The 114109-nt window shown below is 58.4% G+C and carries 103 protein-coding genes (2 of these 103 only partly in view); 42 read left to right on the top strand and 61 right to left on the bottom strand.

Going from position 1 to position 114109, the window contains the following annotated elements:
• Positions 1-450: the 3' portion of a maltose ABC transporter permease MalG gene (gene malG / locus D8B20_RS18420; RefSeq protein WP_145891022.1), read on the top strand. The gene continues 441 nt to the left of window position 1, outside the view; only the last 450 of its 891 coding nucleotides appear in the window; its start codon lies beyond the left edge, outside the window; the stop codon is at positions 448-450.
• A gap of 116 nt (positions 451-566) precedes the next feature.
• Here malG and D8B20_RS18415 read toward each other — a convergent pair whose 3' ends face one another.
• Both D8B20_RS18415 and D8B20_RS18410 read right to left on the bottom strand, forming a co-directional pair.
• Positions 567-827 (bottom strand): hypothetical protein, encoded by a 261-nt coding sequence (locus D8B20_RS18415; RefSeq protein ID WP_145891020.1) that lies wholly within the window; start codon positions 825-827, stop codon positions 567-569.
• 230 nt (positions 828-1057) lie between these two features.
• Entirely contained in the window at positions 1058-1807 is a 750-nt protein-coding gene (locus D8B20_RS18410; RefSeq protein WP_145891018.1) for a MerR family transcriptional regulator, read from the bottom strand.
• Between the two features lie 436 nt (positions 1808-2243).
• On the opposite strand from D8B20_RS18410, the gene D8B20_RS18405 reads away from it, so the two are divergent.
• Entirely contained in the window at positions 2244-3275 is a 1032-nt protein-coding gene (locus tag D8B20_RS18405; protein WP_145891016.1) for a tyrosine-type recombinase/integrase, read from the top strand.
• Positions 3276-3379: 104 nt separating this feature from the next.
• The gene (locus D8B20_RS18400; protein ID WP_145891014.1) at positions 3380-4540 is read left to right on the top strand and encodes a diguanylate phosphodiesterase; all 1161 of its coding nucleotides are present in this window, start codon (positions 3380-3382) and stop codon (positions 4538-4540) included.
• Between the two features lie 128 nt (positions 4541-4668).
• On the opposite strand, the gene D8B20_RS18395 is transcribed toward D8B20_RS18400, so the two are convergent.
• From D8B20_RS18395 to D8B20_RS18385, 3 genes are all read right to left on the bottom strand, one after another.
• Positions 4669-6765, bottom strand: a complete 2097-nt coding sequence (locus D8B20_RS18395) for a pyrroloquinoline quinone-dependent dehydrogenase (protein ID WP_145891012.1) — start codon at positions 6763-6765, stop codon at positions 4669-4671.
• On the bottom strand, positions 6758-7135 hold the full coding sequence (locus D8B20_RS18390; RefSeq protein ID WP_145891010.1) for a hypothetical protein: 378 nt from the start codon (positions 7133-7135) through the stop codon (positions 6758-6760). Before D8B20_RS18390 ends, D8B20_RS18395 begins: the two co-directional genes overlap by 8 nt.
• A gap of 378 nt (positions 7136-7513) precedes the next feature.
• Complete coding sequence (locus tag D8B20_RS18385) at positions 7514-8722, bottom strand: aldose 1-epimerase family protein (RefSeq protein ID WP_145891008.1); 1209 nt, start codon at positions 8720-8722, stop codon at positions 7514-7516.
• Between the two features lie 460 nt (positions 8723-9182).
• On the opposite strand from D8B20_RS18385, the gene D8B20_RS18380 reads away from it, so the two are divergent.
• A complete protein-coding gene (locus D8B20_RS18380) occupies positions 9183-10283 on the top strand; it encodes an NADH:flavin oxidoreductase/NADH oxidase (protein WP_145891006.1) in 1101 nt (366 codons plus the stop codon).
• Between the two features lie 137 nt (positions 10284-10420).
• A complete protein-coding gene (gene uraH, locus D8B20_RS18375) occupies positions 10421-10834 on the top strand; it encodes a hydroxyisourate hydrolase (RefSeq protein WP_145891004.1) in 414 nt (137 codons plus the stop codon).
• Between the two features lie 47 nt (positions 10835-10881).
• Here uraH and D8B20_RS18370 read toward each other — a convergent pair whose 3' ends face one another.
• The 12 genes from D8B20_RS18370 to arnB form a co-directional block, all read right to left on the bottom strand.
• Positions 10882-12117 (bottom strand): aromatic amino acid transporter, encoded by a 1236-nt coding sequence (locus D8B20_RS18370; RefSeq protein WP_186454462.1) that lies wholly within the window; start codon positions 12115-12117, stop codon positions 10882-10884.
• Between the two features lie 189 nt (positions 12118-12306).
• The gene (gene iolG, locus D8B20_RS18365) at positions 12307-13317 is read right to left on the bottom strand and encodes a bifunctional inositol 2-dehydrogenase/D-chiro-inositol 1-dehydrogenase (protein ID WP_145891000.1); all 1011 of its coding nucleotides are present in this window, start codon (positions 13315-13317) and stop codon (positions 12307-12309) included.
• Between the two features lie 14 nt (positions 13318-13331).
• Positions 13332-14168: a TIM barrel protein gene (locus tag D8B20_RS18360; RefSeq protein WP_145890998.1), complete on the bottom strand. Its 837-nt coding sequence runs from the start codon at positions 14166-14168 to the stop codon at positions 13332-13334.
• A gap of 145 nt (positions 14169-14313) precedes the next feature.
• Positions 14314-15759 (bottom strand): sugar porter family MFS transporter, encoded by a 1446-nt coding sequence (locus D8B20_RS18355; protein WP_145890996.1) that lies wholly within the window; start codon positions 15757-15759, stop codon positions 14314-14316.
• Positions 15760-16049: 290 nt separating this feature from the next.
• Complete coding sequence (locus D8B20_RS18350) at positions 16050-21590, bottom strand: autotransporter outer membrane beta-barrel domain-containing protein (RefSeq protein WP_145890994.1); 5541 nt, start codon at positions 21588-21590, stop codon at positions 16050-16052.
• 552 nt (positions 21591-22142) lie between these two features.
• Positions 22143-22532 carry a 4-amino-4-deoxy-L-arabinose-phosphoundecaprenol flippase subunit ArnF gene (gene arnF, locus D8B20_RS18345; RefSeq protein ID WP_145890992.1) on the bottom strand — a complete coding sequence of 130 codons (390 nt, stop codon included), beginning with the start codon at positions 22530-22532 and terminating at the stop codon, positions 22143-22145.
• Complete coding sequence (gene arnE, locus D8B20_RS18340; RefSeq protein ID WP_145890990.1) at positions 22529-22861, bottom strand: 4-amino-4-deoxy-L-arabinose-phosphoundecaprenol flippase subunit ArnE; 333 nt, start codon at positions 22859-22861, stop codon at positions 22529-22531. Before arnE ends, arnF begins: the two co-directional genes overlap by 4 nt.
• Positions 22858-24519 carry a lipid IV(A) 4-amino-4-deoxy-L-arabinosyltransferase gene (gene arnT, locus D8B20_RS18335; protein WP_145890988.1) on the bottom strand — a complete coding sequence of 554 codons (1662 nt, stop codon included), beginning with the start codon at positions 24517-24519 and terminating at the stop codon, positions 22858-22860. Before arnT ends, arnE begins: the two co-directional genes overlap by 4 nt.
• A gap of 17 nt (positions 24520-24536) precedes the next feature.
• Positions 24537-25421 carry a 4-deoxy-4-formamido-L-arabinose-phosphoundecaprenol deformylase gene (arnD, locus tag D8B20_RS18330; protein WP_145890986.1) on the bottom strand — a complete coding sequence of 295 codons (885 nt, stop codon included), beginning with the start codon at positions 25419-25421 and terminating at the stop codon, positions 24537-24539.
• A complete protein-coding gene (gene arnA, locus D8B20_RS18325; RefSeq protein ID WP_145890984.1) occupies positions 25418-27397 on the bottom strand; it encodes a bifunctional UDP-4-amino-4-deoxy-L-arabinose formyltransferase/UDP-glucuronic acid oxidase ArnA in 1980 nt (659 codons plus the stop codon). The genes arnD and arnA overlap by 4 nt, the downstream gene beginning before the upstream one ends.
• Complete coding sequence (gene arnC / locus D8B20_RS18320; protein ID WP_145890982.1) at positions 27394-28380, bottom strand: undecaprenyl-phosphate 4-deoxy-4-formamido-L-arabinose transferase; 987 nt, start codon at positions 28378-28380, stop codon at positions 27394-27396. Before arnC ends, arnA begins: the two co-directional genes overlap by 4 nt.
• Before the next feature lies 1 nt (position 28381).
• Entirely contained in the window at positions 28382-29518 is a 1137-nt protein-coding gene (gene arnB, locus D8B20_RS18315) for a UDP-4-amino-4-deoxy-L-arabinose aminotransferase (RefSeq protein WP_145890980.1), read from the bottom strand.
• 492 nt (positions 29519-30010) lie between these two features.
• Here arnB and D8B20_RS18310 point away from each other — a divergent pair, with 492 nt between their 5' ends.
• The 4 genes from D8B20_RS18310 (at position 30011) to D8B20_RS18295 (ending at position 34216) form a co-directional block, all read left to right on the top strand.
• On the top strand, positions 30011-30223 hold the full coding sequence (locus tag D8B20_RS18310) for a hypothetical protein (RefSeq protein WP_261388115.1): 213 nt from the start codon (positions 30011-30013) through the stop codon (positions 30221-30223).
• 156 nt (positions 30224-30379) lie between these two features.
• Entirely contained in the window at positions 30380-31141 is a 762-nt protein-coding gene (locus D8B20_RS18305; RefSeq protein ID WP_145890978.1) for a prepilin peptidase, read from the top strand.
• A 210-nt stretch (positions 31142-31351) separates the two neighbouring features.
• Entirely contained in the window at positions 31352-32737 is a 1386-nt protein-coding gene (locus tag D8B20_RS18300; protein WP_145890976.1) for a diaminobutyrate--2-oxoglutarate transaminase, read from the top strand.
• A 12-nt stretch (positions 32738-32749) separates the two neighbouring features.
• Positions 32750-34216 (top strand): pyridoxal phosphate-dependent decarboxylase family protein, encoded by a 1467-nt coding sequence (locus tag D8B20_RS18295; RefSeq protein ID WP_145890974.1) that lies wholly within the window; start codon positions 32750-32752, stop codon positions 34214-34216.
• Positions 34217-34267: 51 nt separating this feature from the next.
• Here D8B20_RS18295 and D8B20_RS18290 read toward each other — a convergent pair whose 3' ends face one another.
• Complete coding sequence (locus tag D8B20_RS18290) at positions 34268-35191, bottom strand: LysR substrate-binding domain-containing protein (protein WP_145890972.1); 924 nt, start codon at positions 35189-35191, stop codon at positions 34268-34270.
• A 97-nt stretch (positions 35192-35288) separates the two neighbouring features.
• Between D8B20_RS18290 and D8B20_RS18285 the strand changes: the two genes are divergently transcribed.
• Entirely contained in the window at positions 35289-36155 is an 867-nt protein-coding gene (locus tag D8B20_RS18285) for an aldo/keto reductase family oxidoreductase (RefSeq protein ID WP_145890970.1), read from the top strand.
• Positions 36156-36316: 161 nt separating this feature from the next.
• On the opposite strand, the gene pdxR is transcribed toward D8B20_RS18285, so the two are convergent.
• Positions 36317-37816, bottom strand: coding sequence for a MocR-like pyridoxine biosynthesis transcription factor PdxR (pdxR, locus tag D8B20_RS18280; RefSeq protein ID WP_186454461.1), 1500 nt, complete (start codon positions 37814-37816; stop codon positions 36317-36319).
• Between the two features lie 109 nt (positions 37817-37925).
• Here pdxR and gabT point away from each other — a divergent pair, with 109 nt between their 5' ends.
• Entirely contained in the window at positions 37926-39185 is a 1260-nt protein-coding gene (gabT, locus tag D8B20_RS18275; protein WP_145890968.1) for a 4-aminobutyrate--2-oxoglutarate transaminase, read from the top strand.
• A 98-nt stretch (positions 39186-39283) separates the two neighbouring features.
• Entirely contained in the window at positions 39284-40678 is a 1395-nt protein-coding gene (gabP, locus tag D8B20_RS18270; RefSeq protein WP_145890966.1) for a GABA permease, read from the top strand.
• Between the two features lie 25 nt (positions 40679-40703).
• Here gabP and D8B20_RS18265 read toward each other — a convergent pair whose 3' ends face one another.
• Complete coding sequence (locus D8B20_RS18265) at positions 40704-41024, bottom strand: hypothetical protein (RefSeq protein WP_145890964.1); 321 nt, start codon at positions 41022-41024, stop codon at positions 40704-40706.
• Positions 41025-41150: 126 nt separating this feature from the next.
• Between D8B20_RS18265 and D8B20_RS18260 the strand changes: the two genes are divergently transcribed.
• Positions 41151-42488, top strand: a complete 1338-nt coding sequence (locus D8B20_RS18260) for a glycoside hydrolase family 10-like protein (RefSeq protein ID WP_370664140.1) — start codon at positions 41151-41153, stop codon at positions 42486-42488.
• A 414-nt stretch (positions 42489-42902) separates the two neighbouring features.
• Here D8B20_RS18260 and D8B20_RS18255 read toward each other — a convergent pair whose 3' ends face one another.
• Together D8B20_RS18255 and D8B20_RS18250 are read right to left on the bottom strand one after the other, a co-directional pair.
• Positions 42903-44885: an autotransporter outer membrane beta-barrel domain-containing protein gene (locus D8B20_RS18255; protein ID WP_145891622.1), complete on the bottom strand. Its 1983-nt coding sequence runs from the start codon at positions 44883-44885 to the stop codon at positions 42903-42905.
• A gap of 246 nt (positions 44886-45131) precedes the next feature.
• Positions 45132-46259: an acyltransferase family protein gene (locus tag D8B20_RS18250; protein ID WP_145890960.1), complete on the bottom strand. Its 1128-nt coding sequence runs from the start codon at positions 46257-46259 to the stop codon at positions 45132-45134.
• Positions 46260-46822: 563 nt separating this feature from the next.
• On the opposite strand from D8B20_RS18250, the gene D8B20_RS18245 reads away from it, so the two are divergent.
• Positions 46823-47623, top strand: coding sequence for an SGNH/GDSL hydrolase family protein (locus tag D8B20_RS18245; protein WP_145890958.1), 801 nt, complete (start codon positions 46823-46825; stop codon positions 47621-47623).
• Positions 47624-47639: 16 nt separating this feature from the next.
• Here the strand turns inward: D8B20_RS18245 and D8B20_RS18240 are convergent, their stop codons facing one another.
• Complete coding sequence (locus D8B20_RS18240) at positions 47640-48245, bottom strand: helix-turn-helix domain-containing protein (RefSeq protein ID WP_145890956.1); 606 nt, start codon at positions 48243-48245, stop codon at positions 47640-47642.
• Between the two features lie 43 nt (positions 48246-48288).
• Here D8B20_RS18240 and D8B20_RS18235 point away from each other — a divergent pair, with 43 nt between their 5' ends.
• Together D8B20_RS18235 and D8B20_RS18230 are read left to right on the top strand one after the other, a co-directional pair.
• Entirely contained in the window at positions 48289-48984 is a 696-nt protein-coding gene (locus D8B20_RS18235; protein ID WP_145890954.1) for a B3/B4 domain-containing protein, read from the top strand.
• Positions 48985-49026: 42 nt separating this feature from the next.
• Positions 49027-49440 (top strand): RidA family protein, encoded by a 414-nt coding sequence (locus D8B20_RS18230; protein ID WP_145890952.1) that lies wholly within the window; start codon positions 49027-49029, stop codon positions 49438-49440.
• On the opposite strand, the gene D8B20_RS18225 is transcribed toward D8B20_RS18230, so the two are convergent.
• From D8B20_RS18225 to D8B20_RS18210, 4 genes are all read right to left on the bottom strand, one after another.
• The gene (locus D8B20_RS18225; RefSeq protein WP_145890950.1) at positions 49385-49813 is read right to left on the bottom strand and encodes a nucleotide triphosphate diphosphatase NUDT15; all 429 of its coding nucleotides are present in this window, start codon (positions 49811-49813) and stop codon (positions 49385-49387) included. The two genes, D8B20_RS18230 and D8B20_RS18225, sit on opposite strands and share 56 nt — an antisense overlap.
• Positions 49814-49848: 35 nt before the next feature.
• Complete coding sequence (locus tag D8B20_RS18220) at positions 49849-50364, bottom strand: DUF1543 domain-containing protein (protein WP_145890948.1); 516 nt, start codon at positions 50362-50364, stop codon at positions 49849-49851.
• A 60-nt stretch (positions 50365-50424) separates the two neighbouring features.
• Positions 50425-50778, bottom strand: a complete 354-nt coding sequence (locus D8B20_RS18215) for an MmcQ/YjbR family DNA-binding protein (RefSeq protein WP_145890945.1) — start codon at positions 50776-50778, stop codon at positions 50425-50427.
• Positions 50779-50849: 71 nt separating this feature from the next.
• The gene (locus D8B20_RS18210) at positions 50850-52790 is read right to left on the bottom strand and encodes a methyl-accepting chemotaxis protein (protein ID WP_145890943.1); all 1941 of its coding nucleotides are present in this window, start codon (positions 52788-52790) and stop codon (positions 50850-50852) included.
• A gap of 565 nt (positions 52791-53355) precedes the next feature.
• On the opposite strand from D8B20_RS18210, the gene D8B20_RS18205 reads away from it, so the two are divergent.
• Positions 53356-54462 carry a Fic family protein gene (locus D8B20_RS18205; RefSeq protein ID WP_145890941.1) on the top strand — a complete coding sequence of 369 codons (1107 nt, stop codon included), beginning with the start codon at positions 53356-53358 and terminating at the stop codon, positions 54460-54462.
• Positions 54463-54511: 49 nt separating this feature from the next.
• Here the strand turns inward: D8B20_RS18205 and D8B20_RS18200 are convergent, their stop codons facing one another.
• From D8B20_RS18200 to D8B20_RS18190, 3 genes are all read right to left on the bottom strand, one after another.
• Positions 54512-54823, bottom strand: a complete 312-nt coding sequence (locus D8B20_RS18200; RefSeq protein ID WP_145890939.1) for a YebG family protein — start codon at positions 54821-54823, stop codon at positions 54512-54514.
• A gap of 71 nt (positions 54824-54894) precedes the next feature.
• Complete coding sequence (locus tag D8B20_RS18195) at positions 54895-55689, bottom strand: SIR2 family protein (protein WP_145890937.1); 795 nt, start codon at positions 55687-55689, stop codon at positions 54895-54897.
• On the bottom strand, positions 55686-56246 hold the full coding sequence (locus D8B20_RS18190) for a non-canonical purine NTP pyrophosphatase (protein ID WP_145890935.1): 561 nt from the start codon (positions 56244-56246) through the stop codon (positions 55686-55688). The genes D8B20_RS18195 and D8B20_RS18190 overlap by 4 nt, the downstream gene beginning before the upstream one ends.
• A 354-nt stretch (positions 56247-56600) precedes the next feature.
• Between D8B20_RS18190 and D8B20_RS18185 the strand changes: the two genes are divergently transcribed.
• A complete protein-coding gene (locus tag D8B20_RS18185; RefSeq protein WP_145890933.1) occupies positions 56601-57968 on the top strand; it encodes a putative bifunctional diguanylate cyclase/phosphodiesterase in 1368 nt (455 codons plus the stop codon).
• 227 nt (positions 57969-58195) lie between these two features.
• Here D8B20_RS18185 and D8B20_RS18180 read toward each other — a convergent pair whose 3' ends face one another.
• From D8B20_RS18180 to D8B20_RS18145, 8 genes are all read right to left on the bottom strand, one after another.
• A complete protein-coding gene (locus tag D8B20_RS18180) occupies positions 58196-59101 on the bottom strand; it encodes an ABC transporter substrate-binding protein (protein ID WP_145890931.1) in 906 nt (301 codons plus the stop codon).
• The gene (locus tag D8B20_RS18175) at positions 59098-59895 is read right to left on the bottom strand and encodes an amino acid ABC transporter ATP-binding protein (RefSeq protein ID WP_145890929.1); all 798 of its coding nucleotides are present in this window, start codon (positions 59893-59895) and stop codon (positions 59098-59100) included. Before D8B20_RS18175 ends, D8B20_RS18180 begins: the two co-directional genes overlap by 4 nt.
• A complete protein-coding gene (locus D8B20_RS18170) occupies positions 59879-60793 on the bottom strand; it encodes an amino acid ABC transporter permease (protein WP_145890927.1) in 915 nt (304 codons plus the stop codon). The genes D8B20_RS18175 and D8B20_RS18170 overlap by 17 nt, the downstream gene beginning before the upstream one ends.
• Positions 60794-60804: 11 nt before the next feature.
• Positions 60805-61317 (bottom strand): GNAT family N-acetyltransferase, encoded by a 513-nt coding sequence (locus D8B20_RS18165; RefSeq protein ID WP_145890920.1) that lies wholly within the window; start codon positions 61315-61317, stop codon positions 60805-60807.
• Between the two features lie 9 nt (positions 61318-61326).
• Positions 61327-62259 (bottom strand): ABC transporter substrate-binding protein, encoded by a 933-nt coding sequence (locus D8B20_RS18160; RefSeq protein ID WP_145891620.1) that lies wholly within the window; start codon positions 62257-62259, stop codon positions 61327-61329.
• A 15-nt stretch (positions 62260-62274) separates the two neighbouring features.
• On the bottom strand, positions 62275-63588 hold the full coding sequence (locus D8B20_RS18155) for an LLM class flavin-dependent oxidoreductase (RefSeq protein ID WP_145890918.1): 1314 nt from the start codon (positions 63586-63588) through the stop codon (positions 62275-62277).
• A gap of 73 nt (positions 63589-63661) precedes the next feature.
• Positions 63662-64795 (bottom strand): amidohydrolase, encoded by a 1134-nt coding sequence (locus D8B20_RS18150; RefSeq protein WP_145890916.1) that lies wholly within the window; start codon positions 64793-64795, stop codon positions 63662-63664.
• 14 nt (positions 64796-64809) lie between these two features.
• Positions 64810-65805: an LLM class flavin-dependent oxidoreductase gene (locus tag D8B20_RS18145; protein WP_145890914.1), complete on the bottom strand. Its 996-nt coding sequence runs from the start codon at positions 65803-65805 to the stop codon at positions 64810-64812.
• Positions 65806-66527: 722 nt separating this feature from the next.
• Here D8B20_RS18145 and D8B20_RS18140 point away from each other — a divergent pair.
• Complete coding sequence (locus D8B20_RS18140; protein ID WP_145890913.1) at positions 66528-67112, top strand: YceI family protein; 585 nt, start codon at positions 66528-66530, stop codon at positions 67110-67112.
• A 104-nt stretch (positions 67113-67216) separates the two neighbouring features.
• On the opposite strand, the gene D8B20_RS18135 is transcribed toward D8B20_RS18140, so the two are convergent.
• Entirely contained in the window at positions 67217-67945 is a 729-nt protein-coding gene (locus tag D8B20_RS18135; RefSeq protein ID WP_145890912.1) for an SDR family NAD(P)-dependent oxidoreductase, read from the bottom strand.
• Positions 67946-68042: 97 nt separating this feature from the next.
• On the opposite strand from D8B20_RS18135, the gene D8B20_RS18130 reads away from it, so the two are divergent.
• A complete protein-coding gene (locus tag D8B20_RS18130) occupies positions 68043-68435 on the top strand; it encodes a winged helix-turn-helix transcriptional regulator (protein ID WP_145890911.1) in 393 nt (130 codons plus the stop codon).
• Between the two features lie 482 nt (positions 68436-68917).
• Positions 68918-69361 carry a hypothetical protein gene (locus D8B20_RS21680; protein WP_186454460.1) on the top strand — a complete coding sequence of 148 codons (444 nt, stop codon included), beginning with the start codon at positions 68918-68920 and terminating at the stop codon, positions 69359-69361.
• Positions 69362-69571: 210 nt separating this feature from the next.
• Here the strand turns inward: D8B20_RS21680 and D8B20_RS18120 are convergent, their stop codons facing one another.
• Positions 69572-70093: a GNAT family N-acetyltransferase gene (locus D8B20_RS18120; RefSeq protein WP_145890909.1), complete on the bottom strand. Its 522-nt coding sequence runs from the start codon at positions 70091-70093 to the stop codon at positions 69572-69574.
• Positions 70094-70187: 94 nt separating this feature from the next.
• On the opposite strand from D8B20_RS18120, the gene D8B20_RS18115 reads away from it, so the two are divergent.
• The 5 genes from D8B20_RS18115 (at position 70188) to D8B20_RS18095 (ending at position 74630) form a co-directional block, all read left to right on the top strand.
• Positions 70188-71117 (top strand): LysR family transcriptional regulator, encoded by a 930-nt coding sequence (locus D8B20_RS18115; RefSeq protein WP_145890907.1) that lies wholly within the window; start codon positions 70188-70190, stop codon positions 71115-71117.
• A 315-nt stretch (positions 71118-71432) separates the two neighbouring features.
• A complete protein-coding gene (locus D8B20_RS18110) occupies positions 71433-72029 on the top strand; it encodes a DUF1349 domain-containing protein (RefSeq protein ID WP_145890905.1) in 597 nt (198 codons plus the stop codon).
• An 18-nt stretch (positions 72030-72047) separates the two neighbouring features.
• On the top strand, positions 72048-72533 hold the full coding sequence (locus D8B20_RS18105) for an anti-virulence regulator CigR family protein (RefSeq protein WP_145890902.1): 486 nt from the start codon (positions 72048-72050) through the stop codon (positions 72531-72533).
• A 321-nt stretch (positions 72534-72854) separates the two neighbouring features.
• Complete coding sequence (locus D8B20_RS18100; RefSeq protein WP_145890900.1) at positions 72855-73874, top strand: alpha/beta hydrolase; 1020 nt, start codon at positions 72855-72857, stop codon at positions 73872-73874.
• A 465-nt stretch (positions 73875-74339) separates the two neighbouring features.
• Complete coding sequence (locus tag D8B20_RS18095; protein WP_145890898.1) at positions 74340-74630, top strand: hypothetical protein; 291 nt, start codon at positions 74340-74342, stop codon at positions 74628-74630.
• A 26-nt stretch (positions 74631-74656) separates the two neighbouring features.
• Here the strand turns inward: D8B20_RS18095 and D8B20_RS18090 are convergent, their stop codons facing one another.
• Positions 74657-75265, bottom strand: coding sequence for a hypothetical protein (locus D8B20_RS18090; protein ID WP_261388114.1), 609 nt, complete (start codon positions 75263-75265; stop codon positions 74657-74659).
• Positions 75266-75307: 42 nt separating this feature from the next.
• The gene (locus D8B20_RS18085; protein ID WP_145890896.1) at positions 75308-76867 is read right to left on the bottom strand and encodes a sensor domain-containing diguanylate cyclase; all 1560 of its coding nucleotides are present in this window, start codon (positions 76865-76867) and stop codon (positions 75308-75310) included.
• Between the two features lie 267 nt (positions 76868-77134).
• Between D8B20_RS18085 and D8B20_RS18080 the strand changes: the two genes are divergently transcribed.
• From D8B20_RS18080 to D8B20_RS18070, 3 genes are all read left to right on the top strand, one after another.
• Complete coding sequence (locus D8B20_RS18080; protein ID WP_186454459.1) at positions 77135-77521, top strand: peptidase dimerization domain-containing protein; 387 nt, start codon at positions 77135-77137, stop codon at positions 77519-77521.
• Between the two features lie 29 nt (positions 77522-77550).
• Positions 77551-78078 carry an outer membrane lipoprotein Blc gene (gene blc, locus D8B20_RS18075; RefSeq protein ID WP_145890892.1) on the top strand — a complete coding sequence of 176 codons (528 nt, stop codon included), beginning with the start codon at positions 77551-77553 and terminating at the stop codon, positions 78076-78078.
• A gap of 309 nt (positions 78079-78387) precedes the next feature.
• Positions 78388-80085 (top strand): ABC-F family ATP-binding cassette domain-containing protein, encoded by a 1698-nt coding sequence (locus D8B20_RS18070; protein ID WP_145890890.1) that lies wholly within the window; start codon positions 78388-78390, stop codon positions 80083-80085.
• A gap of 771 nt (positions 80086-80856) precedes the next feature.
• Here D8B20_RS18070 and D8B20_RS18060 read toward each other — a convergent pair.
• From D8B20_RS18060 to D8B20_RS21670, 5 genes are all read right to left on the bottom strand, one after another.
• The gene (locus D8B20_RS18060; protein ID WP_145890885.1) at positions 80857-81072 is read right to left on the bottom strand and encodes a YdgH/BhsA/McbA-like domain containing protein; all 216 of its coding nucleotides are present in this window, start codon (positions 81070-81072) and stop codon (positions 80857-80859) included.
• Between the two features lie 125 nt (positions 81073-81197).
• A complete protein-coding gene (locus D8B20_RS21675; protein WP_186454458.1) occupies positions 81198-81344 on the bottom strand; it encodes a hypothetical protein in 147 nt (48 codons plus the stop codon).
• Between the two features lie 681 nt (positions 81345-82025).
• Positions 82026-83159 (bottom strand): YncE family protein, encoded by a 1134-nt coding sequence (locus D8B20_RS18055; RefSeq protein ID WP_145890882.1) that lies wholly within the window; start codon positions 83157-83159, stop codon positions 82026-82028.
• Between the two features lie 311 nt (positions 83160-83470).
• On the bottom strand, positions 83471-84022 hold the full coding sequence (locus D8B20_RS18050; RefSeq protein ID WP_145890880.1) for a C40 family peptidase: 552 nt from the start codon (positions 84020-84022) through the stop codon (positions 83471-83473).
• A 442-nt stretch (positions 84023-84464) separates the two neighbouring features.
• Positions 84465-84629 (bottom strand): hypothetical protein, encoded by a 165-nt coding sequence (locus D8B20_RS21670; RefSeq protein WP_186454457.1) that lies wholly within the window; start codon positions 84627-84629, stop codon positions 84465-84467.
• A gap of 190 nt (positions 84630-84819) precedes the next feature.
• On the opposite strand from D8B20_RS21670, the gene D8B20_RS18045 reads away from it, so the two are divergent.
• The 4 genes from D8B20_RS18045 to D8B20_RS18030 are packed head-to-tail and all read left to right on the top strand — an operon-like array spanning position 84820 to position 87826.
• The gene (locus tag D8B20_RS18045) at positions 84820-85386 is read left to right on the top strand and encodes a peroxiredoxin (RefSeq protein WP_145890878.1); all 567 of its coding nucleotides are present in this window, start codon (positions 84820-84822) and stop codon (positions 85384-85386) included.
• A gap of 15 nt (positions 85387-85401) precedes the next feature.
• Positions 85402-86634, top strand: coding sequence for a protein-disulfide reductase DsbD family protein (locus tag D8B20_RS18040; protein WP_145890875.1), 1233 nt, complete (start codon positions 85402-85404; stop codon positions 86632-86634).
• An 18-nt stretch (positions 86635-86652) separates the two neighbouring features.
• Complete coding sequence (locus tag D8B20_RS18035; protein ID WP_145890873.1) at positions 86653-87204, top strand: sigma-70 family RNA polymerase sigma factor; 552 nt, start codon at positions 86653-86655, stop codon at positions 87202-87204.
• The gene (locus D8B20_RS18030; protein ID WP_145890872.1) at positions 87197-87826 is read left to right on the top strand and encodes an NrsF family protein; all 630 of its coding nucleotides are present in this window, start codon (positions 87197-87199) and stop codon (positions 87824-87826) included. The genes D8B20_RS18035 and D8B20_RS18030 overlap by 8 nt, the downstream gene beginning before the upstream one ends.
• Positions 87827-87865: 39 nt before the next feature.
• Here D8B20_RS18030 and D8B20_RS18025 read toward each other — a convergent pair whose 3' ends face one another.
• The gene (locus D8B20_RS18025; protein ID WP_145890870.1) at positions 87866-88930 is read right to left on the bottom strand and encodes an SDR family oxidoreductase; all 1065 of its coding nucleotides are present in this window, start codon (positions 88928-88930) and stop codon (positions 87866-87868) included.
• 102 nt (positions 88931-89032) lie between these two features.
• Here D8B20_RS18025 and D8B20_RS18020 point away from each other — a divergent pair, with 102 nt between their 5' ends.
• A complete protein-coding gene (locus tag D8B20_RS18020) occupies positions 89033-89935 on the top strand; it encodes a LysR family transcriptional regulator (RefSeq protein WP_145890868.1) in 903 nt (300 codons plus the stop codon).
• A 115-nt stretch (positions 89936-90050) separates the two neighbouring features.
• Here D8B20_RS18020 and D8B20_RS18015 read toward each other — a convergent pair whose 3' ends face one another.
• The gene (locus tag D8B20_RS18015) at positions 90051-91250 is read right to left on the bottom strand and encodes a lactonase family protein (RefSeq protein ID WP_370664137.1); all 1200 of its coding nucleotides are present in this window, start codon (positions 91248-91250) and stop codon (positions 90051-90053) included.
• 288 nt (positions 91251-91538) lie between these two features.
• On the opposite strand from D8B20_RS18015, the gene D8B20_RS18010 reads away from it, so the two are divergent.
• The gene (locus D8B20_RS18010) at positions 91539-92177 is read left to right on the top strand and encodes a LysE family transporter (protein WP_145890864.1); all 639 of its coding nucleotides are present in this window, start codon (positions 91539-91541) and stop codon (positions 92175-92177) included.
• Between the two features lie 37 nt (positions 92178-92214).
• Here D8B20_RS18010 and D8B20_RS18005 read toward each other — a convergent pair whose 3' ends face one another.
• The 4 genes from D8B20_RS18005 to D8B20_RS17990 form a co-directional block, all read right to left on the bottom strand.
• Positions 92215-93015 (bottom strand): inositol monophosphatase family protein, encoded by an 801-nt coding sequence (locus D8B20_RS18005; RefSeq protein ID WP_145890862.1) that lies wholly within the window; start codon positions 93013-93015, stop codon positions 92215-92217.
• 14 nt (positions 93016-93029) lie between these two features.
• A complete protein-coding gene (locus tag D8B20_RS18000; protein WP_145890860.1) occupies positions 93030-94091 on the bottom strand; it encodes an ABC transporter ATP-binding protein in 1062 nt (353 codons plus the stop codon).
• Positions 94088-96310, bottom strand: a complete 2223-nt coding sequence (locus D8B20_RS17995; RefSeq protein ID WP_145890858.1) for an ABC transporter permease — start codon at positions 96308-96310, stop codon at positions 94088-94090. Before D8B20_RS17995 ends, D8B20_RS18000 begins: the two co-directional genes overlap by 4 nt.
• A gap of 72 nt (positions 96311-96382) precedes the next feature.
• Positions 96383-97411, bottom strand: a complete 1029-nt coding sequence (locus tag D8B20_RS17990; RefSeq protein WP_145890856.1) for an ABC transporter substrate-binding protein — start codon at positions 97409-97411, stop codon at positions 96383-96385.
• A gap of 209 nt (positions 97412-97620) precedes the next feature.
• On the opposite strand from D8B20_RS17990, the gene D8B20_RS17985 reads away from it, so the two are divergent.
• On the top strand, positions 97621-98655 hold the full coding sequence (locus D8B20_RS17985) for a LacI family DNA-binding transcriptional regulator (RefSeq protein ID WP_145890854.1): 1035 nt from the start codon (positions 97621-97623) through the stop codon (positions 98653-98655).
• A gap of 23 nt (positions 98656-98678) precedes the next feature.
• Here D8B20_RS17985 and D8B20_RS17980 read toward each other — a convergent pair whose 3' ends face one another.
• The 4 genes from D8B20_RS17980 to D8B20_RS17965 form a co-directional block, all read right to left on the bottom strand.
• Positions 98679-99086 carry a DUF2000 family protein gene (locus D8B20_RS17980; RefSeq protein WP_145890852.1) on the bottom strand — a complete coding sequence of 136 codons (408 nt, stop codon included), beginning with the start codon at positions 99084-99086 and terminating at the stop codon, positions 98679-98681.
• Positions 99087-99117: 31 nt separating this feature from the next.
• A complete protein-coding gene (locus tag D8B20_RS17975) occupies positions 99118-99969 on the bottom strand; it encodes an AraC family transcriptional regulator (RefSeq protein ID WP_145890850.1) in 852 nt (283 codons plus the stop codon).
• A 30-nt stretch (positions 99970-99999) separates the two neighbouring features.
• Positions 100000-101298: an SLC13 family permease gene (locus D8B20_RS17970; RefSeq protein ID WP_145891618.1), complete on the bottom strand. Its 1299-nt coding sequence runs from the start codon at positions 101296-101298 to the stop codon at positions 100000-100002.
• A gap of 82 nt (positions 101299-101380) precedes the next feature.
• Positions 101381-102283: a LysR substrate-binding domain-containing protein gene (locus tag D8B20_RS17965; RefSeq protein WP_145890848.1), complete on the bottom strand. Its 903-nt coding sequence runs from the start codon at positions 102281-102283 to the stop codon at positions 101381-101383.
• 101 nt (positions 102284-102384) lie between these two features.
• Between D8B20_RS17965 and D8B20_RS17960 the strand changes: the two genes are divergently transcribed.
• Positions 102385-103155, top strand: a complete 771-nt coding sequence (locus D8B20_RS17960) for a HalD/BesD family halogenase (RefSeq protein ID WP_145890846.1) — start codon at positions 102385-102387, stop codon at positions 103153-103155.
• Between the two features lie 10 nt (positions 103156-103165).
• Here D8B20_RS17960 and D8B20_RS17955 read toward each other — a convergent pair whose 3' ends face one another.
• Together D8B20_RS17955 and fhuE are read right to left on the bottom strand one after the other, a co-directional pair.
• Positions 103166-104245, bottom strand: coding sequence for a DUF2817 domain-containing protein (locus tag D8B20_RS17955; RefSeq protein ID WP_145890844.1), 1080 nt, complete (start codon positions 104243-104245; stop codon positions 103166-103168).
• Between the two features lie 83 nt (positions 104246-104328).
• Complete coding sequence (gene fhuE, locus D8B20_RS17950; protein WP_145890842.1) at positions 104329-106521, bottom strand: ferric-rhodotorulic acid/ferric-coprogen receptor FhuE; 2193 nt, start codon at positions 106519-106521, stop codon at positions 104329-104331.
• A gap of 1047 nt (positions 106522-107568) precedes the next feature.
• Between fhuE and D8B20_RS17945 the strand changes: the two genes are divergently transcribed.
• A complete protein-coding gene (locus D8B20_RS17945) occupies positions 107569-107970 on the top strand; it encodes an H-NS family histone-like protein (RefSeq protein ID WP_145890841.1) in 402 nt (133 codons plus the stop codon).
• A gap of 288 nt (positions 107971-108258) precedes the next feature.
• Here the strand turns inward: D8B20_RS17945 and D8B20_RS17940 are convergent, their stop codons facing one another.
• Together D8B20_RS17940 and D8B20_RS17935 are read right to left on the bottom strand one after the other, a co-directional pair.
• On the bottom strand, positions 108259-109560 hold the full coding sequence (locus D8B20_RS17940) for an LLM class flavin-dependent oxidoreductase (protein WP_145890839.1): 1302 nt from the start codon (positions 109558-109560) through the stop codon (positions 108259-108261).
• 31 nt (positions 109561-109591) lie between these two features.
• Positions 109592-110662, bottom strand: a complete 1071-nt coding sequence (locus D8B20_RS17935; RefSeq protein ID WP_145890837.1) for an iron-containing alcohol dehydrogenase family protein — start codon at positions 110660-110662, stop codon at positions 109592-109594.
• A 266-nt stretch (positions 110663-110928) separates the two neighbouring features.
• On the opposite strand from D8B20_RS17935, the gene D8B20_RS17930 reads away from it, so the two are divergent.
• The 4 genes in view from D8B20_RS17930 to D8B20_RS17915 are tightly spaced (at most 58 nt apart) and all read left to right on the top strand, a layout consistent with a single transcriptional unit that may run on beyond the window.
• Positions 110929-111459, top strand: coding sequence for a GNAT family N-acetyltransferase (locus D8B20_RS17930; RefSeq protein WP_145890835.1), 531 nt, complete (start codon positions 110929-110931; stop codon positions 111457-111459).
• An 11-nt stretch (positions 111460-111470) separates the two neighbouring features.
• Entirely contained in the window at positions 111471-112622 is a 1152-nt protein-coding gene (locus tag D8B20_RS17925) for an amidohydrolase (protein WP_145890834.1), read from the top strand.
• Complete coding sequence (locus D8B20_RS17920; RefSeq protein ID WP_145890832.1) at positions 112619-113941, top strand: MmgE/PrpD family protein; 1323 nt, start codon at positions 112619-112621, stop codon at positions 113939-113941. The genes D8B20_RS17925 and D8B20_RS17920 overlap by 4 nt, the downstream gene beginning before the upstream one ends.
• A gap of 58 nt (positions 113942-113999) precedes the next feature.
• A protein-coding gene (locus tag D8B20_RS17915) for a helix-turn-helix transcriptional regulator (protein WP_145890829.1) crosses the window boundary here: on the top strand, positions 114000-114109 show its start. 586 nt of this gene lie beyond the right edge of the window; 110 of the gene's 696 nt are visible here — the first part of the coding sequence; its start codon is at positions 114000-114002; its stop codon lies beyond the right edge, outside the window.

Genomic DNA, 114109 nt, shown 5'->3' with positions numbered 1-114109 from the left:
GGCCAGTATGTGCCGTTTCTCGGCCTGAACACGCACGGCGGGGTGATCTTCGCCTATCTTGGCGGTATCGCGCTGCATGTCTGGACGATAAAGGGCTATTTTGAAACCATTGATGGGTCGCTGGAAGAGGCAGCGGCGCTGGATGGCGCAACGCCGTGGCAGGCGTTCCGCCTGGTGCTGCTGCCGCTTTCGGTGCCGATTCTTGCGGTGGTATTCATTCTGGCCTTTATTGCCGCGGTGACGGAGGTGCCGGTGGCGTCTCTGCTGCTGCGCGATGTGAACAGTTATACCCTGGCCGTAGGTATGCAGCAGTATCTGAATCCGCAGAACTATCTGTGGGGCGATTTTGCGGCGGCGGCCGTGCTCTCAGCCATCCCGATTACCCTGGTGTTTCTGCTGGCGCAGCGCTGGCTGGTCAGCGGCCTCACCGCCGGCGGCGTTAAAGGTTAATCGCTTCATGTGTCGTACCACTGCTTCCTCAATATCAACCACATATTGAGGCTTTTGGCGGCCGCAGGGCCGCCGTTTTTATTACCTGATACCGGCGCTGAATAGTGCTGAAAATCTCAGTTCATCTCATCATTCAGGTCAGCCAGCGTATGCAGGTAAGGCACATGCTGAATGGCCTCGTCCTGATCGGTAAAGCTTTTCAGCCAGCTGCTGGCCTCTGAAATGTCATGCTGACGGACAGTGCTGATGCCGGCTTTCGCCATCTGTCCCAGCTCATTAATCAGCGACTGCACGCTGATTTTCCTGCCGCTCAGCGCCAGGCTCAGCGCCGCTTCACCAATAATAACGTAGCCCTTACCCTCTTCCTGACCAGACACAGCTCCTCCTCCCTTGCAGATTAATGACAGCCCTCTGACAACTGTAGGCGGAACGGAGAAATATGCCGGAATATTATTCTGAAAAGGTGTCTGAACGGTGCATAAAAGTACACAGTAAAACTGCAGCACCTCGCCATGTAACTGTTTCCACGGCGATAGTCCTGCAGCGAGGGCAGAGTGTAAAGATTGTGATAACGATTGCTGTTTGCATCCGCTGCAGCGGTGACGGATCAGCGACCTGGCGCGAGCAGGTTTTGATCCGGCCCGCTCAGCCTGACCGGCAGTCCGTCACGCAGTCTGTGGCGATAGTTCCACAGCATCAGCTGTGAAATGCCTGCCCCGCACCACATCAGGTGATGTTCATAGCGTAGCCCGGCATTGGCCGGAATGCCGGTTGGCTGTGGTGAGACTTCCAGGCGGCAGCCCTGTCCGGTAAGGCGAATCGCTTCCATCCAGATTTCCGTAGGGTCGGTCACGCTGATGGCTTCGAGAAACATCGGCACGGTTTTACGCCGGTAAGCCGCGCCGATGACGCGACAGGCGTGTTTATAGACAGCCCGATGAAACCGTTCCAGACGCAGCGCGGCATCCGGACTTTTGTCGTCGCGCAGCCATAAATTCAGCGGCCGCAGATAGCAGTTTACAAAATCATCGCTGCTGTAATCGGTGCCTACCTGGCGGATACGGTTTTGCAGCAACTCATCTGAAGGATGGCGCAACTGCTCAATTAACTCTTCCTGACGACATTGCCAGCCGCTTTGCGCGGAAAGCACTTTACCGTGCAGACGCAAACGGATTTCACTGAGGGTTGCGCCCTCTGCACTCATTTCCCGCAGGTTGAGAATGCGCATGATCTGACTGGCACCGTAACCTTCCACCTTATCAGGTGCGGCAATGAGTCCGGCACGACGCCAGTTGCGGAGCGTGGCAGGCAGAATACCGGCGATGGCACAGACGGTATCTGTTGTGTGATAAGACATAGATTGTCCCCCTTATGGGGTGAATAGCCCGGATAGCATCCGGATAAGCCACCAGTGTGAACCTCTCGGATGACAATTGATACTAAAGTGGCATTATTTAAGCACCTTTACACTGAGACATGACCGGGCAATCTGTACAGCTTTCTTTTCACCGGATGGCGTATCTCTCACAAAAATAGCCAGTCGCAACGGTTGCCCCTGCTGCATCTCGCTCGCGCACTGCGCAGATATTCGTCCGATCTCACCTTAACTTCATATAATTGGCATTATACGAAGTCAGGATCGTAGCAGGGATCCTTTTGTGATAGCCTTACAGTCCGTAACATCCGCAAATCTGAACAAATTTCCGGCAACGCTACGCGATTTCTGCAAGGTCTCACCCCTGCTGTTTATGCAGAATTCACGTAGCGTTGCCTGTGCTTTTAGTGAATAAACCATGAACCATTTGCCTGAATTTTCACCGGCAGCTGCTCTTATCAGTAACGGTGACGACGATATCGCAGCACGACTGCGGGAATTTGTGCAGGATCGCGAAGCGTTCTCTGATAACACCTGGCGTCAGCTGCTGAGCGTGATGCGTGTCGGCAGTCGCTGGGCAGCAGAGCATGGGCGTCGCTTCCTGCCGATGGAACCGGCAGATCTGCGTGACTATCTGCTGTGGTTGCAGGCAGCCGGACGCGCCTCCTCCACTATCAGTACCCATGCGGCGCTGATTTCTATGTTACACCGTAACGCAGGTCTGGTACCGCCGAACGTTTCGCCTTTAGTATTCCGGGCGGTAAAACGCATTAACCGCAGCGCGGTGATTGCCGGTGAACGGGCCGGCCAGGCGATTCCGTTTCGTCTGCGCGATCTGCTGCTGCTGGATGCACGCTGGTCAGCGTCCGATCGCCTGCAGCAGCAGCGAGACCTCGCTTTTCTGCACGTGGCTTACGCGACGCTGCTGCGCATCAGCGAACTGAGCCGCCTGCGGGTGCGTGATATTTCCCGTACGCCGGACGGGCGCATTGTGCTGGACGTCGCCTGGACGAAAACCATTGTGATGACCGGGGGCCTGATTAAAGCGCTGGGAGATCTCTCTTCTGCGCGTCTGACCGAATGGTTAACTGCGTCAGGCCTGATCCATGAGCCGGACGCCTTTATTTTTACGCCGGTACACCGCAGCAACCGGGCGCGCGTGGTGACGGATAAAGCGCTGTCCACCCGCGCGCTGGAGGATATTTTTACCCGCGCCTGGCAGGAAGCCAGCCCGCCATCGCCAGCGCGGCTGAATAAAAACCGCTATCGCAGCTGGTCCGGACACAGCGCGCGCGTCGGTGCCGCCATCGATATGGCGAGCAGCAAATACAGCACGGCGCAAATCATGCAGGAAGGCACCTGGAAGAAACCGGAAACGGTGATGCGCTATATCCGCCATGTTGATGCACATGCCGGGGCAATGGTGGATTTGATGGATAATCACAAATAAGCGCGATTTTTGTCTGTTACTTAACCATCTGGCAGGCAAAATTTTACAACTGAGCTATGGCTGCTATGGTGTCAGAGGACAATCGCGACAAACTGGAGCAAGTAATGCTTACAACTATAATTTACCGGAGCCATATCTCCGATGACGTACCCGTCAGCATCCTTCCCGGGATGGTGGAAAAAGCAAGCCTGCTCAATGCCAGCCACCAGGTTACCGGCATCCTGCTGTTCAACGGCACGCACTTTTTCCAGATTCTGGAAGGGCCTGAAGAAGGCGTGCTTGATATTTATAACCGCATCTGTCAGGACCCGCGCCACCATAATGTGGTTGAACTGATGCGCGACTACTCCCCTTCCCGCCGCTTTGGTAATGCCGGTATGGAACTGTTTGATCTGCGCACCCATGACCGCGGCAGCGTGCTGCAGGCGGTGCTGGATCGCGGTACGTCAAAATATCGCCTGACGTATGACGATCGCGGTCTGCAGTTCCTGAGGACGTTTGTCGAAGCACGGGAAAAAGAGAACTATTTTGAAGTGCTGCCCGCAGACTACTGGGACTTTGTGCCCAATGACAGCGGCGCACTGCCGCCTGCCAGCGGTGTGATCTTCCGTCCGGTGGTCGATCCGCTTGGCCGTGAAGTCACGGCAATTGAGGCGATTCCGGATGTGGCGCCGGCGGAGCTACAGGGCGATGCGCGCTATACGCATAACCTGAAGGTCATCATGGAGGCGCTGCGTATTGCCGGTAACGCCTGTCCTGATGGCATGACGCTCTACATCAGCATCCTGCCACTGACGCTGGTGTCAGTGCCGGGGGCCATCGGGCAACTGCTTGGTGCAATTGATAACGCAGGCCTGGTGCCGCAGCAGATTATCCTTGGCGTGAGCGAAACAGAGGTCATTTCTCAGCTGGATGAGTTCACCACTGCAGTGCGTCAGCTCAAGGAAGCCGGCATCAGCCTCTCGATTGATAACTTTGGTGACGGGTCTGCCGGGCTCTCTCTGCTGGCATACGTACAGCCGGATCGGATTCGCATCGGTGGCAATATCGTGCGCGATATCCACCGCAGCGGCCCGAAACAGGCGGTCGTGCAGGCGGTAATTCGCTGCTGTTCGGCGCTGGAAATTAACGTTATCGCCGCGGGCATTGAGCGTGCTGAAGAGTGGATGTGGCTGGAGGCGGCCGGCGTGATCGATTTCCAGGGCAGCCTGTTCAGCCCGGAAGGCACGGCGGTGGCGTGGCCGGAAAACCGCGAAGCGATCTGATCGCGGGCGGCATTACCTTTCACCGGGGGCTACGGCCCCTTTTTTACGGACTGAAAACCTCCCTGTCACGCGCTTTTTGCGCGCAAAAAAAGTGGGCCTGCAGACCCACTTTTCCGGTGACTGCCGGTTTATTCCGGCAGCGCGTAAACCACCACCTGATCGCCAACCTGATCTTTCAGAATCGTGTTGCCGCCCGCGACAAACGCCACATACTGGCGGCCTTTGTATTCATAGACCGACGGGTTGGCCACCGCAGGCGCTTCAACCTGATCGGACCACAGCTCTTCCCCGCTCTCCAGTGAATAGGCGCGGACTTTCGCGTCCATTGAAGCGCCGATAAAGATCACGCCGCCGGCAGTGACAGCCGGGCCGCCAATGGTCGGTGAACCCCAGCTCTCCGGCATAAAGAAGCCATACTGCTGCGATGCACCCACCGGACGACGCCATTTCACATCACCGGTATGCATATCAATCGCCACAATTTCACCAAAAGGTGGCTGCCAGCACGGCATTCCCAGCCAGTTGTTGGCCACCATCAGCCGCATACCGTAAGGCGCACCTTCCTGTGGCGCAAAACCACTTTCGTTGCCGGAACCCTTATCGGCTTTGTCGTAATCGGCACGGCTGTAAAGCTTGACGTACTGCACAATGTGAGAGGTGTTAACGATGGCGATCTGTTTTTGCGGGTCAAACGCCACGCCGCCCCACTGCACGCCGCCGGCGCTATCCGGATAGGTCAGCGCGCCTTCACCTTTGGTGGTCGGTGGCGTGTACATACCGTCATAGCTCAGCTTGTCCCACAGGCGGGAACACTGGCCAGCGCCGACGAGGTCTGCCAGCTTCCAGATAGCAGGCTTTTTCGACTGATCCAGCAGCGGTGCGGGTTTGGTCGGGAACGGCTGGGTTGGCGCGAGTTTTTCCCCCTGCACCGATCCGTCTCCCTGCGGTACCGGACGCTCCTCAATCGGCCAGACGTCCTCTCCCGTCAGGCGGTTAACCACAAACAGGAAACCCTGCTTGGTGGCCTGAATCAGCGCAGGGATCTGTTTGCCGTTAACGGTGATATCCATCAGGGTTGGCGCTGAGTTGATGTCGTAATCCCAGACATCATGGTGCACCCACTGACGCGACCACACCACCTTGCCGGTGTTGATATCCAGCGCAGTGGTGGAGGTGCCGAGCGGGATCGCCTCTTTACGGTTGCCGCCCCAGTAGTTTGGTGAAGGCGAGGAGACCGGCAGATAAACCAGCCCGTGGGCTTCATCGGCGGACATATGGGTCCAGACGTTGGCGGTTCCGGTGCGCTGCCGGATATCGGCCGGGATCGCCTCAAAGGTCCACTCGCGCTTCCCGGTCTGCGCATCAACGCTGAATACCGTGCCCGGAGGCGCTTCAGCATAGGCCCAGTCTTTACCAGCCCAGCCAATCAGCAGATGATTGCCCACCACTGTCGGCGGCTGCAGCACGGAAAGCGGATATTTGGCGTTAAGCGTGTTCCACTGGTCTACATTCAGCACGCCATGATCGGCAAAATTCTCACACGGTTTGCCGGAATCGGCATCCAGCGCATAAAGCCGTGCATCAACGGTACCCATATAAACAATTTTCTGACACGCCTGGCCTGCTACCGGATTTTTAGCCTGCCAGTAAGAGACGCCGCGATTCTTCAGCACCGGCTGCGTCAGCGCTTTGCGCGGCGCTTTGGTGTCATAGTGCCACTTCTCTTTGCCGGTGCCCGGGTCAAGCGCAATCAGGCGATCAAACGGCGTACCGATATAAATCGTCTCATTCGCAAACACTGGCGTGGCAGACCAGACCGTCGCTGGCGTGTCGCCTTTGCCGTCCGATACGTCACCGGTATGAAATTCCCAGATTTTTTTCAGCTTACCGACGTTTTCGGCGGTGATCTGCGTTAACGGACTGTATTTCTGGGCGTTGAGCTGACCGTGGAAGCTATCCCAGGTGGCGGTGGCCGGCACCAGCGGGGTGGCCGGGTTAGCGGCAGAGGCCACCTTGTCATTGTCATGCTCGCCGGTGGAGGCATCCTGCGTGGTTTTCGTGGTGCCGCCGCCCTGCTGGTCGGCCGCGTCGGGACTGACTTTATCGCGCGCGCCCATGGACGCACCCGCCGCATTATCCTGCGCCTGCAGGGTTAACGGCGCAACCAGCAGCGCCAGCGCGGTAACACTGACTTTAATAAAGGGAGAACGTTGATGCTCAGACATGATGGGCTCCTCCGGCGCTGGCGCGATGATGAGCGGGCTTCCTGCCCAGTACGATCACACCTGCGAGGCCGGGCACCATCGCGACGGTAATGATGTACTGATGCAGCAATGCAGCGGAAAAAGCGATGGCGAACAACAGAATCAGCACCAGGGTGATCAGAAAAGCGCGAGCGCCGCGTCCGGATGCGCGTTGCAGCAGCATCGTCAGGATGGCCAGGACCACGCTGGCAATGACCACGCCGAGTGCGCCAATCGTGCCGGTCACACCGGTAAGCGGTGTCAGCCATGCATACAACGCCACAGCAAAGCCAATGACGGCAGCCAGCAGCAGCAACGCGCTGCCCGCGCGCGAGGTTTGAGATTGCGACATACCAGGAATTCCCCTGAGAAAAAAGCAAAACGATAAAGGTAAACCGTCTGCGCACCGGCTGGCGGCATGCATCCTGCTGATTTGATTTAAGGCAGCACAGACATAAGCGGCAGTGGGATTACAGGCGAACGTCACTGAGTATAGAAGAGGATTTCATACCGGCGACGTGAAAGGGAAAGGATGTGCGGGTTTAACCGGCGGCGTGCGCCAGTAGAAAGCGAAATATGCTATTGCAGCGCCTTAATGCCAGTGGTTTTTGCGGTAAGGTGCACTTATGCATGATGCGTGACCGCCCGACAGGTTGTGCGGCAAGCGGGGCGGATGTCGTTTGCTGCCCTGCCAGAGAATGCGCAGGGCGGTGACATCCCGCCCTGCTGGTTATTCTTTGGCGATGGGCTTCTGCTCAACGCTGACTTTGTCCTCACCCTGAATCTGCTGCACGCGCTGTTCCGCTTTGCTTACCGCGTTCGCATCTTTCAAAAGGGTATAGGTCAGTTCAAAGGTTGTGCTTTGCCCCGGCTGCAGCTGCTTTACTCTGCCCTGCTCTTTTTCAATGGTGACCGGATAGGCATAGCTGGTGCCGGGCTCGATACCGGTGACATAACCCTGTTTCAGCGTGTCGGTGTTCTTCCACATGGTCAGCATCGGCAGCTGATGCGTATCAAACTCAATCGACGCGCCTTTATCCCCTTTGCTATTGATGACCGCCGCCAGGGTCTTGCCGTTTGCATCGGCTTTAGGCACCAGATTAAATACCATTTCATCAAAATCTTTTTGCGGTGCGCCGTACACATTCCAGTTGTCTAATCCCTTCTGCGCGTAATCATTAAATGGCGAGACAGACTTCAGCGGGGCGATGAAACGGGCATCTTTCTCCAGAATCGGGGTGCCGAAGTTGCTGTGATAAATAATCTGATAATCCTGCGGATAGTCGCCTTTATTGGTCAGCACATCGTGCAGTGTAAAGGCATCCGCACCCGGGATATAGCGCAGTTCGGTCCAGGTTTCGAGATTGGATTTCTTGAACGTATGCTCTTTCAGCAGGCCGCGGATGCGGATCTCATGCGGGGCTTTATCATCGACGGTAACCTCAACTTTTGACGCTGGCGTGTTGCCTGCTTTGCCGTGCAGCGTGTATATCCGGCCATCTTTGGTGACCGGATGGCCGGTCCATTCGTAGCCGCAACGCACCATCATTTCGTTGAAACCATCCAGCCAGCCCAGACCATTGCGACTTTCCAGGTTGATATAGGCCGGGTTGACCACTTCATCCACCGGTGAATCCCAGCCCAGCCGCACGCCGTGCCCGTTAACCTGCAGCAGATCCATGCCGCGCGTCGGGCTGAGCGCAATGGTCAGCCCCTGCTCGCTGGTGATGGTTAATACCTTAGATCCTTCCTGCTTACCGCCGTGCAGCACTTTTTGCTGAATGCTGAAGGGCTGTCCGCTGGCGTTCAGCTGTTTGCTGTCAATCTGCCAGTTCCCCTTGTCCGTACCGGCTTCAGCATCCGTCAGCACCCAGGTTTGCGCGGCGGCCTGCCCGCTGATTACTGCCATTACCATCCCCGCCAAAACGCGATATTTCATTCTATTGCCTCTCCATGCTGAATTGATTTAGCTAATTTCAGCCCAGCGTACAAATTACGGCCCGGAGAAAACGTGAGATGCTTCACCTCGTGGCACCTTATGCAAATCCGACGGCAGAAATTTGCGTTTCATCACGTTTTACTCTGCTGATTTGCCATTTTTACCGGATAAAAAGCCGGGGAGGCAGCCTGATAAGCACGCTGCCTTAAATCGTTTCAGCTTCACACCTTCGCCGTTGTGCGCATGCGTCTGTTGCGGTCAGCAGCCAGCCGGCACCCTCGCCTTGTTTAACCGCGAACAACTCCCGTTACTGCTCTCTGGCACTTTTCATCAAAGCCTTAAACGTATGTTGTAACTATAATCACGAAAGTGTTACAGCAAATGCGCCAGGCTTTCTCAACCGCAGTAACCATCTACACTTAGCCAGGCTTTCCAAAGCAACAAACACTATGAGGTGAAGATGAGTTTACTGTTCAGCACGACAAAACTGGGCCAGCTGGCACTGGAAAACCGCATCGTCATTGCGCCGATGTGCCAGTATTCAGCAGAAGATGGCAAAGCTACGGCATGGCATCGCATCCATCTGGGCCAGCTGGCGCTCTCTGGCGCAGGGTTGTTGATCATTGAGGCAACGGCGGTCGAAGACATTGGCCGCATCACACCGGGTGATTTAGGGTTATGGGACGATGCGACCGAAGCTGCCCTGCAAGAGGTACTGCAGGATATCCGCCGCTACGCTACCCTGCCGATCGGCATTCAGCTTGGTCATGCCGGGCGTAAAGCCTCCTGCACCGCGCCATGGGAAGGCGGTGAGCAGATGTCGCCGGAAAAAGGCGGCTGGCAAACGGTGGCCCCTTCTGCTCTGGCGTTCAGTCAGGACGAGCATCCGCCAACGGCTCTGAACAAAGAGGCGCTGGACCAGCTTAAGCAGGCGTTTGTTGAAAGTGCGAAGCGCGCGGTACGCCTCGGCCTGCAACTGATAGAGGTGCACGCCGCCCATGGTTATCTGCTGCATCAGTTCCTGTCACCGTTAAGCAACCAGCGCGAGGATGAGTATGGTGGCTCACTGGAAAACCGGATGCGCTTCCCGCTGGAAGTTTTTCAGGCGATTCGCGATGCGGTGCCCGCGTCTGTCCCGGCAGGCGTCCGTATTTCGGCTACGGACTGGATCGAGGGTGGCTGGGATAATGCGCAGTCTATCGCGTTCAGCAAAAAACTGGCGGCTGCCGGTTGTGCCTATATTCACGTTTCCAGCGGCGGACTGGCACCGCAGCAGAAAATCAGCGTTGGTCCGGGTTACCAGCTGCCTTACGCGCGCGATATCCGCAAAGAAGTGGATATTCCGGTCATTGGCGTGGGCCTGATCACCGAACCAAAACAGGCGGAACAGGCGCTGCAGGAGCAGGATGCGGATCTGATCGCGCTGGCACGCGCCATGCTGTACGACCCACGCTGGCCGTGGCACGCGGCTGCAGAGCTGGGGGCTGAAGCTAAAGCGCCACCGCAATATCTGCGGTCGGAGCCACACGGCCTGAAAGGAACCCTTATCAGCAACAAGTAATGTCCTGGCGCGGCAGGCTGACTTTTTGATCCTGCCGTGCCTGCCCTTCTGGGAAATTTCAGATATGCAGTGCCATTTCAGTGACTTCCGCTAATCCGATCTAAGCTTTGCTCGTTTTTCACTAAAAGGAAGATGAGATGAAACCGGTACACTATCTGTTAAGCGCCGCGCTAATGTTCACCGCTGGCAGCGCCTTCGCCGACATGGCAAAAAACCCTATCAGCGTTCACGTCCTCAACCTGCAAACCGGCGTGCCAACGGCCGGAGTCAACGTCGAGCTGGATCAGCAACAGGGAACGCAGTGGATCAAACTGGCCGAAGCCACCACCGATGCCCAGGGTAGAATCCCGGCGCTGTATCCACAGGGAAAAGCCGCACAAAGCGGCATCTATCGCGTGGTGTTTAAAACCGGCGATTACTATAAAAGTACCGGCCAGCAAACGTTCTTCCCGGAGATTCCGGTGATGTTTAAACTGGAGAAAACCGATCAGCACTACCATATCCCGCTGCTGCTCAGCCAGTACGGATACTCGACTTACCGCGGTAACTAAGCCGGAAAAAAGCGCCGCTCTGGCGCTTTTTTATTCTGTCGGCCAGCTCAGGCTGCACCGAACACCGGCAGCCAGCCCAGCCAGCTTAATCCCCACGCCAGAATATTCAGTACGCCAAACAGCAACACCAGCACAATCGCCGGCAGCACACGCGGCTGCGGCTGAAAACGCTGCTGCGCGCGCCACGCCAGCAGTGCCGGCACAATCACTGCCCACAGTGTGGCAAACAAACCGGCAAAACCAATTGCCGCCACAAAACCGTGCGGCCAGAACAGCGAGGCCAGCAGCGGAGGCAGAAACGTCAGCGCTGCGGTTTTCAGCCGTGCCCGTGGCGTATCCGCATACCCCAGTCGGTCGGCGATAAAATCAAACAGCCCGGCCGTCACGCCAAGGAAAGAGGCAATCACCGCAAAATGTGAAAACACCGACATCAGCAGTGACAGTGCCCTTACATGCAGGTGTTCACGCAGCGCCGCCAGCAGCGCGGCGATATCGCCTCCCTCACGGATAATGCCCGGAAAGGCGCTGCGCGGCAGGTTGCCCATGGTACTTGTGATCCAGAACAGATAGAGCGCCAGCGACATGCCGGTGCCCAGCAGCAGCGCACGCGTAATCTGTGACCGGTTACGCTGATAATAGCTGACCAGTCCGGTGATATTGCCATGATAACCAAAGGAGGCCAGACAAAACGGCAGCACGCCCAGCGCATAGGGCCAGTAGCGTTCACCTGGCGCTGCCGGGCTCAACAGCGACGGCACATCCACCTGCGTTAGCAGGCCGCCAAACAGCAGGATCAGCAGCAGGATCTTGGCCAGCACGCAAAAAGTCATCAGGCGGCTGACGCCCCGGGTGCCCAGCCAGACCACCGCCGCCACGCACAGCGTCAGGGCAATTTTGGCCTCAGCGGTGGAAACCGGTACGCCAAGCTGGCTGATCGACTGCTGATAAACCGGCCCGCTGGCTGAGATATAAGCATACGTAAGAATACCCAGCACAAACAGGATGCTCAGGCCATTGATGGCGGCCCAGCCGCGTCCCAGCAGGTCTTTGGTCAGCGTGTCGAACCCGGCGCCGGGCGGATAATGCAGGCTCACGCCCATAAACAGCAGCCCGGACAGCAGCATCGCGCCCCAGCTGACGGCCAGCAGCAGTAACGCCCAGCCAAACCAGGCACCCGCCATCACAACCGGCAGGGTAAACATCCCTGCGCCCACGACGGTGCCGCAGATGATCATCGCCCCCCACCACACGGAAGGCTGGCGGCGGACTAAAGTGGTATCCATCAAATCGCAATCCCTAAAAGAAAATGAATCAGCGCCGTACTGCCGGTTATTAGTCCGGCGGTGTACAGCAGGCGGCGATCATACCCTGAATGCCGCGTCAGCGAGAGCCCTGCAGCCAATTCATTTCAACAAGGGGAACCAGCGGAAGTCAGGCGGCCTGTGCAGGCCGCCGTGAGAGTACAGCGAAGGTTAATCGTAGAAGGCCGGACGGGCAGGCATCGCGATGGGTTCGATGTTGCCACTGCGCTGTGCTGCCACGCAGGCATCGGCGGCCACGGCCGCCGCGTAGCCATCCCAGGCCGAAGGGCCGGTCATGTTGCCGGACAGCACGTTATTCACGAATGCCTGCAGTTCAACGTCATAGGCATCAATGAAACGTTTTTTCCAGTCAGTCAGAATGCCGGTCGAAAGGCGGGCGGCCCGCCGGGTTTGCACTGACATCGGCTCGGGCAGGCGCGCGATGCCCGCCTCACCGACCACCTCACACTGAATGTCATAGCCATATTCACAGTTCACAAAAATCTCAACGTCGATGCGCGTCCCTTTTGTCGTCTCCAGCAGCACAATCTGCGGGTCTTTCAGATGGGACGAAGCCTTGCGGGTTTTACGCGGGTAGATGACCTGCGCGCTGACATAATCTTCTTTCAGCAGCCAGCGCAGCACGTCCAGCTCGTGAATCAGCGTATCGGTGATCGCCATATCGGTGGTATAGGCATCGCCGACTTCCGGATTACGGTGCGCGCAGTGCAGCATCAGCGGCTCACCGATCTCGCCGCTTTCCAGCACACTTTTCAGCGCAAGGTAACCGCTGTCATACGGGCGCATAAAGCCCACCTGCACCCGTTTTTTACCGGACGCCATTTCCGCCTCAACGATATTCATACAACCCTGCGCCGTCACCGCCAGCGGTTTTTCGCAGAATACCGCTTTGCCCGCCTGAATGGCCGCCAGTACAAAGGCCTCGTGGGTGGGTCCCCACGACGTCACCAGAATCGCCTGCACTTCCGGCGCGGTGATCAGATCGTGGGCATTATCATAAATCTCTGCCTGCAGATCGAAATCACGCACGATCTGTTCGCAGTTGCTGCGGTTAATGTCATTCAGCGCCACAACGCGCGCATTTTGCAGCACCTGGCTGCAGCGACGGATATGTTCACGGCCGATGGCACCGGTGCCAATCACACCAATATTGAGCGTCATAACAGGTTTCCTGATTACTGGACAGAGGATGAAGAGGTGAGAAAATCAATGCTGGCGGTAATTTCACGCGCGATATCCCCGGCGCGCCAGGTCTCCATCACCGAAGAGAAAGGTTCAAACGCATACACACCGCGATAGCCCATTTCTTCCAGACGCAGCACCTGCTCCCGGGAGCGCAGGCGATCTTCCGCGCTCAGCATGATGCGCTCTTCGTCAGTGAGCTGCGAAACCGGGCGGTCATCGGTAACGCCGGAAAGGTGCACCAGACCAATATTGCTGACGTCAACGCCGCCGGCAAAGTCCTGTTCCGCGCCTTCGTACAGATGATGATGGAATGTATCGAGCACGATCTTAAACGGCACGTCAGCCTGACGAATCAGCTGCTGAGCCAGCGCCGCCGAGCGCAGCGAACTTTGCGGAAAACCCAGCGGTTCAACCAGACCGGCGATGCCATATTCTGCAAACAGCGGCGCCAGCGTTTTCAGCGCGTCAAGGGTTTGACGATCGGAAACCGGTGTACCGTCATTCAGCGGACACAGCACCAGTGCCTTTGCGCCGGTGGCGCGGGCATCGCGTAATAAGCCGCGCGTTTTCTCCAGCACCGCATCGGTTAACTGATTAAAGGGGTAAACCGCATTAATGGTCTCAATAGTGAGATGATGCTGTGCCGCAAGCTGACGCACCGCCTCTCCTTCCGCACCGTCGGTGACGCTGCCGCCTTGCATATCGTTACGGATTTCAACTTTATTGATGCCCAGCGACGCCACCAGCGAAAAGAATTCGGCAAGGCTGAGGTTCGGAGCAATTTTGCGATTCACACAGAATCGGTCACGGCTGATTTTAACGGTCATAGCAGTTCCTGGGTAATCATCGGCAGAGGATGGGCTGTCTGGCTTTTACGCCTTCACATGCCCGGATAGTAATGAATGTTGGCTTGCCGCACTGCGGCTTCTTTGAGTGATTTCCATCAGCCTGACAGCAGGCCAGATGGGGTGTTCAGTCTTTGCCGTCATACAGCGCATGAAAGTAGTGCTCTACCTGCTCCAGACTGCGGCCACGGGTCTCCGGGATGGCGCGCAGCACAAACAGCGCGCCGCCGACGCCTGTCAGCGCAAAGGTCAGGAACGCGCCCGCCAGCCCGAAGGCTGCCAGCAGCAACGGAAAGGCCATCGAAATGGTAAAGTTTGCGATCCACAGCGCGAACACCGCACCGCCCATGCAGATACCGCGCATGCGTGCCGGGAAAATTTCTGACAGCAGCAGCCAGGTGACCGGCGAGAGCGCGCCCTGCTGGAAGCACAGGAATAGCAACATGCCGCTCAGTACCAGGTAGGCACGCAGCAGATTGACGGCGCCGTTCGCGTGATATTCCGGCATCAGGAAACACACCAGCGCGATAAAAAACAGGCAGGCGGTACAGCCCATCTGGCCAATCAGCACCAGCGGACGGCGGCCGGCTTTGCCGATGAGCCAGATGCCCACCAGCGTCATGACCACGGAGATCGCCCCGTTAGCGATGGTGGCAAACAGCGCGGCGTCGTTGCTGAGCCCGGTGGCGGTCAGCATGGTCGGCGCGTAGTACATAATGGTATTGACCCCGGTCAGCTGCTGGATAGCCGCGATGCCAATGCCCAGTAAAAACACCTTGCGCAGCCAGGGCGTCCGCAGGTCGCGCAGGCGGCCTTTGCCCTGCTGCCGGTTCTCTTCAATGGTCTCTTCAATTTCTTCCAGCTCCCAGTCAACGTCCTCCGCGGCGCGGGTTTTTTCCAGCACCTGACGAGCCGCCGGGGTATTGCCGCGCATCACGTGCCAGCGCGGGCTTTCGGGCATAAAGATCATGCCCAGCCACAGCAGCACCGCCGGCACGGTAGAGAGGGCCAGCATCCAGCGCCAGGTGTGTTCCCCGCCCCAGATTTCGTTAAAGGTGGCGTTGGAGACGTAGGCCAGCAGCTGACCGGAGACGATCATCAGCTCCTGCAGCGTTACCAGCTGACCGCGCTTATTGGCCGGTGCGATTTCGGCGATATAAACCGGCACGGTGGCCGCCGCGCCGCCTACCGCAATCCCGAGAAATAGCCGGGAAAGTATCATCGACACCACGTCCGGAGCGAAAGCAGACCCGACAGCACCCAGCGCAAAGATAAACGCCAGCGTAATGATGATCCTGCGCCGCCCCATGGCGTCGGCGAAATGACCGGCCAGCAGCGCACCGAAAGCGGCGCCAAACAGCAGTGAACTGGTGACCAGTCCGGTGGTAAAAGGCGTGAGCTGTAAATCATGGCGCATAAACAGCAGCGCGCCGGAAACCACGCCGGTGTCATAACCAAACAGCAGCCCGCCCAGCGTGGCGACCAGGGCAATGATCTTTACAAACGGCTCGGTTTTTGTCGGACTATTAGGGCCGGATGCGGTGCTGGTGGTGAGATAAAGTTCTTTTTCCATAATACCTCCTGGTAAAAATACGTTAGGAAATACGGCAGAACGAAACGCAGCCCACACGCTATCGGTATTTATATTTCATGTTAATTTTTATTTGAAACCTATTTTCCAAACTGTGAATTCAAGCCGTTTCAGGTTTTTATTTTGATGGATTTCCATCAGGCGATACCGCATGGCAGGCGGAAAAGTCAGCGCGGGCGGGAAATAAAACGGGGCTGCATCGCGAAAAAAGGCGCGGCGCGAAGGAAGATGATCAATCGCGCCGCATTTTATTTATTCAGCTGAGGCGGAAATTAAAACGCCCAGCGCATTCCGGCGTTATAACGCCAGCCTGCGCTGCCGTTGCCATTAATTTGCCGGCGATAGTCGGCTTCGGCATAGAGTGATATATCGCTGCTGAGCGCGGCCGTTGCCCCCAGTCCGGCATCCCACATCTGTCCGATATGGCCGCTGGTAAAGCTGACGCGCTCTGCGCTGTCGCTGACGCCGGCACGCATTGAGGCTGCGCCGCCCCAGCCGCGCGTATAGCTGGTGCGCACATACGGGGTATAAGTCCGGCCACCCGCATCCTGCCAGCTGCGGTCCAGCTGCAGCCCTGCGCGCCCCAGCGTCTGATCATACGCGCGCCACTGAATGCGCGCGTTATCCGCATCGGTGATGTCGTCCAGCGTCAGCCGCTGATAAAGCAGCTGTGCCTGCGGCGTCAGGCGCAGGCCGCGGATAAGCGGCCACGGATAACCAGTTTCGAGCGAGGTGCTCCAGCCATTGCCGCGCAGTTTGCCTGCTTTTTGCTGACGCGCAATGTCGGTATCACCGCGATGCCAGTCCAGTGATAACGCGCCATCCACATACCAGCCGCTGTCGCGCAGCCAGGTGGCATACAGAGAGAGGGTATCGCTGTCGATACTGGTTGAACTGTATCCGTCAGCGGCGCGCGGGCGCAGACGGGCATTACCGCGCGTGTAGGCGATACCAGCCCGCAGGCTGTCGCTGAGTCCATCCAGATGCAGCAGGTTGCCGCCAAGCTGGACTGCGCTGTAGTCGAGATCAAAATCGTAGCCATACTGCGGCGATTGGCGATCGGTATGGTAGGTAAGTGCAGACCCCAGATAGCGAATAAACATCTCGCCTGCCGCGCCGTCTGCGGAACGCAGTTCGCCGAGCCGCTTATGCAGATCGTCAGTCACCGCCAGGTTGTAGTAGGTCAGCGCAACGGGCGCGGAGATCCACGACGGCATCTGCGGCGTCAGCGCCGGGCGCACCGCACGGCCGGCGCTATCCGTGATGAAATTTGAGGCCAGCCGGTAATGCCAGCCGGTTTCGCCGTTACTGGCGTATAAACCGTACTGATAAGGCCCGGCGGCGACATAATTACGCGCCAGGGCAAAACTCTGCGTGCTGGCGTTGCCGGTTACCTGAGCCAGCGTAATGCCCTGCGGCGGCGTCAGTACCGGCATCGTGCTCATCACCGGCGTCACTGCCAGCAGCGTGGTACCGCTGACATTGCCCTGCACCAGCAGATTGTCGCTGGTGCCGCCGTCGCGCAGTTGCGTATTGAGTTTCGCCTGGCCTCCCGCAGAGGCCAGCGTGCCATTAATCCGCAGCCGATTGCCAGGCGTCCCGCTGCCGTTGGTTAAATCCAGCATACCGGCGTTGTTGACCTGCAGCGAGTCAGCCGTTGCGCCGCTGAGTTGCGGATTGAGGCCGTTACCGGCAAACAGTGTGGAGGTGGGGTCAATATTGATCGTGCTGTGCGCCAGTTTCAGATTGTCGGTCAGCGTCCAGCGGGTGTGATAAAAATTAAGCGTGCTCCAGCCGCTGCCCAGGTTGGTGCCTTTTTGCCTGTCGTCGGTGCTGAACGAGCCGCCGCGGGCGGTGATATCGCTGAAACTCAGCGCGCTGCCCGGCCCGCTGTCGCTGGTGATATGCCGGGTTTGCGCCAGGCTGACGCCCTCAATCCAGGCCTGATTTTTGCCGCTGCCCATGGTTACACTGCCGTTCAGCGTGCCGCCGGACAGCTGCAGGCTATCGTTGCCGTTGCCGGTATTCACTTCACCGGTCACGCTGCCCGCCAGCAGCGCGATCTGGTCATCACTGGCCCCGCCAGCGACCACCACCGTTTCCGGGAAGGGGGCGCTGATCGTGCCGGTGTTAATAAAGCGACTTTGCCCGCCGCGCAGATCGATGATCGGTGCGGCGGTGCTCAGGGAAATAATGTTGCCCTGGTTGATCACCTCACTGGCGTTACGGGTGACAATCGCTGAACCGCCGCTGAAGTCGTAGATGGCTATGGTGCCTGCATTGATTACCCTGCCGGTTGTACTGGCGCGGATGGCAGTACTGTTGCCAGAGACAAAGAAGTAATAGTCCGGACCAATCAGCAAATCATTATGCGTGGCAGAACCATCCTCATTGGCAAACAGATAACCGGTGCCGCCGCCGGTTACGTTGATCCAGGCGTGGCCGCCGGGATCAAAGGCGGTCGCCGAGCGGATACCGGTGCCGCCGTTGATATCCAGCCGGACGTAATTCAGCGCGATGTCAGCCGTTTCTGCCCGGTTGTTGAGCACACGTCCCCCCTCACTGCCGCCGCTGAGATTAACGTGGTCGGCACGTAATCCCGCTGCGCCGCTATCCAGCAGCACCGTATCGGTGCCCCCGCTGCTCCACAGCGTGCTGGGATAGTTGTCGTAGCTCTCGCCCTCACCGTCGCCGGCAATGCTGAGGATGCCATTTCTTCCCACGCGCAGCGCCGCGGTGCCGCCGCCCACATGCAGGTTGCCGGCACGCTGTGTGTACTGACCGTTACCGTCGCTGACATCAATACCGATCCCCCGCGCCACCTCAATCGTGCCGCTGTTAATCAGGTTGCCGCCGCTGTAAAGCCGCGCGGCGGTGCTGTTATCGCCCCCCAGCGTTAAGCTGCCCTGATTGAAAATGGCTGCACCGTTGCCGGCAATCAGCGCCGTCTGGCCGGCACTGTCGCCGCTGATGCGTGAGCCGGCGGATAACGTTGCCCGGGCGCTGTCCACTTCCACCGCGACGCTGTGGCTGCCAGAGAGCGTAACCGTGCCGTTCTGGTACAGTTCCGCCCGATCCCCTACACCCAGCATGCCGTGCGCCGGGGCATACGCGGGGGCATCGCCTGCACTGACGTGCAGTGCCGCATAGTTTATGATCGCGGCGGGCGTGACACCGTCACCACTGAATCGATATCCTTCGGCATAGAGCGCGGCGCTGTCACCGGCGATAGCGATATCAGCGTTGTTCACCACCTTGCCGCCCGTCAGCGCCTGAATAGCGTAACTGCCGCCGCCGCTGAGCGTGATGCTGCCATTATTGATAAGCTGCGCCTGATTTTGTGCAATCAGCGCACGCTGGCCGGCGCCGCTGCCGTTAATCGTCGCATTGTTCACCAGCAGCGTGCCGGGCCACGGATGCGCAATGGGGTTGGTGATATAACGGGTCAGATCGTGCTTGTTGCCATCCGCCATGGCGACGGTACTGCCGGCCTGCTCCAGCGTGATGCGCGACGCCGCGTCGATTTCGCCCTGCGCGCCACCTTCAATGACGACCCCGGTAGCATAACCGCCGATTTCCAGCGCTGCGCCATGGGTAAACACCGCGGTCCCTGCACCACTGCCGATTACGCCAGTGGAAAACACGCCGTCGGGCGCCAGCGTCATCCCCCGGCCATCAAAATCCGCCCCCTCCTGATAACGAAACAGCGTCGACCCGGTGCCGGCGGTGCGGTAGGTGCCACCTGCCGGCAGGTTAATCCGTGCCGCTGGCCCGTCAGCCAGATAACTGATTTGATCCTCGCCGCCCGCCGATACCAGCCCGGCGTCCGGGGCGAGCGTGACCGTCGCGTTGCCTTCCGCACGGATACCGATTGCCGCCCTGCCGCTCAGGCGAATAGGGCCACTGACGTCAGCGGAGGCCGTGCCGCCGGGTTCAGCGGTGACCCACACCGCCGTATTACGCGTGCCGTTCAGCGCATCCGCCTCCCCGGTTACGTTAATCACACCTGAGGACCAGCCATACGCGCGGTTATCTGCGGTGGCGATGACTTTCAGTCCGGTGGCGTTGTCGCCGTTAAGAGTGATGGTACCGGCGTTGCCTACCTGACCTGCGCTGCCCGCATCCTTCACCTGCAGCGCCACATTTTCCGCCGGTCTGAACTGTGCGCGACCGTTTACCACAATGACGCCATTATTGCGCGTAACGGCATCCGCAGAGCCGCTCACCTGCATCGCAACGGCATTCTGCACTTTGCTTCCCAGTACAATCTGACCGTTGTTGATGGCGCTGGAAGCAGCGAACTGGTTAATGCCGAATGTGCCCCCGCTCTGGCGCAGGGCCCTATCCTGGCTGCTGTCGCCGGGCCGATCCTGCGCGCTGCGGCCGAGATAAAGCGTGCCGTTATTTATAAAGCGGGCATGATCCCCGGCCAGCGTTACCGCGCTGCTGCTGCCGCTGCCGTTCACGTCAGTCATCCCAAGATTAAGGGCACCATTATTCACCGCGGCGGCAGAATCCGTTAGCGTCAGCGCGCTGCTGCTGCCGCGCGGGGGCGCAGCGCTGATTGCATGATTGATTACGCCGTTGTTGGTGAAGTGACTCGCCTGCACCAGCACGGTGTTTTCACTGTGACCGGCTGGCCAACCCTCTGCGCCGCTGCCATCGGCGCGACGAAAGAAACCGCCGTTGATGACACCGTTATTGATGCCGCGACTGTTGCCGCTTAACACCAGCGCTTCGTTGCCGTTCAGCGCATCGCCGCTGGCGGCGAGTCGGCCATTCACGATCGCCGTTGCGCCATGGTCAGCGCGCATTGCCCCACCGCTGGCGTTGGCGACCTCCAGCGATTTGCCTGCCTGAATCGTTGCCGTTGCCCCCGGCCCGTCCGCACTCAGCACCACGCGCTCGCCGGTGGGTTTCAGCACCTCATCATGCAGATCCTGCGTATTCAGGGCCCAGACCACGCTGCCGGTGGAGAGCGTGAAGGCTTTATTGAATTCCGCGTTATAGCGTGCCGGATCCAGATTAGCGACCGCGAGTTGCGCAATCAGCCAGTCATTGTACTGTCGCAGATCACTCAGTTGCGTGATGGTAAAGCGGGTCGTGTTGCCGTCTTTGGTCGTCACGGCGATGTTGCCGCTGTAGGTCACCAGGCTGTCACCGTCATACGCCCAGCGCGCGCCAGCCGGAGCCTGAATGGCGGTAAAGGTTACACGGTTATCGCCGGCCCAGTTGATGTTGCCGCTTTGGGTTGCGGTAAATAAGCGGCTCTGCTTCGCGGCCATGGCCCAGCCGTTTGCCAGGGTGTCGGCTCCCGGCTGACCGAGTGCCACATTGATGGTGCCATGACTGACCTGGGCGACGCGCGCGTCAAGGTATTGCGCGCCGTGCACATCTTCATAGTCGGTAACGGACTGGCTGAGCGAAACCGGCGCAAGCTGTGCAATGGCCAGTGAATCGTAGGCCTGAAAGTGGGTATAGGTGCCGTTTTGTGCGTCAGCAATCAGCACATCAAAATTTTGCGCCCCGGTGCTCAGCCGCTCTCTGCCGGTAAGGTTGTCAGTGAAAATGCGCCCTTCCTTTTGCAACTGACCGAGGGTGGTGGTAACGGCCCCGCTTTTTCCCGCGGCAAATTGCGGTAATCCGGTGAGTGACTGGGTGCTGCCGTTACAGACACAAAACACCCCGGCTTTATCATCATTTTTTTGTGGGTCGAAGGGTTTAATTATCGCGGCCGGGATAGGCTGAACAGGCAATATTAAGCCGGGTACAGCCAGCAGGCTGAGCACGATCGGATTTAATTTAAATGACATCCTTTCCTCCAGAGAGAAAATAGCGCGATTAGCTGACGGAATACCGTCAGGCTGGATTGATTAAAGGCAAGCAATCTGAATGCGGGCAGGTATGTAAAGCAAAGCTCAGGGTTATATCAGCACTTTGTCAGGATAACGTCTATGAAAGGTAAAGCGATTCGCGTCGCGTTAAGTCAAATTAGGAATTTACCCGGTGTAAATTCCAGTTATTTATCGCGCTGCTTTATTCAATCTGCGCGTTAATACAGGAACATCGCGGGATTTTTAGCACCGGCGCAATATACAGCAAACGGGTTATTTGCCCGGCAGGTTTATTTCAGGACCGCCCATAACTTTTGCGGCTTCGTTAATTATTTATTCTCAAGAAGCGTATTTCGGTGAAATGAACGGGGCAAATGGCTTATTTTGCCGCTGCGGTAATAGAAAATGGATGGCAGGCACGCTCAGTAACCTGAATTGTCAGGGCGTGACGATTTTCTCAGCGGCCGTGAAACAGCAAGGGCGATATAGCAAGCGGTATCGCCCTGCGGTTTTCAGGCTGCGCGGATGCGCTTATCCACCACGCTTTGCGGCGTTGCCCGGCAGAGAGACGCAGAGCAGCCCCAGCACAATCAGAACCACACCCGCCAGTCCGCTCCAGCGGAATGGCTCATGAAAGCCTGGCAGCAGGATCGCGGCCAGCCACACCAGCACATAGCTCAGGCTTAACAGTGGATAAAGCCGATTGAGCGGCAGGTGATGCAACGCCAGTATCCAGCACAACATGGAGAGCGCATAGGCGGCTAGCCCGGCGACCAGCAGCAGCAGCGACGACACCGGCGGCCACTGTTGCAGACTCACTAACGCTGTCAGCGCCGGAAAATGCAGCATCGCCGCCCGCAGCATCAGCTGTGCCAGTGAAACCAGCAGTACGCTGCCCAGCGCCAGCAGCAACCCTTTCATAAATGGCTCCCCATCAGTGCCACCCCGGCCACAATAACCAGCGTGCCAAACCACTGCCGCCAGCTGTAGGTCTCGCGCCAGATCAGCCGTGCTGCCAGCGCCACCAGCACAAAGTTAAGGCTGAGCATTGGATACGCCATACTGACCGGTACCCGTTGCAGCACCGCCAGCCACAGCAGCATGGCGATGCCCAGCAGCAGCAGGCTGAGCATCAGCCACACCGCCAGCCGCGCTCTGCCATACCGGGCGCCCGCGTGCGCCGCCTGTTTCTGGCACAGCTGCGCAGCGCAGCTCAGCAGACTGACAATCAGGATCAGCAGCAGATTCATGGTGTCGCGTTATAGCCGTAATAAACCAGCCTGCCCTGATGATAAACATCATCCGGTGCCGGCAGGTGCGCGTCAGCTTCGGTTTCGCCGGAGTCCAGCATCAGCACCAGCGACACGCGTCCTTCGCGACGGTGCACCTGCAGCCAGCGGGCAAACGCCTCGCCGTCCACGTAGCGGGATTGCGCGTCCGGATAGCTCAGGCCGTACTGCAACTCTCCTTTGGTATCGTAAAAAGTAATATCGCTGCGCCGCAGCTGCCAGGCGATGGCCGACGCCACGCCCGGATTATCCGCCAGGATATAGCGGCTCTGCGCCAGCTGAGGCTGCACGGCGTGTACAAAACTCAGCGGCTGTTTTGCATCCCGGACTTTATTCGGAATGGCAAAGGCCACCAGCAGCGCCAGCGCCAGCGGACAAAGAGCGGCCAGCTGCCAGCGGTTTCTGCCCGGCTTCAGGCTCAGCCAGCCCATCAGGGCCCAGCTGAGAAAAGAGAGCGCACCACAAATCACGCCGGTTATTTCGCCCGCACCATACACCGGGTGACGTGCCAGACCCCAGGGCGCGATCACTGCCACCACGGCAACGGTGGCGAGCAGGCCAAACAGCAGATTGATCCAGCCGTTGATCTTAAATACCCGGGCCAGCTGCGCTTTTCCGCTATGCGCATAGTGCGCCATCAGCAAGGCTAACGGCGCAAAACACGGCAGGATATAGGTCGGCAGCTTGCCTTTAGCAATGCTGAAAAACAGCAGCGGCAGGATCACCCAGCTCAGCAGGTATACAGCGCCGGCATGCTGGCGGCGCTGACGCCAGGCAGCATTCAGTGCGCCTGGCAGCAGGGCCAGCCACGGCAGGCAGCCGGCCAGCAGCACCGGCAGGTAATACCAGAACGGCGCTTTGTGCTGCGCATCGGATTCGGCGAAACGCTGAATATGTTCAACCCAGAAGAAGTAGTGCCAGAAATCCCCTTCCTGACGCTGTATCGCCAGCGCCCAGGGCGCGCTGAGCAGCGCGGCGACCAGGATTGTCAGCGGCCCCCAGCGCAGCAGCTCCACAAAGCGGCGCTGCCAGATTGCCCAGGGGACGATCGCCAGCACCGGTACCGCCAGCGCCAGAAAACCCTTGGTCATAAAGCCCATAGCACAGGCGGCACCCAGCAGCAGATAGCCCCACGCGCGCTGTCGGGTGTGGCTGGCCTGCGCCGCCAGCCAGTAGCTGCACATCGCCGCCACCAGCCACAGCAGCAGGATCGGATCCAGAACGGCATAGGTGCCAATGCCATAAACCAGCAGCGAGGTAAGGAAAATTACGCTGCCGCTCAGCGCTATCGTGCGGCTGGCAAACATCCGCCTGCCCAGCCAGTAAATCAGCACGGCACTGAGCGTGGTGCTGAAAATCGCGCCGGCGCGCACGCCAAACAGGGTGTGACCGAACAGCCATTGTCCCAGGTTATTCACCCAGTAACCGGCAATAGGTTTTTCGAAATAGCGCAGATCGAAGAAGTGCGGCACCACCCAGTTGCCGCTCAGCAGCATCTCCCGGCTGATTTCCGCATAGCGGGTTTCATCCGGTTGCCACAGGCTACGAAATTCAATCGGGATCAGATAATAGAGAGCAAAAAATAGCAGCAGCAGTGCGCTTTTGGTGCCTGTACGCATCCTTGGTTCCTGTAAGGTTATTGCTGGCAGCCCAGCCAGCCTTCTCGTCCGGCGATGTGGCCGCGCACCACGTTTCCGACGGGCAGCGTGCTGAGATCGTCCGGCAGTAATTCACTGAGCGGGCAGAAACGAATTCCCTGCTGTTCTGCGCGCACCAGCAGCTCGCCAAATGCCTGCGACCCGACAATACCTTCCACTTCAGCATGGATGGTATAGACCGGGGTGCCGCTGGCCGCGAGCATTTGTTCGAGAATGAAATCGTTAAATCCTTCGGCGCTGACTGATTGCCCGACCACTTCGTCCCAGGTTGGCAGCGTGACCGGAATCTGCACCGTGCCCTGCGAGCCATCAGGCAGCAGTGGAATAAAGGGGCCGGTGCCGCGGCAGTCACTGTTGTAGCGGAAGCCAAACGCCTGTTTGGCCTTGACCACGCGCCCGTCAGCGCGCCAGCCGGCCACCGCCGAACAGGTGACGTTGTCACCGATAATCGCTTCCAGCGCGGATTTGCCCCGGGCAATCTGCTCATGTAGTTTGTCTGCTGACCAGACGCCAGCCCAGGTTTGCCAGGCGAAATGATCCCAGGCATGCAGTCCGACCTCGTGATGATCGGCCGTAGCCCGGATCATATCAGCCAGACCGCGGCCAATTTCTTTGCCGGGCCAGGCGGTGCCTGCCAGTAAAATATCCCAGCCATACAGCGATGCGGCACGTGAACGCAGCATCTTCCACAGGAAACGCGGTTTAAGCAGGCGCCATAAATGGCGCCCCATGTTGTCCGGCCCGACGCTGAAAAAGAAGCTGGCCTGCAGCTGATGCAGACTGAACTGCTCCAGCAGCGCGGGCACGCCAAGCTTTGTCCCGCGCCAGGTGTCTACGTCAACGCGCAAACCCACTCGCTTCATGGCTTTTCCTGCAGTTCAACCGTGCGCAGGAAGAAATCCAGCGTGTTATCAATCGTGGTATCCATCGCAACGGTTGGCGTCCAGTCGAGCAGGCGACGGGCATTTTTTATCGACGGCTTGCGGTGCTCCACGTCCTGATACCCTTTGCCGTAGTAACTGCTGCTTTCGACTTCGCGGAAGCCGGCAAACGGCGGGAAGCGATCGCGCAGCGGATGGCGCTCAAAGCTGGCCAGCAGGTGCTCGGCCAGCTCTTTAATACTGGCTTCGTTTTCCGGGTTGCCGATGTTAACGATCTGCCCGTCGCAGTTGTTGTTTTTGTTCTCAATAATCCGGAACAGCGCTTCAATGCCGTCACGAATATCGGTAAAACAACGCTTCTGCGCACCGCCGTCAATCAGCTTGATCGGCGAACCCTCCACCAGATTCAGAATCAGCTGCGTAATGGCGCGTGAGCTGCCAATGCGTGCCGCGTTGAGGTTATCCAGGCGCGGGCCCATCCAGTTAAACGGACGGAACAGCGTAAAGCGCAGGCCCTCTTTTTCACCGTAAGCCCAGATCACCCGGTCCAGCAGCTGTTTGGAAACGGAATAAATCCAGCGCTGTTTGTTGATCGGCCCGACCACCAGATTAGAGTGATCTTCATCGAAATGCTTGTCGGTACACATACCGTACACTTCGGACGTTGACGGGAAGATGATGCGCTTTTTGTATTTCACGCAATCACGGATAATTTTCAGGTTCTCTTCAAAATCGAGCTCAAACACGCGCAGCGGATTGCGGGTGTACTCGATTGGCGTGGCGATCGCCACCAGCGGCAGCACCACATCACATTTTTTGATGTGATACTCAATCCACTCAGAGTGGATGCTGATATCGCCTTCCACAAAGTGGAAACGCGGCTGGTCGAGGAAGCGGCTGATCGCGTCAGAGCCGATATCCAGGCCGTACACTTCAAAGTTGTCATCCTGCAACAGACGCTCGGTCAGGTGGTTACCGATAAAACCGTTGACGCCCAGAATCAGCACGCGCGTGCGGCGTTTTACCGCGGCCACCGGCTGAGAATAGAGCAGCGCGCCTGGCACCATACCCAGGCTCTGTGCCAGCTGGCTGCCGTTCATGTAAACACCGTTGTCGCTCTGACCGGTGACCACTTCCAGCGCCCCTTCGCCGCAGGCGATAAGGAAGGGCTCAACGGACAGCACGGTGCCAGGTTTTGCCGCAGCCGTATCGCTGTGGACGCGCCCTTTCCACACGGTGAACTTCACCGTACCGGCAAAGGCAAAAGCGCCCGGCCAGGGATCGGTTACGGCACGCACCAGGTTGTTCACACTTTTCGCCGGCAGTTCCCAGTTAATCCGCCCGTCTTCCGGCGTACGGCGTCCCACCACCGTGGCTTCGCTGTCATTTTGCGGCGTGGCGGCAATTTCGCCGCGTTTCATCGCCGGCAGGGCGCCTTCCAGCAGCAGCGTGGCGCAGGCCACCAGCTTACGGTGCAGCGTCAGGGCGTTATCCTGCTCGTCAATGGCGACGCGCTGCTGTGCCACAATGTCACCGGCGTCGGCGCGTTTGATCATGCGATGTAGCGTAACGCCGGTTTCGGTTTCCCCATTTACCAGCACCCAGTTCAGCGGGGCGCGACCGCGATATTTAGGCAGCAGCGAGCCGTGCAGGTTAAACGCCCCGACGCGGGCGGTGTTCAGAATGGCGTCGCTGAGTAACGCACGGTAATAGAAAGAGAAAATGAAATCAGGCTGCATGGATTTGATGCGATCTACCCACAGTGGATGACTGGCGTCTTCCGGGGCGTACACCGGGATGCCCTGTTCTGCCGCCAGGCGTGCCACGGACGGAAACGCGTGGCTTTCCGGCGAAGTATCCGCATGGGTAAAGATGGCGCTGATTTCATAGCCGGCATTGATGAGCGCAGTAATACCTGCACAGCCCATTTCGGCGTAGGCGAAGACGATCGTTTTCATTGCTTAATTTCCTGTACAGAAGGCGCATCTTGCTGCGGATGGATAACACGTTGAATGAAGTAGCGCGGGCGGGCGCGGACATCGTTATAAATACGGCCGATATACTCGCCAAGCAGCCCCATGCCGATGAACTGCGCACCGACAAAAATAAACAGTACGGCAAACAGCATAAAGACGCCGTCACCGGCCCAGTCGGGCCCGAGGAACAGCCGCAGCACAATCAGGATCAGCGAAAAGGCAAATCCCGCCAGTGCGATCAGGCTGCCGACGATACTCAGCAAACGCAGTGGCGTGGTGGTCAGACAGGTAACCAGGTCATACATCAGGTTAATCAGCTTCATGAAGCTGTATTTCGAATCGCCAAACTCACGCTCGGCGTGCGTCACCGGCAGTTCGATGGTGCGACGCGCAAAGGTATTGGCCAGAATCGGAATAAAGGTGCTGCGCTCGTGGCAGTTAAGCATGGCATCAACAATATGGCGGCGATAAGCGCGCAGCATGCAGCCGTAATCACCCATCGCTTTACCGGTTACGCGCTGGATCAGATGGTTGATGGCGCGTGACGCGCGGCGGCGGAACCAGCTGTCCTGACGGTTCTGGCGCACGGTGCCGACAACGTCGTAGCCTTCCTGCGCCGCCCGCACCAGATTAGGAATCTCTTCCGGCGGGTTTTGCAGATCGGCATCCAGCGTAATGATCAAATCGCCGCTGACGTGGCTGAATCCGGCCATGATTGCGGAGTGCTGACCGTAGTTACGGTTCAGCAGCACGCCGACCACATGGCTGCCGGGCATATCTGCGGCATCGGTGATCATCTGTGCGGAACGGTCAGCGCTGCCGTCGTCGACCAGCAGAATTTCATACTCCAGCCCCAGCGTGCTGCAGGCGGCATCAGTACGGCGCACCAGCTCGGGCAGGCTCTCTTCTTCGTTATACACCGGGATAACAACGGAAACTTTACGGATGGGTTTCTCTTCCAGCATGTCAGACTCCAGCGATGTCGCGCAGGGCACTGATGACGCGGGTGACATCGTCGTCGTGCATATCCGGGAACAGTGGAATGGAGCAGATACGATCGCTGTTCCATTCGGTCTCCGGCAGGGAAAGGTGTGGATAGCGCTCACGGTAATATTTGTGCGTATGCGCGGCGCGGAAGTGCAGGCCGGTGCCGATGTCCTGCGCTTTCAATGCTTCCATCAGCCCGTCGCGGCTGATGCCACAGCGCGCTTCATCGACGCGGATGATAAACAGATGCCAGGCGTGCTGGTGCGGCCATGCAGGCGACGTGAGCGGCAGAAAGGGCGTATCCGCCAGCTCGTTCAGGTAGCGTTGGGCAATCGCCGCGCGGCGCGCATTGATGGCAGGCAGCTTCTTCAGCTGCACCAGCGCAATCGCTGCACTGATGTCTGGCAGGTTGTATTTAAACCCCGGCGAGATAACTTCTGCCTGCGGCTTACGTCCATGGGTGTGACGGTCATACGCGTCCACCCCAAGGCCGTGAAATTTCAGGCTGCGCATGCGATCGGCCAGTGCGGCATCATCCGTCACAATCAGGCCACCTTCCGCACAGGTCATGTTCTTAATGGCATGGAAGGAGAAAATCGCGGTGCCGCGGTTGCCAACGTGCTCTCCCCGGTAATAGCAGCCTGCGGCATGGGCCGCGTCTTCGATAACCGGAATGCCGTGGCGTTCGCCGACGGCGCGGATGGCGTCCAGATCAACCGGGGCGCCGGCGTAGTGCACCGGAATGATGGCGCGGGTCCGCGGCGTAATCGCAGCTTCAATCTGCGCGGCGGTCACCATCAGCGTATCGCGATCGATATCAACCATCACCGGGGTCGCGCCCAGTAGCGTGATGATATTCAGCGTGGAGACCCAGGTCAGCGAAGGGGTAATCACCTCATCGCCCGGCTGCAGGCCAAGCGCCAGCAGCGTGACGTGCATACCGGCGGTGGCGGAACTCACTGCAATCGCATGCTGATTGCCGGTTAGCTGGCAAAACGCCTCTTCCAGTGCCGCATTCTGCGGACCTGTGGTAATCCAGCCCGATTCAAACACCGCTTTCACCGCGGCCAACTCTTCCTCGCCCAGTGACGGACGCGAGAATGGAAGAAAACTCATAAAGTTACCTTAATCTTTGAAGCTGTAAAAAAACTGCCACAGAAGGCGCCACTGTGTTACCTGATCCAGATCACATAAAGCAAAGCGATAACGCTTTGTTTAATCGAAAAATAATCTCCATCTATTTGATAGCACAAAGCGCTAAAAAATAACAAGCACCCTTAAAAACATTAGCGAAAATAATTTATCGTCAGGAGAAACAAGATACGCCCTGAAACTTAACCCAACATTAAATGGCCGCATGGCTGTCTGGCTTTTTTCTGAGTTGTTTAGGTTTGGTAGAAGAAGCCGCTGCGCTTGTACTTTCAGAGGGCGGTTAAAAAGAAAGAGGGAGAAACAGCGGCGAAAAGATGGCTTTGTGGGGTTAACTTGCAGCAAACAGCAAAAATGCAAAACGGCTAATGAGGCGCTAAAATTAACCTGCACCTTTCTTAAGGTTATCCTAATCTTGAGTCCCTACTCTGCGGCTGGATAGTGTCCGGATGGAGGCAGATGATGAGAACCGCGATTGACCGACTTTCCCAGGCTGCGCTGCGGCGTCATCACATTGGGGTAAAAACCAAAGGATTGCGCTTCCGCGGGCAGCTTTACGTGTTTCGCTACAATAGTGGCCAGTATGACGTCTATCTCAACGATGAGTGTCTGATGTCGCTTCCCACCAGCAACGTACAAAGTGCGATCCAGATGTTTAAACAGCAGGCCTGATCTTCTCCGGCCTGCCCTCCTCATGCGCTGCCTCTTCCGGCACAGTGCCGGAGCCCGCTCTGAAAACCGACTGCAACTGCCTGCAATACGGATTTTCTGCTCGCTGCGCTGACGCCTGCGGCGTAGAGTGCGCCTGTGCAGCAGACAGGAGGCGAGATGGAGATTGCAGGATGGATAAGTGTCAGCCTCATTGCGCTGGCGGTGGGCAGCTTTATTAACGTGGTGGTGTGCCGTCTGCCACAGCAGCTCGCTGATCCACACAACAATGTCACCCTGTGGCGGCCCGGTTCACGGTGTCCCCACTGTTTCTCTGCGCTGCGCGCCAGCGATCTGATTCCCCTGCTCAGCTGGCTGAGGCTGCGCGGCCGCTGTCGTGCCTGCCGGCACCGTATCAGCGTGCGCTACCCGCTGACGGAACTCGCGACCCTGCTGATCACTCTGGCCCTGACCTGGCTGCTGCCTGCTGAACGATTAGCCGCCGCCCTGCTGCTGAGCTGGGCGCTGCTGGCCCTCTCGCTGATCGATATCGAACATCTGCTGTTGCCGGATGCGATTACCCTGCCGCTGCTGTGGCTGGGTCTGCTGATCAATGTGCTGCACGGGCTGCCGGTCACGCTGGATGAGGCAGTACTGGGTGCAGCAGCCGGCTATGGCTCTCTTCGGCTACTGGCCACCGTGTATGCCTTTCTGCGCGGCTATCCCGGACTTGGCGGTGGTGATGCGAAACTGCTGGCCGCGCTGGGAGCCTGGCTGGGGGCATCAGCTTTACCCGCAGTGCTTTTTCTCGCCTGCAGCGCCGCGCTGCTGGCCGTTTTTATTGCCCGATTACGCTGGTCCCGGGCACAAAATCAGCCGCTGGCGTTTGGTCCGTGGCTGTCGCTGGCCGGTATAAGTGTCTTTATTCACTCGATTATTTAATGCGCGTTTACAGAACGTGGGAAAAAAAGCGGCCAGTTTCTGTCCAACGCCCTGATTCATATATGAAAAAATTACACATTTCCAAACACAATTAATCATTGTGATGTGCATCAAAAGGCTCTATATTGGCCCCGTTTTTTAAGCCACTGATACTTTTTTGTTCAATTAGTCAATCGGCCAGCCACTGCGAGCCCCGGTTGAAGGAGAGATATGATGACGGATAAAGTCCGTATTGATACTTTTGGTGCCAACTCATTCAACGGAAACAACGACGCATTCTTAGCCCGTCAGGCTGAGTTTGAATCTAACGTCAGGAGTTACCCGCGCAAGTTGCCTTTAGCGATTGCCAAAGCCAGCGGCGTGTGGATTACGGATGTTGAGAATAAGCAATATCTTGACTGTCTGGCTGGCGCAGGGACGCTGGCACTTGGTCATAACCATCCTGATGTTCTGCAGAGCATCCAAAATGTCATTACCAGCGGCTTGCCGTTACATACTCTGGATTTAACGACACCACTGAAAGATCAGTTCTCTGAATCCCTGCTCTCGCTGCTGCCAGGCCAGGGTAAAGAGTACTGCCTGCAGTTTACCGGTCCGTCCGGCGCTGATGCTGTGGAAGCCGCGCTGAAGCTGGCGAAGAAAGTCACCGGCCGCAGCGGCGTAATCAGCTTCTCTGGCGGTTATCACGGCATGACGCACGGCGCGCTGGCGGTTACCGGCAACCTGTCGCCAAAAGAAGCCGTTAACGGCATGATGCCGGAAGTGCAGTTTATGCCGTATCCGCATCAGTACCGTTGCCCGCTGGGTCTCGGCGGTGAAGCCGGCGTGAAAGCGCTGACCTACTATTTTGAAAACCTGATCAACGACGTGGAAAGCGGCGTCCGTAAACCGGCTGCCGTGATCCTCGAAGCCGTTCAGGGCGAAGGCGGCGTGAACCCGGCGCCGGCTGAGTGGCTGCAGCGTATCCGTAAAGTCACTGAAGAGCACGGCATTCTGCTGATCCTGGATGAAGTGCAGGCTGGCTTTGCCCGTACCGGTAAATTCTTTGCCTTCGAGCACGCCGGCATTGAGCCGGACATCATTGTGATGTCTAAAGCTGTGGGTGGCGGTCTGCCACTGGCGGTGCTGGGTATTAAGAAGGAATTTGATGCCTGGTCACCGGGTCACCACACCGGTACCTTCCGCGGTAACCAGCTGGCCATGGCCACCGGTCTGGCCACGCTGAAAGTCCTGACCGAGCAGAACATCGCCGGTAAAGTGGCTGAACAGGGTGAGTGGCTGAAAGCGCAGCTGAACGAGATGGCGAAGCGCTTCCCGGTGATTGGCCACGTGCGCGGTCTGGGCATGATGATCGGTATTGAGATCGTCAAGCCGGATCAGCCTGCGGACCACATGGGCAGCCTGCCAGCTGATGGCGAGCTCTCTGCCCTGCTGCAGAAAAAATGTTTTGAAGCAGGTCTGATCCTGGAGCGCGGTGGCCGTCACGGTGCGGTGCTGCGTCTGCTGCCATCACTGCTGATCAGCAATGAAGAGCTGGCGGTGTTCCTGGATAAATTTGAGCAGGCGCTGATTGGCGCAGGCGTGAAACCTGTTTGACTGGAAGAGTAAATGTCTGAAGTAAACCCGATTCTGGCCGCCTCTGCAAAGAGCATTGAGGCGTACCAGCAGGCGATTGCCCAGAGCAGCGCCGCGGTTGTGCAGTGGCTGCAACAGCCTGAAATGTATCAGGGCAAAACCGTTGCCGAACTGCGCGAGCGTATCACGCTCGACTTCAATCCAGACGGCCTGGGCAACCAGGCCGCGATTGAACGTGCGATTGAATATTTCCTGAAAGACAGCCTGGCGGTGCATCACCCGCAGTGTGTGGCACACCTGCATTGTCCAAGTCTGGTGGTCAGCCAGGCGGCAGAAGTGCTGATCAACGCCACTAACCAGAGCATGGATTCGTGGGATCAGAGCCCGTCAGCCACCATTATTGAAATCAAACTGATTGAATGGCTGCGCGCGCAGGTGGGTTATCCGGCGGGCGATGCCGGGGTCTTCACCAGCGGCGGCACGCAGAGCAACCTGATGGGCCTGATGCTGGCACGCGATGCGTTTTATGCCCGTGAGGGGCATTCTGTGCAGCAGGATGGCATCACCGGCGATCTGCGTAAGATCAAAGTGCTGTGTTCTGAAAATGCGCACTTCTCAGTGCAAAAGAACATGGCGCTGCTTGGCCACGGCTATCAGTCTGTGGTGCAGGTGAAATCCGATCGCTTTGCGCGTATGGATGTTAATGACCTGAAAGCCAAACTGGCGCAGGCCAAAGCCAACGGTGAGCAGATCCTGGCGATCGTGGCAACCGCCGGGACAACCGACGCCGGCGCCATCGATCCCCTGCGCGAAATCGCGGGCATCGCAGCCGAACACAACATCTGGGTGCATGTTGATGCAGCCTGGGGCGGTGCGCTGCTGCTGTCAGAGAAATACCGTGATTACCTTGATGGCCTGGAGCTGGTGGATTCCGTGACGCTGGATTTCCATAAACAGTTTTTCCAGACCATCAGCTGCGGTGCGTTTCTGCTGAAAGATGCGCGTCACTATGAGCTGATGCGCTATCAGGCGGCTTATCTGAACTCGGAGTTCGATGAAGAAGCTGGCGTGCCAAACCTGGTGTCCAAATCACTGCAGACCACGCGCCGTTTCGATGCGCTGAAACTGTGGATGGGTCTGGAAGCGCTGGGTCAGAAACAGTACGCCGCGATCATCGATCATGGCGTGAGCCTGGCACAGGAAGTGGCCCGCTTTGTTGCGGACGAGCCGCGTCTGGAGCTGGTGATGCAGCCTCAGCTGGCAAGCGTGCTGTTCCGCTATCGTCCGGAGCACATGAGCGATATCGCTCAGGTTGCGCTGTTTAACCAGCGTATTGGCGATGCTCTGCTGGAATCGGGTCGCGCCAACGTGGGCGTGACCGAGAGCGAAGGCGTCACCTGCCTGAAACTGACGCTGCTTAACCCGACCGTCACGCTGGACGATGTGAAAACGCTGCTGGCGCTGGTGGAAAAAACGGCGAATCAGCTGCTTAACGCCTGATTTATCGTCAGTACAGAGAAGCCGGAAGCGGGAAACCGCCTCCGGCTTTTTTTATGCGATTCCGTCGCTATGTGCAGCGTTACGCTCGCGGATATAGTCCAGAAACGCCTGCAGCGGTGCGGGGATCAGCCGCCGATCATTGTAATAGAGCCACAGGCCGGAAAAGCTGTGCCACCATTCGGTCAGCAGCGGCTGTAGTGCGCCGCTCTGCAGCGCCGGTTTTAACCACTCTTCAAACAGATAAACCACCCCCGCGCCGGCTATCGCGGCTGAAACCGTGAGATCCATCGCCGCGCCGATGCTGCATATCAACGGCCCCTGCGGCTGCAGGCGCACGCTTTCTGCGCCGCGCGTAAACTCCCATTCAGCCAGCACGCCGGTGGCGTAGCGGCCATGCAGGCAGCGGTGCTGCATCAAATCCCGCGGGTGCCGCGGCACGCCATATTCTGCCAGGTAGGCTGGCGCAGCGGCGGCAGCAAAGCGCTGCACGCGCGGCCCAATCGGCAGTGCCACGCTATCCTGCTCCAGATGATCGTCATAGCGAATGCCGGCGTCACAGCTGTCGCGGAAAATATCCTGCACGTTGCTTTCCGCCACAATCTCCAGCCGGATATCCGGATAGCGCTGCAAAAACCCCGGCACAATAGCGGGCAGTATCAGCCGTGCGGCACTGACCGGCACATTCAGCCGCAGCGTACCGCCTGGCGTAGTGCGGAAGCTGTTCAGCGCATCCAGCGCGGCATCCACTTCGTTCATTGCCGGCAACAGGCGCGCCATCAGCACCCTGCCGGCTTCCGTCAGTACCACCGTGCGGGTCGTGCGGTTAAACAGTCTGACCCCAAGCTGCTGCTCTGCGCGGCGCACGGCATCGCTTAAGCGTGAAGGGTTGCTGCCGGTCATGCGCGCAGCCTCACGAAACCCGCCTGCTCTGGCAACCGCTACCACGGCATGCAGCAGGGCAATGTCCAGCGCCATTGTGCGCCTCCCCGTACAGTCTGTACTGATTTCAGCGGATAGTTGCACAGTCAAAGGGCGATTACAATCTAATTACATCCCCAGTAAGGAGCGCACCATGTCCCACTCTGCCATGACATACCCGCTTGGCGATCGCCAGGTTTCGCGCCTCGGTTATGGCGCCATGCAGTTAGCCGGTCCCGGCGTGTTTGGCCCGCCTAAAGACGAAGCGCGCGCCCTTCAGGTGCTGCGCGATGCGGTTGCGGCTGGCGTAAATCACATTGATACCAGCGATTTTTACGGGCCGCACATTACCAACCAGCTCATCCGGAAAGCGCTCCACCCTTATCCGCAGGATCTGGTGCTGGTGACCAAAGTGGGCGCGCGGCGCGATGAGAAAGGCAACTGGCTCTCCGCCTTTACGCCGGAGGAATTGACCCGCGCCGTTGAGGATAACCTGCGCAATCTTGGGCTGGAGGTGCTGGACGTGGTGAACCTGCGTTCCATGCTCAGCGTGCATGGGCCGAAAGAGGGTTCACTGGCGCCGCAGCTGGAGGCGTTAATCCGGTTAAAAGAGCGCGGATTAATTCGTCACATCGGGCTGAGCAACGTGACGGCGCAGCAGGTGGCCGACGCGCAGAAAATGACGCCGGTTGCCTGCGTGCAGAACCTCTTCAATCTGGCCAATCGCAAAGATGAGGCGCTGATCGACGCGCTGGCTGACCAGCAGATTCCCTATGTGCCCTTTTTCCCGCTGGGAGGCTTTTCGCCGTTGCAGTCCGAACAGCTCAGCCAGGTGGCGCAGGAGCTGAAGGCAACAACGCTGCAGGTGGCGCTGGCCTGGCTGCTGCAGCGCTCACCGAATATTCTGCTGATTCCGGGCACCTCTTCGCCGGACCATCTGCGCGAGAATCTGGCCAGTGCACAGCTGACGCTGTCGCCCGATGTTGTGGCGCGGCTGAACAGCATCGGTGAGAAGGCCTGATTTACCGGCATGCGCCACCGCCGCTGCTGCGCTATCGCAGGCGGGGCGCTCCGCGCCTGTATCATCGCCTTATCTGCGCCGTGTGCCACGCCAGGGAAGGTTGCGGCAACAGCCATCGGCATCCCTCCCTGCGCGTCCCGGTATTGCAGCACACTGCGGGTTCAGATCTCCGGCCTGATGATCCCCAGCGCGTCGCTGAGACAAGCCTTCAGAATGCCAAAGGCATCCTGACACTGCCGCTCATCCACGCAGGCGTAGCCCAGCAGCAAACCGCGCCGCTCCTGTGGATGCATGTAGTACTGCGAAAGCGGTCGTACCTTCACGCCGCGCCGCAGCGCCAGCGCCGCAATCGCCACATCGTCACAGCCCGCCGGCAGATTCAGCACCAGATGCAGTCCGGCCTCATGGCTGAAGGCTGGCATAAACGCGGCTCCCAGATAGCGCTCAATCAAACCGGTCATAAAGCGACGACGCTGGCTGTACAGCTTACGCATGCGCCGGATGTGTGCCATGTAGTGCCCTTTCTGGATAAACTCCGCCAGCGCGCGCTGAATCAGCAGATGCCCGCCACGGTAAAGTTCTGCCGCGGCAACGCGCAGCGGCTGCGCAAGCGATGCCGGCACCACCAGGTAGCCCAGTCGCAGCGCCGGATAAAGGGTCTTGCTGAACGTCCCCATGTAAATGACCGGCGCATCCGGTTCAAACCCCTGCAGCGAAGGGAACGGCTGGCCGGAGAAACGAAACTCGCTGTCATAATCATCCTCCACCAGCCAGCATTTGTGCCGTCTGGCTAAATCCAGCAGTTGCCTGCGCCGTTCCAGGCTCAGGTGCACACCCAGCGGATACTGGTGTGACGGTGTCACAAATATCATCTTCGGCGCTTTGCTGCGCGGCGGTAAATCCGGGATGATGCCCTGCTCATCGACCGCTTTGGCCTGGATTTTCAGCCCGTTGATGCGCAGCAGATTGCGCGTGCCCCAGTAGCCCGGTTCTTCAATCCAGACGGTATCGCCCGCGTCACATAATACGCGCGTCACCAGATCGACCGCCTGATGCACCCCTTCCGTAATGATGATTTGGCTGGCGTCGGCACGCACGGAACGGGCCACGCTGAGGTACTCTGCCAGCGCCTGACGCAGCTGCGGACAGCCGCCGTTGCTGCTGTATATCAGCCGCTCTATATCCGGCTCCCGGTTCAGCCGCGACTGAATCTGGCTGAAAAGCTTATGCGGAAACTGACGTACATCCGGCGCACCGGGCACAAACGCGCCCCACTGATAAGGCGAAGCGTTGGCATGTCCCAGCAGCGTGGCACCCCGTTTGGAGAGCGCGGCCGGCTTACTGACGGTGGGCTCACTGACGACGGTACTGCGCGGACTGTGCAGGCAGCTGTCAGGCAGCGTCTCGGCAATCCAGGTGCCGCTGCCGGTGCGTGCCATGACATATCCCTGTGACATCAGATGTTCATAAACGGTAAGTACCGTATTCCGCGAGACCGACAACTCGCGCGCCAGATCGCGCGTGGCAGGCAGACGCGATCCGCGCGGAAAAATGCCCTCCGCAATCGCCCCCTGCATACAGTGCAGCAGACGCTGCTGCAGGGTTCCTTCCGTGACAAACTGCATCCGCTCCAATACATGATCGGCGTATAAACTCCGCAATTGGCTCCATCCTTTTCCGTGAAATTGGCTCTTACAACATACCGTAGTGCAGGCATAAATAAGCGTGTTTGTCGTGTTTTGTAAAGACGCTTATCGCTAAGGAAAGGTTATGGAAGGTAAAAACAGCCAGCTGCAACAACGTAAAGATGACGCCCTGCCACGCGGTACCGGCAACCTGTGTCAGTGGTATGTCGATCAGGCAGAAAACGCGACCCTGCGCGACGTTGAAGGCAATAGCTGGATTGATTTCGCGGGCGGCATTGCGGTGCTGAACACCGGCCATCGCCATCCGCGCATTGTGCAGGCGATTACCGATCAGTTAGCGAAGTTTACCCATACCGCGTTTCAGGTTACGCCGTATGAAAGCTACGTGGCGCTGGCCGAACGTATCAACAAGCGGGTGCCCATTGCCGGTAAAGCAAAAACCGCGTTCTTCACTACCGGCGCTGAAGCGGTAGAAAACGCCGTTAAAGTGGCACGTGCGGCTACCCGCCGTCACGGCATCATTACCTTCGGCAACGCCTTCCACGGTCGCACCTTCATGACCATGGCGATGACCGGTAAAGTGGCCCCCTATAAGCGTGACTTTGGCCCGATGCCCGCTTCCGTGTTTCACGCCCGCTATCCGAACGGCGTCACCGGTATCAGCACGGATGATGCCCTCGCCAGCCTGCACGATATTTTCACCCAGGATATCGCGCCGCAGGATGTGGCCGCTATTGTGCTCGAACCGGTACAGGGCGAAGGCGGTTTCCATATTGCTCCGCCTGACTTCCTGCAGCGTCTGCGCGCGCTGGCCGATCAGCACGGCATTCTGCTGATCGCCGACGAAGTGCAGAGTGGTTTTGCCCGCACCGGTAAGCTGTTTGCGATGGAACACTTTGCGGTGAAGCCTGACCTGATCACCATGGCCAAAAGCCTGGCAGGCGGCATGCCGCTTTCCGCCGTGAGCGGTCGTGCTGAGATCATGGATGCGCCCGGCCCGGGCGGCCTCGGTGGCACCTACGCCGGTAACCCGCTGTCGATTGCCGCCGCACATGCGGTGCTGGATGTGATCGACGAAGAGCAGCTGTGCGAACGCGCCCTGCAGCTGGGGGCGCAGCTGACGGAACTGCTGCACAGCGCCCGTACCACCTATGCGGCGATTACCGATGTGCGCGCCCTCGGCTCTATGGTGGCTGTTGAATTTGCCGATGCGCAAACCGCGACGCAGCTGCAGCAGCAGGCCATGCAACGCGGTTTACTGCTGCTGACCTGCGGCCCGCAGGGTAACGTCATCCGCTTCCTCTATCCGCTCACCATTCCTGATGCGCAGTTCCGTCAGGCGCTCGACATCCTGGGCAGCCTGTTGAATCAGCCGCGCAGTTAAGGTCACGGCGCACCTGCCTGTGTGCGATGCAGGCAGGTTTCCCCTTTCACACCGGGTTGCGTTCTGCGCTGCCTGAGAGACGTTCTGGAGAATAGATAATGACTGCTCAGAATGCCGATGTACTGGCACAAAGCCTCAAACCGCGCCACGTGCGCATGCTCTCAATAGCGGGCGTGATTGGCGCGGGTCTGTTTGTCGGGTCCGGCCATGCCATTGCAGAAGCGGGTCCGGCCGTCTTGCTGGCGTATATTGCTGCCGGCGCCCTGGTGGTCCTGATCATGCGCATGCTGGCAGAAATGGCCGTGGCTTCGCCGGATTCCGGCTCCTTTTCAACCTACGCCGACAAATCGCTCGGCCGCTGGGCGGGTTTTACCATCGGCTGGCTCTACTGGTGGTTCTGGGTGCTGGTGATTCCGCTGGAGGCCAACGCCGCCGGCACCATTCTGCACGCCTGGTTCCCGCAGATTGACGTCTGGGTATATACACTGGCGATCACCGCCTTTCTCACCCTCAGTAATCTGTTCAGCGTCAAAAATTACGGTGAATTTGAGTTCTGGTTTGCCCTGCTGAAAGTGGTCGCGATCGTCGCTTTCCTGGTCGCCGGCAGTCTGGCGGTATTAGGATTGATGCCGGGCAGCAGCACGCACGGCATTTCACATCTCTATGACACGCAAGGGTTTATGCCGAATGGTATCAGCGCGGTGCTGGCCGCGATTCTCACTACCATGTTCTCGTTCATGGGAACGGAGATTGTGACCATTGCCGCTGCCGAATCCAGCGAACCGCGCAAACAGATTACCCAGGCCACTAACTCCGTGATCTGGCGCATCGCCCTGTTTTATCTGCTGTCCATCTTCCTGGTGATCGCGCTGGTGCCGTGGAACACGCCATCGCTGATGAAAAATGGCTCCTATCAGACAGCCATGGAAATGATGAACGTGCCCTATGCCCGACAGATTGTGGATGTGGTGGTGTTGATTGCGGTTTGCAGCTGTCTCAATTCGGCACTCTATACCGCTTCCCGCATGATTTACTCGCTGTCCCGTCGTCAGGATGCACCGGCGGTGGTGTCCCGCACCACGCGCAGCGGCACGCCGTGGGTAGCGGTGCTGTTCTCTACTGCGGCAGCGTTTCTGGCGGTGATTGCCAACTACCTGGCGCCCAGCGCGGTATTTGAGTTCCTGCTGGCAAGTTCCGGTGCCATTGCGCTGCTGGTGTACCTGGTGATCGCTGCTTCACATCTGGTGTTACGCAAAAAACGCGAAGCGCGCGGCGAGACGCTCACCTACCGCATGTGGCTGTTTCCCGGCCTCACCTGGGCGACGATCGTGTTCATTATCGGCGTGCTGACCTCCATGCTGTTCAATCAGCAGCATCGCTCTGAAATCATCGCTACCGGGCTGTTAACGGTGCTGGTGCTGATGGCCAGTCAGATTGTGCAGCGCAAGCGCGCCGCGCGCAAAAGCGCCAGGATGGTGGCTGTCCGTTCCTGATTCCCGCGGGCAGGGATGCCCCGCGTTACTGCACGTCAATGCTGATCGACTCTTCCGCGACGTTGATTACGATGGCGCAGTGCGTCCATACCGGTTTGCCTTCGGTCAGGTCGTGATCGATAAAGTATTGCTGAAACTCTTTCAGCGCCATCGTCAGGTCGCCAATGGCCTGCACATCCGGTTCAAACCAGTCCGGCTCGCCCTGCTCATCCAGGTAGTTAAACTGATATTCGCCGCCCTCTTCATCAGCGGGCAGTTCCGCCTGCACCATCAGTGCCTGCGCGCCTTCCGGTCCGCAGCTGAAAATGATTTGGGCGATGCGGCGATAGAGATCTTCATATTGCATAGTGACAGGGTTCCTGAATAAAGCGTGTTCGCGTCCGCTCTGGGCCGCGCTTTCGGATTGACTTTCAAACGCATGATACGAGAATGAACGTCTTTGAACAGTGGGTTGTCAGAAAGGGAGTTTATCATAGCCTGTTCACAGCGTTTTTCCGCACTGCTGCGTGGCAAAAAAGCGTTTTTGCTTGCCGCCAGCGCCCTGCTGCTGGTCAGTTGTGCCACCACACCGCCGAAATCCCTGGTGACGCCGCTCCCCACCGTCACGCCGCCGCCGGTAAAGCCTGCGTTGCCGTCTGGCGCAGAGTCGGTGCGCGGCGTCTGGCTTACCACCGTGTCACGGCTTGACTGGCCGCCGGTCGCCTCGGTGACGGCCAGTCCGGCCAGCCGCATCCGTCAGCAGCAGCAGGCGCTGACGGAAAAACTCGATAATCTGAAGCGCCTGGGCATCAATACGGTGTTTTTCCAGGTTAAGCCCGACGGCACCGCGCTGTGGCGCTCAAAAATCCTGCCCTGGTCCGATACGCTGACTGGCCGCATCGGCGACGATCCCGGTTACGATCCGCTGCAGTTTATGCTGGATGAAGCGCACCGCCGCGGCATGAAAGTGCATGCCTGGTTCAATCCTTATCGCGTCTCCACGAACATCAAACCGGGCACCGTCAGGGAACTCAGCAACACGCTGACGCTGCACCCGGCCAGCGTGTATGTGCTGCACCGTGACTGGATCCGCACCGCCAGCGATCGCTTTGTGCTGGATCCGGGCATTCCGGACGCGCGTGACTGGATCACCAGCATCGTGGCGGAAGTGGTTTCACACTATCAGGTCGATGGCGTGCAGTTCGACGACTACTTTTACACGGAAACCGCCCGCTCGGCGCTCGATGACAACGCCACTTTCCGGCACTACGGGCAGGGTTTTGCCAGTAAAGCCGACTGGCGCCGTCATAATACGCAACTGCTGATTGAACAGGTATCACGCACCATTAAACAGATCCGGCCCGAGGTCGCATTTGGCGTCAGCCCTGCCGGCGTCTGGCGTAACCTGTCGCACGATCCGGCCGGTTCCGATACGCGCGGTGCCGCCGCTTATGACGAAGCCTATGCCGATACCCGACGCTGGGTGCAGATGGGGCTGCTGGATTACATCGCGCCCCAGCTTTACTGGCCGTTTGCCCGTCAGGCGGCGCGCTACGATGTGCTGGCCCGCTGGTGGGCCGATGTCGTGCGGCCAACGCCTGTGCGCCTGTACATAGGCGTGGCGCTGTACAAAGTGGGTGAGCCGTCAAAAAGCGAGCCGGACTGGGCCATTCAGGGCGGCGTGCCGGAGCTGAAAAAACAGCTGGATCTCAATGACGCGCTGCCGCAGATCAGCGGCACCATTTTGTTCCGGGAAGGCTACCTGAACCAGCCGCAGACGCAGGAGGCGGTGAGCTACCTGCAGCAGCGCTGGGGCCACGCAGGCGGATAACGCCGCATTGCCGGCTGCGCTGTCAGAAGGGGGCGCAGCCGGCGCTGACTCACGCGGGTTATCCGGATCGAGCAGTTCAATACTGCGCGGCGTGCCATTGACGCGCACTTTCAGAAAGCGCCGGGTGATCCATTTTCCGGCGGCATCCTGCTCTGCCCGCTCAAAAAAGGGGCCGCGCAGCAGCAGTTCTTTGTCATCGTTATAGCCAAACCCCACCGACGGGTTGCCCACCCAGCGCTGTTCAAAGGCCACCACCGGTTTCTCGTCCAGCGCGGCGCCTTCTGCATCGCTGCAGGCGGTGAAACTTTTGCGGAAAATAAGCGGCACAAATGAATAAACTGAGGGAAAACGCGGGATATTGTTTACGCTTTTGCCGTCAGCGGCATCGGGCTGCTGACGGCACGGGAACGGGAACTAAAAGGTGGCGTTTAACCCGAGGTTCCAGCTGACCTGATGATAATCGCTGTTGCCGCCGCTGGCAGTGACGCCGGCGAAGGCGCTGACCGTCTGCGCCAGCGGTACGCTGGCACCGGCGGACATTGTCAGCCAGTTTTTATCGCCTTCGCCACCGGTGCGGGCAAACGAAGTCCGGGTGGATTTGAGCCCGCCGCGTAGCGTATTGTCGCTATCACCAAACTGATGGTTATAGCTTACCTGCGCCCACGGGTTGACCGGCCAGTCGCGGGTATCGATGCGCCAGCCCAGTTCGCCGACCTGTGAATGCAGCGTCTGATCGGAAAAGCGCATCGCCGTGCTGCTGTCGCCGTTTTCGCTGTAACCCCCTGCACGTACATAGTCCAGCGCATAGCTGGCCACCGGCCCGGTGGTGAGATGCGTTCCCAGCGGAATATCCCAGCCGCTCGCCACCTTCAGCCCCAGCAGCTTGCCGCCGGTGCTGCCCTGTTCAATGCGCGTGGCCGGGCCAATAGTAATTTTGCGCTCAATGCTGTCGAAATCGAGATCGGCATAGTGCAGATCGGCATTGATCCAGCCGCCATCCTGCACCGCCAGCTGGCTGTACAGCGCCAGCAGATTGCCGCGCAGCTTGTAATCATAGCGGGAAGACGGCGACTGCCGCTGATCGCTGGTGGCGAGCAGCAAGCCGGTCTGCCAGCTATCCGTCACTTGATAACCGAGGCCCAGCGTCAGGTTCGCGCTGTTCGCATCGCCGTTACGCAGGCTGTTGCCCTGATAGCTGAGGTGTTGTCCGGCATACCCGCCAAACACGCTGACTTTACCGGCGCTGACCGGCTGCTGCCGCTGCTGTTGCAAATGCCCGTCCAGCGTATTACGTGTATCCTGCGCCAGCGACAACGGCGCGTACGCCAGCGCGGCGACCTGTGCCGGTGCGTCGAGGATAGACTGAATGTAATCAGCGATCATCGCGTGTACCGCCGGGCTGGGATGCAGGCGGTCAGCAAACAGATAGTTTTGCGCGTCAGAGAAGCCCGCCTGGTCTGAACGGCAGGCGGCGGCAGATGTGCCGACCGGACACGCCATGCCAATAGTATTGCTGAGACCATAGCGTTGGGGATCGGCAATCACTTCATTCAGCAGCCCGGCAATATCTGCGCGGACAATATTGCCGTTCAGCGCCACCAGGCCCGCTTCCTCCTGCTGATTGTACCCCTCCGACAGCGCCGTAACCTGCCCGCTTAGTGTTTGCCAGGTTTGATACAGCTGCTGCGCCAGCACGTCACGCGCCAGCGTACTGCCGGTCACCTGTGCGGCTGCTTCAGTCAGGGCAGCCTGCACCGCCTGCTGCCGCGCGGCGTTGTCGGGCGTGCTGGCCCGGTCCAGCACCTGAAAAGCGGCCTGCGTGGCGGTGGGCCCCAGCGTAAGCAGAACGGTCTCTACCAGCAGAGGCGTGGAACCCAGCTGCGGAACGTTGGGCACAATCACCGCGCCGGCACCGGCCTGCAACAGCGTGTTGATTTGTGAGACGGCCGCAGCGGCGCTGTTGCTGACGATGCCGCGCGCCGTTTGTGGGCTCAGTAGCGACACCACCGCGGCGGCGGCCACATCGTTCGCCCCGACCCAGTGGATATACAGCCCGTTCGGATCGGCGCGGCCGCCGGTAGACTGCAGATAGCCCGCCAGCTGATCCTGCGTATTCAGTTGCGGATCGAGCTGTGGCACGGTGACGCCGCCGCCCTGAGCATAGTTACTGCCGCCGGCTGAAGAGGCGCGCAGCGTCTGGCCGAGATGCGCGGCCAGAATTTCATCGTAAAGCGGGTGCTGTGCGCCATCCCAGGTATAGCGGCCCACATTGCCGCCGTCGCTCAGGCTATCGCCAAACACCGTCAGACTCTCCCACGCCTGAGCCGTAAGCGGCAAAGACGCACTGGCAAGCAGCGCAAGCGCAAGCGCAGAACGCGCAAATTTCGGCTGTTTCATCATTTACTCCCTAAGGTGCCAGAGTGCGCCTCTGGCCGCGATAAATGAGCCCGGCCTGTGTCAGTGGCAGCCAGATCGGGCGAAGGTCGATCAGCAGCGATAAAGCAGAGAACAAGGACGATTTAGGTGTAGACAGGAAGGCGATGCTTTACCAGGGTGATAAGTCAAATTTGCGGGTGCGTCCCTGCCGGCAGACGGCGGATAAAAAAACACTGCCCGACAAACGGGCAGTGGCGTGGCGCAGCGTTACAGTCGTGCTTCAACCGGTACCGCGGGCTTTTTATCTTTTGGCTTGAGGCCAAACATAAACGAGGCGAGGCGTGAACGTTTTACCAGCATGTAACACAGCCCGCTCAACGCAATCCCGACGGCAAAATCAAACAGCACATACAGCACCGAGAAATTATCCGGCAGCCAGACATCCAGCAGCCAGGAGAAGCTGATGACGACCGGATAGTGCAACAGATAGATGATCAGCGCAGAGTCGACAATCGCTGTCAGCACACGGTTCTCTTTCACCTGAATGCGTTCAAAGGTAAATACCAGCCAGTAAGAGAGCATCGCCGACAGCACGCTGCCCATCATCACCGAGATATATTTGGCGACGCCGGTAATGTGATTGTGCGCGACGTAATAGCAGGCGGCCCAGACGGCCAGCGTCAGCGCCCCCACCAGCCAGCCGTTCATCAGCTTGCTGCGGGTGTAATGGGCAATCTTCTCGCGGTTGATGTACAGCGCGTAACCCGCGGTGTAATAGACCAGAAAGCGCAGGGTGATCGGAATCAGTTCAACTAACTCCCCGCGTCCTTTTACCATGAACTTCAGCACGAAACAGGCGTTGCCGAGGATCACCAGGGTGGCGATCAGGGCCGGGAGCGACATTTTCCCCAGCTGGCGGGCGCTCCACTGATAGAAGCCTGGCGGAATAGCCAGCGACATTACGCTCAGCGAAACCAGAAACCACAGGTGATGCAGCATGGTATAGCTGTTCAGCCAGCCGGCAAAGGTATAAGGCGTCTGGTTCATTTGCCCGGCAATAAAATACATCAGCGGTGGAATAAACAGCCACGCGGAGACCAGCGGAATAAATACGCGCTTCAGACGATTATCCGAAAAGAACTTTTGCCCTTTCCGCAGAATAATCAGTGCGGAGAACATGCCAGAAAGAAAGAAGAAAACTTCCATGCGGAAAGTATGAAACATACTTAGCAAGGCCGTAAATATCTCCGAGGGGTCGCGCTGGGCCACATAATACCAGCCATTTTCGCCGGGCAGGCTTCGGGAGGCATGTAATAACACCCCCTCCAGAATCAGGCCGGCACGTAACAAATCCAGGCCGATATTACGGCTGGACAAAAAGGAATGTGTTTTCACGCTGCATACCCTGAAATGAATTGTTACCCGAGAATAGGTCAGACAGCGCAGATGGTAACACCAGAAAAATCTGTATACATTCTGTTTAGAAATTATTAGGAATTTCGCCATAGTGTAAAGAATGTAACCATGCAGTCAGCCTGACACTGTAGCCGGGCTAAACGCTGTTAACACACTGATGAATCGTGGTCTTTCTGCCGCTTCGTATCCGACTTACAGCCGATATTCCTGCCTGAATTCAGCCAGTAAGGTGTCGCTTATCGTTAATTACAGCGGTAAGCAGATGTTAACGAAGCGCGAAGATAACCTGCAGCAACCATTATGGATCACGCTGTAGCCTGGAGACATACACGCCCGTGTGCGCCAGTTTATACCAGAGAAACCCACTATAATTTATTGTTATATAAATACTTTATAACTTATGCTTAAGATTTAACCTGATTCTTCGTCACCGTCCATGCTTTCGGATTGTTACACCCTCGCCGCAGCTGATAAGGTGACATTTCGACGGTTTATCCCGCGTTTACTCTGTAACCTTAAGTGTCAAAAGGTGGAATTTTGTCATGTATCGACTCCCGATCCCTATTGCCGGTGCGCTGATTTCAGCCCTGCTCGTGCAGCAAAGCGCCCTGGCTGAAATAACCCAGCCGGACAATGAATTTATTATTGAAGCCTATGGAGGTTCGAGTACGCGTGGCGCAATGGCGGTGCGGGAAAATGGCAAACTCCACGCCATCTATATTAAAGACAATGAGATTGCTCTGATTAACAACTGGCTGGCAGATAAATATGGCAGCGGAATTCGCGTAGTGAATAAAGGTGCATCCTCAGCCCAGGCAATGGACCTGCTTAATCCAAAATATTTTTATAAAAAGAATAAAAGCTGGCGCGAAGAGATGCAGACATCACCGGCAAAAATTATTCTGCTTAATTTTGCCACCAACGATGCGCGCCATTACCATTTCCGCGATATCGAACAGAATTATCAGGTCAGCCCGGAAAAATATACGCAGGTTATGACGCAGTTAATCACCATTGCGCGCGAAGAAGGGAAGCAGGTGATTTTACAGGAGCCGCATCCGATTTGCGGTCGCGCGGAAAAATGGAACGTGGCCCCCTATGTAACAAAACTGGATGCGCTGGCCAAAGCCGAAGCGGTACCGCTGGCGCATCAGTACCAACGCATCCTGCAAATGCCCGCGTGGCAGTCGCTGATGTCACCTGATTGTATCCATCCTTCTGAGCAGCTCTATCGCATTAAAGCGGAAGAGACCTTTGCGGTACTGGTGAAGCAGTTTAACCGCGAACTGGCCGCAGCCGGTGATAAAACGCGTCAGCACACAGAACAGGTGGCCAAACGCTGAGTTTCGCTGCGCGGCGTCAGTGGCTGTGCATTTCTGCCACTGTCATCGTAAACACCAGCAGCTGCGAGGTGCGGTTGGCATAGCCGTGCGGTGCTGCGGTTCGTGCCACGGCGGCACTGCCCTGCGGCACCTGTAGACTTTGCTCCGCTATGGTCAGGGTCAGTTCGCCCTGCTCCACATGCAGCAACTCCCAGGTGCGCTGCGGGTGTCCCGCAGAGGCAAAACTTTCACCAGGGTGCATTTCCCAGCGCCACAGCTCAATCATATCCGGGCCGCGCGTACCAGCCAGCAGACGTGCCGTGCCACCCTTTTCGCCCTGCCACAGCACCGGCATAGCCGCAGGATCAATCCGGTATGCCGGCGGATCGTCGCTGATATTGACGATCTCGGCCACTGAAAGCCCCAGTGCCGCAGCTACCTTGCAGAGAATAGCAATACTGGGATTGGCACTGCCTTTTTCTATCTCTACCAGCATGCCTTTACTGACGCCGGCGCGACGCGACAGTTCATCCAGCGACAGTTTCTGCTGTTTACGGTGCGTTTTTATGCTGAGCGAAACCGCGCGGCTTACACGGTCAATATCAGATACTGATTCGGTCAATTTATTGACTTTGGACTTCATCGGTCACTATTATGCTCTGAAATGGTCAATACAGGATTATGTAATGGAACAGTTTTCGCCGTCAATTGACGCCTGCATTTTCGACCTCGCCCCCGGCTTCAGCGCGCTAAGTTTGCAGGTGCAGGCCGCGCCGGTCCGGCACCCGGAGACAGGGCGGGATGCTCTGGCGCAGGCCTGTGCGGCTCTGCAGCAGCAGGATTTTCCGTGGGCCGAAGCGCATCTGGCGGCGTGGGCAGAGGTATTTTGCCGCTTTGGGGCGAAACCCAAACGCACCCCCTGCTCTGCGGAAGCGCTGCGTAAACGGGTCGCGCGCGACGGCAGCCTGCCGTCAATGGATCCAATTGTCGATCTTTACAATGCCGTCAGCATCCGTTTTGCTGTGCCGGTCGGGGGCGAAAACATCGCCGCTTACGTCGGCCAGCCGCGCCTGACGCGCGCCAGCGGCAGCGAGGTTTTTGACACCATGAAAGCGGGCGAAGTCAGTCTGGAATCGCCGGAAGCCGGCGAAGTGATCTGGCGGGATGACGCCGGTGTGACCTGTCGCCGCTGGAACTGGCGTCAGGGCGTGCGCACCCGCCTGAGCACCGGACAGCCGCAGATGTGGTTCGTGCTGGAGCGCTTACCGGCGATGCCGGCAGAGGCGCTGCAACAGGCGGGTGATATGCTGGAACAGGGCATCAGACAGATGATGCCGGACGCGGTGATTTCACGCGCATTGCTTTGCGCCGCACCGCAGTAAAGGCTGCGCCTCTGGCGCGGTATTACCCTTACAGGAGTCGGTATGCTGGTTCGTAAAAACTATCCGCAACTGGGGGCGGTGAAAGCGCCCTATGTTCACGCCGTGCGGCATGGCGATACGCTGTATGTTTCCGGGCTCACCGCGTTTGGCACAGCGGCGCAGCAGGCGGATATGGCGGCCCAGGCGGAGGCGATCTTTCAGCAGTTACATCTGCTGGCTGCGCAGGAGAACACCTCGCTGCAGCAGTTGGTTAAAGTCACGCTGTTTGTCACCTCCTTTACCGATATCGATGCACTGCGCGCGGTGCTGTTCCGGCATTACGGCGATCACCTGCCTGCCAGTTCGCTGGTGCAGATCGCACAGCTGTTTTCGCCCGATTTGAAAATAGAGATAGAGGCGATTATTGCCCTGCCGGCTGCGCCAGCGCCTGCAGCGCCGCCAGACCATCACGCGTAATAATGCTCTGCAGCGGGGCAAACAGCGGTGCCGGTAGCGCCTCTGGCGCGAACCACTGCCAGCCTGCGCACTTTTCCGGCTCCAGCCGCTGTGCTTCCCCGCTGGCGTCGTGGGTCACCATTAGCAGCGTAATGTAGTGCTTCCCGGCTTCCGGAAACAGATTACTGACAAAGGGGCCATTTTTCAGGCTGCCGATGCGCAAGCCGGTCTCTTCTGCGGCTTCGCGTCGCGCGCAATCGTCAGGCGTTTCACCGTACTCCAGATGCCCGCCAGGGGTGGACCAGGTCCCCGCACCGTGGCTGCCTCTGCGCTGCCCCAGCAGCAGTTTCCCGGCGCGAAAAATTAATACGCCCACGCCAATTTGTGGTGACATAGCGGCTCCTTATGGTGTGCTTTCTGCGGTACGCGTTATGAACGTTGTCTGAGACCAATCGGCTGATAGCCCTGCCACGCTGGCCGGAGCGGTTCTCCCTCCGCCTGGGGCGTCAGGGTGACATACCAGTCACCGATTTTATCCAGCAGCAGGCAATCATCAACGGCGGCCAGGTTGTCTTTGTGCTGATGGTTCGCCCCCGGCAATAGCGTTGCCAGCGCTTTGGCTTTGGCCTCTCTGGCGTTTTTCGCCACGAAGAGATCAAAGGCGTGGCGTTCAGCCAGCGAGGCGGGATGATAAGCACCGACATTAACGAAAAATAGCCGCCGGTCACTTTTTTCCGGTTTCTCTGACAGCATCACCCGGTAACCGTCCGCCCAGGTGATCCGCGCATAGCCATCAATATGAATTTTATCAGCGTCGCCAAACCAGGCTTCACGCAGCGCCGGCCAGGCTTCCCGGGGCTTGCGCGCAGCGACAAACTGAATGTCATGCACTTCAATATTCGCTTTGCCCGCGCTGCCACCCACATAAAACATAAACAGATCCATCGCATCCTCTCCAGGCGTTTTCCGGCCTGTACCGTGCGTGATTGTTTGCCCGGCACAGTGCTAAAACGTCAGGCGGAAGCTCTCATCCAGCAGCGCCAGAATCGCCTCATCGGCTAGCCCCTGCGTCAGCGTCAGGCTCAGCCAGTGTTCTTTATTCATATGATAAGCCGGAAAGACGCCGGGCTGCAGGCGCAGCGAACCGGAAAGTTCAGGGCGGGTTTTAACATTGATGACATCAAGCGGCGGCCCGGGCGGCAGCCCCAGCTTGTGGGGTTCGAGCGGAAACACCAGCGCAAACCATTTGCGATGTCGGGGGTGGCGCAGCACCGCGTAGTCGCTGTGCTTTTTCCACGGGAAATCCGGCGCAATCTGATAATGCTGCTGAACATACTCAAGCAGGTCATGACGGTACATCGCTGGCTCCGGGTAAGGTAAATCGTGGCACGCAGGCCACGACTTTACCCGGTTTACCTGACCGAAGGCTATCAGCTTAGCTGAAAACGCCCGACGGTCAGCGCCAGCTGGGCGGCCTGATCTTCCAGCGAGCTGGCAGCGGCCGACATCTGCTGCACCAGCGCGGCGTTTTGCTGCGTGGTACCATCCATCTCGTTGACCGCAATGGTCACCTGACCGATGCCCTGCGCCTGCTCGTCGGAGGCCGTGGCAATTTCCCCGATGATGGCGCGTACGGAACTCACCGCCTGCGTCATCTCCTGCATGGTTTTGCCTGCGTCCTGCACCAGCTGTACGCCGCTGCCCACGCGCTGACCCGACTCTTCTATCAGCGCCGCGATCTCTTTCACGGCGTCGGCGCTGCGCTGGGCCAGATTGCGCACTTCTGAGGCCACCACCGCAAAGCCGCGGCCCTGTTCGCCGGCCCGTGCGGCTTCCACTGCCGCATTCAGCGCCAGGATGTTGGTCTGGAAGGCGATGCTGTTGATGATGGCAGTAATGTCGCCGATCTTCTTCGCGCTGTCGTCTATCTGGGCCATAGTCTGTACCACTTCACCCACCAGCACCTCACCGCGGCTGGCAATGCGGGTGGCATTTTCCGTCAGCGTAGTGGCCTGATGCGCATTGGCGGCGTTGTGTTTCACCGTTGCAGTGATCTGCTCCATGCTGGCAGCGGTTTGCTCCAGCGCGGCAGCCTGCTGTTCGGTACGTGAAGCGAGATCGAGGTTGCCGCTGGCAATTTCGCCCGCTCCCTGCCGCACCGAGGCGCTGGCATCCTGAATCTGCCCGACGATATCCCGCAGCTGATTCTGCATGGTGTGCAGCGCGTAGAACAGGCTGCTGTTATCCTGTGCTTTCAGCGTAATGACGTTGTCGAGTTTGCCATCCGCCACGGCCAGCGCCACGCTGACGGCTTCCCGCGGCTCACCGCCAATCGGCTTCAGCACTTTCCGGCTGAATACCAGCCCCAGCAGCGCGCTGACTACCAGAATGCTGATAACCATCAGAATCAGCGCGTTAATCAGCTGCCGATGCGCCGCGGCCATCACTTTACTGACCGGTGCAACCACGCCGAGATACCACTTCAGATCGCTGTTGCCGATGACCACCGGCTGCCAGGTCACCAGCGCATCTTCTCCCAGCAGGGCGTCATGTTGTTCAACCACCGCACTGCTGAAATGATGGGTATCGCCTTTCCACGGTTTGCTGGCCTGGCTTTTATCCGGATAAGACACCACGTTACCGGCGCTGGAGAGCAGCATGGCATAGCCGCTACCTTCCCAGGGTTTGATTTTATTGACTTTATCCTGCAGCGACGCCAGTGAAATATCAGATGTCACCACCGCCTGCAGCTTGCCTTTACTGACAATCGGCGCGGCTACCGACGTCAGCAGCGTCGGCACGCCGTTATAGGCGTAGCTGTAAGGCTCGATCAGCGTGTCCTTCTGGCTCTTTTGCGGGACCAGATAGTAATCGCCCTGGCCCGGCGTAAAGATGGAGGTCAGCGGATGCATGTTGAATGTGCCGGCGGCGTCGCGATCGACAAACACCGCATAGCGTCCTTTGGGTGCAATGCCCGGCTGCGTGGCAAATTCTGCATCGCGGCCATCAAACGCGTTCTCTTCAAAGATCACGGAGACGGAGAGGTAATCGGGATTATCGCGCAGTGCCGACTGTATCAGCTTATCACCCGCCTTGCGGTCGGTGATGCCGGCCTCCGGCAGCGCTATCAGGCTATGCCCCAGGTTGTGGGCCACATCGCGGGCATAACTCAGCTCCTGCTGAATTTGCAGCGCCTGCGTCTGTGCGATCTGCTGCAGGTAGTTTTCCGCGAGAGATTTCTGCTCGCGGCTGGATTGCCAGCTTAGCACGCCAATGGTGACGGCAAAGCCGAGGGTGATGGTTAACGCGCCCGTCAGCAGCATTTGCGTACGGGTGCTCATTTTTTTTGTTTTTAAGGTGTTCGTGGCCATGCTGGCGCTCCTGGAGTTGACACTTTTCTCGCAAAAATGAATCACTCCATGTGCAGCTGCCGTCCTGTCGATCTCTATCGGCCCGGATGCGGATAACTTGATAGCCCCGCCTGGCTGAAGCGGTAACAAAGGACGTTTCGCGATCTGCCTCACCGCCGCCGGCTTTTTAGTGCAGCAGAGACGCCAATTGACGCGATGTTGATCTGGCGCAAGATCGCTCTGTCGCGCTGATGTCAGCTTATTCCTCACTGGCGTATGCGCCGCATCACACGAGGATAAAAACATGACAGGTAAAATGCGTCTGGCGGGGTTACTGGTGATATGGCTGGCTTACGTGGCCTGGATGGTCAGCTATTATTCCGGCACCTTCACGCTGTTCTCGCACTGATTCCTCTCAGCATCCCGGCCGAGCCGGGATGCGCCTGCCTCACCTTTCCTGATTTCACTGGCCTGTGAGCCAAATAACCGCTAATATTCAGCTCATTCATTGAGCCGATTAAGCTATTTATTCGGCTCAACAGGCAAACCGTACCGTGACCGAAATCGGCTCTGGAGGCATCAATCAATGTGGATCTGGCAGCAGCCTGACTGGCCGCACTTCAGCTGGCAGGAAAAACAGCTCTTACCGCTTCTGCGCCAGCTGCAGCAAAAGCGCGGCATGCTGCTGGGCCGCGCCAGCGTGGCGGATGACAGTGATGCACAGACGCTGGATACGCTGCTGACCAATATCCTCTCTTCGTCTGCCATTGAAGATGAACGGGTTAACGCGCAGTCGGTACGATCCTCGCTGGCGCGCCGCTTAGGGGTTTCACTGGCACAGCCGTATCCGGTGTCCGAGCGCTCAGAAGGTCTGGCTACCATGATGATGGATGCCATTACCCAGCGCGAACAGCCGCTGACCCTGACGCGCCTCTTTCAGTGGCATCAGTGGCTGTTTCCGGCCAGCGAGTGGTCACTGAAGCGACTCAACGTTGGCATGCTGCGCGGTGACGAGCCGATGCAGGTGGTGTCCGGGCGTATTGATCGGCCGACAGTGCATTTTGAGGCACCGCCGCGTAACGGGCTGGAGCAGCAGTTGACGGCGTTTATCGACTGGTTTAACCACAGTCGTGATGATGTGCTGCTGGACCCGCTGTTGCGCGCCGCGCTCTGTCACCTGTGGTTTGTCACGCTGCATCCTTTTGATGATGGCAACGGGCGTATCACGCGCGCGCTGACGGACCTGGCGCTGGCGCAGGCGGATAGTCAGAGCATTCGCCTGTACGCGATGTCAGCGTCGATTCTGGCCCGACGCGCCGACTATTACCGCATTCTGCAGGAGACGCAGCGCGGCGCGCTCGACGTCACCGCGTGGCTGGTCTGGTTTCTGGAGGTGCTGGATGACAGCCTGGAACAGGCACTGGCCACCGTCACGCGTATGCAAAACAAAGCGCGTTTCTGGCTGCAGCATAATTCTGCAGAGCTGAATGCCGAACAGACGCGGGTGCTGAATCGCCTGCTGGATGGCGGTGAACAGGGTTTTGCGGCAGGCATCAGCGCCAGCCAGTATCAGAAGGTAGCAAAAGTGAGTAAGGCCACCGCCACACGCCATCTGGCGGAACTGGTGGAAAAGGGGTGCCTGGAGAAATTACCCGGCGGCGGACGCAGTACGCGTTACCAGGTGAAATACTGACGCTGGCGTCGCACGCCGTCGGGAAGGACGGCGCGCAATGCCGGCAGCATCAGGCCGCTTTAACAGCGCGCACTTTCTTTTCCGGGGCAGCGCTGGCGTCGTCTGTCGCCGCGGCGGGAGCAGATTCTGGCAGTTTGCTGGTGCGCAGAATATGCTGAACAGCCTCTTTCTGTTCTGCCAGCAGCATACCCAGCGCTTCGGCCTGCGCTTCATTCATCTCTGGCTGATGTTGCTGCAGCCAGTCGGTGAACGCATCGGCCATATCAAGCATTTTGTCCCAGGCATCTGCGTCTTTTTTATTGGCAAACGTCATCTTCTCTTCACCCTTTCTGACCACAACATATTTGGTTTCGACTGCCATGATGCACCTCGTTTACTGTGTTTATATACAGTATAAATTGATCGGAATGGATGCGCAAGCGCAGCAGCGCATTACGCCAGCAGTTCCTGCAGGAAAGCGGCCAGCGCTTTACGCGGGTCGTCCTCTTCCGACACGATCATCTCAATGCCCCACTGCCCCAGCACCTCTTTGGCCACCGGGTTGTTGCGGTTGGTAAACAGATAGGATTTCGGCCGTGCCGTCGCCAGACCGGTGCGGCCCCACATCTTCGTCAGGCGATAGAACAGCAGGCGGATATTGAAATCGCTGATGCTGTAGCCGACAAACAGGACCGAGTTCCCCATCACATCGTGCGTCAGTTTGATATCCAGCGGCGAGTCAAAATAGAGGCGTTCAAAGTAGCTGCTTTCGTCAAGAACGATCGAGGTATCGTCGTCAAAATCGCCGTGAAGTTTAATGATATGGCGCTTATCTTCGGTCAGGGAGACAAGATCGGCCGCGTTCGCCACCTTACTGTAAGGCACGTTATGCGCTTCGTGCGCCATCTCCAGCCAGCGATCGTAATTAGTGGTATAAATGCGGGAAAAGTTGCCCTGAGTGATCATGGTGTGGATTTCCGAACTGCGGACGTCAATGTCAGGCCGGTGCCACTCCCGATCCATCCAGCTGCGCAACGGGCCCAGCGACCCTTTGCGCTGCTTATAATATTCCGCCAGCGACAGATGCGTGCCGTAGGTATTGAAGATTTTCGGGTCATAGCCCAGTTCGTTCGCCAGGTGCGCAATCAGTTCATGCCACTCCGGCAGCCCGAGGTTGCGGGAGATCCCCGCCCCGGCAAACAGAATCAGTTTTCCGGCGTCATAGGCGCGCTTGAGTTCCGGTTTCATGCCAGGCCCCGTGAAGTTTTCAGAAAGGTCGCGAAGCGGTCCAGCGCAATACGGCGCATGGAGATCTCGTTTTTCAGTTCCCCCATTTCAGCGAACGTCTGCGTGTGGCCCTCCGGGATAAACACGCAGTCCCACTGAAATTCGCGCGGCCCGGCAGGCTGCGGCGCAATGGTGCCGCGCAGTTCGCCTTCAAACTGATACATTTTCCGGCCATCGCAATAGCCCAGCACCGTTTTTGCCGTGACGCTGGCACTGTCCAGACCGCGGACCAGTTTGGTAAAGCGTTCTGCATTCAGGCGGCTCCAGAAGATGCGTGTCAGGCCGGCCGGCAAACCGTTCAGACCATCCAGATATAACCCCGTATGCTCAACAAACAACGGGCGGCCAATAATGGAAAACGCTTTAGTCAGTTTATCGCGCACCAGTTCGACCTCATTTTCAGTCTGGATTTCTTCAATACGTCGTGCGATGGGAACAACGTCCACGCCCACCGGTTCAAGGATGGTACGCACTTCAGCCAGCTTAAGTTCATTGGCAGATAAGAAGCGAATTTTCATTGCGATCAGTATGCTTATGGTTGGTCGTCAGATTAAGCAGCGGTATGTAAGGCCAGCGTCATCATCATTTCGGTAAAAAGCCCGCCTGGCATTCTACCCTGTGGGGCGGCCATAAGGTAGAAACAATCCCGGCCAGGTCATATCGCTGCGTGGCGTCAGCTGTGCTGCATCACATCCGCTAAATATAGCGCCATAAATATTTACGACAGGCCAATCGGTGTATTTAAAGCAAATCTGAAAACGAGACGCGAACCAATAAATTTAAAAAAAACGTCTGTGACAGCCGTCTCGCTTACCCTTAAAATAACGCGGGCAAACATGAAATAATGATGACAATAAAACCGGAAACTGCTGATGATCTCTTATGTGATGTCAGGATACACACGCTTAAGAAACCTGCCCTTCATCCTGCGTGGTGACAGCCCGGAAAAGAAACTGCGGCTGACATTACTGATTGCCGGTGTCGCCAGCATTCTGGCTGGCTGCTATATGCTGCTAGTTAATTTCGGACGTGATAATTTCACCCTCTTCGGCCTGTATCTCTTCAGCACGTTATTGGGCGGCTACATTTCGCTGGCCGCCTTCAGTAACGGGCTGACACGCAATTTATATATTATTACGCATGCGCTGCTCGGCATCATCGTGCTGCTTTTTCTGCTGGATAATCAGCACCTCAGTGGCAAACATTCTGAGTACAATTACCTGATTGCGCTGACGGCGGGTGCGGCGCTGGTATTGCGTTTGCAATCGGTGTATCTCAGTCGGGTGTTTCCGCTGATCTGCCTGGCCGTCTATCTGTTTTTTATCAGTACCGGGCTCATCTGGGAAAATGGCCGTTTTCTGCTGAATATTCCACAGGAGACCGGCTTCTATTTTGTGAACTGCTTTATTCCGGTGAGTGCCCTGCTGCTGACGGTATTTACCTATCGCGGTAATTATTCGGAAACGGATTTAATTAAGCGCGATCTTGCGGATGCCATCGCACATAATCAGCTGGAAATTTACTATCAGCCGCAGGTGGACAGTGAACGCAGACTGATCGGCTTTGAAGCGCTGTTACGCTGGAAGCATCCGGTGAAGGGGTTTATTGCACCTGGCGTATTTATTCCGGTAGCGGAAAAAAGCGGGCTGATTATTCCGATAGGCCGCTGGGTGCTGGAACATATGCTGCAGCAGATGGAAGCGTGGGATCGCGACTATCCCGGTCAGCAGCTGCTGTTCTCAATTAATATCAGTCCGCTGCAGCTGATGCATCGCGACTTTACCCAGGAGACGCTGCTGACCCTGTCGCATTATAAAATCCGGCCGGAACGGCTTAAGTTTGAAATTACCGAAACCACGTTTATTTACGATCAGCCGCGCATCAGCAATGTTATCCGCCATTTTAGCCAGCTGGGGGTGAAATGGGCCATTGATGATTTTGGCGTCGGATACTCTTCGCTGAAATCACTGAGCGATTTTGCCATCGACGACATTAAAATCGATAAATCCCTGATTATGCATATCTTCGAAAACACCTCAGCGGCGATTATTGTGCACAAGACCATTGAGCTTTCACGCGCCATGGGCCTGAATGTGCTGGCTGAGGGCATTGAGAGCGAAGAGTATTTTGAACATCTGCGTAATAAAGGGTGCCACCTGTTTCAGGGCTACCATTTTGCCCGACCGCTGCCTGCGCAGGAAGCCGTCAGCTGGATCAAAAAGTCCGTCGGGGCCGCCTGAGCGGCACGACTCCCTGCCAGAAAACGCCATACTTCCGGGTGCAAAACCGCAACGAACAGACGGGCGCACGCCATCCCACCGCCGCAGGCGTAACGCCTGGCGCGTCAGAACGGCACCGGCCCGGGCGCGGTGCCCGCTGACAGTGAACCTCCGCCGGATTACCCCCCCCTGCCGGGCGGTAAGAACCAGTCTCGCATCCCGCGGTGCCTGCCGGTCATGCCCTGGGTTTACGGATAAACAATGCCAGGCGGGTTCAGCTGTGACGTTGTCACACCTTCCTCCTGCTCACCCCAGCGGGTCAGCACCTGACGATACTGACCGCTGGCGATGGCGCCATTGATCGCCTGCTGTAATGCAGCGTCCAGCCCGTTGCCCTTTTTGGTGGTTACCGCCACCCAGGCGCGATACGGGCCGTGGCCGACGATGCGCGTCTGACCACGGGAAGCCACTTTCCACGCTGCGGTGGCCTGCGGCCCGAACGTTGCGTCAGCGCGGCCGGAAAGCAGCGCCAGCGTGGCCGAAGCATCATCACTGAGGTAAATGGGCTGCAGCGGGGCCAGGCCTTCAGCGCGGTTTCTGGCATCCCAGCCCAGCAGGATTTTCTCCTGATTGGTACCGGAACCGACAATAATGCGCTTACCGGCGATGTCTTCACGCCGCGAAATCGAGGTGATGTGGCTGTCGGCTTTCACCGCAAAGGCATGGTTATCCGCACGATAGGTGGCAAAATCAAACTTCTTTTTGCGCTCCTCCGTCACGGCGATGTTGAACATTGCCACGTCGTAGCGGCCCGCGCTAATGCCCAGCGGCCAGTCTTCCCACGCCGCCGGCACCAGCCGGAGTTTCAGCCCCAGACTCTCCGCCAGCAGGCGGGCGATATCCGGATCGCTGCCTGTCAGCGTGCGGTTATCCGATGCCCACAGGCCGATAGGTGGTGCATTGCTGGCCGAGGTGGCCACCGTCAGATAGCCGGGAGTCACGAAACGGAATCCCGGCGGGATCTTCGCGATCGCCTGCGGGTTGGCCGCAATGTGGACAGGCGTTTCATTGTCCTGCGCGTTCAGCCGCTCGGCCGCCAGCGCTGGCGCGCTCAGCATCAGCACCATCAGGGCGACAGAACGAAAACGCCTCATGACAGCACCCGCGCCAGAAAACGTCGGGTTCGCTCATGCCGGGGCTGATTCAGCACCTGTCCGCTGCTGCCCTGTTCCACCACCCGCCCGTCCACCATAAACACCACGTTGTCTGCGACTTCGCGCGCAAAGCCAATCTCATGCGTGACAATCACCAGCGTGGTGCCCGAACGCGCCAGCTTTTTGATGACATCCAGCACTTCGCCCACCAGCTCCGGGTCGAGCGCCGATGTCGGCTCATCAAACAGCATAACGCGCGGGTTCAGCATCAGCGCACGCGCAATGGCAATACGCTGCTGCTGTCCGCCGGAAAGATGGCGCGGCCAGGCGTCCGCTTTATGGCGTAACCCGACGATGTCCAGCAGTTCTCCGGCGCGGTCGATCGCCGCCCGACGCGACAGCTGCCGATGGGCCACCGGCGCTTCAATCAGGTTTTCCAGCACGGTCAGATGCGGAAACAGATTAAAATTCTGAAACACGTAACCGACGTTGATGCGCTGCCGCAGGATGGCTTTCTCTTTCAGCTCATAGAGTTTGTCGCCCCGGCGCTGATAACCGATGTACTCACCGTCAATCTGGATAAAACCCTCATCAACGCGTTCCAGATGGTTAATGGTGCGCAGCAGCGTGGATTTTCCGGAACCGGATGGACCGAGAATCACGGTGACCGATCCTGGCGCCAGCGCCAGAGAGACATTATCCAGCGCTTTGTGCCGGCCGAATGACTTGCTGACGCCGGTAATGCTGATGGCGCCGGTGGTGTGCTGCGGGCGGTAATCAATGGCTTCGGACATGAGAAAGCTCCTCGTTAGCAGGACGATTGCGCCACTGACGCCAGCGCGACGGTTGAGGTTCCCGGCTCACGCTGCGAGCCAGCCAGCGTTCCACGCTGTGCTGTAACAGCGACAGAACCGTAGTGATGATCAGATACCAGGCGGCCCCCACCATCAGCAGCGGAATAACCTGCTGAGTGCGGTTGTAGATCATCTGAATGGTGTAAAACAGTTCAGGCATCGCCAGCACATAAACCATTGAGGTGCCTTTGGCGAGGCTGATGATCTCATTAAAGGTGGTAGGAATAATCGCGCGCAGCGCCTGCGGCAGAATGATGCGAAACGTCCGCCTCGACGATGAAAGCCCGAGGGCTGAAGCTGCTTCAAACTGACCGTGATCGACGCCGAGAAAGCCGCCGCGAATAATTTCCGCGCTGTAGGCGCTTTGCACCAGCGTTAATCCAATCACCGCCGCCGGGAACTGGCCCAGGACGTTAATGGTCTGGAAATGGCCCCAGGAGAGCGCGGTAAAGGGTACGCCAAACGACAGCGTGTCGTAGAGGTACGAGAAGTTATACAGAATAATCAGCACGACGATCAGCGGCAGCGAGCGAAACAGCCAGATATAGCCAAAGGCCAGCGTGCTCAGCAGCCAGGAGGAGGAGAGCCGCGCCAGCGCCAGCAAACCGCCGAAAATCAGGCTCAGCACCGTGCCGCACAGCGTCAGCAGCAGCGTCTGGCCCAGCCCGTTAAGGATGACCGGGTCAAAGAACCAGCGGGCAAACACTGCCCACTCCCAGCGCGGATTAAAGGCAATGGAATCGATCACTGCCGCAAGGATAAACAGAGCAACGCCAGCCCCGACAATGCGCGCCGGATAGCGCGCGGGGACAACCGTTAAGCGTGTGTCATGGTGCATACTGGCTCTCCTTAGCTGGCGCGGGCTTCGCTGTGTACATCAATCACTTTCAGAAAGCGCAGCCGTCCATCATGCGGGGGCTGCCCGTACACTTCCATATCGTCACGCAGTTCAAACTGCGGCTGATAGCCGTGGCCGATGTAAAGCTGCACGGCTTCCGGCTGGCGGAAGCCAGTGGTGAGATAGACCCGCTGGTAGCCGGCACGCAGCGCACGGCGCTCCAGCTCCTGCAGAATCAGCAGCGCCAGCCCCTGGCGGCGCAGGTCACCGCGCGTCCAGATACGTTTCAGCTCTGCGGTGACGCTGTCGTAAGGCTTGTAGGCCCCCATCGCAATGATGTCGCCGTCCCGCTCCAGCACGATAAACAGCCCGCGCGGCGGCAGATACCATTCAGTCAGTTCGGCTTCGTTATGCTGCTGAAAAAAATCACCGTAGCGCGCGGCGTATTCGCCAAACAGGCCGTGCAGAATCGGCTGCAGCTCTGGCGCTTCCGGCGACACTTCGCGGAAAAATTGCTGGCTCATGGTGCCTCCTTAATCGCCCAGTCCGGGCGGGTTGATTTCAGAATGATCGAGCCGCTCCACGCCTTCCCCCCAGCGGTTGAGCACTTTGTCGTAATCACCGTTTTTAATCACACCGTTGAGCGCGGTATTAATGGGCTGTACCAGACCGTTATCTTTCTTCACCGTGACCGCGATGTGGGCGGCTTTTGGCCAGCCGCCATCGACGCTGCCCACCCGCCGCGTCTGATGCGTAAGCGCGGCTTTCCACGCGCCAATCACATTCGGACCGAAATAGGCATCGGCCCGGCCGGACTGCAGTGCCAGCGTCTGTGCCGCGTCATCTTTGGTGTAAACCGGAATAAAGGGTTTCAGCCCTTTTGCCTGATTGGCTTTATCCCACGCCAGCAGAATCGCCTCCTGATTGGTGCCGGATCCGACGATGATGCGCAGCCCGGCGATATCTTCTGCTTTGTTCAGCGAGGTAATCGGGCTGCTGGTTTTGACGTAGAAGCCCAGGGAGTCTTTACGGTACGTGGCGAAATCAAAACGCGTTTTACGATCTTTGGTCACCGTCACGTTGCTGATCGCCGCATCGTATTTACCGGAGGCAACGCCCAGCGGCCAGTCTTCCCATGAGGTGGGGACCACGTTGAGTCTGAGGCCCAGGCTATCGGCCACCAGCCGGGCGATATCCACTTCGCTGCCCAGCAGGGTTTTATTGTCGTCGCTGAACACGGTCAGCGGCGGCGAGTTCTGTGCCGCCACCGCAACGGTAAAGGCACCGGGCACGGCAAAACGATGTCCCGCCGGGATTTGCGCCACGGCCGCCGGGTTTGCAGGCGTATTGACCGGGACTTTGTTGGCGGCCAGGCTGACAGCCTGCCCATTCAGCGCCACGTCTTCCGCGCTGGCTGCACCACTCAGGCCCAGCAACAGCAGCATCATCAGGGTTTTCTTCTGCATCATATTTTCTCGTGGTTATTGTTGTGTGAACTGATTTCGCGGCTCCTGCAGGCCAAAGCTGGCGCGCAGCGTGTTGCCGGGATAGGCCGTGCGCGTCAGGCCGCGCGCCTGCAGAATGGGGATCACCTGGTCAACAAAGCGTTCAAAGGTATCCGGCGTTCCGCCCTGAATAATGAAGCCGTCGGTGGCCTCGCTCTCAAACCAGTGCTGCAACCCGTCCGCCACCTGCGCTGGCGTGCCGTGAAATAGCGGACGCGGCGTCGCGGCTTCCAGCGCAGCCTGGCGCAGGGTGTGGCCGTGCTCGCGCGCTTTGCGCTTGATCTCATCCGTTGTGCTGCGGAAGCTGTTCTGGCCGATGTCGCCAATGTCCGGGAATGGCGCATCAAGGGGATATTGCGAAAAATCGTGATGATCAAAGAAGCGGCCCAGATAATTCAGCGCGTCCTCAATCGATACCAGCGCGGCGGTGGTCTGATACTGGTGTTCAACCTCTGCGGCATCTTCGCCGACGATGACGCTGACGCCCTGGAAAATGTGCAGATCGCCGGGCGCGCGGCCGTTTGCCACCAGCTGCTGTTTCACATCCTGATAGAATGCCTGCGCCTCTTCCCGCGTCGCCTGATGGGTGAAGATGGCGTCTGCGTGGCGCGCGGCCAGCCTGCGGCCGTCTTCTGACGCACCGGCCTGGAAGATCACCGGCCGCCCCTGCGGTGTGCGTGCGATATTCAGCGGCCCCTGCACCTGGAAGAAATCGCCGTGGTGGTTGAGGGTGTGCAGTTTGCTGGCATCAAAAAACTGACCGCTGGCTTTATCGCGCACAAACGCATCGCCCTCCCAGGAGTCCCACAGTCCTTTCACCACCTGCAGATACTCATCGGCGATGCGATAGCGCAGCGCGTGTTCCGGATGCTGCTGCCGGGAAAAGTTCTTCGCCGATCCTTCCAGCGGTGACGTCACCACATTCCAGCCGGCACGGCCGCCACTCAGATGGTCAAGGCTGGCAAACTGCCGCGCCACGGTGAAGGGTTCGCTGTATGACGTGGAGACGGTGCCCACCAGGCCCAGATGCGTGGTAACGCCGGCCAGCGCGGAGAGCAGCGTCAGCGGTTCGAACCGGTTAAGAAAGTGTGGTATCGACTTCTCATTGATATACAGCCCGTCGGCCACAAACAGAAAATCAAGTTTGCCGGCCTCGGCCTTGCGCGCAATACGGCGCGCATAGTCAAAGCTGATGCTGGCATCCGCCTGAGCCGCCGGATGGCGCCACGCGGACATATTTCCGGATGCCCCATGCAGCATGGTGCCCAGTCGCAGTTGTCGTGCAGTCATAGCATTCTCTCTTGTGCGGTGGCACAGCGGGCGATCAACCGTCGCGCCGTGCCCGGAGGTAAAGGAAACGTAATCAGTTCAGAAGGGAATCGGGACATCGTGCCGCCAGCTGCTGCAGCGCCTGCTGCGCCAGCTGGCTGAAGTAGCGGGCCGCAGGAGCAATCAACGCTTCATCGGGATTGAATCCGCCGTGATGCAGACCAAAGGCGCTGGCGCTGCCAATGCTGACAAACGCGCCGGGAACATGCTGTAAGTAATAGGCAAAATCTTCACCGCCGAGGTGCAGTTCTGCCGTTTGCACCTGGTAGCCAGCCTGCTGCGCAACCTCACTGGCGAACTGCGCCCAGCGGGCGTCATTGATCAGCACCGGCGGACCGGGATGCCAGCTGAAGGTGGCACGGGCTCCGCTGGCAGCCGCCACCGCTTCGGCGATCTGCTGCGCGCGCTGCGCCAGCCCGGCGCGCACCTGCGCATCATGAGTGCGCACCGTGCCGCCGAATTCGGCTTCTCCGGCGTCGGCCGGGCTGGCTTTTTGCGCGGTAATGCGCGTGACGCTCAGCACCAGGCTATCCAGCGTGTTAAAGCTGCGGCTGGTCAGCGATTGCAGTGCCTGAATAATCTGACTGGCAATCAAAATGCTGTCCGAACCAGGCGCGGGCTGTACCCGCACCACGAACTTATCCGCGTTGGCATAAAAAGCCCCGGCGCGCGTGGCGAAGTGGCCAACCGGCAGAGAGGGTTCGTTATGCATACCAAAGATCGCCTGCACGTTAGCCAGCACGCCTGCGCCAATCAGTCTGCGCGCCCCGGTAGCGTTCTCTTCCGCCGGCTGAAACAGCAGACGCACGCGGCCCGGCAGCCGATCTTCCTGCGCTTTCAGCTGCAGCGCAGCGCCCAGCATCACCGCGCTGTGTATATCATGGCCGCAGGCATGCATGACGCCGCTGTTACGCGATCGGTAACTGAGACCGGTGGCTTCGTGCACTGGCAGGGCATCAATGTCAGCGCGCAGCGCGATCAGCGTGTTCCCCTGTCCGACTTCGGCAACCACGCCGGTTTCCAGCGGATAATCCGCCAGGCGGATATCGGCCTGCTGCAGCCAGCGCCGTAGCCGTGCCGTGGTTTCCACTTCCTGACCAGATAATTCCGGCCAGCTGTGCAGTTCGCGGCGCCAGTCAATCAGCTGCTGTTCGCTCTCATGCGTCATGCGGCCTCCGCGTCTCAGGCTGTAGCCAGGCGGTGGGTCGCCAGCAGTTCAAGGGATTTCACCCGCGCCCGCGCTTCCGCAACCGGGGTATCAATGATGAATTCTTCAATGCCAAAGCGCTGATGCAGCGAGGCCAGCTGGGCATGCACCTGCGCCGCAGTGCCCTTGAGCAAGGACGGGGTGCGTGGCTCGATCACGTAGTCGGTATATCCGCCCTGCCGCACGTAGCGCTCGGCCTGCTCCACGCTGGCCACATTCACACTTTGTCCGCCCTTCACCCGCACATGATAGAGCCGCAGCGTCTCTGTCAGCTGATCCGCAGCGGCCGGCGAATCCGCCACGATTGCCTGCACGGCCACCAGCGCGCGCTGACCGTTACTGAGCCGATGGTAAGTGGTAAGCACCGCCTGCATCAGCTCGGGATCGCCATTATGGTGAGCGGCAAAAACCAGCTGCCAGCCCCGCTCTGCCGCCAGCTGTGCGCTCTCTATGCTGGCCCCCAGCAGAAAGCGACTGGCCGGACGCGGCGGCTGTGGCGTCGCGCGCAGGCTCTCTTCATCGCCCACCGGCGGCACCGTGAGCCAGCTTTCCAGCAGTGCAAGCTGCTCAGCAAAGCTGCCTTTTTCCGCCTGACTGACGCCCAGTTGCAGTGCGCGCGTTGAGAGCGGCAGGCCGCCCGGCGCTTTGCCGACGCCGAGGTCAATACGGCCCGGTGCCAGCGATGCCAGCAGGTTAAAATTTTCGGCCACCTTGTAAGGACTGTAGTGTTGCAGCATCACCCCGCCCGATCCGACGCGGATATGCCGGGTCTGACCGACAATCCAGGCAATCAGCAACTCAGGCGACGGGCTGGCAAGCGCTTCGGTGTTGTGATGTTCTGCCAGCCAGAAACGGTGATAACCCCAGGCTTCAGCCTGCTGCGCCAGCCGCAGGGTGCGGTGCAGCGCCTGACTGGCACTCTCTTCGGCAACGACCGGTGATTTATCCAGCAGGCTCAGTTGATAGGACATGCGCCTTATCCTTGTCGTAATGAATATGGCGCTCAGTGTGGAGTGACAGAGACGAATTGGTAAAACATCATATTTTCGTATGCTTTTTTATATTAAGCATATTGCGCAGGCAGGCATCGCGCGGGATGAAATAGCGGGGCTTATGCCGCCGGTCAGGCGGATAATGCTGATGTTCCCTGATGACAATGGCTGTTTTTCTGGCGGTAAATACCGAATCCGGGAAAGCACTGCATAAAAAAGCCAATAACGCGTGCAGGCGTGAAAGGATTATTTCAGCGCTGCTGCCCTTCCCGCCGCACTATTTAAGCGAATGCGGGCAATCTGGTTTGCATATAGGGTGGTGATTGCCCCCTCAGGCGCTATTTTTCAGCGACTGATGCGTCTGGTGCCATCACGCACAGACTTCAGCCAGATAAAATCCGCCGGCGGCGCTGCCGGCCAGAGTAATACGGCCAGCAAAACGGCAATCGCGGTTTTGCCCGTGCTGGTATGGCCGCTGAGGCCATCATGAATCCAGATATTACGCAGCGTGATTAATTATTTCTTCAGCGGTCATACGCTGATTATTGTTAGCACAAAAACGCAGGGTTTAAGCATAATGCTATGATAAAAAAGCCATAATAAAGTTACTGAAAAAATTTGAAGGGTTCTGACAAATCATTTCACTAACTGTCGCCGGGGTTGTGACTACAATGATACACTCTGATGAAAAAGGAAATGTCATGAATTTAATCAAAAAAACCGCTCTTATTACTCTCGCCAGTGCGGCGCTGTATGTTCCGGTTTCTCAGGCGGCCGCCACGGAATACCATCTCGACCCGCAGCATACTTCCGTTGTTTTTTCATGGGACCATTTCGGATTTTCCCATCCTTCTGCGGATATTTCGGATGTCACCGGTAAGCTGGTTTTCGATAAAGACAAACCGGAGCAATCGTCTGTTGACGTGACCTTGCCGGTTAAAAATATCGATACCCATGTTAAAAAGCTGAATGAAGAGTTTATGGGTAAAGACTATTTCGATGTGAAGCAATACCCGCAAGCCACCTTTAAAAGCACCAGCGTCGTCAGCAAAGGCGACAACAAATATGATGTACAGGGTAATCTGACCCTGAAAGGCATTACCAAACCTGTGGTACTGCATGCTGTATTGAATAAACAGGATATGCATCCGATGGTGAAGAAGCAGGCAATCGGTTTTGATGCCACCACGGAAATTAACCGCTCGGATTTCAAACTTGATAAATATGTGCCTTCCGTCGGTGACAAGGTGACAATTACCCTTTCTACTGAAGCCTACGCACAGTAATCGATCAGCGCGCCGCCTGGCGCGCTGTCATTTCTGCTGCGCTGTCATGCAGTTGCCGGGTATTCCAACCGGACAGGTTAGCTGTGGCGCGCTGCACAATTCATTCAGGCGGTCATGCCGCCATCAATCACCAGTTCAGCACCCTGCACGTACCGGCTCTCATCCGAGGCGAAGTACAGCGCCGCAGCGGCGACTTCATCCGGTCTGGCAAGGCGTCCGGCGGGTATCTGTGCGCTGAACGCCTGCCGCACTTCATCACTGACCTGATCAAACATTGGCGTATCGGTTGGCCCCGGACTGAGCGTATTGACCCGAATGCCACGCGGTGCCAGTTCATGGCTCCAGGTTCGGGCATAGGCGCGCACCGCCGCTTTGCTGGCAGAGTAAGCACCGTAGCCGGGATTGGCCATGCCACCGGCAATGGAGCCAATCAGCACAATGCTGCCACCCTCACCCATACAGTTAACGGCCTGCTGCACCGTAAAGGCCATCGCCCGGACATTCAGATCAAAAATGCGATCGAAGTGGGCTTCGGTGCTCTCTTCCAGACGCGCATGCTCTGCTACACCGGAGGCATTGACCAGAATATCCAGACGACCGGCCCGGACCCGAAGCGTGTCAAACAGGCGGGCAAGGTCGTCAGCGCGCGTGAGGTCACCCGGAATCGCTTCTGCGCGACCGCCGGTTTGCGCCACTGCCGCAGCCAGCTGCGCCTCGCGCCGTCCGGTAATAAAGACCCGCGCACCTTCCTGAACGAACCGACAGGCAATCGCGAGCCCGATGCCGCTGCTGCCGCCGGTTATCAGGGCAATTTTTCCTTCAAGTTTCATCATAGCTACTCCGGAAAGAGGTGGAAGCCAGATGATATATTCCGTATATTTAGTGTCAATTACGCACCTGAGCGATACCAGATATATGCAAGGAAACCTGATGGAGAACGATATTCCGGCCCTGCTGGCAGAGATCAACAGCACGCGCCCGGTCCTGGAACAGGTGGCAAATAAATGGTCGGTGTTGATCCTGACCGTACTTTGCACGCAGCCAGCGCGCTTTAACGCCATCAAACGCCGCCTGGATCCCATTACGCACAAGGCGCTGACAGAAGCGCTGCGCCGGCTGGAGCGCAATGGCCTTGTCAGCCGGCGGGTGATCGCGTCGTCACCGGTGGCGGTCGAATATGCCATCACGCCGCTGGGCCGCACCCTGCAGGCGCCGTTTGTCGCACTGGTGACGTGGGCCAAAGAACAGGGGGCCGCCATCGAACTCGCCCGTCAGGCTTATGACCGACAGCACGCTGCAGAAGCGCCACAACAGCGTGCCTGAGGCGCCGTATGGGCGGGTTGCGTTTCGGTGTCTGTGCGCAGCCGGGAATGCGCACCGTTCTGTGCGTATTGCCTGACAGACAGATGCGTTAATGCAGCGCCCACGGGCAAATTAATTTCATTCATCGATAATTACATTTTGATGCTATTCACCCTGAAAACGAATGTGCAAGAGCATCAGCATTTTTCAAGGAAATTTGGCTTATCCTGTCATTAAATTTGATGAAGATGCAAAAATCGCTAAAATGAATAATTCTCACTCAGCTTTATCTGGTATATTTTCCCCGGCTTTTTCTGCACCTGTTATAAACTCTGTTACTCAACAAAAAATACGTTTATACTAAATCAACAACTTAGCGGGCAGATCATTTCCGAAACGTTTATTTTTAATTTTAATAACACGGCAACTACTAATTTTAGGCGTGGCAATTTTCTCATTTTAATTTAAATTATCCGTATTAGTTTTCTCGCCCGGGAAAATTAATGGATAGCAACATTATTGCAAATTTAATCATTCAAAAAAGAATGCGAGTGAGAACGCTTCTCACCTTACGCATCACCTTTATCATCTTCACTTTATCGATACTGGAAGGATATTGTATGTACAAGGCAGTAAAATATTACATCAGCAATCATCATCTGCAGGGGCTGCTGCTTCACCGGAGCAATTGTGCCCATCTGCCTGCCGTGGACAGCCGGACCTTTATCGGAAGTTGCTACACGCTCAACCAGGCTTTGACGGTCTCCGCGGCGCACTTTAAGGGTGTGGCTGCCTGCCCGCTTTGTTCAAACGAAAAAGACACGTCCGTTTTGAAGGAAAAAAAATTACCGAGAAAGGATATCATTTTACAACCTGCAGCAAAGCCGGCAAAAGACAGGCAACCGAAAAGCTTAACGCCAGTCAGGCATTTAACCTGCTGGCATTAAATAAGCAAACAAGGAAGCACTGAAAGGGATTTCAATTCAGGTTCTTATTGCATCAATAGCACACAGCAAACTCTGGCCGCACATGGTTCATTTCATGTGCGGTTTTTTTGCTTCCCCGGATTAATGAAAAAATGTGCCGGATGCGAATTAAGCGGTTTAATCTGCCGTTATTCGTTTGCGTTTTCCTGCATAAGGCAAATGCCCTCCGTTTCACATGCTGTTTACCTGACGTCGGACGATTTCACTCTCCCCTGCCTCGCCAGCGAAAGCATGCAGCGCTTCACCGGCAAGCCGATAACGCACCCATTCAGACTGCGGCTGTGCGCCTATGCTTTGGTAAAAATCAATCGCGGGCTGATTCCAGTCCAGCACACTCCATTCAAGACGTCCGCACGCTCTTTGTACCGCGCACTGCGCAATATATTTCAGCAATGCTTTACCGGCACCTTTTCCGCGATAAGCCGGAGAAATATACAAATCCTCCATGTAAATGCCATTCCGGCCCAGCCAGGTTGAGTAGCTGGTAAAGAAAATGGCATAGCCGGCGACAGCGCCGTCAACTTCACACATCAGCGCCTCGGTGTGGCTTCCGGCACGAAACAGCGTTTCCCGTATCTCTTCCGCGGTCGTCACAACTTCCTCGGGTGCCTGTTCATAAACGGCCAGTTCATAAATCATGGCAAAAATCGCTGCGGCATCTTCTGCCCGGGCCGGTCGGATCGTGATATTCATTTAATCTGCCTTGTTGTCACTTTACGCTTTCATCATTGATGGCGATGATCATAAAAGGTAAGGTCATCTGAATTAAGTGCAATTTCCTCAGTGAATAATGAATATTATGCATCCGTCGTTACGACGCCTGGATTTAAACCTGTTACCGGTTTTTGATGCTATTTATCGTCATGGCTCGGTTCTCAGGGCAGCAGAAGAGCTGGCTATGAGCACATCTGCCTTAAGCCATGCCCTTTCACGACTGCGCGGAACCCTGAATGATCCGTTGTTTTATCGTGAAGGCCATCGCATGTGCCCCAGTGTTTTTGCGCTGCAGATAGCGCCATCAATCGCTTCTGCATTGTCGCTGCTTAATCAGCAACTGACACCGCAAACACCGTTTGACGCCGCCACCAGCACAGCGTGCCTGCAGATTGCCATCACCGATTTCACTGCATTCTGCGTTTTTCCGCCCCTTATGCGTCAGCTGCAATCTGTGGCGCCCGGACTGCATTTCGAATTACGCTATCTGCCGCATAGTCCGGCGCTGACAGAACTGCTGGCGGGCGAAGTGGATCTGGCGCTGGGGTTTAGCTCACCCGAAGATGTGGCACATCCCGAGCTGGAAGAGATTGCCTGGCTGGAAGATCGCTATGTGGTTATCAGCCACAAAAGCCGGACGCAACTGAGCCTGGAAGAGTATCTTGCTGCGCGCCATCTGGTGGTCACACCGTGGAACGAACAGCAGGGCGTGCTGGACTTTTATCTCAGGCAAAGAGGATTAACCCGACAGATTGCGCTTAAAACGCCTTCCATGTTAAGCGCCCCTTTTATCGTGGCTGAAAGCGATTTGATTATGGCTATTCCGCGCCTGGCAGCGGAAAAACTCTTGCCCATGCTGGATATTGCGCTGTTTGATATGCCATTTGAAATCCCTCCGTTTCAGGTCAACATTTATACCCACAAACGCAGCGGTAAGCGCGAAGCCACCCGCTGGCTCAGGGCGTTGCTGCAGGCGCTGGCGAAAGAGATTCCCCGCGTGTGATCTTTCGCAGGGTAAAGTCAGTACCTGGCTATAAACAGCGCGCTGTTATCTTCCACTCCGGCAACGTACAAACAAGCAGACATGCCTCACACACTCTCTGTGGCAATTCTTCTGGCTGCAGATAAAAATAGTAAAACGGAAAACGCTGCCCTCTATACCAGGCTTGCCTGCTGAGGATGAAGCCTGTTTGAGCCGCACAACGGGAATACCCAGGTAAACCCGCGCTATCCTCAGTGAAATAAACGGCCTATGCGGCATGGCATGGTCGGGAGGTAAAGCGCGCTATCACTGGAACATGCCACTGCCGGAGAGCCTATGACACCGATACAGTCTTTTACCGCCGCAGGAGGCGTCTGGATTAACCAGCCTGCTGTCTGGTCGCGCGATGATACTCAGTTACGCTTCACGACCGACGCTGAAACCGATTTCTGGCAGCAGACCTATTACGGCTTTCAGCGTCATTCCGGCCATGCCTTTGGTTTTTATGTTGAGGACGATTTCACGGTTCAGATGCGGGTTCAGGCAGATTTTTCCGCGCTGTACGATCAGGCTGGCTTACTGGTGCTGGATGATGAGCACCACTGGATTAAAGCGGGCATTGAATTTAATGATGACCAGCCGGCAATGGGTTGCGTGGTGACGCGCACGCTGTCTGACTGGTCTACCGGTGTCTATCCGGGCGATCCACGGCTTTTCTGGCTGCGCGCCACGCTGGAAAATGCGGCGCTGCGCATTCAGTACTCAGCAGATGGCGAACACTGGCCACTGCTCAGGCTGTGTCCCTGGCCGGGCAGGCAACGGCGATTTGTCGGTGTGATGGGCTGCACGCCGCAACGCGCAGGGCTGCAGATCACCTTTGATGAATTTACCCTCGGAGCGCCCTGCGGAAAGGCGCTCCATGACCTCACCTGAACCTCAGGAGATAGTGACATGGACAGACCCCGCTTACTGAAGACCGCACTGGCTGCGGTCATTTCATTCACGCTTTCTGCCGCGCCGGCGCTGGCCAATCCCGGTCACGGCAACAGTGGCGGAAATGAGGATAACCCCGGCCATAACGGCAAACAGCATGGCCCGCATAACGGCAAAGCCTGGCATGAAAATGGCCGCAGCAAAGGCAAACAGCATGATGATCCTTCGCAGGCGGAAGCGGCCATTAGCTTCTCCGCTGCGCGTGCGCTGGCGGTAAATTACGGGCTGACAGGCTACGCTTCGCTGCCGCCGGGAATTGCGAAAAATGTCGCGCGCGGCAAGCGCTTACCGCCCGGTATCGCCAGGAAAGCGTTGCCGGCCGGCATGCTTAACGATTTACCTCACTATGCGGGCTATGAGTGGCGTGCCGTTGGCGATGATCTGGTTCTGATTGCGCTCAGCACCGCGATTGTCACCGCCGTGATCAACGGCGTTTTTGACTAGCGCTATCGTCAGTACATTGCGGTAAACCCTGAAGCAAAGTCGCTGCTTTTCATAGCGGGCGCGGCCCCGAACGGCAAATACACGTGCAGCCAGCTTTCAGCGCGCGCCTGCTGTGATTTTCAATAGCAACTGCGTAGCTGCCGCCTGCTTTTGCTACCAGACCGGACAATTGTGCTGTCCGGTTTCTTCCCTGTGAATTAACGGGTTGTGCCTTCCTTTTAAATAGCGCGCGATCTAATTGTTTACAACCCGGATGTCATCTGCCATTATCGCCAAACTAAATAGCACACTACTTAATAGCAAACACAAGGAAATCAGACCATGAAAGTGAAACTCACCGCAACGGCGTTACTGTTAGCCAGCCAGATGACGGCCGCCTGGGCCAGTCCGGCAGAGAATGCGCCGCAACCGACCACCGGGGTTGCCGCCTTCCTGAAAGCGCTGAACGGCAGCGGCGGTAAGCCACTAGAGACGCTATCGCCCCGGGATGCACGCGCCGTGCTGACCGGCGCACAACAGGGCGCGGCGTTACCGCCCGCACAGGTTGCTGAAAAGACCATCACGGTGCTGGGCAAACCGCTCAGGCTCACCATTGTGAAACCGGAAAAGGCTGACGGCGTGTTGCCGGTATTTATGTTTTTCCACGGTGGCGGCTGGGTACTGGGAGACTTTCCGACCCATGAACGCCTGGTGCGGGATATCGTCAATGAATCCGGCGCGGCTGCGGTGTTTGTCAATTATGATCCTTCCCCGGAAGCGCATTACCCGGTTGCGATCACGCAGGCTTATGAAGCCACAAAATGGGTAGCCGCACACGGCGCAGAAATTGGCGTGGACGGTAAGCGACTGGCGCTGGTGGGGAATAGCGTGGGCGGCAATATGGTCGCGGCCGTCGCGCTGCAGGCAAAAAACAATCACACGCCGGCGATCCGTTATGACGTTATGCTGTGGCCGGTGACGGATGCCAGCTTCGATACGCCTTCTTACCGGCAGTTTGCCGAAGGGTATTTTCTGACGCGTAACATGATGAAGTGGTTCTGGGATAACTACATAACCTCTGCAGCCCAACGGCAAACCCTTCTGGCTTCGCCACTGCGCGCCACTGAAGCGCAGCTGGCTGGCTTACCGCCGACGCTGATTCAGACCGCCGAACTGGATGTACTGCGTGACGAAGGCGAAGCCTTTGGGCGCAAGCTGGACGCTGCTGGCGTGCCGGTCACAGTCACCCGTTACAACGGCATGATTCATGACTTCGGTTTACTGAATGCGCTGAGTAAAGAACCTGCCGTACGCACTGCCATCAGTCAGGCATCATCAGAGCTGAAAGCACATTTAAAATAAATGCCCCCTCTTCACCCGCCCTGTCCTGCAGGGCGGGCTGGAGGGTTATAGCCTGATGGTTAACTGGTATGTCCGCTGGAGTAGTGCGCCCAGCAGCAGGTACATTTCGGTTATTTCTTCTTTAACGTCAGCCTCGTGACTATCACTTTCGCTGTTGATCAACAGCTGAATTAAATCAGATAACCGGGAGGATACGGCTGCGTGTGTGTCCACAATAATTCCGGAAAAGTAAAAGGGCACCATAACGACATGGTGGACGAAATGTCACCATCAACTATAGGGTTTCGTGCAGGTTAAGCAAGTATGTTGCACATAATATGCATCTTTAATTTCCTGTTGTGACACAGGCCCCTGTTCCCCTTTCTGCGTAAACGCTTCCTAAGATAATTCTTATTGTGCGATGATTCGCGAGCGACATCGCAGAACTTAAGTAAACTTAAATTAAATGTAATGCGAGGTGACGCCATGAACAGTTACACGATTCGGGTCGAGTTAAAAGAGCCGACCGCAAATACGCAGATAGAGTTACTTTATACCATGCTGGAAAACGGCTTTTCACGCAGCGTAGTGTGTGAAAAAGGGCAAAGCTTTGCCTTGCCTGCCAATGAATTTGTCTATATCGGGGTTGAGACCATACGCCATCTGACCGATCGCGTCGCAACGTTGATCAGCCATTTTAGTCGCGATCCTTCCGTATTGATCACCCGTTCAGCGGAACGCTGCTGGTCAGGGCTGAACACAGTAAATCTTAGCTGAGCAGCCGGATGCGACCGTAAATTAAGTTAACTTAAGTTTGCAGGCTGACCGGAATGTGCGCCCGGTGGCGTCGCGCAAGACGCGTGCGTTGACGGGCGGTCGGCGGTCAGCTCATCGATACGCCGCATCAGATGGCTGCGATAAGGCGTGGCAATCTGTGCCGGCACGCGCCGCAGATAATCGAAGGCGTGGGCGGCGGTTTCTCCGCTTAGCGAGGAGAGATGGGCGAGTACTGCCTCGCAGCCAGGAATCAGGCCTTCAGTGTGCTGAAAGCGCGGCGGCAGATCGGTCCAGATAACCGCATCAAGTGCGCGCTGGCGTGCCCACTCCGCCAGCGGGCCCGGCGTGTGCGCCGTTGCAGTCAGGATGCCCACACCGTCACAGCGCTCATCGGGTATCGCTTCGCGCTCGCGTAACGCGGCGCAGGCGGCAGCGATATCGGTGACAGTCAGCATCGCCCACAGAACCGGCACCGGTTCCGCGTTGATGCAGAGTGCCGTCGCCACTTCACCGCCGTCCCCAATACGCGCAAATTCAATTGGCAGCAGCGGTCCGTCCGTTTGCCATTCACCGGCGACCGGCAGTGCGTCCGGTTTCCAGATCAGCGATCCCCATCCCAGACAGGCAATTTTCATCGTCTACTCCTGTAGTTGTCTTCAGACCATAAAACATCCGGTTCAGGCGGTCTCCTGACCGGCCTGCACCCGGTCGCGACCAGACTGCTTGGCGAGATACAGCGCCCGATCCGCCTGTGCGATCAGCGCCTGCGCCGTGTGATGCGCCGCGACCGGCACCCACGCGGCATAACCTGCGCTCAGTGTCACCTGTTGCGCCGGCAGGCCGGAGGTCTGATGCGGAATATGCAGCGCCCGCACGGCTGCCGCGGCGCGGGCGGCAATCTGGCCGGCATGTTGCGTGTCGGCTCCCGGCAAAATCAGGGCAAACTCCTCACCGCCGTAGCGCGCCACCAGATCGCTGCTGCGCATGGGCAGCGCATTCAGCGCCCATGCAATACGCTGCAGACAGGCATCACCGGCAACATGACCATAGGTATCGTTGAAGCGTTTGAAATAATCGACATCGATCATGACCAGCGCGACCGGCGTCCCCTGCTGGCGTGCTGTCGCCAGGGTTTCATTAAGATAGCGATCAAACTCGCGGCGGTTAGCCAGGTTGGTCAGCGCATCCCGGTGTGCCATGCGGTTGAGGGTATTGTTAGCCTGTTTCAGCTCGTCACGCAGGCTGGTGAGTTCACACTGGTAGCGCAGACTGCGGCGCGCCTGGCGCATCACGTACAGCCCCAGCGCCACAATAATTCCCAGCAGCGCCACACTCAGCAGGACATCCTGCACGCGGCCTTTTGCCCAGCGCAGAAACAGATCGCGCGTGTCATACCCCGCCGCCACGATCAGGGGATAGCGATCGGAACTGGCAAAGCCAAAGAGGCGGTTTTTTCCATCCAGCGCAGAAGTCCACTGTCCGCTGCCGCGGCTGTTTTTGGCCAGCATTTCGCTGAACAGCGGACTGGCCGACAGATTCCTGCCGATAAAACTATCGGGCATCGGCCGGGCATAAAGTACCGAACTGTCCGCCAGCATCAGCACCAGCACATCATGCGGGCCCATTTCATAATAGCTGTAGAAGCGCCGGAAATAGTCGACGCGAATGGTCGCCAGCAGTACGCCCTGAAACCCCTGATACGCATCGCTGATACGCAGTGAAACCGGAATAACCAGCTCGCCCGTCGTGCGACTGCGAATCACCGGCCCGGGATGGATGCTGTTACGCAGATTGTTGCGCTGAAAGGTAAAGTATTCACGGTCAGAATTATTGATACCGGCGGGCGTCTTCAGCGCTGAGGTGGCAATCCACTTTCCCTGCGCATCATAATAAAACAGCCCATGCAGCTGGGGCAGCCGACGCTGTAACTCGCGCATGGTCTGGCTCAGGCTCTGTGCATCAATACCGCTACTGAGCTGCGCTTCAACGCTGCGCTGCAGTTCGCGCAGCGAAAGCTCGGTTTGCAAAAAGGTATCCTCTGCCTGCCGCGCCTGCGAAAGCGACAGGTTGATGGCGGTCTCTTCCGTCTGGCTGACGGTCTGCTTCCAGTCTTCATGCAGTGTCCATGCGCTGATGCCTGCCACGGCAATAACCAGCAGTAGCCAGGAAAGCGTAATACTTTTGATTAGCGATCCGCGCAGTACGCCTTCATGTTCCAGTGATTTCAGCTTACTCATCCGCATCCTCTTCAGCACCTCTATTGAGTTAAGCAGAGGAAATGGGTTACGAAAGCGCTTTCCGCTCAGCCGGTGAAACTTTATACCGGCGCGCGGGCAGGAAATCTCACCGGCTGCGCCAGTGCATCGCGTGGAGTAAAGCTGCCGCCTCATCCGTTTTCCGGTAAAGCTTAGAGGAAATAGTTGTTTCCTCTGACGCCAGGCGCGGTGAAAAATCACCGGTGCCGACCGGCGGCTTCTTTTCCTCTGACCTGCACAAGGATGAACATGACGGATATTTCTGCATCGCCTTCAGACACGCACGCCTTTACCCTCATTCTCAGCGGCAAAGGTGCGCACGCGGCGCGGCCGCATGAAGGTCTGGATGCGATTGTCACCGGCAGCCATATCATTGCGGCGCTGGCGGCGCAGTGTAGCCGGGGCGGGCAGCGCGCTGGCGTCGCCGATATGGCGTTTCAGGCCGGCAACAGCTGGAATGTGTTACCGCCGGAGGCGCAGATTAGCGGAATTCTGTATGCAGAGGACGCCGCGCACCGGCACGCGCTGCAGCAGCAGACGTCCCGTTTAATCACCACGCTGGCTCAGGCTTTTGGCTTGCAGGCGCAACTGACCTGGCAGCCACACCAAAATGCAAACCTTCACTATACTGCTTAAAGGATTATTCGAGGTATTAAGGAGTTGCGATGAAAATCTGGCCTTTGGTTGCCGTGACGGCTTTATCCCTGACGCTGGTTGCCTGCAAATCACCGACGCCGCCGAAAGGGGTACAGCCGGTGCAGAACTTTGACGCGGAACGTTATCTGGGCAAATGGTACGAAATTGCGCGTCTTGACCATCGCTTTGAACGCGGCAAGGATCATGTCACTGCCACCTACGGCAGGCGCAGCGACGGCGGGCTGAGCGTGCTGAACCGGGGTTACGACCCGAAAAAACGCGAGTGGAGTGAAAGCGAAGGCAAGGCGTATTTCACAGGGCGTCCGGACGTGGCGGCGCTGAAAGTGTCATTCTTTGGTCCCTTCTATGGCGGCTACAACGTGATTGCCCTGGATGAGCACTATCAGTATGCGCTGGTTGTCGGGCCTGACCGGAGTTATATGTGGATTTTATCACGTCAGCCCACGCTGCCTTCTGCGGTTAAACAGCGCTATCTTGCGCTGGCACAGCAGCTGGGCTTCCCCACGGATAAACTGATTTGGGTTGATCAATCCTGATAGTTTCCTGACGCAGCGCACCCTGCGCTGCGTAATTAACACTGGCATAACATTTCCGGCCGCACTATTATCACCCTACCTTTTCACCCGCAGATAATTAAGGAGGATTACCATGCCATTGTGTGAATTGTTTATTTACTCACACGCTTATAGCGATTGGCTGCGCTCAGGTTTTACCGCACTCGTGCTGCGATAATCCGTGCTGAGCGAAGTTACTACAATCTGATCTCTTCTCTCCGGCTTACCGGGTTGTCGTCAGCGATTTTCTGACGTCAGGCGTCATTACGTCTGCAACTTGTGAGTAAGCACATGAGTACATTACTTTCCGCCCATGCTGTTGGCTTTGACAATGCCTTCGGTACGCTTTTCCACGATATTCATTTCAGCCTGAAAAAAGGCGATCGCATCGGTCTGCTGGGTGATAACGGCACCGGCAAAAGTACGCTGCTGCAACTGCTTAGCGGCGAACTGGCCGCCAGCCACGGCAGCGTTACGCCCGCCGGAAACTGCCTGCTGGCGCGTATTGAGCAGCATCTGCCATCGGATGTCGCCGGCGCTACCCTGCTGGACGCCGTCGCGACGCGTCAGCCAGGCACGGAACGCTGGCGCGCTGAAGCGCTGCTAAGCAGCCTGGGGTTTGCGCCGGATCAGCAGCAGCAAACGGCGGCAACGCTCAGCGGCGGGCAGCATATGCGCCTGCTGCTGGCGCGCGCGCTGATTATGCAACCCGACCTGCTGTTGCTGGATGAACCGAGCAACCATCTCGATCTGCCTGCCCTGCTCTGGCTGGAAAATTTCCTCAACGGCTGGAATGGCAGCTTTATCCTGGTTTCACATGACAGCGCGCTGCTGGACCGCGTCACAAACTGCAGCTGGATTTTGCGTGACCGCACGCTGCACTTCTTCCGTCTGCCCTGTTCCGCCGCCCGCCAGGCGCTGGCAGAGCAGGATGAGGCAGACAGTCAGCGTCATCAGGCTGAGCAGAAGGAGATCGCCCGCGTAGAGAAAAGCGCCAGGAGGCTGGCTGTCTGGGGCCGTAACTACGATAACGAAGGACTGGCGCGTAAAGCGCAGCAGATGGAAAAGCGCGCCAGCTGGCTGAAGGAGGCGCAGACCATGCTAAGCGAAGGCAGCCCGTGGCAGCTGTCGTTACGCGGTGAAGCACTGGAGGCTGACCGCGTGCTGGCGTTATCACCGCAAAGCGTGCGTGCGGCGGCCGGCGCGCCGGTGCTGTTTACCCTGCCGTCATTACAGGTAAAAAGCGGTGATCGTGTGGCGATTGTCGGTCAAAACGGCAGCGGAAAATCGTCGCTGCTGCGGCACCTCTGGCAGGCATATCAACAGACGCACAGCCCGCTGTTTCATCCGCGCGCGCGCGTTGGCTATTACGATCAAAGCCTGCATCAGCTCAGGGATGAGCACACGCTCAGCGATGCGTTGCAGCCGTTTGCCGCGCTGACAGACGAGCAGCGCAAAATGGCGCTGATTAGCGCCGGTTTCCCTTACGTGCGCCATCAGCAGCGGGTGGGCTCGCTGAGTGGCGGTGAACGCTCGCGCCTGCTGTTTGTCGGGCTGACGCTGGCACGCTATTCACTGCTGTTGCTGGATGAACCCACTAACCATCTGGATATGGCGGGTAAAGAGGCACTGGCGCAGGCGCTGAATACGTTCGAAGGGGCCGTTCTGCTGGTGTCGCATGACAGGCAGCTGATTGCCAGCAGCTGTAATCGCTTCTGGCTTATTGCCGGGCAGCAACTCAGCGAATGGCACGACCTGGAACCGGTGACGGCCCGGCTGCAGGAAGCTATGCCAGCGACTCCGGCTGCGGCTGGCAGCGCGCAGAGCGCAAGGCCAGCTGAAGATGAAGAGCGCTGGCTGGAAACGTTATGCGAGCTGGAGTGGAAACTGGCGGAGGATATGGCGCGCAAAGCGAAGCATCAGAAGCCTGTGCTGCAGCAACAGTGGCAGGCCGAGATTTCCCGGCTGAAGGGGCTGCTGCAGCTATAGCTGTGGCGTTTACCGCCTTTCCCTGGCCGCCTGCGGGCGGCCACTTTTCAGCCCGGCAGATAACGTCTCTGCCGCTGTTTTTTATTCATCAAGACCTGCGCCGGGTCTGGTTCAGACTGGTGCGCCGGTTTCAAGTCTATTCCTAAAGTGAAACTGCGTCATGGTTCTGCCAGCAAACTGCGGCGTAAACTGGCCGCTTTTCTGTTTCAGCTACACCCTGCGCTGGCAGGCTGTAGCACGCCAGAGAGTCCGTTATGCTGAAATCCCACTATTTTTATCTGTGTCCCGATGCGGATGGCAGCTGGGTGTTACATAAGAAAGGCTGTTCCGTTCTGACAGGCAAAAGAGAGAAGCGCTTTATCGGCTCACTTTATACCACCCATCAGGCGCTGGCGGTCGCGCGCGTCCACCAGACGCGGGTGATATGCTGCAGCGATTGCCTCACTTCATCGGAACGGCCAGCACCCCGCCAGGCCGAAACGCAGAGAAAAAAGGCACCCGTCCCGCTGCGCCACTATGGTAACGAGCGTAAAGAATAGCCCTTCACGACGAGGACAACCGCTTTTGTGGCCCGGCTCATGCCTGTTACCGTTGCGTTTCCCTTGTCGTCAGGATTATCCACAGCAGAGGTGCAAAGCCACCGGCCTAATCTGTGGATAAGTCACCGCTGGCCGCGTGTGCCGCTGGCTGCGCCGGATTGGTTATTTTTTGAGCAATAAAAACAGCAAAGCCGCCCGAAGGCGGCCTTAACGCGAAGCACTGCAGACGAACTTATTTGTACAGCTCAGCCGTCATATGTACGCGATTGTTGGTATTGGCTTCAGTGATTTTGTACTGAGCGCCCTGCTCTTGTGCCTGAGCAGCGATTTTGGCTTCTGCACCGTCCAGAGTAGAAGAGGTAACAGAAACAGTTTGCGCGAAGCTGGCAGCTGACAGCATTGACAGGGCGGCTACGGCTGCGAGGGAGAAAGCTTTAATGGTTTTCATGGTCATATTCCTTGGTTTGGTTGGTGAAGACTGAATGCCTTCGATGGAAAACATAATAACTCAGGTAATAGTTTCAGTATTGATAATTAGTGCTGTTATCATGATCACACTAACTATTATCTGCATCAGGCTTGCGTCATCAGTTCGCGGACTGCCGCGATAAACGCTGGCCACTGGGCAAAGCGCATAGCCGGCATGTGAGCCTGGCGCTGCGTTTTCAACGCGTTGACAAAGGTACTGGCCTGCGCCGCAATGTCGCGGTTGTGATTCATAGCAATCCCCTTAAGGCTGAAGAACGATATCAGTACTGCCGTTCCGCTGGCGTTCTTGCATCCTTATCAGAACCGATGCTGGCGATGAGATAAATCGCTCCGGCCTGCTTCGCCTGTGCGGTCCTGGCTGCTTCTGCCGTTCCGGACGTGACAGCCGGGGCGCTCACTCCCCCGTCACTAAACAGTGGGCAGCATAAATGCACCGAATATTTTGATAAACTTTGCGGCCATGCACTTTGCCTGAATCTCTATCATTCCTGGTCTTGCCCTAATGAGAAAATGATAAACCTGAAGCTGAGTGCGTAACAGCTGAACTTATTGCTGATTAACATCAAAAATACTGAAATAAAACCAGGCCACTCAGGCAATAGCAAACTTGCTGCCAGCAGGCTTGTGACAGGCGGCTAAAAGCGCTGACCCTCTCTCCTACCCGGCACGAAGTAGTGAACACGGTGGCTGATGCGCAATGCGGCTTTCCGTTGCTGGCGCGCGGGAAAATGCCGCCTTGCGGCAGACAGAATCGACGGCAGAAATGCCGTAAAGAGAGAGTGCATAAGCAGCAAGGCCGGGCTTGCTGAGCAGCAGCGGGCTGACCACGAACAGAATGATAACGCCTGAAAGGCTGTGCGGATTGGTAGTTAGTGCGATAATCATTATCGCACTAACTGTTAAGTCATGTGATTATTTGCGTACTTCGGGCTGATCAGCCACCGGTAAAGGACCGGACTCAAGGGCAATGCGGGCAATCTCATCCGCTGCCGGTGCAGGGCTGCCTTTACGGAACTTCTGTTTGAGCGTGACGTAAAGCGTCTGATGATCCGGGCTCAGCAACAGGCTGTTGGGGTGCGCGTTAAAGCTCCAGCTGTGCTTCACGGCGAAGGTGGTGGCATCCAGTTCCAGCACTTTTTTTGATTCCCGCTGGCTGATAAACAGGGCATGCCGTGCCGCGCTATAGGTGATCGCCAGCGCATCCCCTTCAATGCGATGGATAACCTTGCCAGTGCGCTCATCAAACACCAGAGTGGCCTTCCCTTTGGAATTGTCCGTCACAAACAGACGTCCGGTGGCCGGATCTTCTGCCATGTTCAGGAACAGCCAGGGTTGGCCATCGCCGGGTGTCCAGCGCTGTTCAATGTTATGGGTGCGCGGATTGATAACGAGGATTTCACCGCTGCCGTTGGCAGCATAAATGCGCTTCATCAGCGGCGAATAAATCAGTCCGGTCACCCATTTTCCGGCATGATGCAGGGTCTTTTTCAGTTTAAAGGTACGGGCATCCACCACGGAGATAAAGCCGGGATCGGCGATGCGTCCGACATACAGCTCGTCTTCATGCACCAGTATTTCGCGGGTACCGGCCGGATAGCCTTTTTTGTCCTTTTTCTCCGGGAACACCAGCCGATCCAGCACTTTCCCGCTCTGTGCATCCAGTTTGGTTATCGCGCCATCCAGCGAGTTAGTGGTGTAAAACACGCCAGCCTGCTCATCACTGGCGGTGCCAAAATTTTTCAGATCGGTATAGGTCACACTTTGCGTCGCCAGCGTGACCGGGTCCAGACGATACACCACCCCGCCATTTGCCTCTTTAAAACGATCTGCGCTGGCCACATACAGCGCGTTGGCTGAAGACGAATAGGCCATTTCATACAGGCCATTGCCGGGTGCACGCGTCACGACGGTGCGGTCAGCAGGCTGGCTGGCGGCCGTTGCCGCGGCCGGCGCGGTTTTAACCGATGTCTGGCAGGCGGTAAGGCTCAGTGCCGCGAAAAGCGCGAGACTCAGCGCGGCGTGACGCGGACGAAACAGTGATGTCATGCGGGGCTCCAGAGTGGATGTGGCAATGCCGGAATGGCAGGTCCGTGGCGGACATAAATAAACACTAATGCGAATCATACTCATTTACATAAAGTAAGCAAGCGTCATCGTTGCGGCAGGTCACCCGGGAATGAATGCGACAGATTTGCTGAACGCTGCAGAATGTTTTCAGCGGGGCGATAACTTCTGCCGATTCAGCGTAAAACAGTTCGCTGACGCGTGGAGGATAGCGGGATGCGCGAGGCGCAGCGGCTGTGACGGAAAGCGGATGCGCACGGCGTGCAGGTGCCGCGGCGCGTCCTGACAGCAGGTCAGACTTTATTTTTGTAATTGAAGCTGATTTGTGAATTCTGCTCACGCGGCAAACGTCGGGCCTGCAGATAGACCGATTTCCAGTACGGGTTATTCAGGGAGGAGCGCATCACGCCCTGGCTGACGGAGGCATGCAGGAACTGGCGGTCAGTATCGTAAAAGCCCACATGTAACTCATGCTTAATGCGGAAAAACACCAAATCACCCGGCTGCAAATGCGCCTGGTCAACCGGTTTGCCCATGGCAATCAGTTCCCGGGTCGTCACCCGCTCCATCGGAATATTGAAACGATCTTTCAGCGTACGCCAGACAAACCCCGAACAGTCAACGCCGGTCAACTGGGTTCCGCCCCACTGATATTTTGTGCCTTCCCATGAATGCATCTGATCATGCAACGCGGCGATCACCGGAATCAGATCGGGCTGCTTTGTGCCATCCTGCGAAGTGTCGATGCTTTCGTCAGCCGGTTCCGGGTGGGATTTGGAAGAGCATCCTGCCAGCGTGAAAAAAAGCAGACAGGCGATAATTTTGCAGTGCGCAGAATTGATCATGGGTGACGTTTCGCAGTGGGTAAGGGAATCCGGGATTTATACCGTAAATAAGTTGCCGAAATAAAGCGCCGCACGCTGAATTCATCCTGTCTTCATCATATTTACCTAAATTGACAGAAAGGTAACACCCTGTATTTGAGATAAAAATTTATTACAGAGCAAAGTGTAGCCATGAAAGGATAATAATCCAGCTGGCTGCGCTTAAAATTCATTCCGCCTGCCAGGCCCTGCAGCGAAAGCGGAGATACACAGCCTGAGGCTATCTGGCGACAACGGCGTGGTGTCAGGGGAAAAGACGGGTAAAGTCAGAACGAAGCGGTGAACACATCCTCAGCGGGATCGGGCCGGCGAAATGTTAATTATCCGCTGCGCCAGCCGGACGCGATGCGCCCGGCCAGCAAAATGCGCGTTACGCGGCTTTCAGCCTGCAGCGCGCCTGTTTTTACTCTTCGCTCTGGTCATCATGGCTGGCAAGCGTTTCGATTTGCTGCCAGAAATTTTCCGGTTCCGGCGTGACCCGCGGCGCGGGTTCGGCAATGTGTTGTTCCAGTGAGGCCAGTAGCTGTTGTGTTTCGCGTGTGTGTGTATCGTGAAAGGATGCTGACATAAAGTGATAACCCTGAAAAACAAACCAGCCAGCTATTGTAAGGATTTCTCGCGCGGAATAAATAAACGAGACGGCGAATTGGGCCATTTCTCACTTTTTTTGCCAGCAGCGAAACTTTTTAATCTGCCGCAGCGAACTGGGGAGGTGTAGGACGAAAAACCCGGAAATCCCTCTTTCGCAGGAGCAAAACATGAAAACCTTCAGAACACTTGTCAGCACACTCACCCTGACCACCGCGCTGGGTCTGGCCAGTTTCACCACCAGCGCGGCGCTGCCCGAAGGGGCCAAAGCACCGGATTTTAAACTGCAGGGCGCATTAGCCGGTAAACCGCTGACGTTCTCGCTGCAGCAGGCCCTGCAGAAAGGCCCGGTTGTGCTCTACTTTTTCCCGGCCGCATTCAGCGCAGGCTGCACCATTGAGGCCCATGCTTTTGCCGAAGCCACTGATGATTTCACGAAGATGGGTGCAACAGTGATCGGCGTTACCGCCGGCAATACCGATCAGATCAGCGATTTCTCGAAGCTTGAGTGCCGCGATAAGTTTGCCGTGGCGGCCGATCCCGGTGCAAAAGTGGCGGCAGAATACCAGACCACCCTGCAAATGAAAGGCAAAACGGTGTCCGATCGGACATCCTATGTGATTGCGCCGGACGGCGACATTCTGCTGAGCTACACCGACCGCAATCCGGAAACCCACATCCAGAAAGCGCTGGCTGCGGTGAAGCAGTACGACAGTACACATCCGCAAACCCACTAATCCGCGAGGCCAGCGATGTTAACCGCCATGCTGGCCGCCTTTATCGGCGGCATCATTCTCAACCTTATGCCCTGCGTATTTCCGGTGATTTCGCTGAAAGCGCTCGGCCTGTTACGTCACAGCGATAGCGCGGCCGGCGCCCGCCGCGAAGGCCTGGGTTTTCTGCTGGGCGTGCTTGTTACTATGATGGCACTGGCCGCCCTTCTGCTGGCCGCCCGCGCGGGCGGGGCTGCGGTCGGCTGGGGCTTTCAACTGCAGTCACCGCTGGTGATTGCCCTGCTGGCGCTGGTGATGCTGGCAGCAGCGCTTAACCTGCTGGGTGTATTTGAAGTCGGGCTGGCGGCGCAGCGCGCCGGCTCAATCGGGATTCAGCGCGGTGCATTTTTGCGATCCGCGCTGACCGGCGCGCTGGCGATCATCGTTGCCACGCCGTGCGCGGCACCCTTTATGGCCAGTGCCATTGGTTATGCGCTGGTGCAGCCACCGGCAATTGCGCTGGTGATTTTCTTTGCGCTGGCGCTGGGGTTCGCGGCCCCCTTTACGCTGGTCTCACTGTTCCCGGCGCTGGCGCGTTTCCTGCCGCGTCCCGGTGCGTGGATGGATGTGCTTAAGCGCGGCCTGGCGTTCCCGATGTTTGGCGCGTACGCCTGGCTGGTGTGGATACTGGCGCAGCAGGCCGGCAGTGCAGCGCTCGCGACGTTATTAGCCGCTTCGGTGGTACTGGCTTTTACCTTCTGGCTGTATGGTATTGCCCAGCGCCGGCGCTTTGCCGGTAAGCGCCACGCGGCGTTATCGGTGGTAACTGCGGTTCTGCTTATCGCCGTAGTGGCACCGCTGCCGGGGTTGATCAAACCGGGGGCAGCCCTGACAGGCGATGCGCAAACCGCCGAAGTCACTAAGCAGAAATGGACGCCGCAGGCCGTTGCCGCGCAGCGCGGTCACGGCAAAGCCATTTTTGTTGATTTCACCGCCTCGTGGTGCATAACCTGCCAGGTAAATGAAAAGACGTCGCTCTCCACCCAAGCCGTGAAACAGGCGCTGGCAAAAACCGGTGCGGTGTACATGGTGGCAGACTCCACTAAATTTAATCCGGATGTCGAGGACACCATGAGCGAGTTTGGTCAGGGCGGGCTGCCCATGTATCTGGTTTACCCTGCGGATGGCGGACCGCCGCGCGTACTGCCACAGGTGCTGACGCCCGGCATGGTGGTGGACGCCCTTAACCAGGCGGCAGGGAAAAAGACCTGAGGGTCAACAAGGCGGTTTATGCAAACAGACGATAGCGCGCGCGAACGCTGGCCCGCGCTGATGGAGCAGGCACAGGCGGGCGATCAGCACGCTTATACGCGCCTGCTCAGCGCGCTGGTGCCGGTCATTCGTTCTCAGGTTCGCCGGCAAATCAGCGACGAGGCAGCGGCAGAAGATGTCATCCAGGATGTGCTGCTTACGGTACACCGGGTGCGTCACACCTACGATCCTGCCTGGCCATTTTTACCCTGGCTGATGGCGATCATCTCTGCACGCACGATTGATGCGCTGCGGCGGCGCGGTCGCCGGCAGCAGTGGGAGGTGCCGGAGGAAGCCGCACCGGAAACGGCTGCGATACCGGATCAGCCACGGCTGGAGAGTGAGGAGGAGCTGGCCGCCTATTTACAACAGCTGCCGGCGCGTCAGCGCGAAATCGTGGAGCACGTCCACCTGCGCGAAATGAGCCTGACGGAAGCCGCGGCCCATCATAATCTGAGCGTGGCAGCGGTCAAATCGCTGCTGCACCGGGCGCTGAACAATCTGCGCCGTTTTGGAGCACATCATGAGTGATCATTACCGTTTAATTGAACAACTCGGGCGCGATCTGCAACCGGTGCGGCGTACGCCAGCTCCTGGCACGCGCCTGTTGCGCTGGCTGGCGATGGCGCTGCCGTGCGCGGTCGCCGCCAGCCTGCTGGTGCAGCGCACGCTCACCGACTGGTCACAGCCGGGGGCAGCGCTGGCGGTGCTGCAGCTGATGCTGGCATTTTTGCTGGGCACGCTGGCCATTCGCAGCGCTTTTAGCATGAGCATTGCCGGCAGGCGCAGCATCAGCTGGAAAGCGCTGCTGCCGATAGGTTTACTCTGGCTGGGAATAAGTCTGAGCAGCATGCCGCATGGCGCGGCGCCAACCCACACGGATGATAGCGTGCGCTGTTTTACCTTTCTGCTGGTGGTCAGTTTACCGATGATGGTGCTGATGATCGCCAGCCTGCGACAAACGCGCGCGCTACAGCCGGTGCGCAGTCTGGCGATGGGCGGCCTGGGTGTGGCCTGTATGGCCGTGAGTCTGCTGGCGTTCTGCCACCCGTTTCACCTGCATCCGCTGGATTTTGTGACGCATCTGGCGGCCATCATTACCATCATCGCACTGACGATCATCACCGGGAAACCCTGGGTAAAAGTGCCTTAATGGCAGGGCCGCACCACGGCGCGGCCCGCTTTTGCGGCATCAGGGAATGATGCGTTCCGCACGCAGTTTTTCAAACAGCGCTGTGAACGCGTCCAGCGTGGCGCGATAACCGGTAAAACCCGCTTTGCGGCTTTTGCTCATATCGGTAAAAGCTTCCATCGGACGCCCCAGATCGGCATCGGTGTGCCACCAGGACGCCAGTTTGCTGATATCGGCTTCGCGCAGCTGATGACGTGCCGCGATCTCGCGCCATGCCGCATCTGCCTCCTGCATTCTGTTTTCCAGCGGCATCATCTGCGCTGGATAGTCTGCCGCTTCCACGCCGAACCAGGCTGCCAGTCGTGGCCACAGCCAGTTCCAGCGGAACACATCGCCATTGACGGCGTTGAAATCCTGATTCGCGGCCTGTTCGCTGGTGGCAGCCCACAGCAGCTGCTCGGCCAGCAAACCGGCATCGGTGACATCTGCCACCCCGTTCCACTGCTCCGGCGAGCCCGGGAAGATAAACGGCCAGCCCTTTTCCCGGCACAGCGTGGCATAGACTGCCAGCGTTTGGCCCATGTTCATGGCATTGCCCAGCGCGTAGCCGATAATGGTATGTGGACGGTGCACACTCCAGCGGTAGCCATATTTCTCAGCACCGGCAAAGATCTCATCTTCCTGCGCGTAGTAAAAGTTATCGACCGGCTGACGTCCCTGCTCTTCGCGGAACGGCGTGACCGGTACCGCACCTTTGCCGTAAGCTTCAAACGGGCCGAGATAGTGTTTAAGGCCGGTGACCAGCGCAACGTGCGCACCCTGCAGTCGCTCACCGAGTCCTTCGATGACATGACGCACCATCGCCCCGTTAACGCGGATATTCTCTTTTTCATTTTCCTGACGCGACCAGACACTGAAGAACACCGCATCCGGCTTCTCCTGCGCCAGCACCGCCCGTACCTCATCGGCGTTGGTCAGATCCGCCGTCAGGCTGCGGCAGCCCTCCGGAATAGCCCCGCGGCCGCGTGACAGCCCGGTTACCTGCCAGCCTTCGTGCTGTAATTTTTCCGCCAGCGCACGGCCAATTACGCCGCTGATGCCTACAATCAAAGCCTGTTTTTGCATGGGTTCACTCTCCTTCATTGCGGTTTTTATCAGCGTAATAGAGAATTCAGTTCTTATCTCTGGCATTTATTCACTTCATTCCTGAACAGGATTCATTAATCCATGCACGATCAGCGCCTGAAAGATATCGTTCCCTTTGTCACCAGCGTGGAGAGCGGCAGCTTTACCGCCGCCGCAGAGCGTCTGCATTTAACGGGCTCGGCCGTCAGTAAAAGCGTATCGCGGCTGGAAGCGCGGCTGGGCTCCCGGCTGCTGGAGCGCACCACGCGCAGCCTGAAGCTGACAGATGCCGGCAGCGCGTATTACCAGACTTGCCTGCGCATAATGGAGGAACTGGCCGAAGCGGAAGCCGTGCTGGCGGCGCAGCGCACCATTCCTTCAGGCCGGCTGCGGCTGGCGGTGCCGACAACTTATGGTCGCCTTGGCGTCATGCCGCTGCTGATTCCCTTTAGTCAGGCCAACCCGGATGTGGCGCTGAGCCTGACGTTTTCCGACCGCTTTATCGATCTGTTTGACGAAGGGATAGATATGGCGGTGCGCATCGGGGGATCAGCGGATCTGCCCGCCTCGCTGGGCTGCCGGCAGATGGGCCGTGAGCGAATGGTATTTTGTGCTGCACCGTCCTACCTGGCGCGTGAAGGCTGTCCGACCAGCGAACGTGAACTGTTGCAGCATCGTGCGATTATGTATGAACGGGTGGATGGCAGCACAAAACCCTGGCTGTTCACCACCGCAGATGGTCATCCGCTGTGGCGTGACCAGCCCTACCGCATGGCGCTGGGCGACGTGGATGCGCAGGTGCAGGCGGTGTGCGCCGGACTGGGCGTGGCGCAGATGCCCTCCTGGCTGATCCGCGAACCGCTGGCACGTGGCGATCTGGTGATTATCCTGCCGGAACAGCAGCCCGATGGTCTGCCGCTGTCACTCATCTGGCCGCGCCGCAAGCAGCTGCTGCCAAAAGTCGATGCGCTGCTGGCCGCACTGGAACACCTGACGATTCGCTGAGCGAAGCGTTACCGGCGCGGCGCTGCCCGCGTCCTGCTGCCAAACCGGGCAGGTGCACCGCCGCGCCGCATCATGTTAACCGCTGCGGCAAACCCGGGTGCGGCAGCGGAAAAGGTTAATTGAAAAACTTAATATCTGTCGGGGTAGCGATGCTGGCCGCCGGTCCGCGCGCTTTCAGCTCACCGTTGCTGGGGTCAAAATCAAACAGCGTGATGGTATTGCTGAACACGTTCGCGACATACAGGTATTTGCCACTGTCATCAAACGAAAAAGCGCGCGGCTCAATCCCGTCGGCTGCATAGCGTTTTGGCGTCCCCAGCCTGCCGTCCGCACCAATACGGAAGACCAGCAGCTGATTGTCCGCGCCGCGATTGGAAACGATCAGATAATGGCCGTCCGGGCTGAGGATAATGCCGCCGCCGCTCTTGTATTCGGTACTGTTACGATCGCCATACAGCTTCACCTGTCCGGCGAGGGTCAGACGGTTATCGCTGACCTTCAGCGTCGCCAGCTCGCCCGCCATTTCAAGGATGACCCACGCGTGCTGGCCGTCGCGGGAAAACACCATATGACGCGGGCCACTGCCGGGCGCAAAACGCACCTCGCGTGACGGATCGGGCTGCAGCGGCTGTGCCTGGCTGGCGTCATAGCGCCACGCGTGCAGCCGGTCATCGCCCAGATCGGCAGCGTACAGATAGCTGCCATCCGGGGTAAACACCGTGGCGTGCGCATGGCCGCTCTCCTGACGCGTTTTAACCACGCCGCTGCCCTGATCAAAGGCGAACGACTGCACCTGATCGCCGAGGCTGCCGTCGGCGTGAACCGGGAAGACCGCCACGCCCGCCCCGCCTTTCGCTACGGAATAGTTTGAGACAAACAGGAACCGGCCATCCGGACTGAGCGTAGCGTGTGTCGGCTGTTGTCCGTGGCTGTTCACCACATTCAGCACCCGCACCGCGCCTGCGGCGTCAATCGCCAGCGCCGTCACCGTCCCGGCGTTCTCTTCGTTGGTGGTATAAGCAAAGCGACCGTCGCGTGATTTCACGATCCAGGACGGGCTCTTCATTTTTATGACATCAAGCGGCGTGAGCGTGCCGTCGCTGTTCATCTGCAGGCGGTAAAGCCCCTCGCTGGCATGCGCCGGTTTTTGCACTGCCGGTGCATCCGGAACAGAGGTCCAGGTGCCGACTAATGCTGTCTGATGTTGTGTGTTCTGCGCCATTGCACTCCCCGCAGGCGTAAAAAGAGCCAGTGATAATGCCATGCTCAGTGACGTTGCTAAACCACGCACCGGCAGTTTTCGGTTGTTACGCATTGTTGCTCCACCATAATCGGAATTGTTACCGGCTTCCGCCGCTTAAACAGGCAATCAGTGCTGCACGCTGCGCGTCATCTGCGCGCTGTTAAGCACTATAGCGGCAGGAAATTAAAGCGAAGCTGGACGGGACGATCGGCTTCACAAAACGGGTTATTTAATTGTGCGGTGGGCGCGCACGCGGCGTATCCATAGGGTTTAGTCAGCAATGCATCAGGCGCATTTCTTCGCCCCGCTGGCGCATGCTTTAATAGCGCTCTGACGCTTCTCAGGGAGGATGAAACCGCTATGCTGCCGTTTTCCAATGGTTTTCTGTTGAGTTTGTCGCTGTGCCTGGATATCGGGCTGGCCAACATCGCCATGATGACCCTGGCCATGCAGCGCGGCTATCTGCACGGTTTCTGGCTGGGCATTGGCACCTGTATCGGGGATTTGATCTATGCCCTGCTGGCGCTGGCGGGGATGGCGGTGGTGCTGCAGTTCACGCCGGTGCGCTGGGCGCTGTGGCTGGGCGGCGGGCTGATGCTCATCGGGTTTGCCGGTAAAATGCTGCACGCCGCGCTGACGCAAACCGTTACGCTGCCTGCGGCCGACAGCCAGCCACGCCGCTCGCTGCTGCGGGAATTCCGCCGGGGCATCGTGCTGGCAATGTCGTCCCCGACCGCCATTTTATGGTTCGCCAGCGTGGGCGGCGCACTGATCGCCCGCATGGGTCAGCACGACGCGGCGACCACTTCGTGGTTCCTCAGCGGTTTCTTTCTGGCGGGCGTGTTCTGGACCGGTGTTATCTGCCTGGTGGGCAGCCTGGGCGGCAGGCTGATGGGTCAGCGTTTGCTGAAGTATTGCTACCTCGCTTCCGCGCTGATTTTCTGTTATTTCGCGGTGTATGTGATCGGCTCCGGCTACCGCGAATTTGTGCAGCATTAAGGCTTGATAACGGGCCGCGCCGGCCCGTCAGCCAGCGCTATATCCCGGCGATCCGTTGCAGATCGGCAGCGGCGCCAGGCGCAACGGCCAGCACCTTCGCACCTTTAAGTAAACGTTCACCTTCGGTATTAAACGGGTGATACCAGCCGCCCGCCTCCTTCACCAGACAATAACCGGCGAGGCAATCCCAGGCGTGCATATAGGGTTCGTAATAGCCCACCACGCGCCCGGCGGCCACCCAGGCCAGCATCAGCGCCCCGGAACCCAGGCGGATAAAGTTGCCGCCTGCGGCCAGCAGATCGGCCAGAATCCGGCCCACCTCATCCGGGCTGACATGGCTGTTGGCACCAAAACCGGTGACGTGATTTTGCAACGTACGTGTCGGGTCAACCTGCAGACGGCGGCCGTTCAGCGTTGCCCCGTGACCCTGCGCCGCCACATAGCACTCCTGATAGGTGGGCGCATAGATCACACCGATAACCGGTTCGCCGTTGTGCAGCACCGCCACCGAAACACACCAGTTCGGCATACCGTTGAGAAACGGGCTGGTGCCGTCAATGGGATCAACCACCCATGTGTAGCCGGATGTGCCGGCCTGCAGGCCATACTCCTCCCCGAGAAAGCCGTCTGCCGGATAGGCTGCGCTGATCTGCCGGGCGATCAGCTGTTCCACTTCGCGATCGGCCCGGGACACCACATCCTGCAAATCGTACTTGGTTTCGACCACCAGCGCATCGCGCTGGTGGAACCATTCCAGCGCTTTTTCGCCTCCGGCGCGCGCCACCTTTTCTGCCAGCTTCAGGCGCGAGAGCAGCGCTTCCTCTCCTGTGTGATTCATGCTTTGTCCTTATGTTAACCGGTAATCAGGGCCAGGCCCTGAGGTTTAAAATCAATCATCACGCGCGCGGCCAGCGGAAGCTGCTGTTCCATGTGCGCATCCACAATGAACAGCGAGCCCAGCTCGGTCGCCACTTCATACTCAATGTGATCGCCCAGCCAGGTGCTGTGGGTCACTTCACCGTTCAGTGCCCCGCTGCCGCTGGCGCGCAGGGTAATAAACTGCGGTCGTACCGAAAGCTGCGCTGCGCCGGGCTGCATTCCGTTACCGCGCACGCGATAGCGCTGGCGGCCCAGCCGGATCAGCGCTTCGCTGCCTTCCACCTGCTCGACGTCACACGGCAGAATGTTGGCCTCGCCCATAAAATCGGCAATGAACACTGAATTAGGGCGGTGATACAGGCTCTCCGGCGCACCCTGCTGCGCAATATCCCCGTCTTTCATGACAATAATGTTATCGGATACCGCCAGCGCCTCTTCCTGATCGTGAGTGACGTATACGGCGGTGAAGCCCAGCCGCTGCTGTAAATCGCGGATGTCGGTCCGCACGCGCCGGCGCAGCCGTTCATCCAGGTTGGAGAGCGGCTCATCCAGCAGCAGCACCTGCGGCTCCAGCACCAGCGCACGCGCCACCGCAATGCGCTGCTGCTGGCCGCCAGAGAGCTCGGACGGCAGGCGCTGCCCCTGCTGTTCCAGCCCCACCAGCTTCAGCCCCTCGCGCGCGCGATCCTGCGCTTCCCGCTTCGGGATGCCGGAAGAGAGCAGTCCGTACAGGATGTTTTCAAGCGCGCTCATATGCGGAAACAGGGCGTAAGACTGGAACACCATCGCCACGTCGCGCGCGTTGGCGGGCAGATGCGTCACATCGCGGCCACCAATCAGAATGCGCCCGGAAGTCGGATGCTCCAGCCCGGCCAGCAGGCGCAGCGTGGTGGTTTTACCGCAGCCGGAAGGCCCCAGTAGCGTCACCAGCATGCCGGGTTCCACCGTCAGCGACAGATCCGGCAGCGCAGTGAAGCCGGCAAAACGTTTGGAGACATGTTCAAACACAACCGAACCGGCTTTGATGGCAGTCATACAGCACTCTCCTGAGTTAATGAAGGGGCGGCGGGTGGCGCGGTTACCGCCATCGGGCGGGCAACGCGGCGCAGTTTGCGCTCACCGACCAGCCCCTGGAACACACCGATGATCAGCAGCATCACCACAATGAGTACCGTGGAGTAGGCAATCGCGACGCCGTATTCGCCGTTTTCAACCAGCCCGACGATGTACGATGTCGCCATGTTGTATTGCGCGCTCACCAGGAAGATCACCGCGCTGATAGAGGTGATGGCGCGAACAAAGGCGTACACCAGCGCAGCGCTGAACGCGGGCTTGAGCAGCGGCAGCACCACTTTACGCAGCGTGCGGAAGCTGCTGGCTCCCAGCGTCAGCGAAGCCTCATCCAGACTCTTGTCCAGCTGGCTCATGGCGGCAATGCCGCCCCGCACGCCAACCGGCATATTGCGAAACACAAAGCAGGCCACCAGAATCATCGCGGTGCCGGTGATTTCCAGCGGCGGCAGGTTATAGGCCATCACATAACTGACGCCGATCACCGTGCCCGGAATGGCAAAGCTGAGCATCAGCAGAAACTCAAATGTCTGCCGCCCGGCGAACGTCTGCCGTACAATCAGCCATGCCGTCAGCAGGCCGACAGCGGCGGTCAGCGGGGCGGCGATCAGCGCGATCTCCAGCGTGGTCCAGAATGAATTCCACGCCACACCGCTCCACAGCAGGTGTCCGTCACTGACGGTAATGCGGAAAGCGCGCACGTAATGATCGAAGGTCAGCGCATTGTTCAGCCCCCACGATTGCACAAACCCGCCCACCGCAATCATGCCGTAGATCACCAGCGTGAACAGCCCCCACGGAATGACCGTCGCGTAAACGCCCAGCCGTAGCGTGCGCGGCAACTCGCTGTGTCTGCCGCCATCGCCTTTACCGGTGACGGTGGCAAAGTTTTTGCCGCCCAGCCACAGACGCTGCAGCACAAACGCTGCCAGGGTAAAGCACAGCAGGATCATCGCCAGCACCGCCGCGCGGCTGGGATCGTTTTGCGCCCCCACGACGGAGAAAAAGATTTCGGTGGACAGCACACCATGGCTGCCACCCAGCACCATCGGGTTACCAAAGTCCGCCATGCTCTCAATAAAGCTGATTAGAAAAGCGTTGGCGAGGCCGGGGGCCATTAACGGCAGGGAGACGCGGGAAAAGGTGCGCCAGCGGTTGGCACGCAGCGTTTGTGACGCTTCTTCCAGCGAAGGACTGACGCCCTCCACTACCCCAATCAGCACCAGAAACGCGATCGGCGTGAAGGAGAGCACCTGCGCGATCCAGATACCGGTTAAGCCATACAGCCAGCGACCCGGCTCGATACCGAACAGCGTTGCCAGCTGTTCAGTCACGACACCGGAGCGGCCAAACAGCAGGATCAGCGCCAGACCAATCACGAAGGGTGGCGTGATGATCGGCAGGATGGTCAGCATGCGCAGCGCTTTTTTAAACGGCAGCGGCGTGCGGGTGGCGGCAAGGGCAAAAGCCAGGCCCAGCAGGGTCGCACCGCTGGCCGTCATCAGCGCCAGCCACAGCGTGCGCCAGGCGGTGCCGCAGCTGCCGCCTTTCAGACAGGCAAGGCTCCAGACAGAAGGATCCTGCAGGTTCGTGATCAGCCCGTCAGGCTGGAAGCCGCCCGTGGCATCCTGCACCGAGACCACAAACAGACTCAGCACCGGATAAAGTACAAAGACGCTGACCAGTGCCGTCAGCAGAACCAGCGCCGCCACCACAAAGGCATCGCCTTTCAGCACGCCGCGTTCGGCAAGCGCAAATGCAAACAGCAGCAGGAATACTGTCAGCAGCAGCAACGCGCCTGCACCAAAGGCCGGTTGTCCCTGCGCCAGCGCGCCAAAGGTGTTTTCGAGCCATAGCCAGCTCCAGCCGCTGTAACCAATAGCATGACCTTCAGCCAGCAAAAACAGTACGCCGCACGCACTCCACAGCAGCAGCAGCCGGTTACGCAGCACAGCAGGCAGCAGGGCGCTGACGCCGCACAGCACCAGCAGCGCGACAGCCACGCCGAGCCACGGATGGGACGACAGCTGCCACAGCGCCGGTGCGCTGGCGGCATCACGCCATAAATGGCTGAGCCAGCCACCACTGAAGAAACCATTTTCCAGGCTGTACCACGGCAGTAGCGTGAGCGCCGCCGCGCCCGCCAGCAGTGCGCCTGTCAGCCGGCGATTTTGTGCATTCATGTTTTACCTCGATCCGCGTTCGCTTTATCCGACGCCCGCCGCAACCAGCGCGCACGTCTGTTCTGCCGCCGGCTACTGCGCGCTGGCACCAATCTCTTTGTCCCAGCGGCCCAGCAACGCTTTACGTTTGGCTGTATCGCCATAGGTTTTAAAGTCGTAATCGATCAGTTTGATGTTTTCGAAACGCGGCGCGTAGGGTGAAATCTCAGCGTTGCGGTTGGACGGCAGCTGGAAGGATTTGGCCTCTTTCATGTGCGATTGCGCCTCTGCGCTCAGCGCCCAGTCGTACCAGACTTTGGCGCTGGCGAGGTTGCGTGCCCCTTTTACAATCGACATTGAGCCAATTTCGTAGCCGGTGCCTTCACAGGGGGCAACGGTTTTGATCGGAAAGCCGTCTACCTGCATCGCCACCGCATCATGCATAAACACAATGCCGACGGTGGTTTCACCGCGCGCGGCAGCTTTCACCGGCGCGGAGCCGGATTTGGTGTACTGCGAAATATTGGCGTTGAGCTTCTTCAGGTAATCAAAGGCCTGATCCTCGCCCATGATCTGTACCAGCGTTGCCAGCGTGTTATAGGCCGTGCCGGAAGAGTTAGGATTCGCAATCTGAATTTCACCTTTGAACGCCGGATCGAGCAGATCGGCCCAGCAGGCAGGCGCTTTCAGCTTCTTCTCTGCCAGCAGCCGGGTGTTGTAGCCCCACCCCAGCGCACCCGCGTAAATGCCCACCGTGCGGTAACCCGCGTTTTCAGCCTGTTTTTGCGCCCATGGCTGCTGCTGAACCAGCAGCGGAGAGTGATACGCCTGCGTCAACCCTTCTGCGGCCGCCTGCATGTGCGGATCGCCGGTGCCCGCCCACCAGATATCGGTGCGCGGATTGCGTGCTTCACTGCGCAGGCGGGCATAGGCCTCGCCGGCCGACAGGCGCACCATGCTGACGTTAATATCGGGGTGCGCCTGGCTGAAGATGCGCGTCATGTGCTCACACACCACCACATCCGCAGAGCAGATCATATTGAGATTGCCGGCTGCCTGGACAGCAGCAGGCAGCACAGAGCAGCAGAGGGACAGCGTTACGGCCAGTCGGGTAAGGCGCATGATGTTCTCCTGAATTTGCCGGGCGTGCTTTTTGAAATGTTTGCACGTGTGTGCAAATTAGTAATGATCAATAAATAGCCTGTCAAATAGCCTGCAGCGTAATTCACAGTGCCTGTCACAAAAATGCAACAAATGTGATCGCAGATCGATTTGCACAGCTTTGCAATTTGCGGCAGACTCTTTTCAGCAGGAAGTCTGAGGATAAAAGCATGCAAAATGATAAGGCCGGGGTCAGCGCGCAGGATGTGGCAGAACGCGCAGGCGTTTCGCGCTCTGCGGTATCGCGCGCCTTTACGCCGGGAGCCAGCGTCTCAGCGGCGACCCGGGAGCGCATCATGAAGGCGGCGGCAGAGCTGGGTTATCACGTTAACCATCTGGCGCGCGGGCTGGTGCGCAATCGCAGCGGGATTGTCTGTCTGATTGTTTCAGAAATTGCCACGCCTTACCGCGCCAGCCTGGTACGCTGGCTGACGCAGTTTCTGCAGGAAGCCGGCAAGGTGGCGATGCTGATTAACACCGATCGTTCGGATAACAGCGTCTCGGCAGCGCTGCTGCAGGCAATTAATTTCCGCGCCGATGCGTCCATTATCCTTTCCGGTATGCCGGATCGCACCATTACCCGCCAGTGCTATCAGCATGGTCAGCGCATCATTTTGATTAATCGCGACGAAGCGTTACCGGGCTCGCTCAGCATCCATCTCGATGCGCAGGCGGCGGCGACCACGGCGGTAAGGGCATTTCAGCGCGCAGGCTGCCGCCATCTGGCCTTTGCAAACTCACTGGCCGGCACGCCCAGCCTGATCAAGCGTGAAGCAGCATTTGTGCAGGCCGCAGAGCAGGCCGGATTGATGGTCAGCGTGGAGCGTTTCGGCACTACCTCTTACGAAAGCGGGCAAATTCTGGCGCACCGCCTGCTGACGCGCGCGCAGCGGCCCGATGCGGTATTTTGCGTGACCGATTTGGTCGCCTGTGGCTTTATGGATGAAGCCCGGCATCGCTTTCAGCTGCGCGTGCCGGACGATCTCTGTCTGATTGGCTATGACAATATCGCTCAGGCCAGCTGGTCCTCCTACAGTCTCACCACCTTTGCCCAGCCGGTAGAACAGTTTGCCCGCGATGCGGTGAACTGGCTGCAGCAGAAAGAGCAGGCAGAAAACGGCCTGACGCCGCAGCACGAGCAACAGCATGACACCCTGGTTTATCAGGCTGACGTGGTATGGCGCGGGTCGGTACGCGGCGGGTGAACCGCACGCTATGCCCGGGCCCGTCAGGGATGCATCGCCAGCCCTTTGATCGCTTTATCAACGGCTTTTTTCGGGCCGCGCAGGGCGATGCCGACGAGGTTGAGATTGTCCGCATCCTCTGCCAGAAACACCTCGCGGTTGGCGGCATCGTGTCCGGTTGAAAACATCGCTTCAACATACGGGATCAGCGTCAGTTCGCGCTCCAGCCCCTGGCGATGAGCACGCTGTAAGCCTGCGATATCCGCAGCAAAGACCAGCATGGGCTGTCCGGCCATGTTGCCATACTGCCGGCCACGCGCGTCGACGTAGGGCTCACCCATCATCTCCGGCGCAGCCGCAGCGATACCGGTGGCAAGAAACGCCACAACGTTCAGGCGCTGCCAGACAGCTAAATCATCGCGGACAATCAGAGCAATTTTGGTATCAAACATCGGTAAGGCTCTCCGTTCAGGAAAAACCTCACTATCGGCGCACGGGCGGGTCCGGGTATAGAACGTTTGTGCACTGACGCTGATACAGGGCGGGCGTCATCCGGTAGGCGCGCTGGAACCAGCGGCCGAGGTGGCTCTGATCGGCAAAGCCGACCTGTGCAGCAACCTCAACCGGTGCCACGCCGCGCGCCAGCAGCATCCGGGCAGTACGCAGGCGCAAACGCACCAGATAGGCGTGCGGGGACTGACCAAACGCCTGTTTGAACTGGCGCGTCAGGCGGAAACGATCCATGCCCGCCAGCCGGGCCAGATCGTCCAGCCCCGTATCCTGGGCCATAAAATCGTGCAGGTAGTCGCGCAGCCGCTGCATCTGTGGCAGGGCGAGCCGGTCAGGTGCAGCGGGTGTCACTGTCAGATGGCGTGACAGCAGGGTCAGCAGATGATCAAGCTGCTGGTCGCGTGCCAGCCGCCCTTCGCCGTGATGCAACGCCAGCCACGCCTGCTGAATGGCACTGGCAAGGCGCGGATCGTCGGTGAGGGTGTGGCGAAACGCGCCCTGCAGCGTGGCGATATCGCCGAGGCCGCGCTGTTCCAGCATAGTGGCGACCCAAGACTGTGGCAGATAGAGCATGACATAGGTAAAACCGTCTGCCTCAGGCGCATGACCATCATGCACCGCGCCGGGTTCAATCAGGATGGCACGTCCCGGCGTGCTGGTATGCAGGGCGCGATGGCAGTGAAAGCGCTGTAATCCCTGCTGCGTCACCCCGACCAGCAGCTCGTCATGATCGTGCGGATCGTAAGCGTGTCCGCGAAAATGTGCGCTGACGCTTTCGATGCCGGTTTCGTCATCGCGTCGAAGTTCAACCCAATCGTTCTTCACTGGCCTGCATCCGCTCCGTTTTGCACCGCCCTATCCGCCATACCCTAACAGCCGGAACCACAGATAATCCAGCGGTAACAGCAGCACCATACTCAGGAAAAACAGGGTGACGCACAGCATTAATCCGGCCCTGGCCGGCACATTACCAAGGCCCATCGCCACCACCACCGGTGAGGCCTGATACGGCAGCAGCGGCGTCGCGTAGGCAAACACCTGCAACATCACCACGCCGATCAGCGGCAAGCCCGAGGCGCTGGCCAGCTCCTGGGCCATCGGCGTCACCATCGCCGGCACACCGTTGGCGGTCAGCACAAAATTGAGCAGCGACACCAGCGCACTGAGCACCGCAAAATTATGGAACGAGGGCTGTGCTTCCAGCGGCAACAGGCTGAGCAGCGCGCTGGCTATCAGGCGGCCAAGCCCCGATTCCACCACCACGGACGCCAGCCCCAGAATACCGGCGATATAGAGACAGGTACGGATATTGACGCCGCTGGCAAAGTCGTCGCCGCTCAGAAAGCCGATACGCGGCAGCAGGCAGACGCAGGCGGCTGCCAGCCCCACCCACGCAGCGGACAAGCCGTGCAGGCTGTCGGTCATCCACAGCAGCAGCGTAATCAGCAGCAGGCCGAGCAACCGCCATTCGGCTGCGCTCAGCGTGGCCAGCGTATCACGCTGCGTCACCGGCAGCGGCTGCGCGCGAAACAGCACGATAATGCAGCCCCCCAGCAACAGCCCTTTTGCCAGGCCGACCACCGGCATATGCAGCAGCCACCACGGCAGCCACTGCAGATGCAGTTGCCAGGCGCTTTCCGCCGCCCCGCTCAGCACCAGATTCGGCACGTTGGCCGGCAAAATACTGGCAGAAAGCTGGAAGGTACCCACGCCCACTGCCAGCGCCAGACCGATGCTGCCACGACTGCCTGGCGCAATGCCTGCCCGCTCGCCCAGCGCCAGCACCACCGGCATCAGCAGTGCGATACGCCCCATGTTGGACGGCATCACCAGCGCCAGCAGATAGGTCAGCAGCAGCGTGCCCATTATCATGCGCGGCCAGCTCTGACTGAGCGGCACCACCAGCCAGTTAGCCCAGCGCTGCGCCAGCCCGACTTTGCGGATGGCGGCCCCCAGCACAAAACCGCTCAGCACCAGCCAGAACGCTGAGGAAGCAAAACCGCTGAACACGCTGCTGGCAGGCGCGATATGCAGCAGCATCGCCGCAGCGAAAAACAGCAGTGCAGTCAGGTATTCCGGCAGGCGGGCCAGGGCCCACAGTAAAATGGTGCAGCCCACGACCAGTGCGGTCAGCCACTGCGGTGTTTCAGCGATCACGGTTCCCGCTCCTTGTTGTCATCCACGTGCCCCCGGCGCTTGCCCCGCACGACGCGGGACATCCTGTGCCTGTGACGGGTCAGCACGCGGCCAGCCTTTGCAGCCACGTCATCAGCGCCTCGCTGCCCGGCTGGCTCAGCGTGCGCCGTGGCCAGGCAAGATAGTAGGGTTTGCTGAGCGGCAGGCTGAGGGGGTCCACCACCTGCAGATCGCCGCGTGCCAGCTCGGCTGCAATCAGACGGCGCTGTCCCAGCAGCAGGCCTGCACCCGCCACCGCAGCGTCAATTGCCAGCGCGGTAAGATTAAAACTGAATGCCGGCTGCGCGGCCGGTTCTGCCCTTCCGCGCGCCTGAAACCAGCTGCGCCAGTCGGGCAGAAACCGCCCGTCGTTGCCCCAGTCAAGGTGAATCAGCGGCGCGTCGCTCAACAGCCGGGCGCGATCGTAGCGCTGCAGCAGGGCCGGACTGGCTACCGGCAGCACCGCATCCTGGAACAGCCGCTGTTTATCCAGCTGCGGATAGCGATCTTCGCCAAAGCAGATAACAAAATCAGCCGGCGTGGCGCTGAAATCCACCAGCGCATGCGTGCCGTGTAACTGCAGATCGATTCCCGGACAGGCCGCCCGCCATGCGGCTATTTCCGGCAGCAGCCACTTCGCAGCCAGCGCCGGCAAAGCATACAGCGTCAGCTTCGGCAGGCTGGCCGCGTGGCGCAGGTTCTGCTGGCCAAGGTGCAGAATATCAAAGGCTTCGCTGACGTAGCGCAGGTACTCTTTGCCGCTGTCCGTCAGCACCACGCCGTGCTGGCTGCGCACAAACAGGGCACTGCCAAGCTGCGCTTCCAGCTGACGGATCTGCTGACTCACGGCTGCAGGCGTCAGCGCCAGCAGGGCAGCGGCTTTGGCCAGGCTGCCCTGCTCTGCCGCCACCTTGAACGCCTGAATAACGCTGATTTTGGGTAAACGGGACGCGGGCGCAGGCATTAACGTTTCCTTAGCAGGGCAGTAAAAAATGATCGTTACGCAGTAAGTTATCAGCAGGTTACAGTGAGTTCATCTTTTGCTGATAAAGAATCAGGGTGACCATGTCCGATCTCGTGCGTTTCGATCTCCATCCGCTGGCTGACGCCGACTGGCGTGCGCGCTGCCGTCAGCAGCTCAACCAGCACGGCGCGCTGGTATTGCGCCAGTTTCTGCAACCGGCAGCGCTGCAGGCCATCATTGCGGAAGGCAACGCGCAGCGCCACCGGGCGTATCACACTGTCAGCAAGCACAACGTCTATCTGCTGAAGCCGGACGCAACGCAGCACGCAGATCACCCGCGCAACCGTGAGGTGCTCAGTACCAAAGGCTGCATCACGGACGATGCGATCGCGGCGGACTCACCGCTGCGCCAGCTGTACAACGATGCGCTGTTTCAGCAGTTTCTGTGCGATGTGCTGGGCGAAACCGCGCTTTATCCGTATGCCGATCCGCTCTCATCAATTAACCTGCACTATGCGCCGGAAGGACAAGAGCTGGGGTGGCACTTCGACAACTCCTCGTTCGCCATCACGCTGCTGGTGCAGAAACCGCGCGCCGGCGGGGTATTCCAGTATGTCAAAGATCTGCGCGATGCCGATGCCGGAGAGATGAACTATGACGGCGTTGCGGCCGTGCTGGATCAGCGCCAGCCGGTGGAGGCGCTGGCGATTGACGCCGGCGATCTGGTGCTGTTTCGCGGCCGTAATTCGCTGCACCGCGTAACCCCAACCGAAGGCGACATTACCCGCATGCTGGCCGTACTGGCGTACAATACCCAGCCGGGTATCGCGTTATCGGAAACCGCCCGCATGACCTTTTACGGCCGCCTGTAACGATGCCGGTTCACGCCTGGTGCGCGGTCAGCCCCTGCCAGCCGCGCATAAAAATTTGCCGGGTCCGGAAGGCGACCAGCTCGCGCCAGTCGCGGTCGGCGGGCCAGAAGCCTTCTGTCAGCTGCTGTTTTATGGCCTCTCCGGCCGCGCTGGCGGGATCGCCCTGCAGATGCAGCCAGTGGTCTTCACGCACGCGGCGATGCATCTCCTCACCCGCATAGGTGCCACATTCAATCACCAGCGGCAGCATCTGCGTCTGCGGCAGACTCTCCAGTAAAAACTGTGAGACATAGCCGGTTGCCGTGGCCGTTACGCCGGTGTCACTGTCACGTCCGGCACCGGTAAACAGCAGCGTCAGCCACTGGTCATAGAGACGTTTACCCCACTGATGGGCCGGCACCGGCTTTTCCGCAATGGCCAGCAGCATCGGATGGCCCCACGCCCCGGCACCGGTATGCAGATCAAAGCTGAGAACGGTGGTGGCATGGGATAAATGTGCGGCAATGATGCGCTGCAGCGTCTGATGCGACCAGCCCGGCTGCCTGCCGCCGAAGAAAATGCCGTCTGCATACTGATACTGACCGGCTTCCACCACGCGCTTGATCGCAGGCCAGCCGCTATTTTGCAGCGCCGCGGTCAGCAGCCGGTCGGCTTCAGCGCGATCGCCATGGTAGAGCGCGTGCCACTGCGCATACGCCGGCGTGGCGGGCACGGGCTGACGGAAATCGATGAAGTTGCGGTTGATATCGATATTGTCCTCATTCACGCGGCGCAAATGCGCAGCGCCCCACGGATTAAGCAGATGCAGCATCACCAGCGCGGTACCGGCGGGCAGCAGACGATCATCCATGGTGTCAAGCCAGGCGATCTGGCTGTCGGAACCGTAATACCCTTCCACGCCGTGGGTACCGGAAATCACCAGCATGATGCGTTCAGCGTGGGGATCGCCTATCACCGCGACATCGGTAAACAGCGCTTCGCCCTGCGGGCCAGTCAGGGGATGGGGATAAGACGTGAGCGCGCCATGCAAGCGCGCCACCGCAGCGAGAAACCGGGCGCGCTGCGCCGTGTAGTTTGGCAGTGCAGACATAGAGGTTCCGGAATGGATAAAGGGTAACGCTTACCCTAACCCTCCCCGGGCGGGGAGGGAATGCTTATTTCTGTGCGGGTGGATCAGAAATGCCAGGTCGCACTAACCGAAACGTTACGCGGTTCGCCGTAGACGATGCCGCTGCTGTTGACGTTTTCGTCATAGGCTTTGTCGAACAGATTATGTAAATTCGCCTGCAGCGTAACGTTTTTACTCACGTCATAGCGGGCGAACAGATCCACCAGCGCATAGCTGCCCTGGCGCGCGCGCCAGCTGCCGTTGCCATCCGGACCGCCGATATCGGTATAGGTCTTAGACTGCCAGTTTACGCCGCCGCCGAGAGTGAGCGCGTCCAGCATCGGCAGGCGGTAACGGGTAAACAGATTAAGCGACGTGCGCGGCAGCTGGGCATTGTAGCGCGTGCCGTCGGCATCCTCCGCGATAAAGTGGGTGCCGCCAAAGGTCATCTGCCAGTTATCGGTTATGGCACCGTTGAGTTCAAATTCCACACCGCGGCTGACCACGCCTTTTTTGCCCACGTAAATGGTATTACCGGTTTCGGCATTGATGCGGCCGGTACTCTGGCCAACGTTGTTCAGCTCAGCGCGGAACAGCGAAACCGAGGTCGTCAGGCGGCTGTTGAACCAGTCGGATTTGACGCCGGTCTCGTAGTTTTTACCGATGACCGGCGAGAGATAAGCCCCGTTGGCGTCCTGATAATCCTGCGGCTGAAACACCGAGGTGTAGCTGGCATAGGCGGACCAGTTTTCTGCGAAGTCCCAAATCACCCCGCCATAGGGCGTGGTGTTGTTCTGCTCCATTTCTGCATTCAGGGTCTGGCGCTGCCAGTTGGTGTAGCGTGTGCCCAGAATCAGGTGCAGCGGATCGGCAAGCGTGACGCGGGTCGCCAGATACGCCGATTTCTGCCGCACGCGCTGCGTATCCACAGCCGGCTCGCGCGCATTCCAGCGCGTTTCCGGGAAATCACCGGTGTACTCGTTGAAGTTACCCAGCTCTGCGGGTGAGATATTGGCCCAGGCGCTGTAGTAGCGGTTATCCTGACGGTTATAGCTCACACCGAGCATCAGCTGGTGCTGGCGGCCCAGCAGTTCATAGGGGCCGCTGGCGAAGGCATCCACCGCATCCACTTTACGCTTACCGGTGTTGTAGCCGGTGCCGCCAATGACCGGATAGCCCGCGTACGATGAGGTCCCCACGCCGCTGGCCCGATCGAAATAGCCGTCCAGGTAGAGCTGCTTACTGTCCAGCAGCATCTCGTCATGCGTGCCGTTAAGCGTAAAGTTCCAGCCGTTGTCAAAGTTATGCTGCAGATTCACAAACAGCTTTCTGAATTCTTTGTTGTTGTATGCCCAGTCCGGCGCGGTGTTGTACCCCCGGCGCGCGTGAATCTGGCTGCCGTCGCTGTACCAGCGCGGCGATCCGCCCCAGATCGGCGCATCCGTGTTGATCTGGCTGAACTGGTAGCCCGCCGAGAGCGTCGTAGCGGCGGTCAGATCGGCATCCACAACGCCGTAAACGAATTTTTTGTCGGCGCCGTAGCGCTCAATAAAACTGTTTTTATCTTCGTATCCGGCAATGACGCGGCCGCGCACTGTGCCTTCCGCAGTAAGCGGTGCAGAAATATCTGCCACGTAGCGCTGTTTATTCCAGCTGCCGTAACCGGCTTCCAGGCTGCCGGTGAAGGTTTTGCTGTCGGCGTGCTTGCGCACCATGTTGATGGAGGCAGAGGGGTTGCCCGGGCCGGTCAGCAATCCGGTAGCGCCGCGCACCACTTCAATCCGTTCATACAGCGCGGTGTCCGTTTGCGCATCGCCCAGATTCCAGCGCGAAGCGAAGGCCGTGGGAATACCATCGGTCATGTAATTATCGATAAGAAAACCGCGAGAATAGTAGTTGGTGCGGTCCATATCGGCGGCAACACCGCGAATGCCGGTGGTGTTATGCAGTACGTCATTCAGCGTCTGCAGCTGCTGATCCTGCATGCGCTGCTGGCTGATGAGCGTGACGGACTGCGGAATATCGCGCGCGGTAAGCGCCATTTTCGTGCCGGCGCGGGTGATCGGCACACTGTAATCCGCGGCGTTTTGCTCCGGCTGGCCGGCCGCGCTGGCTTCGACAGTCAGGGTGGATTCGTTTTCCGGCGTGGCGGCCGCCTGAGCCATACCCGATGCCACCAGCATGGCCAGCAGAGAAAGGCGCAGCGTACGCGGCGGCACAGAGCCTGCCTCGCTGACGCGCAGAGCGTTAAAAGACATACTATTCCTCGGTGATTTATCGTTATTTTTGCACTGACGCCGGAACCGGGTCTGTCTGCGGGCTCCTGCCCAGGTGAGGTAATGCGTGAGAATCCGGCGGCCTGCGCCCCGATTGTGCCCTCCTGGCACCGGCAGAACAGCCGCAAGAGCCGTTAAGAAAGCAAATGAGAAATATACGCATTAAGATTAACATTGCAAGCAAATGTTTCCTGCCGGTAATCGCCTTTAGGCTGGCGGACGCGGCGGTAACACTGCGTCCTGTTTTAGTTGCCCGCGCTGCGCCTGCTTGCCGGCGTCACGGTTATTGGCATTGCCCGGACGGCGCGGGATGCCCGACAGAAAATATGCCGGCGCTTTCCTCACGGCGTGGCGCCTGACGCCGCATCATTCGCACACGCTTTTGACGCGCATGGCAGATTGCTGCCTGCTGCGTAGGCGCAGCCAACAGATTTGCGGTAAATCAGCCTGTTATCTCTTGCCCTGTACCGTCCGCTGCCCTCTGAAAAACAGCGGCGGATAACCCGATACTATCGTGATGTAAATAATGTCATGCCTCAGCGACAGCCAAAAAACGCTATTTTCCCGGATCTGCCTGCTGCGTAAATGCCGTTAATCCCCCTGCCTTGTGGCTTAATAATCCGCTGGATGTTCGCTCAGCCGGCCACGTCAAACGCAATGACTGCGGCGGCAGAAATGTGCAGTAAGCCATTCTGAGCGATGTTATTTTTGTATTATGCGTCCGCTGCTTAACCTGAGCTTGCTGGTGCAGATAATCCGCTCACTAATAGGTTTTTTTCCGCCGGATACCTTATATCGTTTTATGTCGGCGTATCAGAATATCCTGCAATTCTGTGTAAGGGGCGCAGCGCTTAATATCTCAGCAGCGCGGTGCAGCGTGCATCGGCCGTGCCAGTAAATAACGCATACTGCTCGTCTGACTGTTATTTTCCGGACAAATCTGCCGTCAGGGGAATATTTCCATTTGGCTGAAAATCCCGTATCATGCGCGCTTTCAATATTTGTTAAATAAGTAATAAGGGTTTATTCATGAGCGATGCACTTAAGGCATTGAACAATCTTCGTACACTGCGTGCACAGGCGCGTGATATTGAGGTTGCAGTCTTAAATGAAATGCTGGAAAAGTTCGCCGTGGTGGTCGCTGAGCGCCGTGAAGAAGCTGCTGCGGATAATGCCGCTCAGCGTGAAAAAGAAGAGAAGCTGGCATTATATAAAGAGATGCTGCGCAATGACGGTATCGATATTAATGAACTGGCGCAATTAAACCAGACCGAAACTAAGCCGAAAGCAAAACGTGCACCGCGTCCGGCAAAGTATAAGTTTATTGATGAAAACGGTAACGAGAAATTCTGGACGGGTCAGGGTCGTACCCCTTCGCCAATCAAATCCGCTATTGATGCGGGTGGTTCAATGGACGATTTTTTAATTTAATTAACGTCTGTTTTTATCTTTCCGTGCTGCGCATTCCGCGCAGCATGATGTGTTAAGTCAAATATCCCATTATTTGTCGTGATGACCGGCCAGCAATAATGCTGACGGGTCATCAGATATTTCCGCTGTCGCTCCGGCTTATTCTGCCTGCCACTGCGTGCCGGAAGAATATACCCCGTCAGAAAAAGGTTGCCCCGCCCTTCCCGGCACATTTTACTATCCGCCGCGTGCAACGCCTGGCCGTCAGGAGGCATCCGTCAGCCGCTTCGCGGCGATGGCAGAGAGTCCTTACGCCAGCGGCGTCAGCCCGAGATTTTCGCGCAGGGTGGCAAATTCATACTCGTCGCGAAACCGTCCGCGACGGCGCAGTTCCGGGATCACCCGTTCAACAAACAGATCCAGCTGTTCTGTCATGATCGCTGGCATGATGTTGAAACCGTCTGCCCCGCCCTCGTTCAGCCACAGCTCGAAATCATCGGCAATCTCTTCCGCCGTGCCGACAATCACACGATGCCCGCGCGAGCCGGCGGCAACCGCGGCCAGTTCACGCAGCGTCAGATTGTCGCGCTTCGCCATCTCCATCAGCAGCTTAACGCGGCTTTGATTGCCCTCTCCTGGCGGCACCTCCGGTACCGGTCCATCAAGTGGATACTGGCTGAGATCCCTGTCAAAACGCAGCGACAGCTGACGCAGCCCGTTATCGATGTCCACCAGGCTGTTCAGCTGCTTCCACAGCGCTTCTGCCTCGTCGCGGGTCCGCCCCACAATCGGCATCACGCCCGGCATAATCACCACCTGATCCGGATCGCGCCCGGCAGCGATCACCTGATCTTTCTGCGCACGGTAAAAGGCCTGCGCCTCCTCCAGAGTGGCCGCCGCCGTAAAGATGACTTCAGCGGTCTCCGCCGCCAGCTTCTGCCCGTCTGCAGACGAACCGGCCTCAATAATCACCGGGCGGACCTGTGGCGAACGCGTGATGTTCAGCGGCCCCTGAACCTGAAAATGCTCACCCCGGTGATTGACGGGCTGAATCTTTTCATCAACAAAGTAGGCCCCTGTGGCTTTGTCCGGCTGCACCGCGCCAGCCTGCCAGCCATTCCACAGTTTCGCGGTCACCTCCAGAAACTCCCGCGCGCGGGCATAGCGTGTCGCATGGTCCGGCATATCGCTGCGGCTGAAGTTCCGTGCCACATCGGTTGAAAAGGAGGTCACCACATTCCACGCCGCGCGACCGCGGCTGATGTGGTCCAGCGACGAAAAGCTGCGCGCCAGCGTAAAGGGATCGCTGAAAGTGGTGGACGCCGTAGCGGCCAGACCGATGCGGCGGGTGTTTACCGCCAGCGCGGCCAGCAGAGTCAGCGGTTCCAGACGCGCCATGGTTGACGGCAGACGGTAAACGCTGGTCGCAAGCGCATCCCCGACGAAAAACAGATCGAATTTGCCGGCTTCGGCTTTGCGGGCAATGGTAATCAACCAGTCGATATCAGTGGGATCGCCTGCCTGTTCGGTCAGACGCCAGCCGCTGACGTGTTGTCCTGCTGGCTGTACAAAAAGACCTAAGCGGAGACGGCGTGTCGGGGAAGTAGCCATAAGCGTTTTCCTGGTCAGAGTCAGTTAACAATCAAAAGGGATAGTCGGTCGCCAGCAGCGCCTGCGTCAGGGTTTCCGCGTTGATACGGAATGGCAGGCGTTCTGCGCTGGCCGGCGGAAAGCGGATTTCTGCGGCGATCGTCCGTATGACGTCAGCCCGATCGCCCGACAGCGGGGCCAGCGTCAGCGGCATGTCATACTGGCGCAGCAGCGCCAGCAGTTCTGCATCCGGCACCCCGCGATGTTCAACCAGCGACTGTACCAGCAGGCTGTAGCCCACCTTTTCACCGTGCAGCCAGTGGTGCAGTTCGGGCTGATGCGTCAGGCGATTGTGAATAGCGTGGGCAAAGCCTGGCGTCGGCAGCGCACCGCGCACGCTGTTGGCCAGGCCGGCCAGCACGATACAGGCGTCAATCACCTTCACCAGCGCGGGCGTCACCTGCTGCCGCGCGTTGTCGGCAACCGCCGCCGCGCCCTGCTGGCGAAAGATCTCCAGTGCCCGCCGTGCGGTCAGGACTTTGAGATCCAGCGCCAGATCGTCCGGGCTGTGATGCAGATAGGGAGAGAACTCGTAATATTTCGCCAGCGCATCAACGATACCGGCTTTGAGATAGCGCACGTCGCTGCGGGCGATCACGTCACTGTCCACCAGCACCGTATCCGCCAGCTTGCTCAGCGGCTGGCTGCGCAGATGGCCGCCCTGTTCGTCATACACAATCGCGAGCGGAGACCACGCGGCACAGGTCGCGGCAAGCGTGGCGAACAGAACCAGCCGTAAGTCAGGCAGCTGGTTGCCTACCGCTTTCGCGGTATCCAGCACGCGGCCACCGCCGATGCCCAGCAGTAAATCCGCCTGCTGCCGTTCAAGGTTATTTTTCAGCGTTTCAATGGCGACATCGCTACATTCTCCCGTCAGATACTCCACCTCCCAGCGTATGCCGCTGGCTGCCAGGCTGTCTGTCAGCGCCGGGTTCACCGCCTGCCAGGCGCGGGGGGAGGTGACGATGCGAATGCGGGTCGCGTAGGGCGCAACATACTCTGCAATACGCTTACGCAGGCCAGGCGCATGGATGTAGGCTCGGGGAGATTGAATGGTTAACACGCAGGCACCCTGTTCAGAAAAAAACGCAACAACTGCTTATGGTTCAGGCGATTATCGCCATCTGGTTATCACGCTAAGTAGACAGGCATACTACGGTAAATCCACGTTCAGGCAATGAAAAACCTGTTGTTTTAATTACACAAATTCGCATTTGCTTAGCTGTTTTTCACATAGGTCGACCCGGCGAATTCCTGCTACTCTGGCCAGCCAGCGTGAAGAGACGCGCCAGTAAAATAACCGCACGGTGCGGATGAACGGGGAGCGCTATGTCACTTGAGTTTCGCCAGGTACAGGCCGATGAGCTTGCGACCTATCAGGCGTTGATGCACGCCGCCTATGCGCCGGTTCGCGCGCTGGGTATCCACTTTGATGCCGCCACGGCCGATAGCGCGCAGACGCTGCGCCATCTGCAAAGCCACGGTGTTTATGCGCTGTATGCCGGCGGTGTCATGGTGTCGTCCGTGACCGTACGCTATCCGTGGGGCCCGCAGCCCGGCCCGTTTGGCCTGCCGCACATTGGCTGGTTTGGTGCTCACCCGGACTATGCCGGTCAGCAGTATGGCCGTCAGGTACTGGAACGGCTGGAGCAGACCCTGCTGAGGGATCAACTGCGTGCGCCCGCGGTGTCGCTGGGCACCGCTACCCGTCACCCCTGGCTGATTGATATGTACCGCCGGCGCGGCTTCACCCTGATGCACACCGTCGATCTCGGCAAAGGGCACATCACGCAATACATGAAAAAAATACTCGACGTCGCTGCACATGATGCCTGGCGCGCACACCAGCCGGCCCTCTGAGGAATCACGCCATGAGCCTGTTCACTGAAAGCGCGCTGGGCGACTATCTGGTTGCCTTGCGCCACGAGCTGCACCGTTTTCCTGAGCTTTCTAATCAGGAAACAGAAACCACTGCCCGCCTGCGCCGCCAGCTGATGCAGCATCAGATTCGCCTGCTGGATGTCCCGCTGAAGACCGGCCTGATCGCTGAAGTCGGACCGTCGCAGGGTCCGCTGATCGTGCTGCGCGGCGATATTGATGCGCTGCCGATTGAGGAGCAGTCAGACGTGGCCTTCCGCTCCGAGCATCCCGGCGTAATGCACGCCTGCGGGCACGACTTTCACAGCGCCGCCGTACTGGGCGCGGCGATTCTGCTGAAGCAGCAGGAAGCCCAGCTGCCCGGCCGCGTGCGCCTTGTGTTTCAGGCCGCGGAAGAAACCGGCCTCGGCGCACCGGAGGTGATTGCAACCGGCGCACTGCAGGATGCCGTGGCGATCTTCGGTATTCATAACGATCCTTCCCTGCCCGCTGGCGTCATTGGCAGCAAAGCCGGCCCGCTGACCGCTGCGGTAGACCGTTTTGACATTACCCTCACCGGCACCGGCAGCCATGCCGCTAAGCCGCATGAGGGCAACGATCCGATTGTGATTGCCGCCCAGCTAATCTCTGCCGTCCAGACGCTGATCAGCCGTAACGCGCCTTCTGCAGAGAATGCCGTGGTGTCGATTACGCAGATCCACAGCGGCAGCACCTGGAACGTTATTCCGGACAGCGCCTGGCTGGAAGGCACGGTGCGATCCTTTTCCGCAGCAACGCGGGCGCGTATCACCCAGCGTTTTCATGAAATTGTACAGGGCATCGGCGCGGCCTATGCCGCCCGCGTCACGCTCAACTGGCATGCCGGCCCGCCTTCGGTGATGAACGATGCGCACTGGGCTGAATTTGCCCTGCAGCAGGCAGCCGCCAGCGGTTTTACGCCGCAGGTGGTGGCGGCGAGTCCGATTGGTGAAGACTTTGCCTTCTACCAGCAGCAACTGCCGGGGGCGTTTCTGATGATTGGCACCGGCGAACCCTATGCGCTGCATCATCCCGCTTTCCGCATCAATGACGCCGTACTGTTGCCCACGGCGCGCTATCTTGCCGCGCTCGCTACCGCCGCCCTTCACCACGCGGAGCAGCCATGACCCTGACCGCCACGCTGGCTGATCTTATTCTGCATCGCGAGCCGGATGCTGCAGCGCGCGAAGCGGCGCGTGAAGGCATCCAGGATTTTCTGGCGGTCAGCTGGCCGGTGCTGCAGGGCCATGTTCCGGACAGCGGCCTGCCTGCGCTGCGCCAGGTCTACCCTGATGACAGCCCGCGCACTCAGGCGCTGCTGCTGGGCTATGCCGCGCACGCGCTGGATTATGATGACTTCCACGCTGATTTTCGCGGCCACCCCAGCGTGGTGATTCTGCCTGCGCTGTTCGCCTGGCAGCCCTGTCATCGCGGCGACGTGGCGGCGTTTTTGGATGCCTATGTTATTGGGGTGGAAGTGGCGGGCCGGCTTGGTCTCGCCGTCAGCCAGCAGCACTATGCGCTGGGCTATCACAACACCGCCACGCTGGGTACCCTGGCCGCCGCCGGCGCCCTTGCGCGCTTTATGCAGCTGGATGAAACGGCATGCGCTAACCTGCTTGGCATGGCGGCGACACAGGCCAGCGGTCTGCGCGCGCAGTTCGGGTCTGCGGTGAAAGCGTTACACGCCGGCCTGGCCGCTGCGCAGGCGGTCAGCGCAGCCCAGCTGACGCTGGCCGGCTTTTCCGGGCAGCAGACCGGGGTTCTCGAGGCGTTTCTGGCCGCCAGCAGCCAGGGCGAGGCGCAGCCCGCGCGGCTGCTCGAAAACTGGGGAGAGCCGTGGCGCATCAGCGCGCCGGGCCTAGAGTTCAAACCCTTCCCCACCTGTGCCGGCACGCACAGCGCTGCGGAGGCGGCGCGGATGCTGCGCGATCGCTGGCTGGCTGACGGTCATACGCCGGCGGCGCTGTCTGCGTCCATCCGTGATATCAGCGTCGCCTTTCCGCCGGGCGGTGACATTGCCGCCGCGGTGCGCAAACCGGTTAACGGCATCGAAGCGCGTTTCAGTCTGGAGTATGTGATTGCGGCCATGCTGATCTATGGCGACCTGCGGCTGGAAGATTTCGCCGAAGGCCCGCTCAATCCGGCGATCTTGCCGCTGGCCGCGCGCGTCCGGCGTACCCCGGATGAGACTGCGCCCCCGGATGCGCTGAATCCGGCGCGGCGCTTTCACCGCCTGACACTTACCCTGCAAACCGGTGACACACTGCAACAGACGCGTACCCGTCAGCAGTCGCTGGCCGATAAACCCGATGTCGCCGCAAAATTACAGCAGGCGCTGCGCCATGAATCGTCAGCGCTGCAACAGCTGATGTATGATTGCAGTCAGCTGCGCTCGCCGGCGGATCTGGCGACGCTGAGTCAGCGGCTGCGCATCCGCACCTGATGCATACCGCCATGATTTTCCACGCAGACAGGTGCTGATTGCAGAGGACAGGCGTTTCATGACGAAAACCCAGCGGCTGGCTGCCCTGTTGCAGCTGTTACGCTGTCACCGTTATCCGGTGACGGCACAGCGTTTGGCAGAGCAGTTACAGGTTAGCGTGCGCACCCT

The organism is Candidatus Pantoea soli (assembly GCF_007833795.1).
Lineage (GTDB): Bacteria > Pseudomonadota > Gammaproteobacteria > Enterobacterales > Enterobacteriaceae > Pantoea > Pantoea soli.
The sequence above is the reverse complement of the archived record's forward strand: the minus strand, read 5'-3'. Positions and strand labels throughout refer to the sequence as shown.

Bases quoted from the DNA above. Each gene is read 5' to 3' on its own strand.
- D8B20_RS18410 (WP_145891018.1), bottom strand. From the start codon at position 1,807: ATGTCTTATCACACAACAGATACCGTCTGTGCCATCGCCGGTATTCTG.
- D8B20_RS18405 (WP_145891016.1), top strand. From the start codon at position 2,244: ATGAACCATTTGCCTGAATTTTCACCGGCAGCTGCTCTTATCAGTAAC.
- D8B20_RS18400 (WP_145891014.1), top strand. From the start codon at position 3,380: ATGCTTACAACTATAATTTACCGGAGCCATATCTCCGATGACGTACCC.
- D8B20_RS18395 (WP_145891012.1), bottom strand. From the start codon at position 6,765: ATGTCTGAGCATCAACGTTCTCCCTTTATTAAAGTCAGTGTTACCGCG.
- D8B20_RS18390 (WP_145891010.1), bottom strand. From the start codon at position 7,135: ATGTCGCAATCTCAAACCTCGCGCGCGGGCAGCGCGTTGCTGCTGCTG.
- D8B20_RS18385 (WP_145891008.1), bottom strand. From the start codon at position 8,722: ATGAAATATCGCGTTTTGGCGGGGATGGTAATGGCAGTAATCAGCGGG.
- D8B20_RS18380 (WP_145891006.1), top strand. From the start codon at position 9,183: ATGAGTTTACTGTTCAGCACGACAAAACTGGGCCAGCTGGCACTGGAA.
- uraH (WP_145891004.1), top strand. From the start codon at position 10,421: ATGAAACCGGTACACTATCTGTTAAGCGCCGCGCTAATGTTCACCGCT.
- D8B20_RS18370 (WP_186454462.1), bottom strand. From the start codon at position 12,117: ATGGATACCACTTTAGTCCGCCGCCAGCCTTCCGTGTGGTGGGGGGCG.
- iolG (WP_145891000.1), bottom strand. From the start codon at position 13,317: ATGACGCTCAATATTGGTGTGATTGGCACCGGTGCCATCGGCCGTGAA.
- D8B20_RS18360 (WP_145890998.1), bottom strand. From the start codon at position 14,168: ATGACCGTTAAAATCAGCCGTGACCGATTCTGTGTGAATCGCAAAATT.
- D8B20_RS18355 (WP_145890996.1), bottom strand. From the start codon at position 15,759: ATGGAAAAAGAACTTTATCTCACCACCAGCACCGCATCCGGCCCTAAT.
- D8B20_RS18350 (WP_145890994.1), bottom strand. From the start codon at position 21,590: ATGTCATTTAAATTAAATCCGATCGTGCTCAGCCTGCTGGCTGTACCC.
- arnF (WP_145890992.1), bottom strand. From the start codon at position 22,532: ATGAAAGGGTTGCTGCTGGCGCTGGGCAGCGTACTGCTGGTTTCACTG.
- arnE (WP_145890990.1), bottom strand. From the start codon at position 22,861: ATGAATCTGCTGCTGATCCTGATTGTCAGTCTGCTGAGCTGCGCTGCG.
- arnT (WP_145890988.1), bottom strand. From the start codon at position 24,519: ATGCGTACAGGCACCAAAAGCGCACTGCTGCTGCTATTTTTTGCTCTC.
- arnD (WP_145890986.1), bottom strand. From the start codon at position 25,421: ATGAAGCGAGTGGGTTTGCGCGTTGACGTAGACACCTGGCGCGGGACA.
- arnA (WP_145890984.1), bottom strand. From the start codon at position 27,397: ATGAAAACGATCGTCTTCGCCTACGCCGAAATGGGCTGTGCAGGTATT.
- arnC (WP_145890982.1), bottom strand. From the start codon at position 28,380: ATGCTGGAAGAGAAACCCATCCGTAAAGTTTCCGTTGTTATCCCGGTG.
- arnB (WP_145890980.1), bottom strand. From the start codon at position 29,518: ATGAGTTTTCTTCCATTCTCGCGTCCGTCACTGGGCGAGGAAGAGTTG.
- D8B20_RS18310 (WP_261388115.1), top strand. From the start codon at position 30,011: ATGATGAGAACCGCGATTGACCGACTTTCCCAGGCTGCGCTGCGGCGT.
- D8B20_RS18305 (WP_145890978.1), top strand. From the start codon at position 30,380: ATGGAGATTGCAGGATGGATAAGTGTCAGCCTCATTGCGCTGGCGGTG.
- D8B20_RS18300 (WP_145890976.1), top strand. From the start codon at position 31,352: ATGATGACGGATAAAGTCCGTATTGATACTTTTGGTGCCAACTCATTC.
- D8B20_RS18295 (WP_145890974.1), top strand. From the start codon at position 32,750: ATGTCTGAAGTAAACCCGATTCTGGCCGCCTCTGCAAAGAGCATTGAG.
- D8B20_RS18290 (WP_145890972.1), bottom strand. From the start codon at position 35,191: ATGGCGCTGGACATTGCCCTGCTGCATGCCGTGGTAGCGGTTGCCAGA.
- D8B20_RS18285 (WP_145890970.1), top strand. From the start codon at position 35,289: ATGTCCCACTCTGCCATGACATACCCGCTTGGCGATCGCCAGGTTTCG.
- gabT (WP_145890968.1), top strand. From the start codon at position 37,926: ATGGAAGGTAAAAACAGCCAGCTGCAACAACGTAAAGATGACGCCCTG.
- gabP (WP_145890966.1), top strand. From the start codon at position 39,284: ATGACTGCTCAGAATGCCGATGTACTGGCACAAAGCCTCAAACCGCGC.
- D8B20_RS18265 (WP_145890964.1), bottom strand. From the start codon at position 41,024: ATGCAATATGAAGATCTCTATCGCCGCATCGCCCAAATCATTTTCAGC.
- D8B20_RS18255 (WP_145891622.1), bottom strand. From the start codon at position 44,885: ATGAAACAGCCGAAATTTGCGCGTTCTGCGCTTGCGCTTGCGCTGCTT.
- D8B20_RS18245 (WP_145890958.1), top strand. From the start codon at position 46,823: ATGTATCGACTCCCGATCCCTATTGCCGGTGCGCTGATTTCAGCCCTG.
- D8B20_RS18240 (WP_145890956.1), bottom strand. From the start codon at position 48,245: ATGAAGTCCAAAGTCAATAAATTGACCGAATCAGTATCTGATATTGAC.
- D8B20_RS18235 (WP_145890954.1), top strand. From the start codon at position 48,289: ATGGAACAGTTTTCGCCGTCAATTGACGCCTGCATTTTCGACCTCGCC.
- D8B20_RS18230 (WP_145890952.1), top strand. From the start codon at position 49,027: ATGCTGGTTCGTAAAAACTATCCGCAACTGGGGGCGGTGAAAGCGCCC.
- D8B20_RS18225 (WP_145890950.1), bottom strand. From the start codon at position 49,813: ATGTCACCACAAATTGGCGTGGGCGTATTAATTTTTCGCGCCGGGAAA.
- D8B20_RS18220 (WP_145890948.1), bottom strand. From the start codon at position 50,364: ATGGATCTGTTTATGTTTTATGTGGGTGGCAGCGCGGGCAAAGCGAAT.
- D8B20_RS18215 (WP_145890945.1), bottom strand. From the start codon at position 50,778: ATGTACCGTCATGACCTGCTTGAGTATGTTCAGCAGCATTATCAGATT.
- D8B20_RS18210 (WP_145890943.1), bottom strand. From the start codon at position 52,790: ATGGCCACGAACACCTTAAAAACAAAAAAAATGAGCACCCGTACGCAA.
- D8B20_RS18205 (WP_145890941.1), top strand. From the start codon at position 53,356: ATGTGGATCTGGCAGCAGCCTGACTGGCCGCACTTCAGCTGGCAGGAA.
- D8B20_RS18200 (WP_145890939.1), bottom strand. From the start codon at position 54,823: ATGGCAGTCGAAACCAAATATGTTGTGGTCAGAAAGGGTGAAGAGAAG.
- D8B20_RS18195 (WP_145890937.1), bottom strand. From the start codon at position 55,689: ATGAAACCGGAACTCAAGCGCGCCTATGACGCCGGAAAACTGATTCTG.
- D8B20_RS18190 (WP_145890935.1), bottom strand. From the start codon at position 56,246: ATGAAAATTCGCTTCTTATCTGCCAATGAACTTAAGCTGGCTGAAGTG.
- D8B20_RS18185 (WP_145890933.1), top strand. From the start codon at position 56,601: ATGATCTCTTATGTGATGTCAGGATACACACGCTTAAGAAACCTGCCC.
- D8B20_RS18180 (WP_145890931.1), bottom strand. From the start codon at position 59,101: ATGAGGCGTTTTCGTTCTGTCGCCCTGATGGTGCTGATGCTGAGCGCG.
- D8B20_RS18175 (WP_145890929.1), bottom strand. From the start codon at position 59,895: ATGTCCGAAGCCATTGATTACCGCCCGCAGCACACCACCGGCGCCATC.
- D8B20_RS18170 (WP_145890927.1), bottom strand. From the start codon at position 60,793: ATGCACCATGACACACGCTTAACGGTTGTCCCCGCGCGCTATCCGGCG.
- D8B20_RS18165 (WP_145890920.1), bottom strand. From the start codon at position 61,317: ATGAGCCAGCAATTTTTCCGCGAAGTGTCGCCGGAAGCGCCAGAGCTG.
- D8B20_RS18160 (WP_145891620.1), bottom strand. From the start codon at position 62,259: ATGCAGAAGAAAACCCTGATGATGCTGCTGTTGCTGGGCCTGAGTGGT.
- D8B20_RS18155 (WP_145890918.1), bottom strand. From the start codon at position 63,588: ATGACTGCACGACAACTGCGACTGGGCACCATGCTGCATGGGGCATCC.
- D8B20_RS18150 (WP_145890916.1), bottom strand. From the start codon at position 64,795: ATGACGCATGAGAGCGAACAGCAGCTGATTGACTGGCGCCGCGAACTG.
- D8B20_RS18145 (WP_145890914.1), bottom strand. From the start codon at position 65,805: ATGTCCTATCAACTGAGCCTGCTGGATAAATCACCGGTCGTTGCCGAA.
- D8B20_RS18140 (WP_145890913.1), top strand. From the start codon at position 66,528: ATGAATTTAATCAAAAAAACCGCTCTTATTACTCTCGCCAGTGCGGCG.
- D8B20_RS18135 (WP_145890912.1), bottom strand. From the start codon at position 67,945: ATGATGAAACTTGAAGGAAAAATTGCCCTGATAACCGGCGGCAGCAGC.
- D8B20_RS18130 (WP_145890911.1), top strand. From the start codon at position 68,043: ATGGAGAACGATATTCCGGCCCTGCTGGCAGAGATCAACAGCACGCGC.
- D8B20_RS21680 (WP_186454460.1), top strand. From the start codon at position 68,918: ATGGATAGCAACATTATTGCAAATTTAATCATTCAAAAAAGAATGCGA.
- D8B20_RS18120 (WP_145890909.1), bottom strand. From the start codon at position 70,093: ATGAATATCACGATCCGACCGGCCCGGGCAGAAGATGCCGCAGCGATT.
- D8B20_RS18110 (WP_145890905.1), top strand. From the start codon at position 71,433: ATGACACCGATACAGTCTTTTACCGCCGCAGGAGGCGTCTGGATTAAC.
- D8B20_RS18105 (WP_145890902.1), top strand. From the start codon at position 72,048: ATGGACAGACCCCGCTTACTGAAGACCGCACTGGCTGCGGTCATTTCA.
- D8B20_RS18100 (WP_145890900.1), top strand. From the start codon at position 72,855: ATGAAAGTGAAACTCACCGCAACGGCGTTACTGTTAGCCAGCCAGATG.
- D8B20_RS18095 (WP_145890898.1), top strand. From the start codon at position 74,340: ATGAACAGTTACACGATTCGGGTCGAGTTAAAAGAGCCGACCGCAAAT.
- D8B20_RS18090 (WP_261388114.1), bottom strand. From the start codon at position 75,265: ATGAAAATTGCCTGTCTGGGATGGGGATCGCTGATCTGGAAACCGGAC.
- D8B20_RS18085 (WP_145890896.1), bottom strand. From the start codon at position 76,867: ATGAGTAAGCTGAAATCACTGGAACATGAAGGCGTACTGCGCGGATCG.
- D8B20_RS18080 (WP_186454459.1), top strand. From the start codon at position 77,135: ATGACGGATATTTCTGCATCGCCTTCAGACACGCACGCCTTTACCCTC.
- blc (WP_145890892.1), top strand. From the start codon at position 77,551: ATGAAAATCTGGCCTTTGGTTGCCGTGACGGCTTTATCCCTGACGCTG.
- D8B20_RS18070 (WP_145890890.1), top strand. From the start codon at position 78,388: ATGAGTACATTACTTTCCGCCCATGCTGTTGGCTTTGACAATGCCTTC.
- D8B20_RS18060 (WP_145890885.1), bottom strand. From the start codon at position 81,072: ATGAAAACCATTAAAGCTTTCTCCCTCGCAGCCGTAGCCGCCCTGTCA.
- D8B20_RS21675 (WP_186454458.1), bottom strand. From the start codon at position 81,344: ATGAATCACAACCGCGACATTGCGGCGCAGGCCAGTACCTTTGTCAAC.
- D8B20_RS18055 (WP_145890882.1), bottom strand. From the start codon at position 83,159: ATGACATCACTGTTTCGTCCGCGTCACGCCGCGCTGAGTCTCGCGCTT.
- D8B20_RS18050 (WP_145890880.1), bottom strand. From the start codon at position 84,022: ATGATCAATTCTGCGCACTGCAAAATTATCGCCTGTCTGCTTTTTTTC.
- D8B20_RS21670 (WP_186454457.1), bottom strand. From the start codon at position 84,629: ATGTCAGCATCCTTTCACGATACACACACACGCGAAACACAACAGCTA.
- D8B20_RS18045 (WP_145890878.1), top strand. From the start codon at position 84,820: ATGAAAACCTTCAGAACACTTGTCAGCACACTCACCCTGACCACCGCG.
- D8B20_RS18040 (WP_145890875.1), top strand. From the start codon at position 85,402: ATGTTAACCGCCATGCTGGCCGCCTTTATCGGCGGCATCATTCTCAAC.
- D8B20_RS18035 (WP_145890873.1), top strand. From the start codon at position 86,653: ATGCAAACAGACGATAGCGCGCGCGAACGCTGGCCCGCGCTGATGGAG.
- D8B20_RS18030 (WP_145890872.1), top strand. From the start codon at position 87,197: ATGAGTGATCATTACCGTTTAATTGAACAACTCGGGCGCGATCTGCAA.
- D8B20_RS18025 (WP_145890870.1), bottom strand. From the start codon at position 88,930: ATGCAAAAACAGGCTTTGATTGTAGGCATCAGCGGCGTAATTGGCCGT.
- D8B20_RS18020 (WP_145890868.1), top strand. From the start codon at position 89,033: ATGCACGATCAGCGCCTGAAAGATATCGTTCCCTTTGTCACCAGCGTG.
- D8B20_RS18015 (WP_370664137.1), bottom strand. From the start codon at position 91,250: ATGCGTAACAACCGAAAACTGCCGGTGCGTGGTTTAGCAACGTCACTG.
- D8B20_RS18010 (WP_145890864.1), top strand. From the start codon at position 91,539: ATGCTGCCGTTTTCCAATGGTTTTCTGTTGAGTTTGTCGCTGTGCCTG.
- D8B20_RS18005 (WP_145890862.1), bottom strand. From the start codon at position 93,015: ATGAATCACACAGGAGAGGAAGCGCTGCTCTCGCGCCTGAAGCTGGCA.
- D8B20_RS18000 (WP_145890860.1), bottom strand. From the start codon at position 94,091: ATGACTGCCATCAAAGCCGGTTCGGTTGTGTTTGAACATGTCTCCAAA.
- D8B20_RS17995 (WP_145890858.1), bottom strand. From the start codon at position 96,310: ATGAATGCACAAAATCGCCGGCTGACAGGCGCACTGCTGGCGGGCGCG.
- D8B20_RS17990 (WP_145890856.1), bottom strand. From the start codon at position 97,411: ATGCGCCTTACCCGACTGGCCGTAACGCTGTCCCTCTGCTGCTCTGTG.
- D8B20_RS17985 (WP_145890854.1), top strand. From the start codon at position 97,621: ATGCAAAATGATAAGGCCGGGGTCAGCGCGCAGGATGTGGCAGAACGC.
- D8B20_RS17980 (WP_145890852.1), bottom strand. From the start codon at position 99,086: ATGTTTGATACCAAAATTGCTCTGATTGTCCGCGATGATTTAGCTGTC.
- D8B20_RS17965 (WP_145890848.1), bottom strand. From the start codon at position 102,283: ATGCCTGCGCCCGCGTCCCGTTTACCCAAAATCAGCGTTATTCAGGCG.
- D8B20_RS17960 (WP_145890846.1), top strand. From the start codon at position 102,385: ATGTCCGATCTCGTGCGTTTCGATCTCCATCCGCTGGCTGACGCCGAC.
- D8B20_RS17955 (WP_145890844.1), bottom strand. From the start codon at position 104,245: ATGTCTGCACTGCCAAACTACACGGCGCAGCGCGCCCGGTTTCTCGCT.
- fhuE (WP_145890842.1), bottom strand. From the start codon at position 106,521: ATGTCTTTTAACGCTCTGCGCGTCAGCGAGGCAGGCTCTGTGCCGCCG.
- D8B20_RS17945 (WP_145890841.1), top strand. From the start codon at position 107,569: ATGAGCGATGCACTTAAGGCATTGAACAATCTTCGTACACTGCGTGCA.
- D8B20_RS17940 (WP_145890839.1), bottom strand. From the start codon at position 109,560: ATGGCTACTTCCCCGACACGCCGTCTCCGCTTAGGTCTTTTTGTACAG.
- D8B20_RS17930 (WP_145890835.1), top strand. From the start codon at position 110,929: ATGTCACTTGAGTTTCGCCAGGTACAGGCCGATGAGCTTGCGACCTAT.
- D8B20_RS17925 (WP_145890834.1), top strand. From the start codon at position 111,471: ATGAGCCTGTTCACTGAAAGCGCGCTGGGCGACTATCTGGTTGCCTTG.
- D8B20_RS17920 (WP_145890832.1), top strand. From the start codon at position 112,619: ATGACCCTGACCGCCACGCTGGCTGATCTTATTCTGCATCGCGAGCCG.